This window comes from Actinomyces radicidentis (genome assembly GCF_001553565.1).
Classification (GTDB): domain Bacteria; phylum Actinomycetota; class Actinomycetes; order Actinomycetales; family Actinomycetaceae; genus Actinomyces; species Actinomyces radicidentis.
On sequence record NZ_CP014228.1, the window covers coordinates 171,953 to 287,295 of the forward strand.

Annotated in this window: 87 protein-coding genes, 1 tRNA gene and 2 pseudogenes (2 of these 90 running past the window's edge); 37 read left to right on the forward strand and 53 right to left on the reverse strand. The window is 72.4% G+C overall.

Annotation, left to right across the window (positions count from 1 at the left end; all coding sequences use genetic code 11):
• Positions 1-522, forward strand: partial view of a tRNA 2-thiouridine(34) synthase MnmA gene (gene mnmA, locus AXF14_RS00785; protein WP_067939147.1) — the end only. 597 nt of this gene lie to the left of the window's left edge; the window shows 522 of its 1,119 coding nt (coding positions 598-1,119); its start codon lies off the left edge, out of view; its stop codon occupies positions 520-522.
• Between the two features lie 315 nt (positions 523-837).
• Complete coding sequence (locus AXF14_RS00790; RefSeq protein ID WP_067939150.1) at positions 838-1,110, forward strand: DUF1540 domain-containing protein; 273 nt, start codon at positions 838-840, stop codon at positions 1,108-1,110.
• A gap of 133 nt (positions 1,111-1,243) precedes the next feature.
• On the opposite strand, the gene AXF14_RS00795 is transcribed toward AXF14_RS00790, so the two are convergent.
• The 3 genes from AXF14_RS00795 to AXF14_RS00805 all read right to left on the reverse strand — a co-directional run bounded on the left by AXF14_RS00795 (position 1,244) and on the right by AXF14_RS00805 (position 4,050).
• On the reverse strand, positions 1,244-2,110 hold the full coding sequence (locus AXF14_RS00795; RefSeq protein ID WP_067939153.1) for a hypothetical protein: 867 nt from the start codon (positions 2,108-2,110) through the stop codon (positions 1,244-1,246).
• A gap of 84 nt (positions 2,111-2,194) precedes the next feature.
• Complete coding sequence (locus AXF14_RS00800) at positions 2,195-3,238, reverse strand: electron transfer flavoprotein subunit alpha/FixB family protein (protein ID WP_067939156.1); 1,044 nt, start codon at positions 3,236-3,238, stop codon at positions 2,195-2,197.
• Between the two features lie 20 nt (positions 3,239-3,258).
• Positions 3,259-4,050 carry an electron transfer flavoprotein subunit beta/FixA family protein gene (locus AXF14_RS00805; protein WP_067939159.1) on the reverse strand — a complete coding sequence of 264 codons (792 nt, stop codon included), beginning with the start codon at positions 4,048-4,050 and terminating at the stop codon, positions 3,259-3,261.
• Between the two features lie 173 nt (positions 4,051-4,223).
• On the opposite strand from AXF14_RS00805, the gene glgX reads away from it, so the two are divergent.
• The 6 genes from glgX to AXF14_RS00835 all read left to right on the forward strand — a co-directional run bounded on the left by glgX (position 4,224) and on the right by AXF14_RS00835 (position 18,617).
• Positions 4,224-6,596 (forward strand): glycogen debranching protein GlgX, encoded by a 2,373-nt coding sequence (glgX, locus tag AXF14_RS00810; RefSeq protein ID WP_084355244.1) that lies wholly within the window; start codon positions 4,224-4,226, stop codon positions 6,594-6,596.
• A gap of 73 nt (positions 6,597-6,669) precedes the next feature.
• Positions 6,670-7,797, forward strand: coding sequence for a tryptophan--tRNA ligase (trpS, locus tag AXF14_RS00815; protein WP_067939161.1), 1,128 nt, complete (start codon positions 6,670-6,672; stop codon positions 7,795-7,797).
• A 197-nt stretch (positions 7,798-7,994) separates the two neighbouring features.
• Positions 7,995-10,094 (forward strand): alpha-1,4-glucan--maltose-1-phosphate maltosyltransferase, encoded by a 2,100-nt coding sequence (locus AXF14_RS00820; RefSeq protein WP_067939164.1) that lies wholly within the window; start codon positions 7,995-7,997, stop codon positions 10,092-10,094.
• A gap of 256 nt (positions 10,095-10,350) precedes the next feature.
• Positions 10,351-12,135 (forward strand): maltose alpha-D-glucosyltransferase, encoded by a 1,785-nt coding sequence (gene treS / locus AXF14_RS00825; RefSeq protein WP_417862727.1) that lies wholly within the window; start codon positions 10,351-10,353, stop codon positions 12,133-12,135.
• A 1,553-nt stretch (positions 12,136-13,688) separates the two neighbouring features.
• Positions 13,689-15,899, forward strand: coding sequence for a 1,4-alpha-glucan branching protein GlgB (gene glgB / locus AXF14_RS00830; protein WP_067943842.1), 2,211 nt, complete (start codon positions 13,689-13,691; stop codon positions 15,897-15,899).
• 354 nt (positions 15,900-16,253) lie between these two features.
• Complete coding sequence (locus AXF14_RS00835) at positions 16,254-18,617, forward strand: glycogen/starch/alpha-glucan phosphorylase (RefSeq protein WP_067939167.1); 2,364 nt, start codon at positions 16,254-16,256, stop codon at positions 18,615-18,617.
• A gap of 146 nt (positions 18,618-18,763) precedes the next feature.
• Here AXF14_RS00835 and AXF14_RS00840 read toward each other — a convergent pair whose 3' ends face one another.
• The 3 genes from AXF14_RS00840 to AXF14_RS00850 form a co-directional block, all read right to left on the reverse strand.
• On the reverse strand, positions 18,764-19,708 hold the full coding sequence (locus AXF14_RS00840) for a tetratricopeptide repeat protein (protein WP_067939169.1): 945 nt from the start codon (positions 19,706-19,708) through the stop codon (positions 18,764-18,766).
• A gap of 125 nt (positions 19,709-19,833) precedes the next feature.
• Entirely contained in the window at positions 19,834-20,850 is a 1,017-nt protein-coding gene (locus AXF14_RS00845) for a hypothetical protein (RefSeq protein WP_335338918.1), read from the reverse strand.
• A complete protein-coding gene (locus AXF14_RS00850) occupies positions 20,850-22,229 on the reverse strand; it encodes a hypothetical protein (protein ID WP_150118375.1) in 1,380 nt (459 codons plus the stop codon). The genes AXF14_RS00845 and AXF14_RS00850 overlap by 1 nt, the downstream gene beginning before the upstream one ends.
• 282 nt (positions 22,230-22,511) lie before the next feature.
• On the opposite strand from AXF14_RS00850, the gene AXF14_RS00855 reads away from it, so the two are divergent.
• Entirely contained in the window at positions 22,512-24,197 is a 1,686-nt protein-coding gene (locus tag AXF14_RS00855; protein WP_067939178.1) for a hypothetical protein, read from the forward strand.
• 144 nt (positions 24,198-24,341) lie between these two features.
• Here AXF14_RS00855 and AXF14_RS00860 read toward each other — a convergent pair whose 3' ends face one another.
• A complete protein-coding gene (locus AXF14_RS00860; RefSeq protein ID WP_067939181.1) occupies positions 24,342-24,707 on the reverse strand; it encodes a GntR family transcriptional regulator in 366 nt (121 codons plus the stop codon).
• A gap of 61 nt (positions 24,708-24,768) precedes the next feature.
• On the opposite strand from AXF14_RS00860, the gene AXF14_RS00865 reads away from it, so the two are divergent.
• The gene (locus AXF14_RS00865; protein WP_067939185.1) at positions 24,769-25,287 is read left to right on the forward strand and encodes a hypothetical protein; all 519 of its coding nucleotides are present in this window, start codon (positions 24,769-24,771) and stop codon (positions 25,285-25,287) included.
• Between the two features lie 103 nt (positions 25,288-25,390).
• On the opposite strand, the gene AXF14_RS00870 is transcribed toward AXF14_RS00865, so the two are convergent.
• The 9 genes from AXF14_RS00870 to purH all read right to left on the reverse strand — a co-directional run bounded on the left by AXF14_RS00870 (position 25,391) and on the right by purH (position 36,766).
• On the reverse strand, positions 25,391-25,681 hold the full coding sequence (locus AXF14_RS00870) for a hypothetical protein (protein ID WP_067939190.1): 291 nt from the start codon (positions 25,679-25,681) through the stop codon (positions 25,391-25,393).
• Positions 25,682-25,796: 115 nt separating this feature from the next.
• Complete coding sequence (locus tag AXF14_RS00875; protein ID WP_067943843.1) at positions 25,797-26,651, reverse strand: carbohydrate ABC transporter permease; 855 nt, start codon at positions 26,649-26,651, stop codon at positions 25,797-25,799.
• Between the two features lie 58 nt (positions 26,652-26,709).
• On the reverse strand, positions 26,710-27,642 hold the full coding sequence (locus tag AXF14_RS00880) for a carbohydrate ABC transporter permease (RefSeq protein ID WP_067939193.1): 933 nt from the start codon (positions 27,640-27,642) through the stop codon (positions 26,710-26,712).
• Between the two features lie 122 nt (positions 27,643-27,764).
• Positions 27,765-29,099, reverse strand: a complete 1,335-nt coding sequence (locus tag AXF14_RS00885) for an ABC transporter substrate-binding protein (RefSeq protein WP_067939196.1) — start codon at positions 29,097-29,099, stop codon at positions 27,765-27,767.
• Between the two features lie 273 nt (positions 29,100-29,372).
• Positions 29,373-30,359, reverse strand: a complete 987-nt coding sequence (locus tag AXF14_RS00890; protein WP_067939199.1) for a malate dehydrogenase — start codon at positions 30,357-30,359, stop codon at positions 29,373-29,375.
• Between the two features lie 219 nt (positions 30,360-30,578).
• Positions 30,579-32,807 (reverse strand): alpha-galactosidase, encoded by a 2,229-nt coding sequence (locus tag AXF14_RS00895; protein ID WP_211260110.1) that lies wholly within the window; start codon positions 32,805-32,807, stop codon positions 30,579-30,581.
• A 180-nt stretch (positions 32,808-32,987) separates the two neighbouring features.
• On the reverse strand, positions 32,988-34,319 hold the full coding sequence (locus AXF14_RS00900; RefSeq protein ID WP_067943848.1) for a dicarboxylate/amino acid:cation symporter: 1,332 nt from the start codon (positions 34,317-34,319) through the stop codon (positions 32,988-32,990).
• A gap of 144 nt (positions 34,320-34,463) precedes the next feature.
• Positions 34,464-34,892, reverse strand: a complete 429-nt coding sequence (locus tag AXF14_RS00905; RefSeq protein ID WP_236755754.1) for a hypothetical protein — start codon at positions 34,890-34,892, stop codon at positions 34,464-34,466.
• Positions 34,893-35,014: 122 nt separating this feature from the next.
• Positions 35,015-36,766 carry a bifunctional phosphoribosylaminoimidazolecarboxamide formyltransferase/IMP cyclohydrolase gene (gene purH / locus AXF14_RS00910; RefSeq protein WP_067939202.1) on the reverse strand — a complete coding sequence of 584 codons (1,752 nt, stop codon included), beginning with the start codon at positions 36,764-36,766 and terminating at the stop codon, positions 35,015-35,017.
• A gap of 389 nt (positions 36,767-37,155) precedes the next feature.
• Between purH and AXF14_RS00915 the strand changes: the two genes are divergently transcribed.
• Complete coding sequence (locus AXF14_RS00915; RefSeq protein ID WP_067939206.1) at positions 37,156-37,662, forward strand: YagU family protein; 507 nt, start codon at positions 37,156-37,158, stop codon at positions 37,660-37,662.
• Positions 37,663-37,808: 146 nt separating this feature from the next.
• On the opposite strand, the gene purN is transcribed toward AXF14_RS00915, so the two are convergent.
• The 4 genes from purN to sucC are packed head-to-tail and all read right to left on the reverse strand — an operon-like array spanning position 37,809 to position 42,297.
• Positions 37,809-38,417 (reverse strand): phosphoribosylglycinamide formyltransferase, encoded by a 609-nt coding sequence (gene purN / locus AXF14_RS00920; protein WP_150118499.1) that lies wholly within the window; start codon positions 38,415-38,417, stop codon positions 37,809-37,811.
• Positions 38,410-40,173, reverse strand: a complete 1,764-nt coding sequence (locus AXF14_RS13815) for a cell division protein PerM (RefSeq protein WP_169798233.1) — start codon at positions 40,171-40,173, stop codon at positions 38,410-38,412. The genes purN and AXF14_RS13815 overlap by 8 nt, the downstream gene beginning before the upstream one ends.
• Complete coding sequence (gene sucD / locus AXF14_RS00930; protein WP_067939215.1) at positions 40,170-41,108, reverse strand: succinate--CoA ligase subunit alpha; 939 nt, start codon at positions 41,106-41,108, stop codon at positions 40,170-40,172. The genes AXF14_RS13815 and sucD overlap by 4 nt, the downstream gene beginning before the upstream one ends.
• A gap of 4 nt (positions 41,109-41,112) precedes the next feature.
• Positions 41,113-42,297: an ADP-forming succinate--CoA ligase subunit beta gene (gene sucC, locus AXF14_RS00935; RefSeq protein WP_067939218.1), complete on the reverse strand. Its 1,185-nt coding sequence runs from the start codon at positions 42,295-42,297 to the stop codon at positions 41,113-41,115.
• A gap of 204 nt (positions 42,298-42,501) precedes the next feature.
• Here sucC and AXF14_RS00940 point away from each other — a divergent pair, with 204 nt between their 5' ends.
• Entirely contained in the window at positions 42,502-44,904 is a 2,403-nt protein-coding gene (locus AXF14_RS00940) for a 6-phosphofructokinase (RefSeq protein WP_084355590.1), read from the forward strand.
• A gap of 76 nt (positions 44,905-44,980) precedes the next feature.
• Positions 44,981-46,297, forward strand: a complete 1,317-nt coding sequence (locus AXF14_RS00945; RefSeq protein WP_236755761.1) for a chloride channel protein — start codon at positions 44,981-44,983, stop codon at positions 46,295-46,297.
• 173 nt (positions 46,298-46,470) lie between these two features.
• Here the strand turns inward: AXF14_RS00945 and AXF14_RS00950 are convergent, their stop codons facing one another.
• On the reverse strand, positions 46,471-48,348 hold the full coding sequence (locus AXF14_RS00950; RefSeq protein WP_067939220.1) for an alpha-glucosidase: 1,878 nt from the start codon (positions 48,346-48,348) through the stop codon (positions 46,471-46,473).
• 221 nt (positions 48,349-48,569) lie between these two features.
• Between AXF14_RS00950 and AXF14_RS00955 the strand changes: the two genes are divergently transcribed.
• Positions 48,570-49,964 (forward strand): NAD-dependent succinate-semialdehyde dehydrogenase, encoded by a 1,395-nt coding sequence (locus AXF14_RS00955; protein ID WP_067939224.1) that lies wholly within the window; start codon positions 48,570-48,572, stop codon positions 49,962-49,964.
• Between the two features lie 130 nt (positions 49,965-50,094).
• Here the strand turns inward: AXF14_RS00955 and AXF14_RS00960 are convergent, their stop codons facing one another.
• The 4 genes from AXF14_RS00960 to AXF14_RS00970 are packed head-to-tail and all read right to left on the reverse strand — an operon-like array spanning position 50,095 to position 53,248.
• Complete coding sequence (locus tag AXF14_RS00960; protein ID WP_236755763.1) at positions 50,095-50,736, reverse strand: carbohydrate ABC transporter permease; 642 nt, start codon at positions 50,734-50,736, stop codon at positions 50,095-50,097.
• Positions 50,733-51,032, reverse strand: a complete 300-nt coding sequence (locus AXF14_RS14245) for a hypothetical protein (RefSeq protein ID WP_236755765.1) — start codon at positions 51,030-51,032, stop codon at positions 50,733-50,735. Before AXF14_RS14245 ends, AXF14_RS00960 begins: the two co-directional genes overlap by 4 nt.
• Positions 51,033-51,038: 6 nt before the next feature.
• On the reverse strand, positions 51,039-51,959 hold the full coding sequence (locus AXF14_RS00965; protein ID WP_084355246.1) for a carbohydrate ABC transporter permease: 921 nt from the start codon (positions 51,957-51,959) through the stop codon (positions 51,039-51,041).
• A 17-nt stretch (positions 51,960-51,976) separates the two neighbouring features.
• Entirely contained in the window at positions 51,977-53,248 is a 1,272-nt protein-coding gene (locus AXF14_RS00970) for an ABC transporter substrate-binding protein (protein ID WP_067939226.1), read from the reverse strand.
• A 131-nt stretch (positions 53,249-53,379) separates the two neighbouring features.
• Between AXF14_RS00970 and AXF14_RS00975 the strand changes: the two genes are divergently transcribed.
• Positions 53,380-54,510: an ROK family transcriptional regulator gene (locus AXF14_RS00975; protein ID WP_236755772.1), complete on the forward strand. Its 1,131-nt coding sequence runs from the start codon at positions 53,380-53,382 to the stop codon at positions 54,508-54,510.
• A 15-nt stretch (positions 54,511-54,525) separates the two neighbouring features.
• Here the strand turns inward: AXF14_RS00975 and AXF14_RS00980 are convergent, their stop codons facing one another.
• On the reverse strand, positions 54,526-55,509 hold the full coding sequence (locus AXF14_RS00980) for an IS481 family transposase (protein WP_067939229.1): 984 nt from the start codon (positions 55,507-55,509) through the stop codon (positions 54,526-54,528).
• Between the two features lie 139 nt (positions 55,510-55,648).
• Here AXF14_RS00980 and AXF14_RS00985 point away from each other — a divergent pair, with 139 nt between their 5' ends.
• A complete protein-coding gene (locus AXF14_RS00985; RefSeq protein ID WP_067939232.1) occupies positions 55,649-58,171 on the forward strand; it encodes a glycoside hydrolase family 31 protein in 2,523 nt (840 codons plus the stop codon).
• Between the two features lie 11 nt (positions 58,172-58,182).
• Positions 58,183-59,007, forward strand: a complete 825-nt coding sequence (locus AXF14_RS00990; RefSeq protein ID WP_067939235.1) for an SDR family oxidoreductase — start codon at positions 58,183-58,185, stop codon at positions 59,005-59,007.
• 27 nt (positions 59,008-59,034) lie between these two features.
• Here the strand turns inward: AXF14_RS00990 and AXF14_RS00995 are convergent, their stop codons facing one another.
• From AXF14_RS00995 to AXF14_RS01015, 5 genes are all read right to left on the reverse strand, one after another.
• Complete coding sequence (locus AXF14_RS00995; protein WP_067939237.1) at positions 59,035-60,051, reverse strand: LacI family DNA-binding transcriptional regulator; 1,017 nt, start codon at positions 60,049-60,051, stop codon at positions 59,035-59,037.
• Positions 60,052-60,084: 33 nt separating this feature from the next.
• A complete protein-coding gene (locus tag AXF14_RS01000; protein WP_067939240.1) occupies positions 60,085-61,827 on the reverse strand; it encodes a glycoside hydrolase family 13 protein in 1,743 nt (580 codons plus the stop codon).
• 153 nt (positions 61,828-61,980) lie between these two features.
• Positions 61,981-62,847 carry a carbohydrate ABC transporter permease gene (locus tag AXF14_RS01005; protein WP_067939244.1) on the reverse strand — a complete coding sequence of 289 codons (867 nt, stop codon included), beginning with the start codon at positions 62,845-62,847 and terminating at the stop codon, positions 61,981-61,983.
• Positions 62,844-63,911: a carbohydrate ABC transporter permease gene (locus AXF14_RS01010; RefSeq protein WP_067939248.1), complete on the reverse strand. Its 1,068-nt coding sequence runs from the start codon at positions 63,909-63,911 to the stop codon at positions 62,844-62,846. Before AXF14_RS01010 ends, AXF14_RS01005 begins: the two co-directional genes overlap by 4 nt.
• A 106-nt stretch (positions 63,912-64,017) precedes the next feature.
• On the reverse strand, positions 64,018-65,325 hold the full coding sequence (locus AXF14_RS01015) for an ABC transporter substrate-binding protein (protein WP_067939251.1): 1,308 nt from the start codon (positions 65,323-65,325) through the stop codon (positions 64,018-64,020).
• Positions 65,326-65,606: 281 nt separating this feature from the next.
• Between AXF14_RS01015 and AXF14_RS01020 the strand changes: the two genes are divergently transcribed.
• From AXF14_RS01020 to AXF14_RS01040, 5 genes are all read left to right on the forward strand, one after another.
• Entirely contained in the window at positions 65,607-68,087 is a 2,481-nt protein-coding gene (locus AXF14_RS01020) for a glycoside hydrolase family 3 protein (RefSeq protein ID WP_067939255.1), read from the forward strand.
• A 25-nt stretch (positions 68,088-68,112) separates the two neighbouring features.
• Positions 68,113-69,396, forward strand: a complete 1,284-nt coding sequence (locus tag AXF14_RS01025) for an MFS transporter (RefSeq protein ID WP_084355247.1) — start codon at positions 68,113-68,115, stop codon at positions 69,394-69,396.
• A gap of 103 nt (positions 69,397-69,499) precedes the next feature.
• A complete protein-coding gene (locus AXF14_RS01030; RefSeq protein WP_067939259.1) occupies positions 69,500-70,174 on the forward strand; it encodes a sugar O-acetyltransferase in 675 nt (224 codons plus the stop codon).
• A gap of 15 nt (positions 70,175-70,189) precedes the next feature.
• A complete protein-coding gene (locus AXF14_RS13435) occupies positions 70,190-70,645 on the forward strand; it encodes a hypothetical protein (RefSeq protein WP_067939263.1) in 456 nt (151 codons plus the stop codon).
• Between the two features lie 64 nt (positions 70,646-70,709).
• Complete coding sequence (locus AXF14_RS01040) at positions 70,710-71,411, forward strand: nitroreductase family protein (RefSeq protein WP_067943861.1); 702 nt, start codon at positions 70,710-70,712, stop codon at positions 71,409-71,411.
• 101 nt (positions 71,412-71,512) lie between these two features.
• On the opposite strand, the gene AXF14_RS01045 is transcribed toward AXF14_RS01040, so the two are convergent.
• The 10 genes from AXF14_RS01045 to AXF14_RS01090 form a co-directional block, all read right to left on the reverse strand.
• On the reverse strand, positions 71,513-74,464 hold the full coding sequence (locus AXF14_RS01045; RefSeq protein WP_067939266.1) for a UvrD-helicase domain-containing protein: 2,952 nt from the start codon (positions 74,462-74,464) through the stop codon (positions 71,513-71,515).
• 54 nt (positions 74,465-74,518) lie between these two features.
• Positions 74,519-74,872 (reverse strand): HepT-like ribonuclease domain-containing protein, encoded by a 354-nt coding sequence (locus AXF14_RS01050; protein WP_084355249.1) that lies wholly within the window; start codon positions 74,870-74,872, stop codon positions 74,519-74,521.
• Positions 74,862-75,170 carry a nucleotidyltransferase family protein gene (locus tag AXF14_RS01055; RefSeq protein ID WP_067939270.1) on the reverse strand — a complete coding sequence of 103 codons (309 nt, stop codon included), beginning with the start codon at positions 75,168-75,170 and terminating at the stop codon, positions 74,862-74,864. Before AXF14_RS01055 ends, AXF14_RS01050 begins: the two co-directional genes overlap by 11 nt.
• 41 nt (positions 75,171-75,211) lie before the next feature.
• Positions 75,212-75,958 carry an NAD(P)H-binding protein gene (locus AXF14_RS01060; RefSeq protein WP_067939273.1) on the reverse strand — a complete coding sequence of 249 codons (747 nt, stop codon included), beginning with the start codon at positions 75,956-75,958 and terminating at the stop codon, positions 75,212-75,214.
• 99 nt (positions 75,959-76,057) lie between these two features.
• A complete protein-coding gene (gene prmC, locus AXF14_RS01065) occupies positions 76,058-76,915 on the reverse strand; it encodes a peptide chain release factor N(5)-glutamine methyltransferase (protein ID WP_067939277.1) in 858 nt (285 codons plus the stop codon).
• A 110-nt stretch (positions 76,916-77,025) separates the two neighbouring features.
• Entirely contained in the window at positions 77,026-78,114 is a 1,089-nt protein-coding gene (gene prfA / locus AXF14_RS01070) for a peptide chain release factor 1 (protein WP_067939280.1), read from the reverse strand.
• Positions 78,115-78,342: 228 nt separating this feature from the next.
• A complete protein-coding gene (gene rpmE / locus AXF14_RS01075; protein ID WP_067939283.1) occupies positions 78,343-78,555 on the reverse strand; it encodes a 50S ribosomal protein L31 in 213 nt (70 codons plus the stop codon).
• A 302-nt stretch (positions 78,556-78,857) separates the two neighbouring features.
• Complete coding sequence (gene rho / locus AXF14_RS01080; RefSeq protein WP_067939288.1) at positions 78,858-80,954, reverse strand: transcription termination factor Rho; 2,097 nt, start codon at positions 80,952-80,954, stop codon at positions 78,858-78,860.
• A gap of 461 nt (positions 80,955-81,415) precedes the next feature.
• Entirely contained in the window at positions 81,416-82,243 is an 828-nt protein-coding gene (locus AXF14_RS01085) for a CE1759 family FMN reductase (RefSeq protein ID WP_084355250.1), read from the reverse strand.
• The gene (locus AXF14_RS01090) at positions 82,243-83,424 is read right to left on the reverse strand and encodes a CE1758 family FMN-dependent luciferase-like monooxygenase (RefSeq protein WP_236755774.1); all 1,182 of its coding nucleotides are present in this window, start codon (positions 83,422-83,424) and stop codon (positions 82,243-82,245) included. The genes AXF14_RS01085 and AXF14_RS01090 overlap by 1 nt, the downstream gene beginning before the upstream one ends.
• A 234-nt stretch (positions 83,425-83,658) precedes the next feature.
• Here AXF14_RS01090 and AXF14_RS01095 point away from each other — a divergent pair, with 234 nt between their 5' ends.
• On the forward strand, positions 83,659-85,041 hold the full coding sequence (locus tag AXF14_RS01095; RefSeq protein WP_067939292.1) for a PAS domain-containing protein: 1,383 nt from the start codon (positions 83,659-83,661) through the stop codon (positions 85,039-85,041).
• A 135-nt stretch (positions 85,042-85,176) separates the two neighbouring features.
• On the opposite strand, the gene thrB is transcribed toward AXF14_RS01095, so the two are convergent.
• Together thrB and AXF14_RS01105 are read right to left on the reverse strand one after the other, a co-directional pair.
• Complete coding sequence (thrB, locus tag AXF14_RS01100; protein ID WP_067939295.1) at positions 85,177-86,085, reverse strand: homoserine kinase; 909 nt, start codon at positions 86,083-86,085, stop codon at positions 85,177-85,179.
• A 2-nt stretch (positions 86,086-86,087) separates the two neighbouring features.
• Positions 86,088-87,407, reverse strand: a complete 1,320-nt coding sequence (locus tag AXF14_RS01105) for a homoserine dehydrogenase (RefSeq protein ID WP_067939299.1) — start codon at positions 87,405-87,407, stop codon at positions 86,088-86,090.
• A 202-nt stretch (positions 87,408-87,609) separates the two neighbouring features.
• Between AXF14_RS01105 and AXF14_RS01110 the strand changes: the two genes are divergently transcribed.
• From AXF14_RS01110 to AXF14_RS13820, 5 genes and pseudogenes are all read left to right on the forward strand, one after another.
• Positions 87,610-88,215 (forward strand): ECF transporter S component, encoded by a 606-nt coding sequence (locus AXF14_RS01110; protein ID WP_067939302.1) that lies wholly within the window; start codon positions 87,610-87,612, stop codon positions 88,213-88,215.
• Complete coding sequence (locus AXF14_RS01115; protein ID WP_067939305.1) at positions 88,212-89,993, forward strand: ABC transporter ATP-binding protein; 1,782 nt, start codon at positions 88,212-88,214, stop codon at positions 89,991-89,993. The genes AXF14_RS01110 and AXF14_RS01115 overlap by 4 nt, the downstream gene beginning before the upstream one ends.
• The gene (locus tag AXF14_RS01120) at positions 89,990-90,769 is read left to right on the forward strand and encodes an energy-coupling factor transporter transmembrane component T (RefSeq protein ID WP_067939308.1); all 780 of its coding nucleotides are present in this window, start codon (positions 89,990-89,992) and stop codon (positions 90,767-90,769) included. Before AXF14_RS01115 ends, AXF14_RS01120 begins: the two co-directional genes overlap by 4 nt.
• A 46-nt stretch (positions 90,770-90,815) precedes the next feature.
• Positions 90,816-91,589 (forward strand): annotated as a pseudogene (locus tag AXF14_RS14250) (ABC transporter transmembrane domain-containing protein); the annotation flags it as partial.
• A gap of 397 nt (positions 91,590-91,986) precedes the next feature.
• Entirely contained in the window at positions 91,987-92,262 is a 276-nt protein-coding gene (locus tag AXF14_RS13820; protein WP_236755795.1) for an ATP-binding cassette domain-containing protein, read from the forward strand.
• Here the strand turns inward: AXF14_RS13820 and AXF14_RS01130 are convergent.
• Complete coding sequence (locus AXF14_RS01130; protein ID WP_067943867.1) at positions 92,218-93,192, reverse strand: IS481 family transposase; 975 nt, start codon at positions 93,190-93,192, stop codon at positions 92,218-92,220. The two genes, AXF14_RS13820 and AXF14_RS01130, sit on opposite strands and share 45 nt — an antisense overlap.
• A gap of 105 nt (positions 93,193-93,297) precedes the next feature.
• Here AXF14_RS01130 and AXF14_RS12975 point away from each other — a divergent pair.
• Together AXF14_RS12975 and AXF14_RS01145 are read left to right on the forward strand one after the other, a co-directional pair.
• Positions 93,298-93,717, forward strand: a pseudogene (locus tag AXF14_RS12975) (ATP-binding cassette domain-containing protein); the annotation flags it as partial.
• A gap of 2 nt (positions 93,718-93,719) precedes the next feature.
• Complete coding sequence (locus AXF14_RS01145; protein ID WP_067939320.1) at positions 93,720-95,489, forward strand: ABC transporter ATP-binding protein; 1,770 nt, start codon at positions 93,720-93,722, stop codon at positions 95,487-95,489.
• Between the two features lie 42 nt (positions 95,490-95,531).
• Here AXF14_RS01145 and lysA read toward each other — a convergent pair whose 3' ends face one another.
• On the reverse strand, positions 95,532-97,028 hold the full coding sequence (gene lysA, locus AXF14_RS01150; RefSeq protein WP_067939323.1) for a diaminopimelate decarboxylase: 1,497 nt from the start codon (positions 97,026-97,028) through the stop codon (positions 95,532-95,534).
• A complete protein-coding gene (gene argS / locus AXF14_RS01155; RefSeq protein ID WP_067939326.1) occupies positions 97,025-98,707 on the reverse strand; it encodes an arginine--tRNA ligase in 1,683 nt (560 codons plus the stop codon). Before argS ends, lysA begins: the two co-directional genes overlap by 4 nt.
• A 243-nt stretch (positions 98,708-98,950) precedes the next feature.
• On the opposite strand from argS, the gene AXF14_RS01160 reads away from it, so the two are divergent.
• Both AXF14_RS01160 and AXF14_RS01165 read left to right on the forward strand, forming a co-directional pair.
• Positions 98,951-100,231: an Nramp family divalent metal transporter gene (locus tag AXF14_RS01160; protein ID WP_067943869.1), complete on the forward strand. Its 1,281-nt coding sequence runs from the start codon at positions 98,951-98,953 to the stop codon at positions 100,229-100,231.
• An 88-nt stretch (positions 100,232-100,319) separates the two neighbouring features.
• Positions 100,320-100,395, forward strand: a tRNA-Arg gene (locus AXF14_RS01165).
• Positions 100,396-100,480: 85 nt separating this feature from the next.
• Here AXF14_RS01165 and AXF14_RS01170 read toward each other — a convergent pair.
• The 4 genes from AXF14_RS01170 to AXF14_RS01185 form a co-directional block, all read right to left on the reverse strand.
• Positions 100,481-101,278, reverse strand: coding sequence for a glycerophosphodiester phosphodiesterase family protein (locus tag AXF14_RS01170; protein ID WP_084355254.1), 798 nt, complete (start codon positions 101,276-101,278; stop codon positions 100,481-100,483).
• 127 nt (positions 101,279-101,405) lie between these two features.
• Positions 101,406-102,551, reverse strand: a complete 1,146-nt coding sequence (locus AXF14_RS01175) for a M23 family metallopeptidase (protein WP_067939330.1) — start codon at positions 102,549-102,551, stop codon at positions 101,406-101,408.
• Between the two features lie 278 nt (positions 102,552-102,829).
• A complete protein-coding gene (locus AXF14_RS01180) occupies positions 102,830-104,044 on the reverse strand; it encodes a hemolysin family protein (RefSeq protein ID WP_067939333.1) in 1,215 nt (404 codons plus the stop codon).
• Entirely contained in the window at positions 104,041-105,414 is a 1,374-nt protein-coding gene (locus AXF14_RS01185) for a hemolysin family protein (protein WP_211260111.1), read from the reverse strand. The genes AXF14_RS01180 and AXF14_RS01185 overlap by 4 nt, the downstream gene beginning before the upstream one ends.
• A 546-nt stretch (positions 105,415-105,960) precedes the next feature.
• Here AXF14_RS01185 and AXF14_RS01190 point away from each other — a divergent pair.
• The 4 genes from AXF14_RS01190 (at position 105,961) to AXF14_RS13445 (ending at position 113,269) form a co-directional block, all read left to right on the forward strand.
• The gene (locus AXF14_RS01190; RefSeq protein ID WP_417862733.1) at positions 105,961-109,779 is read left to right on the forward strand and encodes a multifunctional oxoglutarate decarboxylase/oxoglutarate dehydrogenase thiamine pyrophosphate-binding subunit/dihydrolipoyllysine-residue succinyltransferase subunit; all 3,819 of its coding nucleotides are present in this window, start codon (positions 105,961-105,963) and stop codon (positions 109,777-109,779) included.
• Positions 109,780-109,895: 116 nt separating this feature from the next.
• Positions 109,896-110,477 (forward strand): GDSL-type esterase/lipase family protein, encoded by a 582-nt coding sequence (locus AXF14_RS01195; RefSeq protein WP_228524435.1) that lies wholly within the window; start codon positions 109,896-109,898, stop codon positions 110,475-110,477.
• A gap of 820 nt (positions 110,478-111,297) precedes the next feature.
• On the forward strand, positions 111,298-112,623 hold the full coding sequence (locus tag AXF14_RS01200; protein WP_067939345.1) for an ISL3-like element ISPfr2 family transposase: 1,326 nt from the start codon (positions 111,298-111,300) through the stop codon (positions 112,621-112,623).
• Between the two features lie 22 nt (positions 112,624-112,645).
• Positions 112,646-113,269 carry a hypothetical protein gene (locus AXF14_RS13445; RefSeq protein WP_150118377.1) on the forward strand — a complete coding sequence of 208 codons (624 nt, stop codon included), beginning with the start codon at positions 112,646-112,648 and terminating at the stop codon, positions 113,267-113,269.
• A 77-nt stretch (positions 113,270-113,346) separates the two neighbouring features.
• Here the strand turns inward: AXF14_RS13445 and AXF14_RS14825 are convergent, their stop codons facing one another.
• The 3 genes from AXF14_RS14825 to AXF14_RS01210 all read right to left on the reverse strand — a co-directional run bounded on the left by AXF14_RS14825 (position 113,347) and on the right by AXF14_RS01210 (position 114,672).
• On the reverse strand, positions 113,347-113,421 hold the full coding sequence (locus AXF14_RS14825) for a 50S ribosomal protein bL37 (RefSeq protein ID WP_390881948.1): 75 nt from the start codon (positions 113,419-113,421) through the stop codon (positions 113,347-113,349).
• 145 nt (positions 113,422-113,566) lie between these two features.
• Complete coding sequence (rsrA, locus tag AXF14_RS01205) at positions 113,567-113,914, reverse strand: mycothiol system anti-sigma-R factor (protein ID WP_067939348.1); 348 nt, start codon at positions 113,912-113,914, stop codon at positions 113,567-113,569.
• A complete protein-coding gene (locus AXF14_RS01210) occupies positions 113,914-114,672 on the reverse strand; it encodes a sigma-70 family RNA polymerase sigma factor (protein ID WP_067939350.1) in 759 nt (252 codons plus the stop codon). The genes rsrA and AXF14_RS01210 overlap by 1 nt, the downstream gene beginning before the upstream one ends.
• Before the next feature lie 257 nt (positions 114,673-114,929).
• Here AXF14_RS01210 and AXF14_RS01215 point away from each other — a divergent pair, with 257 nt between their 5' ends.
• A protein-coding gene (locus tag AXF14_RS01215) for a DoxX family protein (protein ID WP_067939353.1) crosses the window boundary here: on the forward strand, positions 114,930-115,343 show its 5' portion. It continues 78 nt past the right edge of the window; only the first 414 of its 492 coding nucleotides appear in the window; the start codon lies at positions 114,930-114,932; the stop codon falls past the right edge of the window.

Sequence of the window (115,343 nt, forward strand, 5' to 3'; positions counted from 1 at the left end):
CCGGACTCCTACGACATCTGCTTCGTCGCCGACGGCGACACCCGCGGTTTCCTCCAGCGCTCCCTCGGCGTCCGGGAGGGCGCCATGGTCTCCCCCGACGGCGAGGTGCTCGGCACCCACGGCGGCTACTTCGGCTTCACCATCGGGCAGCGCAAGGGCCTCGGGCTCACGCACCCGGCGCCTGACGGGCGACCTCGCTACGTCATCGAGACGCGCCCGGAGACCAACGAGGTCGTCGTCGGCCCCGAGGAGCTCCTCTCCCGGTCCGCCGTCGACGCGGACTCCCTCGTCCTCCTCGCCGAGCCCGGCGACGTCGACGGCGCGGTCGGCTGGCCGGACGTCACCGTCCAGGTCCGCGCCCACGGCCGCCCCGTTCCCGCCGAGGTGACGGTGGACGTGGAGCGCGGGACGCTCCACGCGAGCCTGCGCCAGCCGCTGCGGGGCCTCGCCGCCGGGCAGAGCGTCGTCGTCTACGGCGGCGAGTCCGGCGAACAGGTCCTCGCCCAGGCCACCGTCGCCTGAGAGCCTCGCCCCGCGCCCGCTATCGGGGACGGCCGACCGATGAGCACAGACCCGTCGCTGCGTGACTGAGGCTCACCCCAGTCAGGTCAGGCTCAGTTCATTAGGGAAGCCCTTCCATCTGCAAGACGAGCCCTCTCCGAGATGCGAAAACCGCGCGTCACGCAATGAGAGACGTTGATTTTTCGTTGCGATGGCAACGATATGCGTCGCACCGCCCAGCGCGCTCCGCGACTGCTTGCCCCCCCCGGATCTCGGCCCTTAACGTCATTCGCGTCAACTGCTCCGGCAAAGCCCGTCACACGAGAGGAACCGACCATGTCGACCGTCACCGCGATCAAGTCCTGCGCCACCACCACCTGCGCCTTCAACCACGAGGGCTGCACCGCCTTCGCCATCACCGTCGACGGCAAGGGCAGTTGCTCGACGCTCATCAACCTCGACGCCCGCGGCGGGCTGCCTGTCGCCGCGGCCCACGTCGGCGCCTGCCAGCGCCTCGAGTGCGTCCACAACACTGACCTCATGTGCACCGCCGAGGCGATCACCCTCGGCTCCGGCACGGCGGACTGCCTGAGCTACGAGGCTCGCTGAGCACCTCCAGCCGGCTCTGGGCGAGCTCCGGAGCGCCTTCCACGTTGAGAGGGGGTCCGCCCGTCCGGGCGGACCCCCTCTCAACGTGCCTTCGCTCCATCGTCACAGGGCCTCGTCCAGGTCGGCAGGCTCGTCAACCCCGGCGCAGCTGGGCGACCAGGACGTCCTGCACGCAGTCACGCAGGAAGGGTTCCACCTCGCAGGCACGGCGCGTCCCTGCGGGAAGAGCGACCTGGATCGTCTCGACGCAGGTCGTCGAGACGTGCATGAGGGTGACGCCCTCGGGCGCGATATCAGCGCACAGGACCCGCCCGTGCAGCGACGGGCACAGGCCCTCGACGGGGCGGTGCGAGCACAGGCTGCCCGCCAGCGCTCCCTCGACCACGCCCTCGCACAGGAGCGTGAGCGCCGTGTTGCCGAGGTCTCGGACCTCCTCCTGAGCGCTCAGGATGTCGGTATCGCTCCAGATGAACCCCGCCGAGTCCGGGGTGAGCAGATCGGACAGGTCATGCCCCGAGACACCGTGGAGGTCGTGGACCATGACGCGCTCGGTCCTCACCACGCCGAGCCGACCGCCGGGGGCCCGGGCGATCTCGCCGAGACTCAGGAGGGGGTCCTCCCCCGTGATGGGGCAGTGGCATCCGGCCGCCCGCCCCTCGAGAACCTCAGCGGCCTCGTCGGCGCCGAGCCAGGTCAGCACGCCGAGGAGGTGGGCCGTCGCCGTCGTCACGCGGACGCTGGCGTCGGCCGACTCCAGACGCACGTCCAGGCGGACCTCGCTCGGCCGCTCAGCACCCACGACGCTCAGCGGGTGCGTCGGAGGCGGGCACGCCGCGACGAGCACCCGGCCGGTGCGATCGAGGGCGTGGACGACGGCGAGGGCGTCGGCTCCGGGGTACCGGTACGCGGTCACCTCCGCGGCCCCGCTGCCGGCGAGAAGTCGCCGTGCCATGCGGCGTGACGCGATGGGATGCACGGGGCCCGTGCCGCGGTCGCTCATGGGTTTCTCCTACCCTCAGGGACTGAGGGAAGGCTAACCTCATTCGCCGAGCGCGGCCAGCCCGTCCGGGGTGGGCGAGGGCGCTCAGCCTCGCAGGCGGGCGAGCTCCTCGACGAGCTGGGGCACGACCTCCGTGACGTCGCCGACGACGCCGAAGTCCGCCATCTCGAAGATCGGCGCCTCGGAGTCGTCGCAGACCGCGACGATCGTCCCGGCGCCCTGGATGCCGGAGGTGTGGTGCACCGCTCCGGAGACGCCGAGACCGATGTACAGGCGCGGCGCGATGGAGGATCCGGTCTGACCGACCTGGGCGGACCGCTCGATCCAGCCCTCGTCGCAGGCGACGCGGGTCGCGCCGACGGCGGCGCCGAGCGGGTCGGCGAGCGAGTGGACGAGGTCGAAGTCGCCGTCGACACCGCGCCCGCCGACGACGACGGTGCGCGCCTCGGTGAGGACCGGGCCGGAGGCGGCCGTGGAGGCCTCGCGGGACACGAGCCGGACGGCGAGGGCCTCAGGGGTGAGGACGACGTCGAGCGGCTCCACGGCGAGCGGCGCGGCGCCCTCCTCGACGCGCGCCTCGAAGGCGCCGGGGCGCACGGCGACGACCGGCGTCCGGCCGGCCGCCGGGGTCACGGAGATCGTCGTCGACCAGGAGCCGGACAGGACGAGCTTGCTCGCGCGCAGCTCGCCGCCGACGACCTCGAGCTCGGCGGCGTCGGAGGTGGCGGCGGAGTCGAGGAGGACGGCGGCGCGTCCGGCGAGCTCCTTGCCGCGGTAGTCGGAGACGACGAGCGCGGCGGCGGCGCCGGTGGCGCGCGCGGCGGAGACGAGGGCGTCGGCCGAGGCGGCGGTCTCGGCCTCGTGCCCGGCGAGGTCCGCGGTGAGAAGGCGGGTGGCGCCCGCGCCCGCGAGGGCCGAGGAGGTCGTGGCCCCCGGCGTGCCGAGGACGAGGGCGACGACGTCGCCGCTCGTGAGGGTCCGAGCGACGCTGAGGAGCTCGAGGGAGGGGCCGGTGGGCCGGGCGTCAGTGGCCGCGGCGGCGTCGGGGTGCTCGCCCTGCCCCTCGAGGTCGACGAGGACGAGGACGGGCTCGGAGAGGGGCGCGGAGGTGGTGGGTGCGTCGGTCATGGTGTCGTTCTCTCTCCCGCTCAGACGAGCTTGTTCTCGACGAGCCAGGCGGCGAGCTCGCGCCCGGCCTCCCCGGCGTCGGTGCGGATGGTGCCGGCCTCGCGGGCGGGGCGCTCCTCGGAGGAGACGACGGCTATGGCGGGGACGCCGCCGGCGAGGTCGAGGTCGGCGAGGCTCAGCTCGTCGAGCGGCTTCTTCTTGGCGGCGCGCATGGCTGCGAAGTTGGGGTAGCGCGGCTCGTTGGCCTGGTCGGTGACGGAGACGAGCGCCGGCGTGGGGGCGGTGAGCACCTCGCGGGTGGTGCCGACGGCGCGGGTGACGGTGAGTCCGCCCGCCTCGTCGACCTCGACGCCCGTGGCGAGAGTGAGGGCGGGGACGCGCAGCGCGGCGGCGAGCGCCCCAGGGAGCATGGAGGTCATGGCGTCGAGCGAGGCCATGCCGGTGATGACGAGGTCGACGTCGCCGATCCCCTCCTCGCCGGGCTCGACGCTGCCGATGCGGCGGATCGCGGCGGCCAGCGTGCGGGCGGTGGTGACGACGTCGGAGCCGGCGAGCTCGTCGTCGCTCACGAGGACCGCGGAGTCGGCGCCCATCTGGAGAGCGCGGCGCAGACCGTCCTCGGCGTCCTCGGGACCCATGGTGAGGGCGACGACCTCGCCGCCGAGGTCCTCGGCGAGGGAGACGGCGGCCTCGACGGCGTTCTCGTCGAGCTCGTTGAGGACGTCGTCCTCGCCGCGGACGAGACGGCCGCCCTCGAGCCAGCGCTCGGACTGCACGTCGGGGACGTGCTTGATGCAGACCACGATTTTCATGCGGCCAAGGTTGCCATATATGGCGGCGCGTTCCAGCGGCGTTCGGGATGGTGAGACGGATGGAACGGCGTCGTCACTGCTCGGAGCGCGTGAGCACGGCCCCGTGACCACCCTGTGACGCACGTGCGTCATCTCGCGTTGCCCACCACGGTGCCGCCCGTGACAATGCCCCCATGCCCACGCAGACCGCCGTCGAGCCCGCCCTGACCGGCTCCGAGGACGCCCGGGACCTCACCCGCCTCGGTGCCACGCCCGTCGAAGGCGGCACCGACTTCGTCGTCGTCTCCCCCCACGCCGACGCCGTCGACCTCTGCCTCCTCGACCTCGACGACGACGGGCGCGTCACCGGCGAGCACCGCACCGGCACGCACCGCCACGCCCGCGGCGCCTGGAGCGTCCACGTCCCGGGCGTCGGCCCCGGCCAGCGCTACGGCTACCGCGTCCACGGGCGCTGGGACCCCGCCGAGGGCCTCCTGTTCAACCCCCGCAAGCTCCTCCTGGACCCCTACGCCCGGGCGATCGACGGCGCCCCCGAGCTGAGCCCCGAGCTCTACGCCCACGCCGTCGACGACTCCCTGGCCCCCACCGCGCAGCCCCTCGAGCCCTCCGCGCTCGACTCCCTCGGGCACGTCGCCCTCGGCGTCGTCACCGACGAGCCCTTCCCCGTCGTCCCCGGCCCCCGCGTCCCGGCCGAGCGCGTCGTCGTCTACGAGACCCACGTCAAGGGCCTCACCATCAACATGCCGGGCGTCCCGCCCGAGCTGCGCGGCACCTACGCGGGCCTCGCCCACCCCTCGACCGTGGAGTACCTGCGCTCCCTCGGCGTGACGACCATCGAGCTCCTGCCGATCCACGCCTCCTTCTCCGAGGCCTTCCTCTTGCAGAACGGTCGCCGGAACTACTGGGGCTACTCGACCCTGTCCTACTTCGCGCCGGAGCCCTCCTACGCGACGGAGGCGGCGCGCGCGGCCGGCCCGCGGGCGGTCCTCGACGAGGTCCGCGGCATGGTCTCGATCCTCCACGAGGCCGGCCTCGAGGTCGTCATGGACGTCGTCTACAACCACACCTGCGAGTCGGGCGTCATGGGGCCGACGCTCTCGCTGCGCGGCCTGGACAACCTCGAGTACTACCTGCACGCACCCACCAGGCCCGCGCAGTACGTCGACGTCACGGGCACCGGCAACACCGTCGACTTCCGCTCGACGCGCGCCGTCCAGCTCTGCCTCGACTCGCTGCGCTACTGGCACGAGCACGTCGGAGTCGACGGCTTCCGCTTCGACCTGGCGGCGACCTTGGGCCGCAACGCCGCGGAGTTCCAGGCCCGTCACCCCCTCCTCATCGGGATGGCCACCGACCCCGTCCTCCAGGACGCCACGCTCATCGCAGAGCCCTGGGACGTCGGCCCGGGCGGCTGGCGCACGGGCGAGTTCCCCGAGCCCTTCCACGACTGGAACGACCGCTACCGCGGCACCGTGCGCTCCTTCTGGCTCCACGACGCCTCCGAGCTGTCCAAGAGCCGCCCCGGCATGGACCTGCGCGACCTCGCGACCCGCCTGGCGGGCAGCGCGGACCTCTTCGGCCACGGCGAGTACCCGGGCGGGCGCGGTCCGCTCGCGAGCGTCAACTTCGTGACCGCCCACGACGGCTTCACGCTGCGCGACCTCGTCTCCTACGACTACAAGCACAACCTCGCCAACGGCGAGGACAACCGCGATGGCACCGACGACAACCGCTCCTGGAACCACGGCTTCGAGGGTCCCGCCACGGACTCCGCCCTCGAGCTCGGGATGGACCTGGGCCCCATCGAGGTCCTGCGCCGCCGCTCCTCGCGCAACGTGCTCGGCACCCTGCTCGTCTCCGCCGGCACGCCGATGATCCTGGGCGGCGACGAGCTGGGCCGCTCCCAGGAGGGCAACAACAACTCCTACTGCCAGGACTCCCCGATCTCCTGGTACGACTGGAACCTCGCCACCTGGCAGCGCGACCTCATCGCCACGACCCGCTACCTCACGCGCCTGCGCGCCGAGCACCCGGTCATGCGCCCCACCGAGTTCGCGACGGGGCGCGTCGCCGAGGGCGACGCGATCCGCGACCTCGCCTGGTACCGCGCGACGGCGGAGGAGATGGACGCGGAGGGCTGGCACGACCCCTTCACCCGGGTCGTGCAGATGCTGCGCTCCGGCCAGGGCGACGACGACGACCTCCTCGTCATCATCAACGGCTCCCTCGACCAGTGCGACGTCACCCTCCCCGAGGGGCGCGGCACGGACTGGCACCTGGCCTGGGACTCCACCTGGGCGGTGCCCCGCCCACACACCTCGGCCTTCGCGCTGGCCCGTCGCGTGCGCCGCGGCAGCAGGGCCTCGGACGTCCCCGTCGCCCCCGAGCGCGCCCGCGCCGCACGCTCCGGCGCCACGGACTGCCGCCAGGACCGCCCGGGGGACACGACGACGATGGACCCGCTATCGATGAGGATCTACCTCTCGGGCGAGGAGCTGCGCGCCGCAGAGGCGCCGACGACGTCGCCGGCCGTCCGGACGCGCTGACCGCGCCAGGGCCCCGCGGGGGCTCCGCTCCGGGCGCTCGGGCCCCTCATCGCCCTCCCCTAGGATGGGCGCCATGACGCAGTCCCCCGAGACCCCCACCTCCTCCAAGGCCGAGGAGGCGCTCGCCAACGCGACGAACGACGCCTCCCTCGCCCGCTCCATCGCCCGCTCCGCCGAGATCGAGGCCGACCTCGACGTGAACCCCGGCCGCTACCGCATGCTCACGGGCGTGCGCCCCACGGGCAACATGCACCTGGGCCACTACTTCGGCACGATGCGCTCGTGGCAGCCGATCCAGGACCGCGGCGTCGACACCTGGATCCTCGTGGCGGACTACCAGGTCATCACCGACCGCGACGGCGTCGGCCCGATCCGCGAGCGCGTCCTGTCCCTCGTGGCGGACACGCTGTCCGTGGGCGTCGACCCGGAGCGGTCCACGATCTTCGCCCACTCCGCGGTGCCGGCCGAGAACCAGCTCATGCTGCCCTTCCTCTCGCTCGTCTCCGAGTCCGAGCTCCACCGCAACCCGACGGTCAAGGCCGAGCTCGAGGCCACCGACGGCCGCGCCATGACGGGCCTCATGCTCACCTACCCGGTCCACCAGGCCGCGGACATCCTCTTCTGCCAGGCGAACCTCGTGCCCGTCGGCAAGGACCAGCTCCCCCACCTCGAGCAGGCCCGCCTCATCGCCCAGCGCTTCGACAAGCGCTACGGCCGCGCGGACAAGAAGCACCCCGTCTTCCGCCGTCCCGAGGCCCTCCTGGGCGAGGCCCCGCTGCTGCTCGGCCTGGACGGGGAGAAGATGAGCAAGTCCCGCGGCAACACCATCGAGCTGCGGATGACCGCCGACGAGACCGCCAAGGCCCTCAAGAAGGCGAAGACGGACTCCAACCGCGTCATCACCTACGACCCGGAGAACCGCCCCGAGGTCTCCAACCTCCTCATGCTCGCCTCCCTGTGCGGCGCGGGCGCCCCGGAGGAGATCGCCGAGCGCATCGGCGACGGCGGCGCCGGCACCCTCAAGAAGGTGACGACGGAGGCCGTCAACGAGTTCTTCGCCCCGATCCGCGCCAAGCGCGCCGAGCTCGTCGCCAACGAGGACTACCTCGTCTCCGTCCTCCATGAGGGCAACGCACGCGCCAACGCGGTCGCCAACGAGACTCTCGACGCCGTGCGCTCCGCCATGCACATGAGCTACTGAGCCGCCGCGCACCGGCGGCCCGGCACGACGTCGGCCCGCCCCGCCGCCACCGTGCGGCGGGGCGGGCCGACGTCGTGCCGGGCCGCGAGGGGGCACTCCCCCGCCCGCGGGTTGCGCCAGGGCGATATGCGGCCGAGGGACGGGATCCTGCGCCCCCTCGGTGTGACTCGCACCGCCCATCCCAGTACCCTGGGTCTGTGACCCCGAACACGACAGGCCCCCAGCCCGAGACCACCCGAGCCGCTCAGGAGAGCGCTGCGACGCGCACGGGGCGGGCTCCCGCACCCGCCCCCTTCTCCCTCATCGGCCGCATCCCCGTGACCGAGGTGTCGCCCGTCGTCGAGGACGGGCGCTGGCCCGCCAAGGCCGTCCCCGGCGAGGCCTTCCCGGTCCGCGCCACCGTCTTCCGCGAGGGCCACGACCGCTTCGGCGCCACCGCCGTCCTCGTCCGCCCCGACGGCACCGAGGGCCCGAGCGCCCGCATGCACGAGTACGCGCCCGGCCTCGACCGCTACGAGGCCCGCCTCGCCGCGGACGCCCCTGGCGACTGGGGCATCCGCGTCGAGGGCTGGTCCGACCCCTACGCCACGTGGGAGCACGACGCCGGCATCAAGGTCCCGGCGAACGTCGACGTCGAGCTCATGCTCGAGGAGGGCGCCCGCGTCCTCGAGCGCGCCGCCGCCGTCCCCGGCCGCGACGACGAGGACGCCGCCGTCCTCACGCGCGCCGCCGCCGCCCTGCGGGACACCGGCCTCGACGCCGCCGACCGCCTCGCCGCCGGCCGCTCCGCCGAGGTCGTCGAGGCGCTGGACCGCCTCCCCCTGCGCGACCACGTCTCGCCGTCGGCCACCTACCCGCTCCAGGTGGACCGCAAGCGCGCCCTCTACGGCTCCTGGTACGAGGTCTTCCCCCGTTCGCTGGGCGCTACCCGCGCCGAGGACGGCACGATCGTCCCCGGCACCCTGCGCAGCGCCGCCGAGCGCCTCGACCGCATCGCCACCATGGGATTCAACGTCCTCTACCTCACCCCGATCTCCCCGATCGGCGTCACCAACCGCAAGGGCCGCAACAACACGCTCAACGCCCAGCCCGGCGACCCGGGCTCCCCCTACGGCATCGGCTCGGCCGACGGCGGCCACGACGTCATCCACCCCGAGCTCGGCACCTTCGACGACTTCGATGCCTTCGTCGAGCGCTCGCGCGGCCTCGGCATGGAGGTCGCCCTCGACCTCGCCCTCCAGTGCTCCCCCGACCACCCGTGGGTCGCCGAGCACCCCGAGTGGTTCACCGTCCTGGCCGACGGCTCCATCGCCTACGCGGAGAACCCGCCGAAGAAGTACCAGGACATCTACCCCCTCAACTTCGACAACGACCCCGAGGGCATCTACCAGGCGATCCTCGAGGTCGTGCGCACCTGGATCAGCCACGGGGTGACGATCTTCCGCGTCGACAACCCGCACACGAAGCCCCTCGTCTTCTGGCAGCGCCTCCTCCGCGAGGTCCGCTCGACCAACCCCGAGGTCCTCTTCCTCGCTGAGGCCTTCACGCGGCCCGCCATGATGCGCACCCTGGGCAAGATCGGCTTCCACCAGAGCTACACCTACTTCGCGTGGCGCAACACGAAGGAGGAGCTCACCGACTACCTCGTCGAGCTCTCCCAGGACACGGCCCCCGTCCTGCGCCCCGCCTTCTGGCCGACGACGCACGACATCCTCACGCCCTTCATGACCAACGGGAAGGTGCCGGCCTTCAAGCTGCGCGCCGTCCTCGCGGCCACGCTGTCCCCCACGTGGGGCGTCTACTCCGGCTACGAGCTCGCGGAGTCCACGCCGCGACCGGGCTACGAGGAGCAGATCAACAACGAGAAGTACGAGATCAAGCGCCGCGACTTCGGGGCCGCCCGCGCCAACGGGATCGAGGAGCTGCTCACCCGGCTCAACGCCTCCCGCGCCGCGCACCCCGCCCTCCAGCAGCTGCGCGACATCTGGTTCCACGGCACGAGCGACGACTCCCTCATCGCCTACTCCAAGCGCGTCGACGCCGAGTACTCCCCCACGGGCGAGGAGGACGTCGTCCTCACGGTCGTCAACCTGGACCCGCACAGCGCCCACGAGGGCGGCGTCCACCTCAACCTCGAGCAGCTCGGCCTGCCCGCCGGCACGGACGGCTCGCAGCCCGTCATCCGGGTGACGGACGAGCTCACCGGCTGGGTCTTCGACTGGTCGGGCAGCAACTACGTCCGCCTCGACCCCTCCGAGGGCCGCGTCGCCCACGTCTTCCACGTCCAGCGGCTCTGAGGCCGTCCGGGCCGGGCTCCTGCCCGGGCCCGCCGGCGGTCTCCGGCTCACCCGGCGGCCCCGCGCACCGCGCGACGCTGTCGGGCCGGGGCGCCGCACCCCTCACCGACCGCACGCCACCCACGAGAGGCACAACCACGTGACCACCCCCACCGAGCACAACGCCACGACGAGCACCCCGGAGGTCCTGCCGACCGCCGTCGTCCCCGCTCCCGCCGTCCTCGAGGGCGAGACCTACGGGGCCGCACCGGCCGCCCTGCCGCGCGTCATCCCCGGCATCCCCGCCGTGCCGCCGCAGCCGCACCCGGGCCTGTCCGCGGACCGCGAGTGGTACCGCACCGCCGTGTTCTACGAGGCGCTCCTGCGCTCCTACGCGGACTCCACCGGCGACGGCACGGGCGACTTCGTCGGGCTGACCACCCGCCTGGACTACCTCGCCTGGCTCGGCGTGGACGCCATCTGGATCCCGCCCTTCTACCCCTCGCCCATGCGCGACGGCGGCTACGACATCGCGGACTACACCGGCATCGACCCCAAGTACGGGACGATGGAGGACTTCCGCGAGCTCGTCCACCAGGCGCACCAGCGCGGCATCCGCATCGTCATCGACATGGTCCTCAACCACACGAGCGACGAGCACCCCTGGTTCCAGGCCTCCCGCTCCGACCCGGACGGCCCGTACGGAGACTTCTACGTCTGGTCCGACGACGACACCCGCTACGACGGGACGCGCGTCATCTTCGTCGACACCGAGGAGTCGAACTGGGCGTGGGACACCGAGCGGCGCCAGTTCTACTGGCACCGCTTCTTCTCCCACCAGCCCGACCTCAACTTCGACAACCCCGCCGTCGTCGACGCCGTCCTCGACGTCGTCCGATTCTGGGCGCGCACCGGCGTGGACGGCTTCCGCCTCGACGCGATCCCCTACCTCATCGAGCGCGAGGGGACGAGCTGCGAGAACCTTCCGGGCACCCACGAGGTCATCGCGACTCTCACCGAGATGCTCGACCGCGAGTTCCCCGGCACGATCACCCTCGCCGAGGCGAACCAGATGCCCGACGACGTCGTGGAGTACTTCGGGACCGCGGAGCGCCCCGAGTGCACCATGTGCTTCCACTTCCCCGTCATGCCCCGGATCTTCCGGGCGCTGCGCGAGGAGTCCGGCGTCGCGATCCGCGACATCCTCGCCGAGACCCCGGACATCCCGACGCACGGCCAGTGGGGGACCTTCCTGCGCAACCACGACGAGCTCACCCTCGAGATGGTGAGCGACGAGGAGCGCGACCTCATGTACGGCTGGTACGCCGAGGAGGACAGGATGCGCGCGAACGTCGGCATCCGCCGGCGCCTCGCACCGCTCATCGACGCCTCCCGCGCCGAGACCGAGCTCATCAACGCCCTCCTGCTGTCCCTGCCCGGCTCGCCGTGCCTCTACTACGGCGACGAGATCGGCATGGGCGACAACATCTGGCTCGTGGACCGCGACTCCGTGCGCACCCCCATGCAGTGGGACGACTCCCCCAACATGGGCTTCTCTACGGCAGTCGACCCGGGCGCCCTCACCCTGCCGCTCATCCAGCGGCCCGGCTACGCGCACCTGAGCGTCCAGACCCAGCTGCGCCGACCCGACTCTCTCCTGCACTGGACCCAGCGGGCCCTCCACGTGCGTCGGGCCCACCCTGTCCTCGGCCGCGGGGCCTTCGAGGCCCGCGACGTCTCGGACGACTCGGTCCTAGCCCACACCCGCACCGACTTCCTCCCGGTCCCGGCCGGGCAGGAGCCCGAGACGATGCTCTGCGTCGCCAACCTGGCCAACGCGCCCCGCTCGGTGACGATCGAGGTCCCCGACCTCGCCGGCCGGGCGACGCGCGACGTCATCGGCGGCGCGGACTTCCCCGCCGTCAGCGACGACGGCCGGATCACCCTGACCCTGGGCGCCCGCGGCTACTACTGGCTCTCCGTGAGCCCCGCCGGCGCCGACCAGCCCGGGACCGCCCCGGGCGAGCACGAGGCCGCGACCGCGGCCGGAGAGGAGGCCTGATGACCTCGACCGTCCCCGCACCCTGGCCCTCCACCGAGACGCTCCTGCACGACCTGCACCCCTGGTTGCTCGAGCGCCGGTGGTTCCCCCTCAAGGGCGACGCCGCACCCGCGCCCGGCACCCTCAACCTCGTCGCGGACCGCGACCTGGGCGACGGCGTCCACGACCTCCTCATCGAGGCGCCACGCGGCGACGCCGCCGGCACCTCGGTGCTCGTCCACGCCCCGCTCGTCGCCGTGCCCACCGGGTCGCTGGCGGACTTCCGCGTCGACGGCGAGGCGGCTGAGAACGCCGGCCTCGTCCTCGACGACGCCAGCGCCGAGCTCGTCGACGGCCCGCACCACCCGGGCTTCTGGCGCGCCTGGGCCGCCGCCGCCGAGGCCGCCGGCACGGTCATGCGCCCCGAGCACGCCCGCGCGATCGCGCAGCGCGCCCACCGGCTCAGGGTGACCACCGGCGAGCAGTCCAACACGAGCGTCATCCTGCCCGCGCCCCTCGAGGACGCCCCCACCGGGGGAGCAGAGGACGAGGGCACGACCGACCTCATCGTCAAGGTCTTCCGCGTCCTCGCCGCCGGCCGCAACCCCGACGTCGAGGTCTCCGTCGCCCTCGCGAAGGACGGCTGGGACCGCGTCCGCACGCCCGTCGCCTGGTCCACCCTGACCTGGATCGACCCGACCGGCGCGGAGGTCGAGGCCGACTCCGCGGTCGCCACCACCTTCGTGCCGCGCGCCGACGACGGCTTCGAGCTCTTCTGCGAGCTCGCCCGCTCCGACGACGGCGAGGACGGTGCCCGCCGCCGCCAGGCCCTCGAGCTGGCCGCGGACCTGGGCATCACGACCGGCCAGATGCACGAGCACCTCGCCGCCGCGCTCGGCACGAGCGAGCCCGCCTCGCCCGCCGAGCTGGCCGCCGACCTGCGGGGCCGCGCCGACTGGGCGCTCGCCGAGGTCCCCGACCTGGGCGTGCGCGTCCCCGGCCTCGCCGACGGCGTGAGGGCCGTCCTGGCCGAGCTCGCCGAGCTGCCCCGTCTCGAGACGGCGACCCGCGTCCACGGCGACTACCACCTGGGCCAGACGCTCCACGAGGTCGGCGGCGAGGGCCGCTGGTACGTCCTCGACTTCGAGGGCGAGCCGCTGCGCCCGCTCGCCGAGCGCTCCGAGCCCGATCAGCCCCTGCGCGACGTCGCGGGCATGCTGCGCTCCTTCGACTACGCGGCCGCCGTCGGCGGCGTCGCCGACGCGGGCTGGCTCCCGGCCGTCCGCGACGCCTTCATGCGCGGCTACCGCGCCACCGTCCCCGTCGACGGCGAGGAGGACGCGCGCGTCGCCGCCGTCGAGCTCGCCGCCCTCGAGCTCGACAAGGCCCTGTACGAGGCCGTCTACGAGGCCCGCAACCGCCCCGACTGGATCGGCATCCCCGTGGGCGGGCTGACCGCGATCCTCGCCTCCGCCCCCGCGGCCGGGCCGCGGACCGCCACCGACGACGCGCCCGCGCATGACGCGCCCGCAAACGGCCGCCAGGCCGACCCCGAGCATGGGAGAGTTGCCAGCATGACCGACGTCACCCCCTCCCCGACCCCCTCCGCTGTCCACGTCGACCCCTGGGTCCTCGCGGACATCGCCTACGGGCGCTACTACAACCCGCACGAGGTGCTCGGCGCCCACGTGGGCGAGGGCGGCGTCACCGTCCGCACCGTGCGCCACCTCGCCGACGCCGTCGCCGTCGTGACCCCGGCCGGGACCTTCCCCGCCGAGCACGAGCAGGACGGCATCTGGGTCGCCGTCCTGCCGGGCGACACCGTCCCCGACTACCGCGTCCAGGTCACCTACGGCGACGAGACGACCACCGTCGACGACCCGTACCGCTTCCTGCCGACGCTCGGCGAGATGGACACCTACCTCATCGCCGAGGGCCGCCACGAGGAGCTGTGGGAGGTGCTCGGCTCGCACGTCAAGCGCTACTCGGGCGACATGGGCGAGGTCGAGGGCACCGCCTTCGCCGTGTGGGCCCCGAACGCCCGCGCCGTGCGCGTCGTCGGCGACTTCAACTACTGGGACGGCACCGCCACCCCGATGCGCTCGCTGGGCTCCTCCGGCGTCTGGGAGCTCTTCATCCCGGGCGTCGCCGCCGGCGCCCGCTACAAGTACGAGATCTGCTACAACGACGGCTCCTGGCACCAGAAGGCCGACCCGCTGGCCCGCGCCAACGAGGTCCCGCCGGCCACCGCCAGCGTCGTCACCGACTCCGAGTACGCCTGGGGCGACGACGAGTGGATGCGCGCCCGCACCGAGCGCGACCCGCACAACGGCCCGGTCTCCGTCTACGAGGTCCACCTGGGCTCGTGGCGCCAGGGGCTGGGCTACCGCGGCCTGGCCGACGAGCTCGTCCCCTACGTCCAGGAGGCCGGCTTCACGCACGTCGAGTTCCTCCCGGTCGCGGAGCACCCCTTCGGCGGCTCCTGGGGCTACCAGGTCTCCGGCTACTACGCCCCGACCTCGCGCTTCGGCACCCCGGACGACTTCCGCTACCTCGTCGACCGCCTCCACCAGGCCGGCATCGGCGTCATACTGGACTGGGTCCCGGCCCACTTCCCCAAGGACGACTGGGCTCTCGGCCGCTTCGACGGCACCCCGCTGTACGAGGACCCGGACCCGCAGCGCGGCGAGCACCCCGACTGGGGCACGTACATCTTCAACTTCGGGCGCAACGAGGTCCGCAACTTCCTCGTCGCCAACGCGCTGTACTGGCTGGGAGAGTTCCACGCCGACGGCCTGCGCGTCGACGCCGTCGCCTCGATGCTCTACCTGGACTACTCGCGCGACGAGGGCCAGTGGCACCCGAACCAGTTCGGCGGCCGCGAGAACCTCGAGGCCATCAGCTTCCTCCAGGAGGCCACGGCCACCGCGTACCGCAAGAACCCCGGCACCATGATGATCGCCGAGGAGTCCACCGCCTGGCCGGGCGTCACCGCCCCGACCGAGTACGGCGGCCTAGGCTTCGGCCTCAAGTGGAACATGGGGTGGATGAACGACACCCTGCGCTACATGGCGGAGGAGCCCATCAACCGCCGCTACCACCACGGCGAACTGACCTTCTCCCTCGTGTACGCCTTCTCCGAGCAGTTCGTCCTGCCGCTCAGCCACGACGAGGTCGTGCACGGCAAGGGCTCCCTGCTCTCCAAGATGCCGGGCGACGCCTGGCAGGAGCTGGCGAACCTGCGCGCCCTGTACGCCTACCAGTGGTCGCACCCGGGCAAGCAGCTGCTCTTCATGGGCCAGGAGTTCGGCCAGGGCGCCGAGTGGAACGCCGACAACTCGCTGGACTGGTGGATCCTGGACGACCCGGGCCACCAGGGCCTGCTCAAGCTCGTCACGGACCTCAACGCCTTCTACAAGGACTCCCCGGCGCTGTGGGCGGACGACTTCTCGCACCGCGGCTTCGAGTGGATCGAGGCCGGCGACGGAGACCACAACGTCCTGTCCTACCTGCGCAAGGGCACCGGCCCCGACGGCCACGGCGACCTCGTCGTCGCAATCGTCAACTTCGCCGGCACCCCGCACGAGGGCTACCGGGTCGGCCTGCCCTTCGCGGGCGGCTGGGACGAGGTCATCAACACCGACGCCCCCGAGTACGGCGGCTCCGGCGTGACGAACCAGGGTCACGTCGAGGCCGAGGAGCTCCCGTGGAACGGCCGCCCGGCGTCCGTGACGCTGCGCGTTCCCCCGCTCGGCGCCGTCTTCCTGCGGCCGAGCCGCGACTGACGCCGATCGCGCCCTGAGGCAAGACCACGGCGGTCCAGGGGCGGGCACCGCGTTCGGCGGTGCCCGCCCCGTCGCGTGCGCGCGGTCCTCTCGCACGGGGTGCCGGCCGAGCCCTGCGCGGCCCGCGCCGGCCACCCGCGAGCGACGTGGCTGCGGCTCGCCCGCGCGTCTCGCGCGTGGCCCGAATGACAGGCGGCTTCCAGCCGGGGCACAGCGGTCTTCGATAGGGTCGAGTCGTACGCGCGATGACGGGACGGACGGCCTTGAGCGCGCCCCTCCGCCGCGTCGTATGCTGTGAACGTTGCTGCAAGACCTTGCAGAGTGAGTCCCCGAACCCATGACAAGGGAAGAAGAATGACGCAGAAGCTGGCCACCACGGTCCCGTCCCAGGTGCGAGCCGTCTCCGGCCGCCCGGCCGAGGTCTCCACCCCGATGGAGGTCTGGCAGGGGCTGTCCGCCGCCGTCATCGACCGCATCGCCGACAACTGGAACGCGACCACCGAGAAGTACCGCGCCGGCCGGCGCGAGCACTACTTCTCCGCCGAGTTCCTCGAGGGCCGCGCCCTCCTCAACAACCTCACCAACCTCGGCATGGTCGCCGAGGCCGAGGAGGCCGTGGGCGCCTTCGGCCAGAAGCTCTCCGACGTCCTCGAGCAGGAGCCCGACGCCGCGCTCGGCAACGGCGGCCTCGGCCGTCTCGCCGCCTGCTTCCTCGACTCCTGCGCCACCCTCGACCTCCCGGTCCAGGGCTACGGCATCCTCTACCGCTACGGCCTGTTCAAGCAGCTCTTCAACGACGGCTTCCAGACCGAGCACCCGGACTCCTGGATGGAGGAGGGCTACCCCTTCGTCATCCGCCGCGAGGAGGCCCAGCGCATCGTCCGCTACAACGACCTCACCGTGCGCGCCGTGCCCTACGACATGCCGATCACCGGCTACGGCACGAAGAACGTCAACACCCTGCGCCTGTGGAAGGCCGAGAGCATGGAGGAGTTCGACTACGACGCCTTCAACTCCCAGCGCTTCACCGACGCCATCGTCGAGCGCGAGCGCACCGCGGACATCTCCCGCGTCCTCTACCCCAACGACACCACCTACGAGGGCAAGGTCCTGCGCGTCCGCCAGCAGTACTTCTTCTGCTCGGCCTCCCTCCAGGAGATCGTCGACGACTACGTCGCCGAGCACGGCAGCGACCTACGCGCCTTCGACGACTTCAACTCCATCCAGCTCAACGACACCCACCCGGTGCTCGCCATCCCCGAGCTCATGCGCATCCTCATGGACGAGCACGGCCTGGGCTGGGACGACGCCTGGAAGGTCGTCACCCGCACCTTCGCCTACACGAACCACACGGTGCTCGCCGAGGCCCTCGAGACCTGGGACATCTCCATCTTCGAGCGCCTCTTCCCGCGCATCATGGAGATCGTCTGGGAGATCGACCGCCGCTTCCGCGAGGACCTCGCCGCCCGCGGCGTCGAGCAGGGCACGATCGACTACATCGCCCCCGTCTCCGACGGCAAGGTGCACATGGCATGGATCGCCTGCTACGCCTCCTACTCCATCAACGGCGTCGCCGCCCTCCACACCGACATCCTCAAGCGCGACACGCTCAAGGACTGGTACGCCATCTGGCCCGAGCGCTTCAACAACAAGACCAACGGCGTGACCCCGCGCCGCTGGCTGCGCCAGTGCAACCCCCGCCTGTCCGCCCTCCTCGACGAGGTCACCGGCTCCGACGCGTGGGTCAAGGACCTCTCCCTCCTCGAGAGGTACGCCGACGCCGCTGACGACGCGGTCCTCGACAAGCTCGCCGAGGTCAAGCACGCCAACAAGGTCGACTTCGCCGCGTGGATCCTGGACCGCGAGGGCATCGAGATCGACCCCGACGCCATCTTCGACGTCCAGATCAAGCGCCTCCACGAGTACAAGCGCCAGCTCCTCAACGCCATCTACATCCTGGACCTCTACTTCCGGATGAAGGAGGACCCGAACCTCGAGGTCCCCAGCCGCGTCTTCGTCTTCGGCGCCAAGGCCGCCCCGGGCTACATCCGGGCCAAGGCCGTCATCAAGCTCATCAACGCGATCGCGGACCTCGTCAACAACGACCCGGTCGTCTCCAAGACCCTCAAGGTCGTCTTCGTCCACAACTACAACGTCTCCCCCGCCGAGCACATCATCCCGGCGGCCGACGTCTCCGAGCAGATCTCGATGGCCGGCAAGGAGGCCTCGGGCACGTCCAACATGAAGTTCATGATGAACGGCGCCCTCACGCTGGGCACCCTCGACGGCGCGAACGTCGAGATCCTCGACGCCGTCGGCGACGACAACGCCTACATCTTCGGCGCCACCGAGGACGAGCTGCCGGCCCTGCGCGAGTCCTACGACCCCCGCGCCGCCTACGAGACCGTCCCCGGTCTGCGCCGCGTCCTGGACGCCCTCACGGACGGCACGCTCGACGACAACGGCTCCGGCTGGTTCGCCGACCTGCGCCGCAGCCTCCTCGAGGCTTCCTACGAGCCGGCGGACGTCTACTACGTCCTGGGCGACTTCGAGAGCTACCGCGAGACCAAGGACCGCATGGCCGCCGACTACGCCGACCAGAGGGCCTGGCAGCGCAAGGCCTGGGCGAACATCACCGCCTCCGGCCGCTTCTCCTCGGACCGCACCATCAGCGACTACGCGAAGGTCTGGAACCTCCAGCCCGAGCCCGTCGCCTGACGCAGGACCGACCCCGCCCTCCCCTGGTCGACCGGCAACGCACCGCTCGACCGTCTGATTTCCAGGAATCAGGCGGTCGAGCAGTCATCCGACGGTCGACCACGCAGAACCGGGCGACCCCGCACGACGGAGCCGGCCACTGCCGCTCAGAAGAGCAGCGTCGCGAGCTGCCTGCGGGCGCGGGCGACCTCGGGGGCGCCGGCGCCGATGACGTCGAAGAGCTCGAGAAGGCGCTTGCGGGCGGTCTCGCGCTCCTCTCCGGCGTGGCTGCGCACGGCCTCGAGGGCGCGGCCCAGGGCGGCGTCGACGTCGCCGAGGGCGAGGGAGGCGTCGGCCGCCGCGAGGGCCTTGTCGACGTCGGCCGGGTCCGCGTCGGCGGCGGCGATGAGGGCTGCCGGGTCCTGGCCGTCCATGCGCCGCATCATCCGGATCTGGTCGCGGGCGACCTTGAGCTCGTCGTCGGCCGGGTTCTGGGCGATGGCGTGGTCGTAGACCTCCTCGGCGGCGGCGTAGTCACCGCGCTCGAGGGCCTCGCGGGCGGCGCGCTCCACCTCGGTCTCCTCCGGCTCGGCGGGCTCCTCGGAGTCCTCGCCGTCGGTGAGGTCGAGGCGTCCGTTGACGCCGTTCTGCGCGGCGACGTCGAGCAGCTGGTCGAGCAGGGACCGGAGCTGGTCGTCGGGGATGGCGCCCTGGAACATGGGCACCGGCTGCCCGCCGAGGAGGGCGACCACGGTCGGCACGGCGGTGGCCTGGAGCGCCTGGGCGACCTCGGGGGCGGCGTCGACGTCGACCCGGCCGAGCTCGAAGCGGCCGGCGTACTCGCGGGCGAGGGTCTCGAGCTGGCCGGCGAGGTCCTCGCTCACCTGCGAGCGGGGCGTGTGAAGGACGATGACGACGGGGACCTGCGTGGAGACCTGGGCGACGTCGCGCAGGGTCGAGGCGTCGACGTCGACGACGAGGGGCGCGGGCACGCCCTGCCCCGAATCCTCCCCCGGCCCGCCCTGGGCCGCGGCGCGAGGTGCTCCGGCTGCGCCCGGGGCGCTGGTGCGCGGAGCGAGGGTGGACAGGTCGACGGCGCCGAACATGCTCATGGTGGTTGCCTTTCCGGGCGGTGCCCGATGGTGGCGGGATGAGGCCGTGCAGGACCTCGAGGGTACCGGTACGGCGCGGCGCGCTGGGCGCCGCGCCGTACCGGGCGGTGGGACCGGGGCCGGGCTCAGCCGGCGGCCGCCGGCGCCACGGAGTCGTCGCGCTCGACGCCGGACAGGACGAGGTCGCCGCCCAGGACGGCGGGTTTGTCCGTGCTCCCCTCGGCGGGGATCGAAAAGGCTACCATGGCGTCGTAGTGCGCGGTGACGGTGCCCTTGACGGAGGTGTCACCGCCCATGAGGTAGGACACGGGAGTCCCGAGCTCGATGGTCGAGCCCGCCACGGTGTTCGTGTACACGGTGGCGAAGGACAGCGTCGTCATGACGATGGCGCCGTCCTCGGTGGTGACGAGGCCCTTGAAGCCGTCCCCGCCCGGGGCGGCGGTCACGGTGACGGTCCCCATGCTGCCGAGGTCGACGGCCCGCTCGGCCTTGACGCGCTGGCGGATCGGGTCGTCCGCGAAGGACTTCCCGTTGGAGCCGTCCGGGTTGTTGAGGGCGTCGACGTAGGCGTCGAGGACCTCGGCCGGGGTCTTGACGAAGCCGGTCGTGTCGGCGTCGACCTGGGCGGAGCCGACGGAGGCGTTCGAGGTGGCGGGGACCTGGACGCCGGCGTAGAGGCGAGCCCAGCCCCACAGCTCGAAGTCGTCGCGGGCCGAGTCCTGGGTGAGGGCCAGGAGGTAGGGGACGGAGTCGTCCTTGGTGCCCTCGGTGATGGTGAGGGCGGTGCGCGGGAAGCCGGTCGTGAGGCCGACGGCGCCTGCCTGGCTCGTCGTGTCGAAGGCGTGGACGTGCGAGTCGTCCTTCGCCTTCGTGGCGAGGGTGTACTCCTCACCGCGGACGCGCTCGGCGGGCCCGGTGAGGTAGCCGTCGAGCTTCTTGGCGTCCTTCGCCTTGTCGGCGGCGTCAAGACCCTTCTGGACCCGCTCGAGGATGGTGGTGAGGCGGTCGGAGTCGAGGACCGGCTGGGCGGCGGGCGTGCCCGTCTCCTCCGGCGTGCTGGGGACGTCCGAGGCGCAGGCCGCCAGGGTGGCGGCGACGGCGGCGGCGAGGCCGCCGGCGAGGAAGGTGCGGCGGGTCGTCATCAGGCGTCCTCCTCCCCGTCGTGGGTCTCGGAGTCCTCGGCGTCGGCCTCGGTCCCCGCGTCCTCGACGGGCTCGGTCTCGGTGGTGTCGTCGTCTGCGGCGTGCTCGGCCGTCTCGGGCTCCTCGCTCTCGGCGCCGGGGACGGGGGCCTCGACGGGGTCAATGACGGTGGTCTCCGCGGAGGCCGTCCGCTCGGCCGGCTCGGGGGCGGCGGCGGACCCGGCCGGCGCGTCGGCGTCGGCGGGCTCGTCGTCGGAGGCGATGGCGAAGGGCTCGTCGTCCTCGAGCTCGCGGGCGGCGCGGTGGGCCGCGACGGTCGCCTCGTCTAGGCCGGGCACGACGGCGGCACCTTGAGCGGCGCCGACGGAGGCCTCGGCGGCCTCGTCGGAGAGGGCCTCGACCTGCTCGGAGGCGGGGGCCGTCGGGACGTCCGGGGCCTCGACGCCGGCGAGGTAGACGCGGCCGGTGCGCGGGTCGATCCACTCCTCCCCGGCCTTCTCGGCGCGCTCCTTGTCCCGCTTCTCGCGGCGGGACAGCGGGCGGTCGGGGTCGCCGACGGCGGGGATGCCCGCGGTCGAGGTGGCGTCCGCGCTCGAGAGGCGGGCGGCGCGCTCGGCGGCGGCCGCGCGGCGCTGCTCGTCCTCACGACGGGCCTGGAGGTCCATGAGGAGCATGAAGACGCCGACGAGCAGCAGGAGGCCGCCGACGACGAGGCCTGGGAGGAGCCACGGGGTGGAGACGTTGCGGGGCCAGGTCAGGCTCAGCCGCGGGGCGTCGGAGGAGCCGTCGGTGGCGGCGAGCACGACGAGGTCGGGGTCGGTGGCGTCGAGCTCGAGGCTGACGGAGCCCTTCCCGGTCTTCGTGGCGAGCCAGAGGTCGGCGGAGTCGGCCGGGTCGGCGTCGGTGGCCTTGAGGGCGGTGCAGCCCTCGGCGGCCGTCGTGGCGGTCGCGCTGGCGGAGGCGGAGGCCTTCGCGGAGGCGGTCGCGGACGGCGTCGCGGAGGCGCTGCCGCTCGCGGAGGCGGTCGAGGATGCCTCCTCGCAGCGCTTGGTGACGTCCGTCGAGTCGAGCTGCGTCCACGAGCTGAGCCCGGTGACGGAGACGTAGGGGTCGTCCTCCAGCCACGCCTGGACGTCGGAGGAGCGCGCCACGTAGAGGGTCACGTCCTCTTTCTGGGAGCCGGTCGCCTTGATGGTGACGTCGGAGTCGACGAGGCCGAGCACGCCGGGCTCGGTCACCACGTAGTGCTGGTCCGGAGTCGTGGCGAGGGCGGCCTCAGCGGTCGAGCTCGGTCGCCACACGGTGGCCGAGCACACGGCCAGGGCGATGACGATCAGGCCGACGAGGGCGGTGATCGCGCTCAAGATACGTCGGTTCACGACGTTGGTCTCCTTGGTGTCGCGGACGGGTCCGCCCCTCGGGTGCCGCACCGTGGTGCGGGCCGCAGCGTCCGCTGCGCCGAGCCGGGGCTGAGCAACCAGGGTCGCACGCCCTCCGGCGGGGCGCACCGGTCCCGGTCCAAGATCACAGAGACGTGCGCCACCGGCGGAACGCCTCCGGGTGCCCGCCACGCCAGGGGAGGAGACGCCTCCGGGCGGCTCCGCGCCGATACTCTTGGAGCCGGTCAGCGCGCCGTGACGCGCCAGGACGAGAGGACAGACGTGGCAGAGGGCACCGAGGACTTCGCGATCACCATGCGCGGCTACGACCGCGCTCAGGTCGACCAGCGTCTGGAGGCGCTCGGTCGGCAGCTCGCCGACGCGCGCCGCGAGGTCGCCAGCCTCGACCAGCGCGCCATGACGCTGGCGGGCGAGCTCGCCGACGCCCAGCAGAAGCTGAGCGAGACGGACAAGCCCACCTACGCCGGGCTCGGCTCCCGCATCGAGCAGCTCCTGCGCAGCGCGGAGGAGCAGAGCGCCTCGGTGCTCGCCAAGGCGAACTCGGAGGCGGACTCCCTGCTGGCCCGCACCCGGACGAACGCCTCCCAGCTCTCCAACCGCTCGGAGTCCGAGGCGGCGACCCTCCTCGCGGACGCCCGCCGCGAGGCCGCAGAGCTCCGGGGAACCGCTGAGGGCGAGGCGTCCACGACTCTCGAGAACGCCCGGGCCCGCGCCCAGGAGATGATCGACTCCGCGCAGCGCGACGCCGCCCGCATCCGCTCGGACGCCGAGTCCGCGGCGAACGCCCAGCGCTCCTCCGCCGAGCGCGACGCCCGCACCACCATCACCCGCGCCCAGACCACCGCCACCGAGATCGGCGTCGCAGCCGAGCAGGAGGCCGAGGCCCTGCGCCAGCAGGTCACGGCGGAGACCGACGCGCTGCGCCGTCAGACCGAGGAGGCCTCCCAGGCCCAGCTCGCGGACGCCAACGAGAAGGCCCACACGACCCTCGAGGCCGCCCGCAGCGAGGCAGCCGAGCGCCGTCGTCAGTCCGTCCAGGCCGCGGAGGACCTGCACCGCACCTCCACGGAGGAGGCGGAGGCCCTGCGCCTGTCCTCGACCCGCGTCGCCGAGGAGCTGCGTGCCGCCTCGACCGCGGAGGCGGAGGAGCTGCGCGCGACGTCGACGGCCGCCGCCGAGGCGCTGCGCCTGTCCTCGACGCAGGAGGCCGACGAGCTGCGCCGCACCTCCACCGAGCGCGCCGAGGCCCTCGTCTCCCGCGCCGAGGAGCAGGCCGCCCGCACGCTGGCGGAGGCCCGCGAGGAGGCCGACCGCCTCGTCACCTCCGCCCGCCTCGAGGCCGAGGAGCTGCGCCGCACCGCGCACGAGGACGCCGACGCCGCCACCGCCGAGGCCGCCACGACCCGGCACCAGCTCGAGCTCGACGTCGCGGCCGCGCACGCCGCCGCCGCGCAGGAGGACGCGGACGCCCACGAGAGCGCCGTCATGCGGATCCAGGAGATGAACGAGACGGCCCAGCTCCAGGCAGCCGACGCCGAGGAGCGCCTGCAGGCCGCCATCGACCGCGCCGAGACGGTCCGCACCCAGACCGACGAGGCCGCGCGAGCCCGGACGCAGGAGGCGTCCCGTCAGGCCGAGGAGATCCTCCGGCAGGCCCGCGAGGACGCCGTGCGGATCGTCGAGGACGCCCGCGACGACGCCCAGGCCCGCACGACAGCCGCGGACCACGAGGTCGCCGAGCTCGCTCGTCAGCGCGACGCCCTGGCCTCCTACCTCGAGGAGATGCGGGGCGTTCTCGCCTCCTCCGGCTCCCTCGAGACGGTCCTCTCCGAAGCCATCACCACGGCCCCCGGGTCCGACGACGCGGACGCCCGCGCCGAGGTCGAGCGCGCCGAGGCGGCGCTGGCGGACTCGGGCTCCGAGGAGGACACCGCGAGCGCCGAGTGAGCCGCTCTCCCGGCGCCCTCGGCATCGCGTCGGGGTCCCTGGGCACGAGAACGGGGCGGGAACGCTGGTGAGCGGTCCCGCCCCGTCGTCGTGCTGAGGGACACGGCGCGGTGGGGCCGTTCGGCGACCGCGCGAGCGCGAGTCTCAGGACCAGGCGCGGCGCACGAGGGCGAGCGCCTGCTCCTGCGTGACGCCGAGGGAGCGCATCGCGGTGACGAAGCGGAGGGCCTCGCGCTCCCCCGCGGTGCCGGACTGGTCGACGACGAAGGTGCCCTGCCGGCCGCGCCCCTCGACGATGCCCTCGATCTCGAGCTCGCGGTAGGCCTTCGCGACGGTGTTGACGGCGACCGAGAGCTCCGAGGCCAGCGCCCGCGTCGTGGGCAGCCGTGAGCCGGCGTCAAGGCGGCCGTCACCCACGGCGTCGCGCACGGCGGAGACGATCTGGGCGAAGACCGGCTCCGTCGAGGCGGGGTCGAGCGTGATCGTCGTGCTGGAGGTCGGACTGGTCATGAGACCAGTCTGCGATACATCTCCGTTCGGGGCATCTTGAAACAACCTCTATGCTGCAGGAATGTCGTCCGAGTCATCCTCGCCGGTCCCGTCCGGCACGCCCTCGCAGCCCTCCGCGCACGCCTCGGGGACGGCCCCGTCGGGGGTGGAGGTCGACTGGGCGGCGCAGCGGCGCGAGGCCGCCGTCGAGCGGGCGCGACTGCTCCAGGAGCGCCAGGACGCGGAGCACGCCCGTGCCGCGCGCATCGTGTCCCTCTTCCTCCGGGTCGCGCGCTCGGAGGGGCTCGAGGCCCGACCGCTGCGGGTGCGCGGCTACTCCGGCGGCACGGCGCGCACCTCCCTGCGCGGCTGGTACCTGCGCGCCGACGAGTCGGTGGCGCTCGACGACGAGGGCCGCTTCTACGTGCTGCGCCAGTCCCTCGGGCTGCGCGAGCGCCTCATGGGCGCCTCGCCGGTGGCCGAGCCGGTGCCCATGACGATCGGCGAGGGCGGGCGCGACGGGGACATCGTGCCGCTGCGCTTCGCGCTCGACCGGCTGCTTCCGGGCTGGGAGGAGCGCTCTCCCGAGCCGCTGGCCTGAGGCGCCCTCGCCCGACGACGTCGGCGCACCGTGCGTGCAGGCCCGCGGCCCGGTGGCACGTGGACCGCGCGCCCCAGGTGGGATCAGGGCACGAGCCGGGTCCTCACCAGAGGTGGCGCTCCCAGCAGGAGGTGTGCCAGTGGCGGCGCTCCTCAAGACCCCGGTCCGCCCCGAAGAGGGACTCGTTGGACCAGGCGACGACGTGGGGCGTGCCCGGCGGGATCTGACGGTGGCAGGCGGGGCAGGTGTAGGTCTTGTCGCCGCCGCGTAGGTGACGGACGGTGAACTCGGCGCCGCCCGGGCCCGTCTGGGTGCGGGGCATGGAGGCGAGGCGGCTCATGTCGAGGGGGACGTGGGACGCGCCGTAGGGGCGCTTGGAGCTTCGCCTGGCCATGGGGCGACCATATCGCCGGGCGCCACCCGGTCCGTCACGGCGCTGACGCTCCCGAGCGGGCGGCGGCCCCGCCCTCGGGCGAGGACGGGGCCGCCGCGTGGGGGCGCGGGCTGCGTCAGCCCTTGACCGAGCCGGCCATGAGACCGCCCACGAAGTACTTGCCGAGCAGCACGTAGACGATGAGCGTCGGCACGCTGGCGATGAGGGCGCCGGACATCGAGGCGCCGTAGTCAGCCATGATCGAGCCGTGCGCCAGGTTGTTCAGGGCCAGGGTCACCGGTCCCGACTGGGCCCCGCCGCCGAAGAACAGCGCGAAGAGGAAGTCGTTCCACGCGCTCGTGAACTGCCAGATGATGACGACGACGAAGCTCGGCACCGAGATCGGCAGGACCACCGAGAAGTAGGTGCGGAGCATGCCGGCGCCGTCGACCCGGCTGGCCTCGATGAGCTCGTCCGGGATCGACTCGTAGTAGTTGCGGAAGATGAGGGTCGTGATCGGGATGCCGTAGACGACGTGCATGAGGATGAGCGTGTGGATCCCGAAGCCGAGGTCGACGCTCGTGACCAGGCGCATGAGCGGGATCATCACCGCCTGGTACGGGATGAACATGCCGAACAGGATGAGGGTGAAGACGACGTTGGCGCCGGGGAAGCGCCACTTGGACAGCACGAAGCCGTTCGCGCTGCCGAGCATCGCGGAGATGATCGCCGACGGGACGACGAGCAGGAGCGAGCGGACCAGGCCGCCCCTGAGCTGGTTCCACGCGCTCGCCCAGTTGCCGGTGTCCCAGTGCTCGGGCAGGAGCCAGGTGGTCGTCGGAGAGGCCTCGGCACCGTCCTTGAAGGAGGTGACGACGACGACGTAGACGGGGATGAGGACGAAGACGACCGACAGCAGCAGGAGCGCGTAGCGCACCGCGGTCGAGGCGCGCGAGCCCTTCCGGTGGACGCGCCCGCGGCGCTGTCCCATGACGGCGGCCGCGCCGGTCGACGGGGCCGCGGCCTGCGGTGAGGCGTTGACGGTCATGTCACTTCCTCCCTCGGGCGTCGTGCACCAGGTAGGGGATGACGGCGATCGCCACGATGACGAGCAGGACCGTGCCGACTGCCGCGGCGTTGGAGTAGTCGTTGTCCGTCATGAAGTTGAACATGTCGATGGCGGGCACCTTCGTCGAGTAGGTGCGCTGGTCGGTGATTGACATGATGAGGTCGAAGGACTTCAGGGACATGTGGCCGATGATGATGACGGCGCTCAGTGCGATCGGGGTGAGCTGCGGGAAGATGATCGACCGGTAGAGCTGCCACTCGGAGGCGCCGTCGACGCGCGCGGCCTCGCGCAGGTCCTCGCTGATCCCGCGGAATCCCGCGAGGAAGAGGGCCATGACGTAGCCGGCCAGCTGCCAGACCGCGGGAAGCGCGATGGCGAGGATGCCCCAGGTGGTCGACTGCGTCCACGAGCTCTCGAGGAAGTCCAGGTGGAGCATCTCGAACAGGCGGTTGAGGCCCGAGGCCTCGACGCCCTGGGCGGAGTTGAGCAGCCACCGCCACACGACGCCGGAGGCGACGAATGAGACGGCCATCGGGAACAGGAAGATCGAGCGGAAGATCCCCTCCCCCTTGATCGGACGGTCCAGGAGCCACGCCCACAGGAAGCCCAGGATGAGCGTGCCCGCGAGGAAGGCGACGGTGAAGAGGATGAGGTTGATGAAGGAGTGCTGGAAGTCGTCGTCACGGAAGAGGTTGATGAAGTTCTCGAGGCCGACGACCTGGGAGCCCTTGCGCCCGGAGACCTGCCCGGCGGTGTGCATGTTGAGCAGCGAGGTGTTGACGTTGATCCCGATCATTCCGTAGACGAAGACGGCGACGAGGACGAGCGACGGAGAGATGAGCAGCAGGCCCGGGCCCCACTGCTTCCAGGCGCCCTTGCGGCGGCGCCTCTGCCGGAGAGCCTTCGTGCTCACGGTGGTCCTTCCTGAGGTCTGGCGGCGACGCGCGTCCATGCGCGCCCCGCGTCGTCCGGGCGGGCTCAGCGAGCCCGCCCGGACGACCGGTCGACGGCCCTCGGCCGCACGTGGTGCCGGGCTCAGCCCGCGACTGAGTCGTAGGCGGCCTTGAGCTCCGTCTGGAGGGAGGCGACGTCGGAGGCCCCCTGCGCGAACTTGGTCAGGGCGTCGTTCATCGCGTTGGAGGCCTTGGCCGGCAGCGCGGCTCCGTGCGCGATGGAGGACACGATCGTGTCCTTTCCGAAGGAGTCCATCGCCGCCTTCTGGTATTCGGAGAACTCGGCCTTCTCGTCGTCGGTGAGGTCGGAGCGCGACGGGATCGAACCCTTGACCGTGTTGAAGGCGATCTGCCCCTCCTTGGACGAGATGCACTGGAGCCAGTTCTTCGCACCACCGGGGTGGGTGGCCCCGTCGGGGAGGGTGAAGGCGTCAGCGAGGAAGTCGAAGACGCCGTCGGTGCCGGGGACCGGGAACCACACGTAGTCGGTGTCGACCTTGAGGCCCGCCTCGTCGAGGCCGGCGACGGCCCAGTCGCCCATGACGTTGTAGGCGGCCTTGCCGTCCATGACGGGCTTCATGGCGGGCTCCCAGTCCTCGGTGTAGAGGGAGGAGTCAGTGAAGGAGACGATGGTGGAGTAGTGGTCGAGGGCCTTCTTGACCTCGGCGCCGCCCCAGTCGGTCGTGCCGTCGAAGAGGCCGTTGTAGCCCTCGGTGCCGAGGTCCGCGATGAGGACGGTCTCGAGGAGCTCGAGCTGGGTCCAGGCCATGCCCATGGTGATCGGCGTGTAACCGGCGTCCTTGATGGTCTTCATGTCCTCGATCCACCCGTCGATGTCGCTCGCGGGCTTGGTGGGGTCGAGGCCCGCCGCCTTGAGGACCTTCGTGGAGGCCCAGACGACGTTGGCGCGGTGGACGTTGGAGGGGATGGAGTAGGTCTTGCCCTCGGAGTCCTTGAGGCGGTCGAGCAGGGTGCTCGGGAACGCGTCGGTGAGCCCGAACTCGGTGTAGAGGTCGGAGACGTCGACGAGGTAGCCCGCGTCGATGTCGGCCTGGATCTCGGCCCCCGCGTGCGCCTGGTAGGTGTCCGGCGGGTTGCCGGCGGCGAGGTCGGCGGCGAGCTTCTGCTTCGCCTGGGAGCCGGCGCCGCCCGAGACGGCCTTGTTCTCGAAGGTGGTGTCGGGGAACTGGGAGCTGAAGACCTTGACGAGGGCGTCCAGGCCCAGCTTCTCAGAGCCGGCCGACCACCAGGTGACGACATCCACCTGGCTGGCGTCGCCCGAGCCCGCGGCCGAGGAGCCGGTGGAGCCCTCGTCCTCGGATCCTGAGGTGCCGCAGGAGGCGAGGGTGGCGGCCACGGCGGTGGCGGCGAGGCCGGCCAGGACGCCACGGCGGGTGATGACGAGTGTGCTGCGCATAGGGGTGCTCCTCAGAACGACGGTGTTCGTGGGTGTTCTTCGTCCCGTCGGCTCCCTCGCCGACGGCTGCGGCCGATCCGCCCTCCGTTGGACATCCGACCTCCAGGCAACGAACGATAGTGCGACCCATGTCACCCATCAAGCACCTGGGTGGCAGCAAGGCGAATGTGCATCCTCTTGTGACCCTGAGGCACGCGGCGGCCCCGCCCTCGGGCGAGGACGGGGCCGCGGTGCGCGTCGTTCCCGGGACTGCCCGGACGGGGCTCAGTGACCTCAGATGAGGCCCATGCCGGCGACGGTGTTCTTCTCATCGACGAGCTCGGCGATGGAGGCGTCGATGCGGGCGCGGGAGAACTCGTCGATCTCGAGGCCCTCGACGACCTTCCACTCGCCGCCCTCGGAGACGGCCGGGAGACCGGCGATGACGCCCTCGGGGATGCCGTAGGAGCCGTCCGTCGGGATGCCGGCGGAGGTCCAGGAGCCCTTGGAGCCGAGGACCCAGTCGTGGACGTGGTCGATGGCGGCGGAGGCGGCGGAGGCGGCCGAGGAGGCGCCGCGGGCGTCGATGATGGCGGCGCCGCGCTTGGCGACCGTGGGGATGAAGTCCTTCTCGACCCACTCGCGGTCCTTGAGGAGCTCGGTGACGGGCTCGCCCTTGACGGTGGCGTGGGTGAGGTCGGGGTACTGGGTCGAGGAGTGGTTGCCCCAGATGGTGACCTTGTCGATGTCGGAGACGTGGCTGCCGGTCTTCTGCGCGAGCTGCGCGAGGGCGCGGTTGTGGTCGAGGCGGACCATCGCGTTGAAGCGGGAGGTCGGGATGTCCGGGGCGTGCGAGGCGGCGATGAGGGCGTTCGTGTTGGCGGGGTTGCCGACGACGAGGACCTTGATGTCGTCGGCGGCGCCGGCGTTGAGGGCCTCGCCCTGGGGGCCGAAGATGCCGCCGTTGGCGGACAGGAGGTCCGAGCGCTCCATGCCGGCCTTGCGCGGCATCGAGCCGACGAGGAAGGCGATGTTGGCGCCCTCGAAGGCCTGCTTCGGGTCGTCGAAGATGTCGATGGAGCCCAGGGTGTCGAAGGCGGAGTCGAAGAGCTCCATGGCGGTGCCCTCGGCCTTGCCGACGGCCTGGGGGATCTCGAGGAGGCGGAGGTTGACGCGCTGGTCCGGCCCGAGGAGCGCGCCGGAGGCGATGCGGAAGAGCAGCGCGTACCCGATGTTGCCTGCCGCACCGGTGATGGTGATGTTGACGGGGGCGTTGGTCATGGATGACTCCTTCAGACGTGTCAGCGTTGTCACGCGGGCCGCGCACGAGGCGACCCCATGGGCAGAGCCTACGGCGACGTGGCGTGCAACACCTGGGATGATCGTGGCAAAGATGTTCACCGTCCGCGTCATCCAGGTCACAGGCGCCCGGTCGACGCGGTGAGCGCGCGCGGGACGTCCTGCGCGGGCGCACCGCCGTCATCCGTCTGCCGGCCGGGGTCACACGCGCACGGCCTCGATGAGGACCGCCTGGTCGGGGTCCATGAAGGGCGCCGTGAGGCCCACGCGCTCGAGGACCGCTCCGGGCAGGACGACTCCCTCGCCGGCGTCGCCGAACCACGGCGGGGCGATGAGACCGGCCGGCGGGGAGCCGATGATCCGCGGGCGCACCCGGTAGCGGGCCTCGGGGTCGAGGCCGCGCAGGCGGACCCGGCCCTGGAGGGCGAGGGGACCGCGCTCGAGGACGGCGAGCTCGTAGAGGGCGGCGGAGCCGTCGCGGGCGGCGACGCCGTGGAGGCGGGCGCAGCCGTCGCCGACCTCGTCGCGGATGATCCGGCCGGTGAGGAGCAGACCGCGCTGCTCCTTGTAGAAGGCGATCCAGCGGCCGAGGTCGTCGCGGTCCTCCTGGGTCTCCGCGGTGAGGTCCCACTCGACGCCCATGTGGCCCCACAGGGCCGTGGAGGCGCGGAAGGACAGGTCGTGCTGGCGGCCGGTCGTCTGGGAGCGGCCGGAGGCGACGTGGGTGCCGATGCGCTCGGGCGGGATGACCTGCTCGGTCCACGGCACGATCGTGTGCCGCTCGTGGGGGTCGATGACGTCGGAGGCCCAGAAGCGCTGGGTGTGGCGCACCATCTCGAGGTCGATGCGGCCGCCGCCGGAGGAGCAGGACTCGATCTCGAGGCCGGGGTGGTCGGCGCGCAGGCGGTCCATGAGGGCGAGGGCGGCGCGGGTCTGGGCGCCGACGACGGCGCGGCCTCCGCGGGTGGCGTCGCCGCCGTCGAAGACGTCGCGGTTGTGGTCCCACTTGATGTAGCTGATGGGGTACTCGGTGAGGAGGGCGTCCATCTGCGAGTGGACGTGCTCCCAGGCCCCGGGGATCGTGAGGTTGAGGACGTGCTGGTGGCGCCACGGCACGGGGAGGCGCTCCCCCGCGGTGAGGATCCACTCGGGGTGGGCGCGGGCGACGTCGGAGTCGAGGTTGACCATCTCGGGCTCGAACCAGAGGCCGAACTGCATGCCGAGGTCGGTGACGTGCTCGGTGAGGGGGCCGAGGCCGTCGGGCCAGGCCTCGTCGGAGACGACCCAGTCGCCCAGGCCCTTGGTGTCGTCGCGGCGCGAGCCGAACCAGCCGTCGTCGAGGACGTAGCGCTCGATGCCGAGTCGGGCGGCCTCGTCGGCGAGCTCGAGGAGCTTGGGGAGGCGGTGGTCGAAGGTGACGGCCTCCCAGACGTTGAGGGTGACGGGCCGGTCGGTCGAGGGCGTGGAGGGCAGGGAGCGGGCCCACTGGTGGAGGCGGTCCGCGGCCTCGTCGAGGCCCTCGCCGTGGGTGAGGTGGAGCCAGGGTCCCGTGTAGCTCTCGCCGGGTGCGAGGACGACCTCGCCGGGTAGGAGGAGCTCGCCGCCGCCCATGACCTGGTAGCCCTCGGGGAGGCGCTCGACGTAGGTGCGGTTGTTGCCGGGGGCGGCGACGTGGAGGCCGCGGACCTGGCCGTGGCCGAAGCCGAAGCCGTGCTCGCCGGCGACGGTGAGGGTGGGGTGGTCGAAGCCGGTGCGGCCGTGGCGGCCCTCGCGCACGTCGGCGCCGTAGCTGATGGGGCGGCGCTGCGGCTGGCGCTCGGTCCCCCACCGGCCCGTGGAGTCGAGCAGCTCGTCGGCCTCGAGCGGGAGCGGGAGGGCGAGGCTGAGCTCCGCGAGCTCGTAGTCCGTGTCCCCGGTGTTGGTGAGGGTCCCACGGGCGATGAGGGAGCCGCCGACGGTGAGCTCGATCTCGAGGCGCAGGGCGAGGCCGGCCTCGTCGTCGGCGGTCTCGATGGTGAGGGTGCCGGTACCGAGCTCGACGGCGTCGCCGAGGGCGACCTCCCGCTCGCAGCCGTCGGTGCCGGTGTGGCTGATCGATCGGGCGATGAGGCGCGGGGACCAGGCGGTACCGTCGGGGCGGTGGCCGACGAGGCCGGGGCGGCCGCTCCAGCCGGTCCAGCCGCCCGGCACGAGGCCGGGCTCGAGGATGACGTCGGGGTCGTTGCCCAGGTGCGTGCGCCGCGCGCCGAGGACGACGTCGCTGAGCGCGGCAGCGTCGAGGGCGCCGAGGTCGGGGCCCCAGGAGACGACGCTCGGAGCCCCGGCCAGCCCGGTGGTGAGGAGGAGCGAGGTGCCCTTGCCGCGCAGGTGGACGGTGGTGGTCGCGGGCGCGTCGGCGGTCACGTCGGTCACGGTCGGGGGCACGGTCACGGGGCTCTCCTTCGTCGCAGGCTCTCGGTGCGCGCACGCCGGTGTGCGCGTCCGAAGCCAGGCTACCGGCCACGGGGCGGGCGGGTCCCGGACGCGACGACGGCGCCGCCGGCTCCTCCGGACCGGCGTGCGGTCGGGCGGGGGCGGGCGGTGCCGTCGGGGCGGCGCGTGCTCGCCGGGTCAGCTCACGGCGTTCGGGCCGGCGGCCTCGGCGGAGGCGGCGAGCTCCTCGGGACTGACGAGCCCGTCGACGCTGACCCTGTCGAGGTAGGCCATGCCGTCGAAGGAGAGCTCCTTGGTGTTCTCGGGGTCGCCGTCGGCGCCGATGTTGCCGCCGGCAAGGCGGTCGACGACGATGGCGATGGCCCCGTCGCCGGTGACGTTGGTGGCGGTGCCGAAGGAGTCCATCGCGATGTAGGTCGCGATCATGAGCGCGACCTGCGCGTCGTTGAAGCCGAGCATGCTGGACAGCAGGCCGGTCGCGGCCATGATGGCGCCGCCGGGGACGCCGGGCGCGGCGACCATGGTGATGCCGAGCATGAAGATGAAGCCGGCCCACTGGACCGCGCTCACGTGGAGGCCCTGGGTGAGGACGATCGCGTAGGCGAAGGCGAAGATCTTCGAGGTCGAGCCGGCCAGGTGGATGGTCGCGCACAGCGGGATGACGAAGGAGGCGACGGCGTCGGAGACCCCGTTCTTCTTCGTCTGGCGCAGGGTGACCGGGATCGTCGCGGCCGAGGAGGAGGTGCCCAGGGCGGTGAGGTACGCGGGGGCCATGCCGAGCAGCGACGTGACGGGGTTCTTCCGACCGACCGCGCCGGCGACGCAGTACTGGGTGAGGAGGATGACGACCTCGAGGAGGAGGACGACGACGACGCCGCGCAGCAGCGTCTTCATGACGGCCGCGGCCTCACCGGTGTAGGTGAGGTTGAGGAAGATGCCGAAGATGTGGACCGGCAGCAGCGGGATGATGATCGTCTCGATGACCTTCGTGATGATGGCGCGGAACTCGATGAAGCCCTTGCGCAGGACGCCGCGCGGGATGAGGGAGAGCCCGATGCCCATGACGAAGGAGAGCAGCAGGGCGGTCATGACCTCGAGCGGCGCCGGCATCTCGACCGTGAAGTAGGTCGTGAGCGCGCTGCCGGGCTCGGAGACGCCGTCGAGGCTCGTGGAGCGCAGGAGGCTCGGGAAGAGCGCCGCGCAGACGGCGAAGGTGAGGAAGCCGGAGAAGAGCGTGGAGCCGTAGGCGATGGCGGTGGTGATCCCGAGCCACTTGCCGGCGCCGCGGCCGAGGTCGGCGATCGCCGGGGTCACGAGTCCGATGATGATGAGCGGGATCGAGAAGGTGAGGAACTGGCTGAAGAGGTCGGAGAAGGTCGCGAAGACGCGTCCGACGGACTTCGGGATGAGGGGGCTGCCGCCGACGTGGATGGAGCCCAGGAGGAGGGCGAGGACGATGGCGACGATGACCCACGTGAGGATCCCGCCCTTGGCGAGGACCCGGCGCACGTTCGACATGGTGGTGCCTTTCGGCTGGGGGTGGGCGGCGGGTACCGCCCGTGCGAGTTCAGGATGGCACACGTCTTGTCATACGGAACTCATCTGCCCGCAGCGTGGGCGTGGTGGGAGCGGCGCGCGAGGGCGCGGCCGGGCTCAGACGGCCGGCAGCACCGCGTAGTACGAGAGCGCGACGAGCCCGGCGGCGATGAGCAGGCCGGCGACGACGTCGAAGGCCCTCCCCCGCGCGGCGGTCCAGGTCCCGTCGGGCCGGCGCAGGCGGATGAGAGCCAGGAGGCCGACACCGGCGGCGAGCCACAGGACGGCGAGGCGGTTGTGACCCAGCAGGGCCAGGGCGGGGACGAGGAGCAGACCCGCCGCCACCGCGACGACGGCGATGGTGCGGTAGGGCTCCTTGTGCTCCTCGGGCTTGTCGAGGGCGCGCACCTCGGCGACGACGGGGGCGGGCAGGTCCTCGAGGACCTCCTCGACCTCCTCGTCGAGCCCGGCGTCGTCCCCCATCTCGGGCGCGCCCGTCCGCGCCGCCTCGTCGGGCGCTGCGGAACCGGTCGCGTCGCTGGTCACGGCGGACATGCTAGCGGCCCTCCCCGTGGAGCACGGGGAGGGCCGCAGGACGGGCGCGCGCCGACCGGCGCTCAGTCGCTCAGCAGACGGGCCGGCGTCGGGTGGATGAGCTCAGCGCGCGCTCAGTGCGCGAAGTGGCGGTTGCGCGTGAGGTACATCGTGACGCCGGCCGCCTTGGCGGCCTCGATGACCTCCTCGTCGCGGATGGACCCGCCGGGCTGGACGACGGCGGAGACACCGGCGTCGATGAGGACCTGGAGGCCGTCGGCGAAGGGGAAGAAGGCGTCGGAGGCCGCGACGGCGCCGCGGGCGCGCTCGGGCGCCTGGGCGTCGAGGATCTCGGAGGCGTCGGCCCCGCCGACGGCGCCGGTCTCCTTCTTGTCGGCCGCGGCGTCGCCCGTGGAGCGCAGGCCCAGGGTGTTGGCGCGCTCGACGGCGAGCCTGCAGGAGTCGACGCGGTTGACCTGCCCCATGCCGACGCCGACGGTCGCGCCGTCCTTGGCGAGCAGGATGGCGTTGGAGCGCACGGCGCGGATGGTCTCCCAGGCGAAGCGCAGGTCGGCGAGGGTGGACTCGTCCGCGGCCTCGCCGGAGACGAGCTCCCAGGCGGCCGGGTCGTCGTCGCCGGCCTGGTAGGAGTCGCGCTCCTGGATGACGGCGCCGCCGGAGACCTGCTTGATCTCGAGGCCGTCGCGGGCCGGGGGCTCGATGACGAGGACGCGCAGGTTCTTCTTCGTGGAGAGGATCCGGGCGGCCTCGTCCTCGAAGGCGGGGGCGGCGACGACCTCGGTGAAGATCGGCTTGATCTGACGGGCCATCTCCACGGTGACCGTGGAGTTGGTGGCGATGACGCCGCCGTAGGCGGAGACGGGGTCGCAGGCGTGGGCCTTGCGGTGGGCCTCGGCGACGTCCCCGGAGGCCGAGATGGCGATGCCGCAGGGGTTCGCGTGCTTGACGACGGCGACGGTGACGGCGTCGCCGTGGTCGTAGGCGGCGCGGACGGCGACGTCGGTATCCGTGTAGTTGTTGTAGCTCATGGCCTTGCCGTGGAGCTGGCGGGCGTTCGCCACTCCCCCGGTGACGCCGGGCGTCGTGTAGACGGCGGCGGCCTGGGCGGGGTTCTCGCCGTAGCGCAGCGGGGCGAGGCGCTCGTAGGCGGCGCCGACGTACTCGGGCAGGGCCGGGGCGGCCGGGGCGGCGCCGTCCTCGGCGGAGGAGGCTCGGTCGGACTCGATCTGCTGGGCGAACCAGGTGGCGACGGCGGCGTCGTAGGCGGCGGTGTGGGCGAAGGCCTTGGCGGCGAGCTCGCGGCGCTGCGCCAGCGAGAAGCCGCCCTCGGCGACGGCCTTGGCGACGGCGTCGTACTCGGCGGGGTCGGTGACGACGGCGACGGCCGGGTGGTTCTTCGCGGCGGCGCGGACCATCGAGGGGCCGCCGATGTCGATCTGCTCGACGCAGGCGTCGAAGGGCGCGCCGGAGGCGACCGTGTCCGTGAACGGGTAGAGGTTGACGACGACGAGGTCGATGGGGGTGACGTCGAGCTCGTCGAGCTGGGCCATGTGCTCGGCCTTGCGGCGGTCGGCGAGGATGCCGGCGTGGACGCGGGGGTGGAGGGTCTTGACGCGTCCCTCGAGGCACTCGGGGAAGCCGGTGACGTCCTCGACGCCGGTGACGGGCAGGCCGGCGTCGGCGATGGTCCTGGCGGTGGATCCGGTGGAGACGATCTCGACGCCGGCGTCGACGAGGGCGCGGGCGAGGTCGGTGAGGCCGGTCTTGTCGTAGACGGAGACGAGGGCCCGCTTCACGGGCACCTGCTCGGGGTTGACGAGACCCTCGGTGGGGACGTGGGCGGTGGGGACGGACTTCTCGCTCATGCGGGTCTCTCCTGGGTGTGCCGGTGTCAGGGCGGGACGCCCAGGCGGGCGACGTCCCGTGCGGCCCGTTCGTGCGGGCCGGCCCGGTGCAGCCTCGACCGCTCCCCGGTGGTGGTCCACCCTCGCCAGTCGCGGTCGGAACCAGGGTACCGCCGGCGCCGTGGGCGCGGGCCGGTCCGGAGGGTGCCCCGGCTCACCCGTGGTCACCTCCCTGAGCCGAGATCGGAGGATCGGTGCCGGCATCGCGCGCTCGTGCGGCGGTGTCGGCACCCATCCTTCGCGAGCCCTCGGGCTCCGGGCGCTAGGTTGGGGCCGCGGCCGACGGCGGCTGCGGCGGCCCGTCCGGCCGCGTCCGCGAGGCTCCGCGACGGAGGGGCAGGAGGAACGGCATGTCAGCACTCTCGTCCCTGGGACGCTCGAAGGGCTCCGGCGTCGGCACGGCGCTGGCCGCCGGCGTCGTCGGCGGCCTCGTCGCCGGGCTGGTCAAGATCGGCTGGGAGGCGGTCCTGCCCCCGCGCACGCCCGAGCGGAACGACCCGAACCCGCCGGCGCACCTGCTCGAGCAGATCGGCGTCCCCGAGGAGATCCGCGACCTGACGGTCACGTACAACGGCAACGAGATCGGCGTGACGGGGCTGGCCGTCCACCACGCCTTCTCCGTCGGCACCGCGGTGCCGTACTGCCTCCTCGCCGAGCGCTGCCCGGCGATCACGGCCGGCGGCGGAGCCCTCTACGGCCTCGGCGTCTGGGTCGGCTTCCACCTGGCCGTGCTGCCCGCCCTCGGCACGGTGCCGTCGGCCGCGGAGCAGCCGTGGCAGGAGCACCTCTCGGAGGCCCTCGGCCACGTCGTGTGGTCGGGCACGATCGAGGCCGTCCGCCGCGAGATCACGGCCTGAGCCCCCGGGGCCGGACGCCCCGAACGACGAGCACGACCTCCCTGGACCAGCCCGACGCCGTCGGCGCCCGGTACGTCCAGGGAGGTCGTGCTCGTTCCGCGCGCGGGGCGGTGAGGGGCTCGGTACCGGCCTCCTCGGCACCGGCCTCAGTGCCGGCGCTCGCGCGCGAGGATCCCGACCTGCTCGACGAGCTGGGGCGTCTCCGCAGCCTTGACCCGCGCGGTGAGGCTCTCCTCGGTGTCCCCGGGCAGGACCGGCACCTCGACCTGGGCGATGTGCTCGCCCGTGTCGACGCCCGCGTCCACCCAGAACAGGGTGGCGCCGGCGCGGGTCGCCCCGGCGGCGAGGGCGTCGCGGACGGCGTGCGCCCCGGGGAAGCTCGGCAGGAGAGAGGGGTGGGTGTTGATGATGCGCCCCTCGAGCCGGGTGAGGACGGGCTCGCCGAGGATCCTCATGAAGCCGGCGCAGACGACGAGGTCCGGCTCGGCGCCCGCGATCTCCTCTGCGAGGGCCTCGTCCCAGGCGGGGCGGTCGGCGAAGTCGCGCGGTGCGACGACGGAGGCCGCCACGCCGGCGGCCAGGGCGTGCCCGACGCCGGGGCAGGGCTTGTCGGCGACGACGCGCACGACCTCGGCGCCGTAGGCAGGGTCCTCGCAGGCGCGCAGCAGCGCGACGAGGTTGGAGCCCGTCCCGGAGACGAGGACGACGAGCCGCGCGGCCCCGGCGCCCGTCATGGTCGGCCCTGCCTCAGTCATCGGTGTCCTCCGTGTTGGTGGTGGTGGCGCGGGCCGCCTTCTCGGCACGCGCGGCGGCGGCCTCGGCCTCGTCGCGGTCGAGGCGGTCGGCGAGCCGGGCCCGCCAGCCGGTGAAGCGCGGGCGCTCCGTACCGGCCCCGCCGGGGGCCCCGGCGTGTGCGGTCCCGGGACCGGGCTCGCGCCTCGCAGCCGCGAGTCCGTCGGAGTCATCGGCGTCGTCCGGGTCGTCCCACGGCTCGGGGGCCTCGTCGGCGTCGGCCTCCTCCCCCGCGTCGTCCCAGCCATCGTCGGGCTGGTCGTCCTCGGCGACCTCCGGCGCCTCAGCGCCCTCGTCCCAGGCAGGCTCCTCGTCCCACTCGGTGTCGTCGTCCCACTCGCCGTCGGGGGACGCTGCGTCCAGGGGATCGTCGTCGACCGGGCGCTGCTGCGCGCGGGCCTCCTCGCGGTCGCGGCGGGTCTGCGCGCGCCGCTCGCGCGCGGCGTCGAGGCCGGCGCCGACGCGCTCACGGGCGCTCGTGGCGGCCGCCCCGGTGTGCTCGACGCCGTGCTCGGCGGCACGGCGCGTCCACGGGTGGACGACGGCCGTCCCGGCGAGTACGGCCACGCCGACCTCGAACAGGAGGAGCCCGGCGACGAGGCCGGAGCGCGGACCGACGTCGGCCATGCGGCCCGGGCCGATGGCGCCCGAGGCCAGGAGGCAGCCGATGAGCGTGAGCAGCGCGAGCACGAGGGCGGCGGCGACGGCGGCGACGAGCGCCTCGGGGAGCGCGAGCGCGGCGAGCCGCCGACGGTGGCGCCACACCGCGACGAGCCCGGCGAGGCTGAGCGCGAGCGGCAGCACCTCTCCCCCGTGCGAGAGGGAGTCCGTCGGCAGGAGGCCGAGGAGGGGCAGGGAGGGCACGGACCCGGCCACGACGTGGCTCGGGGCGAAGACCGTCCCGGTGCCCACGACGAAGCCGGGCCCCACCAGCCACGCGAGGGCCCAGACGAGCGTCGTCGGGACCCAGGCGAGCTGGAGGAGCAGGAGGCCGAGCCATCCGAGGACGCCGCCCGTGCTCACCGCCCCGTAGAGGCGGGTGAAGCGGTGGAAGCCGCCGACGACCGCCGCCAGCGCGGCCAGCAGGACGAGCGCGCCGATGATGATCGCGGTCGTCCGGGCCAGGGCGAGCGCGGGGTCGACCCACCGGGGGCGGCGGCCCCACGCCTGCGAGGCGCGGGTCCAGCCCCGCCCCTCGCGGTGGAGGCTCCAGGCGGTGACGAGCAGGGCCAGGAGGGCGCTGCCGACGACGGCCGGCAGGGACCCGGTCCCAGTCGGCCCCGCGAGGAGGACGAGCACGAGGCTCGTGAGCAGGGCGGACCCGACCACCCAAACGCCCGAGGCGGGGCCGGTGAGCCGGGCGCGGCGGACCGACTGCGCGGTGAGCCACGCCTGGAGGAGGGCGACGCCCAGGAGCGGGAGGGCGAGGACTCCGTCGGCGGACTCGGCGCTGCCGACGGAGCCGCCCAGGGCGAGTCCCCACAGCCCCGTGCCGGTGCGCAGCGCCGACCCGAGCGAGAGCGCCGCGGCCGCGTCGAGGGAGGAGGTCGAGACGAAGACGGCGAGCGTCGGGACGACGACGACGAGCCAGCCCGCCAGGACCGACTCGACGCCCGCGCGCACGGCGAAGGGCCAGTCCACCGGGAGGGCGCGGGTCGTGCCGCGCTCCCCGGTGGGCTGGTCCTCGCTCAGTCCTCGTTGACCACGCTCGCGGCTCACGCCTGCCCGCCGGCGAGCTCGCGGTAGAGCTCGCGGGCGATGTCGGCGGTCTCGGTGGGGGTGCGGCCCACGCGCACGCCGGCCGCCTCGAGGGCGACCTTCTTGGCGGCGGCGGTGCCCGAGGAGCCGGAGACGATGGCGCCGGCGTGGCCCATGGTCTTGCCCTCGGGGGCGGTGAAGCCGGCGACGTAGGCGACGACCGGCTTGGTGACGTGCTCCTTGATGTAGGCCGCGGCCCGCTCCTCGGCGTCGCCGCCGATCTCGCCGATCATGACGATGGCCTTGGTGTCGGGGTCCGCCTCGAAGCCGGCGAGGGCGTCGATGTGGGTCGTGCCGACGACCGGGTCGCCGCCGATGCCGATGCAGGTGGTGAAGCCGAGGTCCCGCAGCTCGTGCATGAGCTGGTAGGTCAAGGTGCCGGACTTGGAGACCAGGCCGATGGGGCCGGGGCCGGTGATGTCGGGCGGGGTGATGCCGACGTTGGAGCGCGCCGGGGAGATGATGCCGGGGCAGTTCGGGCCGATGATCTGGACGCCCTTGCTCGCCGCGTAGGCGCGGAAGTAGGTGGCGTCGTGGACCGGGATGCCCTCGGTGATGACGACGACGAGGCGCAGGCCCGCGTCGACGGCCTCGACGACGGCGTCCTTGGCGAAGGCCGGCGGGACGAAGACGACGGAGACGGTGGCGTCCGTGGCGGAGCGGGCCTCGGCGACGGTGCCGTAGACGGGCACCTCGACGGTCCCGGCGGAGACGCCGCCGGCGGCCGGGCCGATAGGCTCGACGTCGAAGGCGACGGAGGTGCCGGCCTTGCGCGGGTTGACGCCCGCGACGACCTTCGTGCCGGCGGAGAGCATGCGGCGGGTGTGCTTCTGGCCCTCCGAGCCGGTCATGCCCTGGACGATGACGCGGTCGTTCTCATCGAGGAAGATGCTCATGGACTCAGGCTCCCAGCTTCTCGGCGATCTCGGTGACGACGTCGGCGGCGCCCTCCATGGTGGGGACGACGGTGACGCCGTCGATGTCGGCGTCCGCGAGGATCTGGCGACCCAGCGCGGCGTTGTTGCCGTCCAGGCGGACGACGATGGGCTTGTCGAAGTCCTCCAGCGCCCCGACGGCGGTGACGATGCCGTTCGCGACGGTGTCGCAGGAGGTGATGCCGCCGAAGACGTTGACGAGGATGGCGCGGACCTGCGGGTCGGAGGCGACGACCTCGAGGCCGGTGGCCATCACCTCCGCCGAGGAGCCGCCGCCCAGGTCGAGGAAGTTCGCGGGGCGCATGCCGCCGTGCCGCTCGCCGGCGCCGGCGACGACGTCGAGGGTGGACATAACCAGGCCGGCGCCGTTGCCGAGGACCCCGACCTCGCCCTCGAGGCGGACGTAGTTGAGGCCGGCCTCCTTGGCCCGGGTCTCGAGCGGGTCGGCCTCGGAGGTGTCCTTGAGGTCCGTGTGCTCGGGGTGGCGGAAGCGGGAGTTGTCGTCGAGGGAGACCTTGCCGTCGACCGCGAGGACCGTGTCCTCCGGGGTGGCGACCAGGGGGTTGACCTCCACCAGCGTGGCGTCCTCCTCGGAGAAGACCTCCCACAGCTGAATGATCGCGGAGGCGACGCCGGTCGCGACGGGGCCGGGCTCGAAGCCGGCGGCCTCGACGATCTGCGCGGCGACGTCGGCGTTGACGCCGACGAGCGGGTCGATGGCGACGCGGGCGAGGGCCTCAGGGCGCTCCTTGGCGAGCGTCTCGATCTCCATGCCGCCCTCCTTGGAGCACATGGCGAGGTAGCGGCGCTCGGCGCGGTCCAGGAGGATCGAGAAGTAGAACTCGGAAGCGATGTCCGCGCCCTCCGCGATGAGGACGGTGCGGACCGCGTGGCCCTTGATGTCCATGCCGAGGATCTTCTCGGCGGCGGCGCGGGCCTCGTCGGCGCTGCGGGCGAGCTTGACGCCGCCGGCCTTGCCGCGGCCGCCGGTCTTGACCTGGGCCTTGACGACGACGAGGGAGGAGCCGTGGGCGAACATGTCCTCGGCGACGGCCTGCGCCTGCTCCGGGGTCGTGGCGGTTCCTCCCCCGAGCACGGGGACGCCGTGCTTCCTGAACAGGTCTCGCGCCTGGTACTCGTACAGGTCCATCCAGATCGTCCTTCCAGGATCGTGTCCGGGGGCGTCGTCGTTCCCGGGCTGGGCGTGTGTCCGCGGCCGAGCCTAACGCGACCCAGGCCACAGTGAGGACGAAAGGCCCGGACGAGTCGGCGGGTGTTCACCCAGCGAGAGGTGACGCGGCTCGCGCGGTCGACGACAATGGTCCAGAAGATCCGCGCGACCTGGAGGGACGTCATGGCAGTCGAGGACCGAGCCGAGGACCGGAGCACCGCGACGACGGCGGACGGGGCCGCCGTCGGCGCCCCCGCGTCGGAGCGGGTGCGGATCGGCATCCTCACCTCCGGCGGCGACGCCCAGGGCATGAACGCGGCCGTGCGATCCGTCGTCCGCACGGCGCTGCGCATGGGCGCCCAGCCCTACGCCGTCATGGAGGGCTGGTCCGGGGCCGTCAAGGGCGGCGACGGGATCCGCCCGCTCGAGTGGGACTCGGTCGGCTCCATCCTCCACAAGGGCGGCACGATCATCGGAACCGCGCGCTGCGCCGAGTTCCGCGAGCGCGCCGGGCAGCTCGACGCCGCCGCCAGCCTCCTCGAGCACGGCATCGACCGCCTCGTCGTCATCGGCGGGGACGGATCCCTTACCGGCACGAACGAGTTCCGCAAGAACTGGCCCGGGCTCGTCGCCGAGCTCGCCGAGACCGGGCGCATCACCCCCCAGACCGCGCAGGCCCACCCCGAGCTCATGGTGACTGGCCTGGTCGGCTCCATCGACAACGACCTCGTCGGCGCCGACATGACGATCGGCACGGACTCCGCGCTGCACCGCATCCTCGAGGCCATCGACGACATCTCCTCCACGGCGGCGAGCCACCAGCGCACCTTCGTCGTCGAGGTCATGGGCCGCCACTGCGGCTACCTCGCGCTCATGGCCGCCGTCGCCGGCGGCTGCGACTACGTCCTCGTCCCCGAACTCCCGCCCGCCGAGGGCTGGGAGGAGGACATGTGCCTCAAGCTGCGCACCGGCCGCGAGGCGGGGCGCCGCGAGTCCATGGTCATCGTCGCGGAGGGCGCCACCGACCGCGCCGGCAACCGCATCACGGCCGACGACGTCAGCCGCATCATCCACGACCGGCTCGGCGAGGACCCCCGTGTCACGATCCTCGGCCACGTCCAGCGAGGCGGGCGTCCCAGCGCCTACGACCGCTGGATGTCGACCCTCCTGGGCTGCGCCGCCGCCCGCGAGGTCGTGCTGGCCCGCCCGGAGGAGGAGCCCGTCATCATCGCCGAGCGCCACAACCGCATCCACCGCCTGCCGATGATGGAGCACATCGGCCGCACGCGCGCCGTCGCCAGGCTCGTCGAGGACGGCGACTACGAGGGCGCCATCGAGGCCCGCGGCGCCAGCTTCGGGCAGATGCTCGAGCTCTTCGAGACCATGTCCACTCCCCCGGTGCTCGACCCGGCGGCCATCGGCGAGCTCCACCACCGCGCCGAGTCCGACGACGGCGCCGCGCCGGCGCGCTCGCGCCGCATCGCGATCGTCCACGCCGGCGGCCTCGCACCGGGCATGAACACGGCGGCGCGCGCGGCGGTCCGGCTCGGGCTGGACCACGACTTCACCATGCTCGGCGTCAACGGCGGCTTCCCGGGGCTGCTGGACGGCGACGTGCGGGAGCTGTCCTGGGACGACGTCGAGGGCTGGGTCGGCGACGGCGGTGCCGAGCTCGGCACGCGCCGCGAGGTGCCGACCGTCGAGCAGCTGTACGCGCTGGGCCGCTCCATCGAGTCCCACGACATCGACGGCCTCCTCGTCATCGGCGGCTTCAACGCCTACCTCGCGGCGAACCTGCTCGTGCGCGAGCGGGACCGCTACCCCGCCTTCAACATCCCGATCGTGTGCGTGCCGGCGTCGATCGACAACAACCTGCCCGGCTCCGAGTTGAGCGTCGGGGCGGACACGGCCCTCAACAACGCCGTCGCCTCCCTGGACGCCATCAAGCAGTCCGGTGCGGCGTCGCACCGCTGCTTCGTCGCCGAGGTCATGGGCCGCAGGTGCGGGTACCTGTCCCTCATGAGCGGCCTCGCGGCCGGCGCGGAGAAGGTCTACCTCCACGAGGACGGCATCACCCTGTCCGAGCTGGCGGCCGACTCCGAGCGGATGGTCGACTCCTTCCGGGCCGGCCGCAAGCTCTACCTCGTCGTCCGCAACGAGCGGGCGAGCGAGGGCTACACGACGGACGTCCTCGCCAAGATCTTCACCGAGGAGGGGCACGGCCTCTACGACGTGCGCGAGGCGATCGTCGGGCACGTCCAGCAGGGCGGCGACCCCACCCCCTTCGACCGCATCATGGCGACGAAGCTCGTCTCCCACGCGCTGGGGCTCCTCTCCGACCAGCTCGACGCCGGGACGTACCACTCGAGCTACGTCGGGCTCGTCGAGGGCCGCATCACCCACCACCCCCTGGAGCGAATGAACGAGGAGCTCGACCTCGTCAACCGCCGTCCGCGCGAGCAGTGGTGGATGGGGCTGCGCGACGCGATCTCGCTCGTGAGCCAGGAGGAGGGCGAGCTGGCGCCGGAGGACCTTCCGGCCTTCGGCCCGAGCCGCGCCGAGGCGGAGCGGGCCGCGCGCGCCTGAGCGGCTCCACGGGCCCCGCCCGGAGCCCTCGCCGAGGGCGGCGGGGCCGCTCCCGCCGCCGGTATCGTCGGGAGCGATGAACGCGCCCCGCCCTGCCATGACCGGCTCCCCCGCCCCGGGCCAGTGGTGGCGCCTCGCCCTCACGATCCTCCTGAGCGGCGTGGCCGCCGGGTTCATCGGGATCGCGATGGCCTACCTCCTCGAGGGCTTCGAGTGGCTCTTCTACGGGGTGCGCGACGGGTCCCTGCCGCAGCGCGTCGCCGCGGCCGAGACCTGGCGACGCGTCCTCGCTCCGGCCGCCGGCGGGCTCCTCGCGGGAGCCCTGTGGTGGTGGGAGCGGGCCACCGGCGGCGTCGTGAGCGTCGAGAAGGCCGTCGCCGACACCGGGCTGGAGCCCGCACGACGCATGGGGATCCTGCGCCCCTTCGCCGACGCCGTCCTGCAGGTCCTCACGGTCGGCTCGGGAAACTCGGTGGGCCGTGAGGGCGCCCCGAGGCTGGCCGCCGGCGCGGTCGCCGCCCGCGTCTCGCTCGCCCTGGGCGTCGACGTCGCCTGGGTGCCCGTCCTCATCGCCTCCGCGGCCGGGGCGGGCCTGGCCGCCATGTACAACGCGCCGCTCGGAGGCGCCGCCTACGCGGTCGAGATCGTCATGCTCGCCTCGACGCGGGCCGGCCGCGGCCTGCGGGCCAGCGCCCTCGCCGTCGTCATCTCCTGCCTGGCGACCGTCGTCTCCTGGCTGCACTCGCACGGGGCCGCGAGTCTCGCCATGCCGCACGCGCCCTTCACCGCCGCCGACCTCCTCGCCGCGCTCGTCGTCGTCCCGGCGGCTGCGCTGGCCGGCTGGCTCGCGCGGGGCCTGTGGTCCTGGTTCAAGAGCCACCGTCTCCCCGACTCCTGGTCCCTCCCGCTCGCCGTCGGCGGGGCGGGCCTCCTTACGGGCACGGCCTCGCTGCGGCTCGCCCAGCTGCCCGGTAACGGCAAGGACGCCTTCCAGGTGGCGCTCACGACCTCGGCGGCCGGGCCGGCGCTCGTGGCGCTGCTCGGCGTCGTCCTGCTCAAGCCCCTGCTCACGGGCGCGACGCTCGGAGCGGGCGCCACCGGCGGTCTGCTCGCGCCCTCCTTCGCGCTCGGTTCCTCGGTCGGCGCGGGCCTGGCCGGGCTCGCGCACCTGGTCGGGATCGACGTCTCGGTCGCGGCGACGGCGGTCATCGGCGGCGCCGTCGTCCTCGCGGTGACGCAGAAGGCGCCGGTCTTCGCGGCGCTCTTCATCTGGGAGCTGCCGCACGCGCCCCTGTGGCTCCTGCCGGTCCTCCTCGTGGGGACGACGGCCGCAGTCACGGTGACGACGTGGCTGCCGGGCCGCCGGGCTGACGCGCGCCTGCACCGCGCCTGAGCCCGTCGCTCAGGGCCACGCGCCGCACTCCGCCGGCCGTTCCACGCCACCGCGGCTGAGTGCGGCTCCCTCCCGCGCGCACGGCGGCGGTCGCCGTCCACGCACTGGTGGACGGCGGCCGTCACGCATTCCGCCCGAGGGGCCGCGCCGCAGCGCGCCCCTCGCTCGGCGTCTCAGAGACTGCGGCGCAGGAGCACGGAGTCCCAGCCGCCTAGGCGCTCGGGGACGCCCGTGCCGGAGGCGACGGCCTCGTCGGCCGGCAGGCTCGCCACGAGGACGCGCTCCGCGCCGTCCCAGTCGGCGAGGTCGAGGCCGTCGGCGGCGAGGCGGCCGCGCAGCGCGGAGCCCTCCCCGGTCTCGAGGTCCTCCCGCGAGCAGGAGGCGACGAGTAGGAGCTGCTCGCGCGCGCCGTCCGCGGCGACGTGCTCGCGCAGGATCGTCCAGGAGGCGGCGTCGTCGGCGTCGAGGAGGCGGAAGGTGCCCAGGGCGAGCGCGTCGTCGGAGTGGCGCAGGTCGATGAGCGCCCGGTAGTGCTCGAAGACGCTGCCGGGCACGCCCACCTGGGCGGCGGCGTTGACCTCCGCGGCGCCCGGGGCGACGTCGATCCACGGCGTGCCGGTCGTGAAGCCGGCGTTCTCGGAGGCGTCCCACTGGACGGGGGTGCGCGCGTTGTCGCGGGAGTTGGGACGCAGCCCGTCCAGGACGGCGGCCGGGTCGTCTCCGACGCCGACGCGCTCGTGGAAGTGGTTGACGGACTCGAGGTCGCGGAAGTCGTCGATGGAGCCGAAGACGGTGTTGGTCTGGCCGAGCTCCTCGCCCTGGTAGACGTAGGGGGTGCCGCGGTGGAGGTGGAGGACCGAGGCGAGGGTCTTGGCGGAGCGCTCGCGCCAGGCAGGGTCGTCGTCGCCGAAGCGGGAGACGGCGCGTGGCTGGTCGTGGTTGTCCCAGTACAGGGAGTTCCAGCCCTCCTCGCCGGTGACGGCGCCGGAGCCGTCCGTGACGGGGGCGAGGGCGGCCTGCCAGTCGGCGAGGTTGCGCTTGAGGGCGACGCGGTCGAGCGGGACCGGGTCGAACTTGCCGCCGGGTCCGTCGGTGAGGCCGACGTGCTCGAACTGGAAGACCATGTCGACCTCGGCCCGGGCCGGGTCCGTGAAGAGCGCCGCCTCGTCGCGGGTGACGCCGGGGGTCTCGCCCACGGTGATGACGTGCTGGGCGCTCCGGGAGGCGAAGACCGCCTCGTTCATCTCGTGCAGGAACTCGTGGACGCGGGGGCCGTTGGCGACGGCGGCGAAGCCGGAGCCGTAGAGGTCGCCCTCTCCCTGCGGGCCGTCGGAGAGCGGGTAGGTCTTGGAGATGAGGTTGATGACGTCCATGCGGAAGCCGTCGACGCCGCGGTCGACCCAGCGGTTCATGAAGGCGTAGACGGCCTGGCGGACCTCGGGGTTTTCCCAGTTGAGGTCGGGCTGCTTGCGGGAGAAGAGGTGGAGGAAGAACTCGCCGGAGCCCTCGTCCCACTCCCAGGCGGAGCCGGAGAAGGCCGAGCCCCAGTTGGTGGGCTCGGTGCCCGGCGCGCCCGGCTCCAGGCCCTCGATCTCTCGCGCGGGCCGCCAGATGTACCAGTCGCGCTTCGGGCCGTCCTTGCTCGCGCGGGACTCGGTGAACCAGGCGTGCTCGTCGCTCGTGTGGTTGACGACGAGGTCCATGACGAGGCGCATGCCGCGCGAGTGGAGCCCGGCGATGAGCTCGTCGAGGTCGGCGAGGCTGCCGAACATCGGGTCGATGTCCTCGTAGTCGGCGATGTCGTAGCCGTTGTCGTCCTGCGGGGAGCGGTAGACGGGGCTGAGCCAGACGACGTCGACGCCGAGGGAGTCGAGGTGGTCGAGGCGGCTCGTGATGCCGCGGATGTCGCCGAGGCCGTCACCGTCGGTGTCCTGGAAGGAGCGCGGGTAGACCTGGTAGACGACGGCGCGGCGCCACCACTCGGGGTCCTCCCCCGCGTGGCGCGGGGAGACAATGAAGGGGGCGGGCGGGTTGACCGGGGTCGTGGTCACGGGGTGCTCCTGCTGGTGGGCGGTCGGCGGCTTCGTCGGCGCACGGGGCGCGGCACCGTCCTACCCCAGTGACTTCCCGCGCTTCAAGGCCGCCGGGGCCTCAGGAGCCCTACCGGGGCGGTGTATCGCAGCGCGAGAAATCGCCCCGGCTGGGTGTCGGCGCGCCCGAGGACGGGTCTACGGTGAGCGGCGTCACGCCCCACGCGTCGAGGAAGAGAGCCATGGGATACCAGACCACGAACCCGTACACCGGCGAGGTCGTCACGACCTTCGACACCGCGACGGAGGCGGAGATCGACGCCGCGATCGCCAAGGCGGACGCCGCCTTCGCGACCTGGAGGGACACCCCGGTCGAGGACCGCGTCGCCGTCCTGGAGAAGGCCGCGGACATCCTCGAGGAGAACCGCCGCGAGTACGCCGAGACGCTCACCCTCGAGATGGGCAAGATGATCAACGAGGCGGAGGGCGAGGTCGCCCTGTGCGCGAGGATCCTGCGCTACTACGTCGACCACGCCGCCGACCTGCTCGCCCCGCGCCCCGTCGCGGCCAGGGGCTACGGGGACATGGACGTCGCCATCGTCCACGATCCTCAGGGCGTCATCTACGCCGTCGAGCCGTGGAACTTCCCCTTCTACCAGGTCATCCGCGTCTCGGCCCCGCAGCTCGCGGCCGGCAACACCCTGGTGCTCAAGCACGCCTCGATCGTGCCGCAGTCCGCCCTCAAGATGGAGCAGCTCTTCAAGCAGGCGGGCGGCCCGGACGGCCTCCTCGTCAACGTCTTCGCCTCGCACGACGCCAACGAGCAGATCCTCTCGGACGCCCGCGTGCGCGGCGTCGCCCTCACCGGATCGGAGGGCGCCGGTGCCGCGGTGGCCCAGGAAGCGGCCAAGAACCTCAAGAAGTCGACCCTCGAGCTCGGCGGCTCCGACGCCTTCATCGTCCTCGACGACGCCGACCTTGACAAGGTCGTCGAGTGGGCGCTCCTCGGACGCCACTGGAACGGCGGCCAGGTCTGCACCTCCTGCAAGCGCATGATCATCGCCGACTCGCTCTACGACGAGTTCCTCGAGAAGTACCGGGCCAAGGTCGCCACGCTCAAGCCCGGCGACCCGATGGACGAGGCGACGACCCTGCCGCCGCTGTCCTCCCAGTCCGCCGCCGACGAGCTCGCCGAGCTCGTCGAGCGCGCCCGCCAGGAGGGCGTCACCGTCGAGGAGATCGGCGACCCGGTCCCCGCGGAGGGCTCCTTCTTCCAGCCCACGATCCTCACGGACGTCCCGGACGACTCGCGGACCTCCCAGACTGAGTTCTTCGGCCCCGTCTCGCAGGTCTACCGGGCCAAGGACGACGACGACGCCGTCCGCATCGCCAACAACTCGCCCTACGGCCTGGGCGGCTCGATCTACTCCTCCGACGTGCGCCGCGCCCAGCAGCTCGCCCGCCGGATCGACACGGGCATGGTCTTCATCAACCAGCCGACCGGCGTCGCCGCGGACATCCCCTTCGGCGGGGTCAAGCGCTCCGGCTACGGCCGCGAGCTCGCCGAGCTCGGCCTGACCGAGTTCACGAACCAGAAGGTCGTGGCCGTTGCGGACATCGACGGCGAGTTCTTCTGACGGGCGGGCCAGGCGCCGTCGTCGGGCGGCCCCTCGGCTCCACGCTGAACGCCGTCGCCCCCGGAACCGAGTGGTTCCGGGGGCGACGGCGTTCAGCGCGACCGGGCCGGCGGCACGGTCCCTCGGCGGTTCACTTCTGCGAGCCTCGCATGACGCCGGAGATGACCCAGCGCTGGACGATGACGTACACGAGGAACATCGGGGCGATCGCCATGAGGTAGGAGGCGAAGGACACCGGGTAGTTCGTGTTGAACTGCCCCTGGAAGACGTACTGCGCGAGCGGCAGCGTCGCCTTGGACTGGTCGGTGAGGATGACCAGCGGCAGGAGGAAGTCGTTCCACGCCCACAGGCAGGTGAGGATGCCGACGGTGGCGTTCATGGGCGACAGGAGCGGGAAGATCACCTTCCAGAAGATCCCCCAGCGGCTGGCGCCGTCGATGGCGGCGGCCTCCTCGAGCTCCTCCGGGATCGACTTGATGAAGGAGGTGTACATGAGGATGTTGAAGGCCAGGCCGTAGACCACGTAGAGCAGGATGAGGCCCGCCTCGTTGTCCAGGTGGAGCATGGCCGTCTCCTTGACCACCGGCAGCATGATGATCGGGAAGGGCACGAAGAGCGCCGCGACGATGTAGTAGTACATCGCCTTGACCCAGCGGCGGTGCATGTTGCGCGCCAGCGCGTAGGAGACCATCGAGTTGGACAGGATAGTGAAGACGGTCGCGCCGACGGTGATGATCGAGCTGGTGAGGACGCGCTTGGGGTAGGAGGTCATGTCCCAGGCGGTCTTGAAGTTGTCCAGGCTCCAGGAGTCGGGCAGGCCCCAGCCAGAGGCGGCGAGCTGCTCGGGGTCTTGAAGGCCGTGACGACGGTGAAGTACAGCGGCACGAGGATCGTGAGGCTGAGGACGATCGCGAGGAGGGTCGTCCACCAGTTCGTGCCTCCGAAGGTGTGGCGGGAGTGGCGGCGAACCTTGTAGGTGTTCTCCTCGGCCGGCGGGCGGGCGCCCTCGGCGATGGTGCCGGTGGCGGAGACGGAGGCGTCGGGGGCTGCGGGAGCTGCTGCGGTCATCGCGGATCAGACCCTTTCCTGGCTCTGGGTGAAGCGGAGCTGGGCGAAGGACAGGAGCACCACGATGATGAAGTAGATGATGCCGTTCGCCGTCTGGTAGGCGTACTCGCCGCCCTGGAAGCCGTTCTTGAAGATGAGGTAGGAGATCGACTGGGTCGCCGTGCCCGGGCCGCCCGAGGTGAGGGCGACGATCTGGTCGAAGACGCCCAGGAAGCCCTTGAAGGACAGGACCATGTTGATGCCGAGGTACGGGATGATGAGCGGCAGGGTCATCGACCAGAGGCGTCGCACGGGGCCGGCGCCGTCGATGGCGGAGGCCTCGTAGATCTCCTCGGGGACCGTCTGGAGGCCCGCCAGGTAGATGATCGTGTTGTAGGCGACCGCCTGCCACACGCCGACGAGGACGATGGCGAGCCAGGCGAGGTTCTCGTTGGCGAGCAGCGAGGTGCTCAGCCACTCCCAGCCGAGCCTCTCCCCGATGAGGGGGAGGTTGTTCGTGAAGAGGTAGCTGAAGATGTAGGAGACCACCAGCACCGGGAGGATGTACGGGATGAAGAAGATCCCGCGGAAGAAGCTCTGGGCCTTGAGCTTCGAGTTGAGCATGAGCGCGAGGCCCAGGGAGATGATGTTCGTGAGGATCGAGGCGACGATGGCGTACTTGAAGGTGAAGACGTACGAGCCCCAGATGATGTCGTCCTGGAACAGGTTCTTGTAGTTCGTCAGGCCGACGAAGTGCCAGTCGCCGTAGCCCTGGAAGTTGGTGAAGGTGTAGAAGAAGCCGGTCAGCAGCGGGATCGTCAGCAGGACGGTGAAGACGAGGGCCGCGGGGACGATCATCCACACGTAGGCCTTGTCGATCGGCTTGGGCTTGTTCCCGGCGCTGCGCTCGCGCTCGGCGGTCCGCTTGGCGGCCGTGGTCGTGGTCATGGGTTGCCTCCGCGCTCTCAGGACGTCTCGTTGATGCGCTTGACGACCTTGTTCCACTGGGTGTCCAGGGTCGTGATGAGCTTGTCGAGGTCGCCGTCGAAGAAGTACTGCTGGATGTAGGCGTTCAGCGTGATCGCCGGCGGGAAGTTGTGGTCGGAGTAGGTGGCCAGGCGCTCGTCGTCGAAGTACTGCTGGAGGCCCTCGAGGGCGGGGTCGGTCGCCGACAGCGTCGTGAGCGTGGGGTAGGCGACCTGCTCGTCGCAGTAGGCCTTCATGTTGGCCTTGTCCATGAGGTACTGGAAGAACCTCATGTTCTCCTCGGGGTGCGCCGGGTCGGTGCCCATGGTGAGGGCGACGTCGACGCCGGAGACGACCTTGGTGTCCTTCGCGTCGTCCGCGGGGGTGGCGAAGGTGCCGAGGTTGATGTCCTTGTTGTAGGACCGGATGGCGGGGATGGCGTAGGTCCCATGCCAGTACATGGCACCCTTGCCCTGGGCGAAGCCCTGGTTGCCGTCGTTGTAGCCGAGGCCGGCCTTGTTGGAGTTGCCGTACTGATAGGCCTGGTGCATCTTCTCGAAGACGGGGGTGAGCTCCTTGAAGCTCATGCCGTTACCGATCTCGCGGCGCTTGTCGTACCAGGCGGCGACGCCGTCGGTGAGGAAGTCGCCGGAGAGGGACGAGAAGGCGGGGGCGCCGGTCCAGTTGTCCTTGGTGGCCCAGTAGAAGGGGTTGATGCCCTGGGCCTGGAGCTCGTCGCAGACCTCGATGAGCTCGGCCCACGTGGTGGGCGGCTCGACGCCGGCCTTCTCGAAGATGTCCTTGTTGTAGATGATCCCCGAGCCGTTGTCGGCGAAGGCGACGCCGTTGGTCTGGCCGTCCCCGCCGGTGCCCAGCGTGTTGAGGATGTTCGCCATCGTCGGGTTGACGCCGTCGAGCATGCCGGTGTCCGTGAAGTCGCGGAAGATGCCGGTGCGGGCGAGGGCCCCGTAGTTGTAGTCGCCGTTGATCGTCATCATGTCGGGCATGTCGCCCTTGACGAGACGGGCGCGCAGCGCGGTGACGTTGTCGGCCTGGAAGTTCTGGGTGACGACGACGTCGGGGTTGGCGGCGTTGAAGTCGTCGCAGATCTTGGTGAAGAGGTCGATGGCCTCGCTCTTGAACTGGAAGAGCTCGAGGTGGACCTTGCCGTCGTCGCCGGATGAGCATCCGGCGAGCGTGCCGCCGGCGGCGGCGAGCGCCGCGATCCCCGCCGAGGTGGCGAGGAAGGAGCGTCTGCTCAGTGCTGTCATGGGGACTCCCGTGCGTCCTTGCGTGAGGTGGTCGGTCGGCCCGGGGCGGTCGACCGAGAAATATTTTGCGTCGAAAGAAACGCTTTGGCAACTTCCCGGACGCGAGGCCTCCGACGGTGCATGATGGCGCGGTGCCCGCCCCCGCCTCCCCGTGGACCGACCTCACGGGAACCCAGCGCGAGATCGTCCTCGCCCTCCTGCGCTCCGGCCGCCTCCCGCGTACCCGGCTCATGGAGATCGTCGGCATCTCGCCGGGCTCCGTCACGCGCCTGACGGCGCCCCTCATCGAGGCCGGGCTGCTCACCACCTCCACGGAGCGCGTCGCGGGCACGGGACGCCCCCAGTCCCCCCTCGAGCTGCGCGCCGACGCCGAGCACGTCCTCGGTCTCGCCCTGTCGAACCGGGCCGTCACCGCCGTCCTCACCGACCTGCGGGCCAGCGTCGTCGCCAGCGGCCGCGTCGAGCTGGCCGAGCACTCCCCGGCCGCTGTCCTCGACGCCGTCGCGGAGGCGGCCGCCCTCGTGACGGGCGCGCGGCGCCCTGCGTGCACCGGCCTGGCGCTGGGCGGCTCGACCACGGACGGCCGCGTGGTCGACGACGCCGGCTTCTACGGCTGGCACGGCGTGCCCCTCGCGGCGCTGGTCGAGGAGCGGCTCGGCGTCCCGGCCGTCGTCGGCAACGACCTCGTCGCCCTCACGGGCCTCGAGGCGTGGTTCGGCGCCGGGGCGGAGAGCGACCGCTTCGCCCTGCTCACCACGGGCGCCGGCATCGGCTACGGCCTCGTCATCGACAGCGAGGTCGTCACGAGCGCCGACGCCCAGCTCGGCCTCATCTCCAACGTCCCCGTCCCCGACGGCGCCCGCCCGCCCCACGCGGCACCGGCCATGGAGTGCCTCACGAGCGCGGCCCTCGAGCGCGCTTGGAAGGCCGAGGTCCGCGAGCGCGCCAGCGCCCACCGGGTCGTGGAGCTCGCCGAGGGCGGCGACGCCGTCGCCGTCGCCGTGTGCGCCTCCTTCGCGCGACGCCTGGGTCGCCTCATAGGGATGGTCGCCGCCCTCACGCTCACCGAGGAGGTCGTCGTCGCCGGAGAGCGGGCCGACCTCGCCGCGCTGCTCGAGGACCAGGTCATGGTGGGCGTCTCCGCCGTGCGCCGGCCGAGCGCCCGGCAGCTGCGCGTCACCGTCCGCGAGCACGACCGCGTCGAGTGGGCGCGTGGCGCCGCCGTCCTGGCCCTGCGGGAGAGGGTCGCCGGGAGGCTCTGAGAACGTCGTGCGCCGCTAGGTGTACTGATCGGGGAGGTTGGTCAACCTCGTGATCGGTGGGAGGGCGCCGGTGGCGGTGTGGGGGCGGTGGTGATTGTAGAAGTGGGTCCATGCCGGCAGTGCGGCGCGGCGCTCGGCCTCACTGGCGTAGTGGCGGGAGTAGGCCCACCCATCAGCCAGGGTCCTGTGGTACCGCTCGATCTTCCCGTTGGTCTGAGGCCGGTAGGGCCTGGTGTAGCGGGCCTTGACCCCCAGGCGCTCGCAGGCCTGGGTCCAGGCCCGTGACCTGTAGGCGGCCCCGTTGTCGGACAGCACCCGCTGAACGACCACCCCGCGGGCGGCGAACCACGCCACCGCCCGCTGCAGGACACCCACAGCGGTGGCAGCCTTCTCGTCGTCGTGGACCTCGGAGTAGACCACGCGCGAGTGGTCATCGAGCACGGAGTGGACGTAGGCCCACCCCAGACGAGGCTGACCGTGCCTGCGCCTGGCGCCGTCGGTGGTCTGGCGGTTGTGGTCACCCTGGGTGCGTCCCACGTACCTCCAGCCACCGCCGTCGGGGATGTTGCCGACCTTCTTGACGTCGACGTGGACCAGGGAACCGGGGCTCTCGTGCTCGTAGCGGCGTACGACCTGCCCGGTGGCGCGGTCGAGGTAGGAGAGGCGGTTCAGCCTGGCCGTGTTGAGGATGCGGTGCACCGTCGAGGGTGCGATGCCGGTGCGGGCGGCGAGCTGGACGGGGCCCTCCCGCAGGCGGCTGCGCAGGCTGACGACCCGGCGTACCACGGTGGTGGGGGTGCGGTTGGGGCTGGAGTGGGGGCGGCTGGAGCGGTCGGTCATCGCCTCCCCGGCGCGGTAGCGGTCCACCCAGCGTTTGACGGTGGGCCATGAGCATTGGAATCGGGCGGCGACCTCGCTGATGGGGTAGCCCTCCTCAACGACAAGGCGGGCCACCCGCTGCCGGGCGCGTGGGGTCAGGGCTGCGTTAGCGTGGGACATGAGGAGAGCACCTCTCGTACTGCTCGGTGAGACTGTCGCAAGCCCCACCCTGCCAGCACCCGGTGCTCTCCTCACCTCATACAAGCCGATCGCAGTCCTTCAACCAACCTCCCCGATCAGTACAGCTAGGCTTTGCCCCATGGCCTCTCCACTGTCGAACGCCGCCTCCGAGCCCCGCCTCGCACCCGCTCCCGCCGACGCCGTCGTCACGGGCCCCGGGTACCGCTTCACGGTCCTCACGGACCGTCTCATCCGCATGGAGTCCGCCGCCGACGACCGTTTCGTCGACGCCGCGACCCAGCTCGTCGTCAACCGCGACCTCGGCCCCGTGCCCGACTTCCAGGTGCTGCGCGGCGAGGACCGGGTGGAGATCACCACCGAGCACCTGCACCTCGCGTACCAACCCTCCCGCGGCTTCTCCCGCTCCGGCCTCCAGGTCAGCCTGCGCACCGGCGTGCTCAACCCGCACGGCGGCACGTGGCACCACGGCGACGTCTGGGACCCTGCGGAGAAGTTCCCCTCCAACCTGGGCGGGACGGCCCGCACTCTCGACGAGGCCGACGGCCGTATCTCCCTCGCCCCGGGGCTGCTCGCGATGCACGGCATCGCCGTCCTCGACGACTCCGGCTCGCTCCTCGTCGACGAGGACGAGTGGGTCCGTCCCCGCCCCGGGACGAGCCCCGTGGACGGCTCGACGCCGGACGAGGACCTCTACCTCTTCGGCTACGGCCAGGACTACCACGGCGCCCTGCGCGACTTCTTCGCCCTCACCGGCCCGACGCCGCTCATCCCCCGGGCGCTGCTCGGCAACTGGTGGAGCCGGTACCACGCCTACACCGCCGACGAGTACCTCGAGCTCATGGACCGCTTCGCCGAGGAGGGTCTTCCCTTCTCGGTGGCCGTCATCGACATGGACTGGCACCTGGTCGACATCGACCCCGCCATCGGCAACGGCTGGACCGGCTACACCTGGGACCGCAAGCTCTTCCCGGAGCCCAAGGCCTTCCTCGACGGCCTCCACCAGCGTGGCATGGAAGCGTCCCTCAACCTCCACCCCGCCTCCGGCGTCCGCCGCCACGAGGAGGCCTACGGGCCGATGATGCGGGCACTGGGCCGCGACCCGCGCTCGGGCGAGGAGATCCCCTTCAACATCGGCGACAAGGAGTTCACGGCCGCCTACCTCGAGCACGCCCACCACCCGCTCGAGGACGAGGGAGTCGACTTCTGGTGGCTCGACTGGCAGCAGGGCGGTACCACGGACATCCCCGGCCTGGACCCGCTGTGGATGCTCAACCACGTCCACTACCTCGACGCGGGCCGCGAGCGCACCCGTACCACCGCGGACGGCGGCACGGAGACCTACCGGCGCCGGCCGGTCACCTTCTCCCGCTTCGCCGACGCCTCGAGCCACCGCACACCGGTCGGCTTCTCCGGGGACACGATCGTCACGTGGGACTCCCTGCGTTTCCAGCCGGAGTTCACGTCCACGGCCGCAAACATCGGCTACTACTGGTGGTCCAACGACATCGGCGGCCACATGTTCGGCGTCAAGGACTCCGAGCTTGCAGCCCGGTGGGCGCAGCTGGGCTGCTTCTCGCCGATCAATCGGTTGCACTCCTCGAAGTCGCCCTTCAACTCCAAGGAGCCGTGGCGCTACTCGCGCGACGCCAGGGCGACGATGGAGGCGCACCTGCGTCTGCGCCACCGGCTCGTGCCGTACCTCTACACGTGGTCCCGCCGGGCGCACTCCGAGGGCATCGGCCCGGTTCGCCCCGTCTACCACGACCACCCGCAGCAGCTCGGCGCCTACGGCCACCGCACCGAGTTCCTCTTCGGCGACCTGCTCGTCGTGCCCGTCACCCACCAGGGGAACCGGGCGAGCGGCCTCGCACGGGAGGACGCCTGGCTCCCGCGCGGGACCTGGTTCGACCTGGCGACCGGACGTCGCTACGCCGTGCCCGCCGAGGGCGGCAGCGAGGTGAGCCTGTCGCGCCCGCTGGACCAGATCCCGGTCCTCGCCCGCGCAGGGTCGATCATCACGGTGGCGGACGACCTCTCCGAGGCGGCGGGATCGAACCCGCGGTCCCTCGGCCTCGTCATCGTGCCGGGAGCCGACGGGTCCGCCGTCCTCGAGGAGGACGACGGCTCGGCCGAGCCCGGTGACGAGAGCGTCGTCCGGACCCGCTTCTCCCTCGCCTGGGACGACGAGGCGGGTGCCGCCTCCCTCGAGATCAGTCAGGAGGGCGCCGACGGCGTCGTCCCGGCCGAGCGCGAGGTGGCCCTCCACCTGCTCTCCGTCGGCGGGACCGGCGACGGCGCCGAGGCCGCTGTCTCGGGGGCCGGCTCGACCGGCGACCGGGCACGGGTCTCGCGCCGCGAGGCCGACGGCTTCACCCTGGGCAAGGGCCTGGACGTGAGCCTCGGGACCGTCCGGCTGGGCGACGGTCCGGTGCGCGTCGACCTCACGGGGGTGCGCACCCGGACGCCCGCCCTCCGGGACGAGGCGTTCCGGATCCTGGAACCCGTCGAGGTCGAGTACCTCGCCAAGGACCGCGCGTGGGAGGCCATCTCCTCGGGGCTGCGCGGTGGGGCGCTTCTGGGCGCCCTGCGCGCCTGCGGTCTGCCGGACGAGGTCCTCGCCGCCGTCGCGGAGATCGCCTGAGGGCCCCTGACGTGAGCGCACCCGAGCACACGGCCACCGACTGCGAGCATCCCCTGCGGGGCCGGCGGGTCCTCGTCACCGGCGTCAGCCGAAGGCGGGGCATCGGCTACGCGATCGCCTGCCGCGCAGCCGGGCTCGGGGCATCCGTCGCCCTGCACCACTTCGCGCCGCACGACGCGGAGCAGCCCTGGGGCGCGGACGACCTCACTGCCGTGGTCGAGGGGGTGCGCTCACACCTGATCCCCGACGCGGCCCTCGTCGAGGTGAGTGCCGACCTCGCCGACGCCGCCGAGCCCCGGAGGGTCGTCGAAGCGGCGGCCGAGGGGCTCGGTGGCCTCGACGGGCTCGTCTGCAACCACGCGGCCTCCGGTCACGACGGCCGGCTCGAGGAGATCGAGCCGGAGGATCTCGACCTGCACTGGCGGGTCAACGCCCGCGCCTCCCTCCTCCTCGTCCAGGCCTTCGCCGAGGTCTTCCAGCGCCCAGACGCACCCGATCTCACCGGTTCGGCAGTGCTCATGACCTCGGGACAGGGGTTGGGGCCGATGCCGGAGGAGATCGCCTACTGCACTTCCAAGGCCGCGCTCTCCGGCATGACGCCCAGTCTCGCGGACGGGCTGGCCGACCGCGGGATCCGGCTCAACACCGTCAACCCCGGACCGGTGGACACCGGATACATGGACGACGCGCTCCGGGAGGACGTGCGCGCCGCCTTCCCCGCGGGTCGGCTGAGCACGCCCGAGGACCCGGCCCGTCTCATCTGCTGGCTGCTGTCCGACGAGGCCCGCTGGGTGACCGGCCAGGTCATCAGCACCGAGGGGGGCTTTCGCCGTTGAGCCGGACGCCCACCCGCAGGCTCTGGCTCACTGCAGGACCGGGCTCGCCGGCCCCGTCGTCCCCCGTTCGGTGAGGACAGGGGGCTCGAGGACGACTCCGCGCGGTGGCTCGTCAGAGCCCAGCGCGAGCAGGAGCTCGCCCGCTCTGTGCCCCAGCCCAAAGGTGTCAACGCCGAACTCGGTCACCTGCGAGGCCGTCACGGAGTTCGGGATCATGACGCCGAGCGAGGCCATCGAGAGGTCGCCCGGAACGGACAGCCCCATCGCTCTGGCGGCTGCGAGGAGACCGGTGAGGGCCCAGGGGTTGTTGGAGAGCGTGGCGGTGCAGTCTCCGACCAATCGACCTCCCTCGAGCAGTGCGGCTCCCTCGATCGGGTCGTCCGGGACGGAGCGGTGGACGAGTTCAACGCCGCAGGCCCTGGCCGAGGCGAGGACCGCCCGCACCTGCGCCGGATAGGCGTTCGCAGGTTCCGCGCCCGCCAGGCGGGAGAGCAGGAGCAGCCTGCGGTGACCGAGGCCCGCCAGGTGCGCGACGGCGAGTCGGGCCATCGCGTCGAAGTCCGCGTCAACGCCCGGCGCACCGCCGGGCGTCCCGGAGGTCCCGATGAGGATCGTCGGGACTCCCTCGGTCAGCAGCAGCCGCTCGCGCTCATCGAGCGGGGCCACGTCCATGAGGACGGTGGCGTCAACGGAGCGCGAGCGGACGAGCTCACGCAGCCCCTCCTCCCCATCGTGACGCAGGTTCATGGGCACGACGACCTGGAGGCCATCCTCAGCGACAGCCGCACGGACGCCCTCGATGTAGCTGAGATCGTCCGCTTCGATGGCAGAGCGGTCCAGGCGCAGGAGGACTCCGACGGTGGACAGGGACCTGGACGCGAGGGCGGAGGCACTGCGGTCGGGGTGGTAGCCGAGCTCCGTGACGGCTCTCCTCACCCGGCGCTTGGTCGGGGCGCTCACCGACCTTCTGCCCGTCAGCACGTAGGTCACCGTCGAGGGTGACACTCCGGCCAGCCTCGCCACGTCCGCACGCGTCACCGCCATCTCGTCACCCCCATCGCTTGTGAGCCAGCCGCGTCAGCCGGCGTCCTCGAGCGCGAGCCACTGCGCGGAGCAGGGCTCGAGGCGCAGCCGATCGACCCGCCCACCGGTGGAGCCGTCGGTGGAACGCGCCAGCACGGTTCCGGCGGAGCCGATCTCGGCAGGTGCGTCCCCGAAGTTGAGGGCGAGGAGCGTCGTGCCGTTGCGCACGGCGAGGACGCCCTCAGGCGTGCCGTCGAGGACCTCGGCCGAGCCGCGCCCGAGGGAGCGCTCGCGCCGGAGGGAGAGGGCCCGCCGGTACATCGACAGCGTCGAGTCAGGGTCGCCGTTCTGAACCGTCGGAGCGAGAACCGCCCACTCGGCGGGCTGCGGCAACCAGGTGCGCCCGCTAGGGCCGAAGCCGAGGCTGGGCCCCTCGGCCGTCCACGGCAGGGGCACGCGGCAGCCGTCGCGCCCGCGAACCTTGTGGCCGGTGCGCAGCCACGTGGGGTCCTGACGGGCGTCGTCAGCCATGGTGGTGTGCTCGGGCAGGCCGAGCTCCTCCCCCTGGTAGAGGTAGGCGCCGCCGGGCAGGCCGAGCATGAAGAGGGTCGCCGCGCGGGCGCGGCGCAGGCCGAGCTCACGGTCCGGCTGCGGGTCGCTCGGGCCGATGCCGGCGTCGGTCGGGGTGCCGGGTGCGTAGCCGAAGCGGGAGGCGTGCCGGACGACGTCGTGGTTGGACAGGACCCAGGTCGTCGGGGCTCCGACGGCGTCGTTCTCCGCGATCGAGGTCTCAATGACTCGACGGACGGCGCCGGCGTCCCACGGCGCCTTGAGGTAGTCGAAGCTGAAGGCCTGGCTCATCTCGTCCTCGCGGACGTAGAGAGCGCGGTGCGAGGGCGGGTCCACCCACGCCTCGGCGACGAGGAGGACCTCCGGGCGGATGCCGTTGAGGACGCGGCGCCACTCGCGGTAGACGTCGTGGACACCGGGCTGGTCGAAGGCGGGCCCGGAGTCCGGGGGCTTCGGACCGTGGTCGTGCGCCCCGCCGGATCCCTGCTCGGTCGCGGGCTCCACGACCCCCCAGCGGTCCGGGCCGACGGCGTCATCGGGCAGGCCGGGCGCCTTGACGAGGCCGTGGGCGACGTCGACGCGGAATCCGTCGACGCCGTGGTCGACGGCCCAGAAACGCAGGAACTCGCGGAACATCGCGTGGACGTCCTCGTTGTCCCAGTTCAGGTCGGGCTGCTCCGGGGCGAAGAGGTGCAGGTACCACCAGCCCCGGTCCTCCTCACGACCCGTGAGAGGCTCGACGGGAGCCCAGGCGGGGCCCCCGAACAGGCTGCCCCAGTTGTTCGGGGCGACGTCCTCGCTGAAGCGGAACATGTAGCGGTCGCGCTCCGGTGACTCGGGTCCGGCCGCAAGAGCCTCCTCGAACCACGCGTGCCGGTCCGAGGTGTGATTCGGAACGAGGTCGACCACCACGCGCAGGCCGAGCTCGTGGGCGCGGGCGGTGAGGGCGTCGAAGTCGGCGAGCGTGCCGAGCTCCGGCTCGACGTCGAAGTAGTCGGAGACGTCATACCCGGCGTCGACCTGCGGCGAGGGGTAGAAGGGCGAGAGCCAGACGGCGTCGACGCCGAGGGACGCGAGGTGGTCCAGGTGCGAGGTGATGCCGGGGAGGTCGCCCACGCCGTCGCCGTCGGAGTCGGCGAAGGAGCGCGGGTAGACCTGGTAGATGACGGCGTCGCGCCACCAGGCACCGGTGTCGTGGCGCTGGACGGCGGTGGTCGGAGTACTCATGGACGGTGACTTCCTTGTCACGGGTGGATGGGCTGGTGACGGGTGACGGCGGTGGGCGCCCGGCGTCCGGGCGCGGTCGGTTGCGCCGTGGGGGCGGGACCCCTCGTGGAGTCCCGCCCCCACGGACGCGGTGCCGGGGCTGAGGTCAGCGAATCACTGCTTGACGCCACCGGCAGCGAGGCCGGCGACGATGCGCCGCTGGAAGAGCAGCACCATGAGGACGAGCGGCAGCGTCATGATGACGCCGGCAGCCATCTGCGAGCCGAAGGGCGTGTTGAACTGGGAGGCGCCCGTGAACTTCGACAGCAGCACGGTGGCCGGCTGCATCGACGGGTCGTTGATCATCGTGACGGCCACGAGGAACTCGTTCCACGCGCCGATGAAGATGATGATCGCCGTGGTGAAGATGCCGGGGGCGGCCAGCGGGAGGATGACCTTGCGGAAGGCCTGGCCCGGGGTGCACCCGTCGACCATGGCGGACTGCTCGAGCTCCTGCGGCATCTGGCGGAAGAAGCTCGTCAGGTTCCACACCGCGAGGGGCAGCGAGAAGGACAGGTCCGGGATGATCATCGCCTGGTAGGTGTTGATCCATCCCCAGGCCGAGAAGTTCTTCAGCAACGGCACGATGATGGCGACGAGCGGGAACATCGAGGTCGCCAGCACGACGACCAGCAGGAAGCCCTTCCCGCGGAAGTCGAGGCGGGCCAGCGCGTAGGACGCGAAGGTCGCGATCGCCAGCGCCACGATCGTCACGATGACCGACACGATGAGCGAGTTGGCGAGGCCCTGCGTGAAGTTGTTCGTCGAGGAGAAGACGGCCCGGTAGTTCTCCAGCGAGGGGTGCTGGGGCCACCAGGTGTTGTCGAAGATCTCGGTGTCCGGCCGCAGCGACGAGACGATCATCCAGTAGAAGGGCGCCAGGCAGTAGATGACGATGAGGAGGATGCCGAAGGTCGGCAGGACGCTCCCCCAGGAGGTCCGCTTCGTACGTCGGACGGCGGGGACGGCGGCGGTGCTCATGCCCGGCTCCTCTCAGTGGCGTCAGCAGCGCCGACGGCGACGGGCTGGCGCTCCTTGCTCCGACGGGGCAGGAAGGCCGAGGCGGGCAGCTTGTGGTTGTCGCCCTTGCGCTTCGGCCTCTTCTCGGTGGACGCACCGAGGTCAGCCCCGGTGACCTTGACGAAGGCGTAGGCGAAGATGAAGACGTAGAGGAAGAGGATGAGGGCGTAGGCCGCCGCGGAGCCGTAGCGCAGGTTGGAGGCCTCGTCCTGGACGAGCATCGAGATGGTCTCGACGGAGGACTTGCGCGGCCCGACGAGGATGTAGGGCAGGTCGAACATGCGCAGGGCGTCGAGCGTGCGGAAGAGGATGGCCACGACGAGCGCCGGCTTGACCAGCGGCAGCGTGATGCGGGCGAAGCGGCGCCACGCGTTGGCGCCGTCGATCTTGGCGGCCTCGTAGACCTCATCAGGGATGACCTGCAGGCCGGCGAGCGTGAGCAGGCCGATGTAGGGGGCGGTCTTCCAGACGTCAGCGATGATGATGGCCATCTTGGCGCTCGCGTTGCCGGAAGCCCACATGATGTGCTCGCCGAGGATCGCGTTGGCGACGCCGTTCTGGTTGAAGATCCAGCCCCACAGGATCCCGGAGACGGCGGTCGGGATGGCCCAGGGCACGAGGATGGCGGCGCGGACCACGCCGCGGCCGCGCATGGCCTTGTGCATGATGAGGGCCATCGCCACGCCGAGGATCGTCTCAAGGACCACGGTCACGACACCGAAGAGCGTGGTGTTCCAGAACGCGTTCCAGAAGCGGTCACCCGCCCCGTTGAAGATGTTCGCGAAGTTCTGGAGGCCGACGAAGGGCTCGGTGTCGGAGACGAATCCGGTGGTCGGGTCGAGCCCGGCCTTGCCGTAGAGCGACTGGTTGAGTGACTGGAAGACGGGGACGATGATGACGATCGTCAGGACGAGGACGGTGGGCGTCAGCAGGATCCATGCCAGGCGCGACTGCGCCTTGCTCGCCTTGGAGCGGTGCCTGCTGATGTCCGGGGTCGTGCTCGCCCTACTGCCGCGGGTGGTCATGTGAGGGGTCCTTCGGACGGCTGTGGGGAAGTGCGCTCCGTCGCGCACGGTTGCGGAGCGCCGGCGCGGGGTCCGTACGACGACGGGCCCCGCGCCGGTGTCCGGGTCAGGAGGCGAGCGCCTTCAGCGAGCTCTCGAGGGCCTCGATGGCCGCCTTCGGCTCGGTCTTCTGCTGGAGGGCCGGGTAGAGGGCGTCCTGGATCGCCGCGGTCACGTCGCCGTAGTTGACGGCGCGCGGGCGCCCCTTGGCGGAGTCGAGCGACTCCTTCAGCGTCGGCAGGTACGGGAACTTCTCCAGCATGTCCTTGTCCTCGTACAGCGAGCCGAGGATCGGGGCCAGGGTCTGGGTGTCCAGCGCGTACTTCTCCGACTCAGAGTTCGTCCACCACTTGACGAACTTGAGAGCAGTGGCCTTGTTCTTGGAGTAGGTCGAGATGCCGCAGTTGTGGCCGCCGAGCGTCGGGACGAACTTCTTGCCGTCCAGGGTGGGCAGCGGTGCGACGTCGAACTTGTCGGTGCCGAGCTTCTCGAGGTCGTTGGCGTACTCGTAGGGCCACTGGCGGTAGAAGAGCAGGTTGCCGGCCTCGAAGGCGTTGCGGCCGTCCTCCTCCTTCCACTCCAGGGACTCCTGCGGGATGTAGCCGTCCTTGAAGCCGTCGACGAGGAGCTGCAGGCCCGCGATCGCCTCCGGGGAGTTGATCGTGACGTTGTTCTCGTCGTCGTAGAAGGAGCCACCCGCGGTGTTGATGAACTCACCGACGCAGCACGTCAGGCCCTCGTACTTGGCGAACTGCGCTCCGAAGCCGCCGATGCCCTCGTGGCCGGAGACCTTGCGCACGGCGTCGATGGCGGACTTGACCTCGTCCCAGGTGGTGGGGACGTCGACACCGGCCTCCTCCAGGAAGTCCTTGCGGTAGTACATGATCGACGAGTCCGTCGCGAAAGGCATCGCGTAGAGCCTGTCCATGTACTTACCGGTGTTCAGAACCGCCGGGATGACGTCGTCCGTGACGAGCTCATCCTCAGGCAGCTGCATGATCCACTGGTTCGCCGCGAACTCGCTCGACCACACGTGGTCGACGCTGATGACGTCGTAGGCGTCGGACTTGGTCTGCGCGTTGTTGACGAAGGACTCGCGCTGCTGGTCCGCCTCGGCGGAGAGCTCAATGAGGGTGACCTTCTCGTCCGGATAGAGCTTGTTCCACTCGTCGATGCGCTTCTGAACCATCCCGCCCGAGTTGTCCTTGCCCTGGACCCAGGTGATCGGACCGGTGCCCTCGAAGCTCGCCGACGACACCGCCGTCGCACCCGCCGAGGACGAGGACCCGGACTTGTTCGAACAGGCGGCGACGGCGGCCAGCGCGGCGATAGCCGCGGAGCCCCCGATGAACTGCCGACGGGGAAGAGTTGCCATGGTGTTTCCTCCTTGAAACAGCACTCCGCGGTCGGGACGCGTGGGGATGGGGTCCCTGTCGACGCGCGTCGACGACCGATACGACGACGGTAGCCCCGCACCTCTCGCAGACGTGAGACACACCTCTCATCGTTATCATTTCGTAATATTTCAAGTTCTCTAATACCGCACGCCACATCGAAGCCCCACGAACCGACCTCCTGGACTATTACTCTTGGGGAGACCGGAACGCTCCTCGCGAGCGCCGGCCGCCCCAGTGCACCGTCAATGGAGAGGCAGCCATGACCGTCGAGAACCCCGTCGCCCAGGGATCCACCACGGCCGTCGGAGAAGACCGCTGGGTCGAGCCCGAGCTCGCCCGTCTCGCCCGACGGGCCGCGGCCGAGGGGACGGTCCTCCTCGCCAACGACGGCGCGCTCCCCCTGCCCGCCGACGAGCCCGTCGCCGTCTTCGGCCGCGTCCAGCTCGACTGGTTCGCCGTCGGCTACGGCTCGGGCGGCGACGTCAACGCCGCCTACGAGCACATCCTCCTCGACTGCCTGGTCGAGCGCGGGGTCCCCGTCGACGCCGAGCTGGCCGCCGTCTACCGCGAGTGGTGCGCCGCCAACTCGCCCGAGCAGGGAGAGTGGGGGAACTGGCCCCGCTACTACGAGGAGATGCCGCTCGAGGACTCCCTCGTCGACGCCGTCGCCTCCCGGGCCCGCCGCGCCGTCGTCGTCATCGGCCGCGCCGCCGGCGAGGACCGAGAGAACGTCCTCGAGCCGGGCTCCTACTACCTCACCGACGCCGAGGAGCGTCTGCTGGCGCAGGTGACGAGCCGCTTCGAGACCGTCACCGCGATCGTCTGCTCCGGCAACGTCATGGACCTGTCCTGGGCGGAGGGCAGGGTCGACGCTCTGCTCATGGCGTGGCCCGGCGGTATGGAGGGCGCCCCCGCCGTCGCCGACGTCCTCATCGGCGCCGTCGAGCCCGGCGGCCGCCTCACCGACACCATCGCCCGCCGCTACGAGGACTACCCCTCCTCCGAGCACTTCGGCGGCAAGGACTTCAACGAGTACGCCGAGGACGTCCTCGTCGGCTACCGCTACTTCGAGACGCTCGCGAAGGACACCGTCCTCTTCCCCTTCGGCCACGGCCTGGGCTACACCACGGTCGACCTCGCACCCGGTGAGCTCGTCGTCGAGCGCACCGGCGGCCCGACCGGGGGCACCGCGCGCGTCGCCGTCACCGCGACCAACACGGGCGAGCGCCCCGGCTCCACGGTCGTCCAGGTCTACGCCGGCGCCCCGCAGGCACCGGCCCTCGCCACCCCTGCGCGGAGGCTGGTCGCCTACCAGCGCACCGAGGAGCTCGCCCCCGGCGCCGCCCAGGAGCTCACGCTCGCCTTCCCGATGGACCGGCTCGCCTCCTTCGACGACTCCGGCGCCACCGGGCACCGCAACGACTGGGTCCTCGAGGCCGGGGCCCACGAGGTCCTCGTCGGCTCCTCCGTCCGCGAGACCACGAGCGCCGGGACGGTCGATGTCGACGACGCCGTCGTCCTCGAGCAGCTCGAGGAGGCCCTCGCCCCCGACCCGGCGCACCCCTTCCAGCGCATGACGCTCACCACCGGGGCCGACGGCTGCCCGGCCCTCGCCTGGGAGGACGTGCCCACCTCCACCGTCGACCTGCGCGAGCGGATCGTCTCCCGTCTGCCGCGGGCCATCGAGACGGACGCACCGGCCGACGGCAGCACACTGACCCTCCAGGACGTCGCCGCGGACCGCGCCGAGCTCGACGCCTTCATCGCCCAGCTCTCCCCCGCCGAGCTCGCCGACCTCACCTTCGGCGACGTCATCATGGACTCGCCGCTCGGCGTGCCCGGCAACGCCGGAGCCTTCGGCGGCGTCACCAAGGCCCTGCGCGACCGCGGGATCCCCGCCGTCACCACGACCGACGGTCCCTCCGGCATCCGCGTCTCCGCCTACGCCTCGCTCCTGCCCTGCGGGACGGCGCTCGCCTCCACCTGGGACCCGGCCCTGCTCACCGAGCTCGCCCGCCACCACGGCGCCGAGATGATCCGGAAGGGCTCCGACGTCCTCCTCGCACCCGGGATGAACATCCACCGCGACCCGCTGTGCGGACGCAACTTCGAGTACTACTCCGAGGACCCGCTCGTCGCCGGCCTCACCGCGGCCGCCGTCGTCACCGGGATCCAGGCCAACGGCGTCTCCGCCTGTCCCAAGCACCTCGTGGCCAACAACCAGGAGACCAACCGCATCCACAACGACTCGCGGATCTCCCAGCGGGCCCTGCGCGAGATCTACCTGCGCGGCTTCCGGCTCTGCGTCGAGCTCGCCGCGCCGCTCAACATCATGACCTCGTACAACAAGGTCAACGGCCAGTGGTCGCACTACAACTACGACCTCGTCACCACGATCCTGCGCGGCGAGTGGGGCTACCAGGGCAACGTCATCACCGACTGGTGGATGCGCTACGCACCCGACCCTCTCTTCCCCGCCCTGGCGGACTCGGCGACGCGCGTGCGCGCCGGCGTCGACGTCCTCATGCCGGGCGCGCCCAGCTGGTCCGGCACCCACGCCGAGGGCCACGACTCCTCCGAGCTCGAGGCCCTCGACGCCGACGACGCCTCCGGGGAGCACCTCACGCTCGGCGAGCTGCAGCGCTCGGTGAGGAACGTCCTGCGGATGCTCCTCGCCTCCGGGAAGGTCGAGGACTACGTCCCCACCGAGCCCGAGTGGCGCGAGCCGGTCGTCCACTGAGACCCGGCAGGAGGAGCCGCGCCGCATGACCGAACCGGGCACCGACCAGCTCCACGAGGGGGACGGCCCGCTCGAGCAGGCGAGCGCCGAGGAGCTCGTCGCCGGGCGGGTCGAGGGCATGTCCTTCCGCCCCGACCGCCGCTTCTGGGTGGTCTACCTGTGCCTCATGATGGTGCAGTTCCTCTCCGCCATGTACCAGACGGCGGTGACGACGGCGCTGCCCACCGTCATCGGCGACCTCGGCGGCGTCGCCCACATGTCCTGGGGCATCACCGCCTACACGCTCGGTCAGAGGCTGGCGACGCCGGTGACCGGCAAGCTCGGCGACCTCGTGGGCCGCAAGCCGCTCTACCTCACGGCCATCGCCCTGTTCGTGGGCGGCTCGGCCCTGTGCGTCGTCTCGACGGGGATGCTGGAGTTCACGGCCTTCCGCTTCCTCCAGGGGCTCGGTGGCGGTGGGCTCATGATCTCCTCGCAGGCCATCACCGGCTACCTCATCCCGCCGCGCGTGCGCGGGACCTACATGGTGCCGATGGGCGCGATCTTCGGCATCGCGTCCGTGCTCGGCCCGCTGCTGGGCGGCGGCCTCACCGACGCCCTCGGCTGCCGCTGGATGTTCTGGTTCTTCCTGCCCTTCGGGATCATCGCGTGGGTGGCCGTGGCCCTCGCCCTGAGGATGCCGAGGCGCCGCGGTCGGGTGAGCGTCGACTGGGCCGGGCTCGCGCTGACCAGCGTCGGGGCCACCGGCATCGTCCTCATCGCGACCTGGGGAGGAGGCGCCTACGCGTGGACGAGCCCCGTCATGCTCGGCATCATCCCCCAGGAGGCGAGCGCCTGGTGGTTCGGCGCCGCCGTCTTCGTCCTCCAGCTGGGCGTGGGCATGTTCCTCCAGCTGAGCGTCCTCATCATCCACAACGCGCTGCCCGCCTCACTGCTCGGCACCGGGACGAGCGCGAACAACTTCTTCCGCGAGATCGGGGTGTCGGTGGGCAACACGCTCGTCGGCGTCCTATTCACCTCGCGGCTGACGTCCTCGCTCCTGGGGCTCGGGATGAGCGCCGACGCCGCGTCCTCGATCTCCCCGGAGACCGTGAGCCGGCTGGACGGGTCGACGGCGTCCGCCGTCGTCGACGCCTACCAGCACGCCCTCGGGCCCGTCCTCATCGGGCTCGCGCCGGTCTGCGTTCTCGCAGCCCTCGTCGCTCTCCTCCTCCGCCCCGTCCCGCTGTCCACCCGCACGGGCCTGGAGCAGCTGGCGGAGGAGACGGGCGACGACGACGGCCTGGCCGACGTGCCCGGGATCGAGTGAGCGGAGGGGCGACGCTCGCCCGACGTCGTCGACCGGTTCACCGTCTTGTCCATGCGCGCGGGCGGCGACGGCGCCTCCCACCGCCCACCGGTAGCCTGCGCCCATGAGCGAGAACCAGGCCACCGACCCCGCGGCCGCCCGCCCCGACGTCCCCTTCGCCGACGCGCAGCCCTACTTCGAGGCCTGGGGCGACACTCGCTCCAACCGCGAGCGCATGCTCGCCTGCGACTGGTACGTCTCCGACGACCCGGACAACGCCGCCATCAAGGCCCACTCGCGCCGCGAGCTGCACCGCTACGAGGTCGCCTTCGCCGAGGAGGGCGAGGCAGCCGCGCTCCCCCACCTGCGCTCCGCGGTCCCCGGGCTCCACGAGTCCTCCGTGCTCCTGCCCCCGGTGCGCGTCGACTTCGGCACGAACATCACCGTCGGGGAGGGCACCTTCGCCAACTACGGCCTCGTCGCCCTCGACGTCGCGATGATCACCATCGGCGCGCACTGCCAGATCGGCCCCGGCGTCCAGCTCCTCACCCCCGTCCACCCGCTCGAGGCGAGCCCGCGAGCGGCCGGGATCGAGTCCGCCGACCCCATCACCATCGGCGACAACGTGTGGCTCGGCGGCGGCATCATCGTCTGCCCCGGCGTCACCATCGGGGAGAACACGGTCGTCGGCGCGGGCAGCGTCGTCACGAAGGACCTGCCCGCCGGCGTCCTCGCGGTCGGCTCCGCCGCCCGCGTGCTGCGCGAGCTCCACGACGGCGACTTCGGCCCGCGGCACTGAGGAGAAGGAGGACTCGTGGCACGCCCGAGGATCAACGCGAAGGGAGCGGCAGCGGCCGTCTCCGTCGTCGCCGCGGCCGTCGACGCCGTCCCCGCCGAGCAGCGGGAGAGGGCCGTCGCCGCGATCAAGGACGCCGCCGGGAGGGTCAGCGTGCCCGCCCGCCGGAGCCCCGCAGAACGGATCGCCGAGGAACTCGACGCGATCGCTGCAGCGCTCACGCGGCTCGACGAGGACCCCGAGCGCGCCGTGCCCACCGCCGAGTGGTGGCGGCGCCTGCGGGCGCTGCGCTCCGGGCTGCCGCTCGCCCAGGTGGCGCGCTCCCGGCGCAAGCAGCTGCGCGAGCTCGCCGCGCGGACGCACGAGCTCCAGGCCGAGGTCTTCGACGCCGCCATCACCCCCGACGCGGTCGTCTCCTCCCGGGTGCGTCGTCTCGAGGGCGTCGACACGACCGAGGAGACCGACCGTGACTGACGCCGTCCCGTCCGCCGCCGGCTCCGATCAGGAGCGCGATCCCGGCTCCACCGACTTCGACACGGTGCTCCGTCGCCGCCGCTCCGTGCGCGCCTTCCGCCCCGAGCCGGTCCCCGAGGAGCTGCTCGCCGAGGTCCTCGGCGACGCCGCCCAGGCGCCGAGCTGGTCCAACACCCGCCCCTACATGCTGGCGATCGCCACCGGTGAGCGGGCTGAGCGCGTGCGCGCCGCGTACGCCGCCGAGTTCGACCGTTCCGCCGCCGCCCAGCGCGGGGACAAGGCCGCCATGGCCAAGCTGGCGCTGACCGGGGGCATGCCCGACGGCGACTACAAGGTGTGGGCCCCGTACCCCGCGGACCTGCGGATGCGCAGCGTGCGGCTGGGCAAGGCGCTCTACACGCACATCGGGATCCCCCGCGGGGACAAGGCGGCTCGCGACGCCTACAACCGCCGCAACGGCGAGGCCTTCGGCGCGCCCGTCATCGGCTTCGTCCTCGTGCACTCCGGGCTCATGCCCTTCGCCGCCATGGACGCCGGCCTCATGCTCCAGACGCTCTTCCTCTCCGCGACGGCGCACGGCCTGGCGACCTGCCCCATCGGGATGCTCGCCGCCTGGAGGCGCCCCATCGACGCCGAGTTCGAGGTCCCGGAGGACTACAAGCTCATCACCGGCTTCGCGCTGGGGTACGCCGATGAGGAGGCGTCGATCAACGTGTTCCGCGCCGACCACGACCCGATCGGCCTCGTCCCGCCGCGCGAGCACTGAACCGCTGCGGGCGTCGGGTCCCGCTGCCGGCACCCGGAACGACGGCGGTGCGTCCCCTGCTGGGGCGCACCGCCGTCGTCGTGCTCGGGTCCGGGCCGGGCTCAGGCCTTCGCGATGGGGGCCAGGCGCAGCATGAGGCGCTTGACGGTGCGGGAGCCGTCGATGGTGAACTCGACGCGGGCGACGGTGGAGCGGCCCGAGCCCTCGATGGCGACGACGTCGCCGGTGCCGTAGGAGTCGTGGCGGACCTGGTCGCCGACCTTGAGGCCGCGCACCGCTTCCGGCAGGGCCTCCGCGTCCACCGTGGAGCCGGAGGACGCCGCGGAGCCGTCGAGCCTCGTGGGCGCACTCCGCTCGGACAGACGCTTGGAGCGGCGGGCCTCGGCGCGGTCCTTCGGGGTCTCGACGCGTCCCAGCTTTCCGGTCCGCTTGCCGGAGCCGATCGCGGGTGCGAAGTCGTCGTCGTCCGAGTAGGACGAGCCACCCCGGGAGCCGTAGCCGGCGCGGCGTCCGGAGCCGAATCCGCCCTCGCCCCAGCTGCTCCCCCACCCGGTGCCGCCGCCGCGCAGGGCGTCCATGGAGGAGGCGAGGCGCTTCCACTCCATCGTGTCGGCCGGGATGTCGTCGAGGAAGCGGGAGGCGGGCATCGCGTTGGCGGCGCCCCAGGCGGAGCGGACGGCGGCGCGGGTGACGTAGAGGCGCTCCCGGGCGCGGGTGAGGGCCACGTAGGCGAGGCGCCTCTCCTCGGCGAGCTCGGTCTCGTCGGCCAGCGAGCGGGAGTGCGGGAAGGTGCCGTCCTCCATGCCGGTGACGAAGACGACCGGGAACTCCAGGCCCTTGGCGGTGTGGACCGTCATGAGGGTGACCTGCCCGTCGTCGGCCTGGGCGGCGGCGACGTCGTCGGAGGGAGGGAGCTGATCGGCGTCGGCGACGAGGCTGACGCGCTCGAGGAAGTCCGCGAGGGTCCCATCGGGGTTGGCTGCCTGGAAGTCGGTGGCGACGGAGTGGAGCTCGGCAAGGTTCTCGACGCGGGTGGCGTCCTGCGGGTCGTCGCTGGCGCGCAGCTCGGCGAGGTAGCCGGAGGCGTCCAGGGCGGAGTCGAGGACGTCGGCGACGCCGTCGCCGGCGGCGAGCTGGTGGCGCAGGCCGGTGAGGAGCTTGTGGAACTTCGTGACCTGGGTGCGGGCGCGGGTGGCGAGCCCCTCGACAGCCGGGGGCTCGGTGCCGGGCGCGTCGAGGTCGCCCGCGGTCTCGCCGTCCTCGTTGGGGCGCAGGGCGCCGGCGGCGTCGGCGATCGCGGTGCCGAAGGAGACGCCGTAACGGGCCGCGTGCTCGGCGAGGACCGCCTCGGCCTTGTCCCCCAGGCCCCGCTTGGGGACGTTGAGGATGCGGCGGAGGTTGACGTCGTCGTCGGGGTTGTCGACGGCGCGCAGGTAGGCGATGGCGTCCTTGATCTCGCGGCGCTCGTAGAAGCGGGTGCCGCCGACCACCTTGTAGGGCTGGCCGGAGCGGACGAAGGCCTCCTCCAGGGCGCGGGACTGGGCGTTGGTGCGGTAGAAGATGGCGACGTCGCGGGGCTTGACGCCGGAGACGTCATGGAGGCGGTCGATCTCCTGGCTGATCCAACGGGCCTCGTCGTGCTCGGAGTCGGCGACGTAGCCGGTGATGGGCTCGCCGGAGCCGGACTCGGTGAAGAGGTTCTTCTTGCGGCGGCCCTCGTTGCGGGAGATGACGGCGTTGGCGGCGTCGAGGATGTTCTGCGTGGAGCGGTAGTTCTGCTCGAGCAGGATGGTCCGCGCGGAGGGGTAGTCCTCCTCGAACTCCTCGATGTTGCGGATCGTGGCGCCGCGGAAGGCGTAGATCGACTGGTCGGAGTCGCCGACGACGGTGAGCTCGGCGGGAGGCAGGGCGCTGCCGGCACCGGAGGTGCCGGGCCCGCCGGTGAGCTCGCGGACGAGGACGTACTGGGCGTGGTTCGTGTCCTGGTACTCGTCGACGAGGATGTGGCGGAAGCGGCAGCGGTACGTCTCGGCGACGGCCGGCTTGGTCTGCAGGAGCTGGACCGTGCGCATGATGAGGTCGTCGAAGTCCAGCGCGTTCGCGGCGACGAGGCGGGCCGCGTAGGACTTGTAGACGTCGACGAGGTAGCGCTCGAGCGGGTTCGAGGTGACGGCCCGCTCGGCGTACTGGGCGGGGGTGACGAGCTCGTTCTTGAGGTCGGAGATGCGGTTCGCGAAGGTCTTGGGCGTGAAGCGCTTGGAGTCGATGCCGAGCTCCTTGACGATCATGGTGATGAGCCGCTGGGAGTCGGCGGAGTCGTAGATCGAGAAGGTGGAGCGCAGGCCGGCGGCGTCGTGCTCGCGGCGCAGGATCCGCACGCAGGCGGAGTGGAAGGTGGAGACCCACATGCGCTCGCCGGCCGGGCCGACCAGCGCGGTGACTCGCTCGCGCATCTCCGCCGCCGCCTTGTTCGTGAAGGTGATGGCGAGGATCTCGCCGGGGCGGGCGCGGCCGGTGGCGAGGAGGTACGCGATGCGGTGGGTGAGGACGCGGGTCTTGCCCGAGCCCGCGCCGGCGATGATGAGGAGCGCGGAGCCGGCATGGACGACGGCGTCGTGCTGGGCGGGGTTGAGGCCCGTCGTGAGCGTCTCGGGGTCGGCGACGGTGACGCCGAAGGCCGGTCCGCTGAAGCCGCCGGGGCCGCCGGCGGGGCGGGGGCGGACGCCGGTGAGCGGGACGCCCTCGCCCGTGGCGCGGGCGCGGGCCGCGGCGGCGTTGGCCTGAGCGCGGGCGACGAGGTCGGCGGCGGCGCACTGGCGCTCCTCCCAGGAGCCGGGGGCTGCGAGTGAGGCCTGGTCCTCGGGGGCGGGTGCGCCGTCGTCGTCCGGGCCGTAGTCGGGCTCGTCGGGGGCCTCGAGACCGGCGAGGGACTCAGCCCAGGCGTCGTCGCCGGCGGGTGCCAGGGACGGAAGCGCGGCCTCGGGCGGGGGCGTCGCCGCACCGTTCTGGCCGGGCATGGGCAGGGCGCCGAAGAGGGAGTTCATCGCGTTCATACTGCGCCCAAGCCTAGGCCAGGGCGGAGACGGGACAGCCGGCGTGGGGTGAGGTCACACGGGCGGTGCCTGCTCGGCGAGCAGAGAGTCGAGGATCCCCCGGAGCCTCGGCACCTCATTGACAGCAGCGTCCCAGACGAGTCGGTCGTCGACCACGCCATACTCATGGGCGAGGAGATTGCGCATCCCGACGATCCGAACCAGTTCGGGAATGAGCGCCGCAGTCTCGGCATCGTGCTGACGCACGCGGTTGAGCGACTCGCCGAGGATCTCGAGCTGACGCTCCACTGCCGACCGCGTCCGGAGGTCCTGGCTGTACTCCTCGAAGGTCGATCCCTCCACGAAGGACGACGTCGCGGCGCAGGCCTGACGCGCGTCCCAGAGCCAGGAGGCCGACTCAATCCGCATAGAGATCCACCGCCGTCGAGAGCACGGAGGAGCGGAAGTAGGGGTTTCGCAACGCGTCCGCGGTCACGAGGTCGACCGGCCGCTGTGCGAGCGCCTCGAGCTCCTCGCGAAGCCCGAAGAAGTCCTCGAAGCGGTTGGGACGGTCCGCGGCGAAGTCCACGAGCAGATCGACGTCGCTCGTGCGTGGGTCGAATCCGCCGGTGGCCGCGGACCCGAAGAGCCGCAGGCGCTCGACGCCGTGCCGTCGGCACGCGGCGGCGACGGCGGCCTCATCGAGCTCGACGGAGACGGCGGTCATGGCGTCATCATCCCAGAACACGGCGGCCGCGTCACCGAGTGTCAGGCGCCGTGGGCGGCGAGGTCTCGGCGGACCTCCTCGGGCTCCTCGGCGAGCGGCACCTCGGTGGAGTCCTGGCTGCCGCGGCCGGAGTGGGCGGCGTCGTCGGCCTCCATGGCGGTGAGCAGCGCAGGGACGTCGTCGTCGGGGGCGCCCACCTTGGAGAAGAACTCGACGGTGGTGCCGGGGACGGCGGCGGCGTGGGCACCGGCGAGGAGCACCTGCGCGACGTGCTGCTTGGAGACACCGGGCTGCCCGGTGACGAGGTCGCCCTGGCGCAGGTCGATGGCGTGGTCCTGCGGGCCCTCGTAACCGAACCAGCCCGGGCGGACGATGAGGTAGGGGCGGCCCGAGGCGCGCAGGAGGCGCTCGGCGCGGCGCTTCCAGGCGATGAACTCGTAGCGGGCCGGGTGCTCGGAGGTGCGCATCGCGGTCATGAGGGAGACGTGGGCGCGCTCGGGCAGGACTTCGAGAACGGCGCGGACGACCTCGTAGAAGGTCTTGCCTCCGCGGCCGTCGACGTCGGCGCCGTGGGTGAGGACGACGGCGTCGACGCCTTCCAGCACCGGGCGCAGGGCCTCCGCGTCGGTGGGGTCGGCAGCGACCACCTCGGCGCCCTGCGGGAGGACGCGGTGGGCGCGGCCGGCGTCGCGGGACTGGGCGCGGACGGTGACGCCGTCGTTGAGGGCCTCTGCGACGACGAGGCGGCCGATCTGGCCAGTGGCTCCGATGACGGCGATGGTGGTCATGCTTCCTCCGTGAACGGGTTCGGACGGGGCTGCGCCCCAGTCTCCTCGTACGGCGCCGACCGAGCCAGGTCCTCCCGGTGCACCCCGGTCACCCGGCGCTCAGCGGACGGCGCGGAGGTAGCGGTCGCGACCCGTGAGGTCCTGGCCAGTGCTTGCGGAGGCGAAGCCGGCGGCGAGAGCGGCCTCGCGCAACGCGGCCCCCTGGCCGGCGTCGTGCTCCATGACGAGGACGCCGCCGGGGTGCAGGAGCGCGGCGGCGCGCTCGACGATCGCCGTCGGGACGGCGAGCCCATCCACTCCCCCGCCGTAGAGGGCGAGGTCGGGGTCGTAGCGCTCGGTCTCGTCGTCCTCGACGGCGTCGGCGGGCACGTAGGGCGGGTTGGAGACGACGACGTCGACGGCGCCGTCGAGCTCGGCGAGCGTCTCGGGCGCGGTGGCGTCGGCCTGGACGAGGCGGACGCGTCCGGGCGATAGGCGCTCGAGGTTCTCGGCGGCGAGGGCGGCGGGGGCGTCGTCGAGCTCGACGGCGGTGACGCGGGCTTCCGGCACCTCGAGCGCGAGCGCGGCGGCGATGGCGCCGGAGCCGGTGCACAGGTCGACGACGACGGGCTCCGCGGTCCCGACCGCGCGAGCGGCGCGTGCGGCGTCGACGGCCGCCTGGGCGACGACCTCGGTCTCGGGTCTCACGATGAAGACACCGGGCCGGGCGGTCAGCTCCAGACCGCGGAACCACATGGTCCCCGTGATGAGCTGCAGCGGCTCCCGCGCCGCCCGCCGCTCGACGAGCGCGAGGTACAGCTCGACCTGCTCGGCGCTCGCCCCGTCGGCCATGACGAGCGCGCGGCCCACGACGTGCTCGGCGAGCACCCGAGCATCCACCTCCGGCGACGCAACGCCCGCCTCCGCAAGTCGCCCACCTACCTCGGTGACGAGCCGACGCAGCCCATAGCGGTCCAACGGTCCTGCCGGGGCATCGCCCCGAAGACGTAAAGGAGCCTGCGACCAGTCGAGGGGCGATGCCCCGGCAGGGCCGGTCCCCGTTCCCTGGGGCGAGTCGGCCTCGTCGCTCACTTCTCCCCCACGGCGGCGAGCCGCTCGGCCTCGTCCATGGCGATGGCCGAGTCGATGACGGGCCCGAGGTCGCCGTCGAGGACGGCGTCCAGGTTGTAGGCCTTGAATCCGGTGCGGTGGTCGGCGATCCGGTTCTCGGGGAAGTTGTAGGTGCGGATGCGCTCGGAGCGGTCGACGGTGCGCACCTGGGAGCGGCGGGCCTCGGCCGCCTCGGCGGCGGCCGCGGCGGCGCGCTCGGCGAGGAGGCGGGCGCGCAGGACGCGCATGCCGGCCTCCTTGTTCTGCAGCTGGGACTTCTCGTTCTGCATGGAGACGACGATCCCGGTGGGCAGGTGGGTGATGCGGACGGCGGAGTCGGTGGTGTTGACGCTCTGGCCGCCGGGGCCTGAGGAGCGGAAGACGTCGATGCGCAGGTCGTTCGGGTCGATCTCGAGCTCTCCGGCGTCGTCGGCCTCGGGCATGACGAGGACGCCGGCGGCGGAGGTGTGGATGCGGCCGGCGGACTCGGTGACGGGGACGCGCTGGACGCGGTGGACGCCGCCCTCGTACTTGAGGTGCGCCCAGACGCCGTCCTGGGGCTCGACGGAGCCGCGGGCCTTGATGGCGAGGCGGACGTCCTTGTAGCCGCCGAGCTCGGAGTCGGTGGCGGAGAGGACCTCGACGGCCCAGCCCTGGCGCTCGGCGTAGCGGGTGTACATGCGGGCGAGGTCGGAGGCGAAGAGGGCGGACTCCTCGCCGCCCTCGCCGGCCTTGACCTCGATGATGACGTCGCGTCCGTCGTCGGGGTCGCGTGGGATGAGGACCTCGCGGAGGCGCTCGGCGGCGGCGGCCTCGGCGGTCTCGAGAGCGGGGACCTCGCGCGCAAACTCGGGGTCCTCGGCCGCGATCTCGCGGGCGTCGGCGAGGTCGGCGGAGGCGGCGGTCCAGGCGCGGTGGGCGGCGACGACGCGGCCGAGCTCGGCGTAGCGGCGTCCGAGGCGGCGCATGGCGCCGGGGTCGGAGGCGACGGCGGGGTCGGCCATCTCGCGCTCGATACCGGCGTACTCGTCGAGCAGCGGCTCGGCGGCGGAGAAGTCCTCGCTCATGGTGTCCTCGGGTCGTGGCGGGTGCGTGGGAGGCCGGGAGGGGCCTGCCGCGTCGGCGGGCGCGGCGTCCGACCGAGCTCAGCGCGCGGTGCGACCGAGCTCAGGGGCAGGATGTCCCGATCTGGGGGTCAGGATGTCCCGATCTCGGCGGGGCAGCGGACGGGTGGAGACGCGACGACGCCGACGGCGGCTCCCTGGGGAGCCCTCCGTCGGCGTCGGGCAGGCTGCTTACTTGTTGCGCTTGCCGTAGCGAGCCTCGAAGCGGGCCACGCGGCCACCGGTGTCGAGGATCTTCTGCTTGCCCGTGTAGAACGGGTGGCAGGCCGAGCAGACGTCAACGCGGATCTCACCGGAGGTCTCGGTCGAGCGAGTCTCGAAGGTGTTGCCGCAGGTGCACGTGACCGTGGTGGTCACGTAGTCGGGGTGGATCCCCTGCTTCATGGTGTCTCCTAGCATTCAGAGGGTCCCGGGTCCCACGTGGTCGACGCAGGTGAACCGGATACCAAGGCGCGATGCTACCGGCGCCCCGTCCCGCGGACAACGGGCGGGAGCCTGGCTCCCCCGTGATCCCGGGCACCCGACCACGTCGCGCAGCCGCCTAGGCGGGTGCCAGCGCAAAGGTAGACATCCTCGGCAGACGGTGACGCCGACGGCGTCGACCTCTGCCGAGGATGTCTACCTCTGTGCGGGGTCGGCCCGTCCAGCAGCCGTGGCGCCCGCCTGGGCCGGCGGAGAGCCCGGCGTCAGGCGAGGTTGGCGCCGTCGTCGGCGTCGGCCAGGGAGGTGCCCTCCGGCGTGGTGCGCGAGATCGTCATGAGGAACTCGGCGTTCGACTGAGTCTCCTTGAGCTTGCCGATGACGAGCTCGAGGGCGGCCTGCTGGTCCAGCCCGGCGAAGAGGCGGCGCAGGCGCCACATGATCTTGAGCTGGGCCGGGTTGATGAGGAGCTCCTCGCGGCGCGTGGAGGAGGCCGCGACGTCGACGGCCGGGAAGATGCGCTTCTCGGCGAGCTGGCGCGACAGGCGCAACTCCATGTTTCCGGTGCCCTTGAACTCCTCGAAGATGACCTCGTCCATCTTGGAGCCGGTCTCCACCAGGGCGGTGGCGAGGATCGTGAGGGAGCCGCCGTTCTCGATGTTGCGGGCGGCGCCGAAGAAGCGCTTCGGCGGGTAGAGGGCGCTGGCGTCGACACCACCGGAGAGGATGCGGCCGGATGCCGGGGCGGCGAGGTTGTAGGCGCGCCCGAGGCGGGTGATGGAGTCGAGGAGCACGACGACGTCCTGCCCGAGCTCGACGAGGCGCTTGGCGCGCTCGATGGCGAGCTCAGCGACCGTCGTGTGGTCCGAGGCGGGGCGGTCGAAGGTCGAGGCGATGACCTCGCCCTTGACCGTGCGCTGCATGTCCGTGACCTCCTCGGGGCGCTCGTCGACGAGCACGACCATGAGGTGGGCCTCGGGGTTGTTGACGCTGATGGCGTTGGCGATCTGCTGCAGCACGATCGTCTTGCCGGCCTTCGGCGGCGAGACGATGAGGCCGCGCTGGCCCTTGCCGATGGGGGCGACGAGGTCGATGACGCGGGGCGTGAGGGCCTTGGGCGTCGTCTCGAGGCGCAGCTGCTCCTGCGGGTAGAGCGGTGTGAGCTTGGTGAACTCCGGGCGGCGCTTGGAGCGCTCCGGGTCCATGCCGTTGACGGTCTCGATGGAGACGAGGGGGTTGTACTTCTGGCGGTTCTGCCGGTTCTGGCGACGGCCGGAGCGGCCGCCCTGGTTGCCGCCGGGGTTGGCGGTCTCGCCACCCTCGCGGACCCAGCCGGTGATGGCGTCGCCGGGACGCAGGCCCGCGTCCTTCATCTGCTGGGCGTTGACGTAGACATCCTTGGCACCGGGCAGGTAGCCGGAGGTGCGCAGGTAGGCGTGCTGCTTGTCGGCGACGTCGAGGATGCCGGCGACGGGCAGGAGGACGTCGTCGTCCCGGTTGCCGCGGCCCTGGCCGGAGTCGTTCTGGTCGTTGCCGTTGCTGCCGTTGCCGTTGTTGTTGCGGTCGCGGTCCCGGTCGCGGCGCTTGCGCCCACGACGGCGGCGGCCGCCTCGGCCCTCGTCGGCCCAGGAGTCGGTCTCGGAGTCGCGGTTGGAGCGGTCGTCGTTGCCGTTGTTGCCGTTGCCGTGGTTGCGGTCCCGGTCCCGGTCGCGGCGCTTGCGCTCGGAGGGCTCGACGGCGGCGGTGCCGGTGGCGTCGGCGAGGTCGCGCATGAGGGCGGCCTTGGCGTCGAGGTGGTCCTCGGGCGAGTCGGGGGCCTGGTCGTCGCGGTCGTAGCGCCGGGTGGCGGCTTCTCCGGACTCGGCCTCGGCGCGACGACGGCCGCGTCGCGAGCCCTCGCGCTGGCCGTCGGAGTCCTGGTTGCGCTGGGCGTCCTGGCCGCGCTCGCCGCGCTCACGACGGCTGCGGCGCGAGGAGCGCTCCTCACGGGCGGCGTCGTCGTGGGACTCGGCGCTCCCCTCCTGCCGCTCCTCGCGGGGGGCGGCGTCGGCGCGCTCGGCGTCGTGGTGCTCCGGGGCGCCGGCCTGGGCCGTGGCGCGGCGACGGCGAGAGCGGGGGGCCTCCTGCTGGTCGGCGGAGCGCTCCGCCGCGGTGGCCGCCGCGTCCTGCTGGGCGGGGGCCTCGGACGAGGAGGAGCGGGCTGAGGAGCGCGCGGCGTCGGAGCCCTCGCCGCGGATGGCGGCGACGAGCTCGCTCTTGCGCATCCGGGAGGTGCCCTTGAGGCCCATGGAGGAGGCGAGCTGCTGCAGCTCGGCCAGACGCATGGTGGACAGCGCGGGCTTGTCGCTGGGGGTCTCGGTCACGAGTGTCCTTACGTGTGGGTGCTGCGGTCCGGCTCACGGACGGAGAGGGCGTGCAGCAGGTGGGACTGCCCCGGAGCTGGTCACGGGGAGGAGTCGTACGCCTCCGGACGCTGGGGCGGGGCCGCCGGGAGGGTCCGAGGTGCGAGGCGGTGCGGTGCGATCCGCAGGGCCGTTGCCGACACAGTACCAGCCCCGCGCCCGAACGTTCCCGCACGGTCCGCCACTGTGACCAAGGCCCGACCCCCACGGATCCGCACGGCACCGCACCTGACGGCCCGCGGGGCGCCCTCGGACTCCGCAGGTCCCGCTCGGGCACCGAGCGAACGCCCCGGACGGCACCGCGCACCGGCCGGCCGGGCCCGACGCCGTCGCCCGGCCCCGCGGCGCACGTCGGGCCCGGGGCGGGGTCCCCGTCCCGGGCCCGACGTGCGCCGGTCCGCGGGCGCGCCCGCCCCGCGCGGTCAGTGCCGGCGCTTGAGCAGGTCGCCGAGCGGCGTGAAGTCGCTCATCGCGTCCACCGGCGCCTGGCGGGGGAAGCGCTCGACGTACTGGGCGAGCTCGCCGCCGGCGCGCTCGATGCGCTCGGCGAGCGGTGCCGTGTGCGAGTCGGAGTCCGCCCAGCTCGCTCCGAAGTCCTCGCTGGCGGCGAAGACGGCCAGTGACGTCGGGATCGCCTTGAGGTAGGCGAACAGAGGCCGCATCGCCATCTCCGTGACGAGGCTGTGGCGGGCGGTCCCGGCGGTCGCGCCCATGAGGACGGGCGCGCCGCGAAGGGTCCCGTCGGGCAGGACGTCGATGAAGGACTTGAACAGGCCCGTGTAGGAGGACTGGAAGACCGGGGTGACGGCGATGACGCCGTCGGCCGCGGCGAGGTCGTCGATGACGGCCTGGAGCTCGGGGCTGACGGCGCCGCCGACGCTCGCGGAGGCGATGTCGGTGACGAGGGGACGCAGGGCGATCACCTTGAGGCTGGCGACGCGCGAGTCCTTCTCGAGGGCGGCGCGGGTCGCCTCGCCGAGGCGCTCGGCGAGCATGGCCGAGGTCGATGGCGTGCCGATGCCGGCATGAAGGGCCACCAGGTGGGCGAAGCGGCCCATCTGGGTGTGGTCGTAGGCGTCGACGCTCTCCCCGTACTCCCCCGCGGGGACGTCGGGGCTGCCCGCGGCGACGGCGGTGCCGGGCACGCCCGTGGTGGGCGGCGCGACGGCGTCGGCGCCCGCGGCCTGGAGCTCGGGGTCGAAGTCGGAGATGGCGGACAGGGGGCTGCGCCCGGGCTCGGGGGCGGTCATCAGCGGGCCCTCCTTCCGGTGAGCGGGTCGTAGGACTCGGCGAGGGCGAAGGGCTCCTCGGCCGGCGGCTCGGCGCCGGTGAGGGTCGCGAGGTGGCGCGGGTGGAGCGGGGCGTCCGGGACGCCGTCGGGCCGGGAGCCCTCGAGCTCGGCGCGCAGCGCCGGGACGACGACGGTGCCGAGAAGCTCGAGCTGGCGCATGACCTCGGCGTGCGGGACGCCGCCCATGTCGATGACGAAGGCCTGGCGCTGGTAGTCGCCGACGACGCGGCGGTACCTCAGGTACTTCTCAATAACCTGCTCCGGGGCGCCCACCGTGAGCGGGGTGTGCTGCGTCATCTCCTCCAGGGAGGCACCCTGGTAGACGTAGGTGTTGCGGAAGTAGGGCTCATAGCGGTCGATCGCCTCGCGCTCGGAGGAGGCCATGAAGACCTGTCCGCCCAGGCCGACGAAGGCCTCCTCGGCGCGGCCGTGGCCGTAGTGCTCAAAGCGCTGGCGGTAGAGGTCCGTCATGCGCTTGACGTGGTCGGCGGGCCAGAAGATGTTGTTGTGGAAGAAGCCGTCGCCGTAGTACGCGGCCTGCTCGGCGATCTGGGGGCTGCGGATGGAGCCGTGCCAGACGAAGGGGGCGACGCCGTCCAGCGGGCGGGGCATCGAGGTGAAGTCGGTGAGCGGGGTGCGGAACTCCCCGGACCAGTCGACGTTGGTCTCGGTCCACAGGGTGCGCAGGAGGTCGTAGTTCTCGACGGCGAGCTCGATGCCCTTGCGGACGTCCTTGCCGAACCAGGGGTAGACGGGGCCGGTGTTGCCGCGGCCCATCATGAGGTCAAGGCGGCCGTCGGAGACGTGCTGCAGGTAGGCGTACTCCTCGGCGAGGCGCACCGGGTCGTTGGTCGTGATGAGGGTGGTGGCCGTGGACAGGAGGAGCCGGTCCGTGCGGGCGGCGATGTTGCTGAGCAGCGAGATGGGGCTGGAGGGTGCGAAGGGCGGGTTGTGGTGCTCCCCGGTCGCGAAGAAGTCGAGGCCGAGATCCTCGGCGGCGACGGCCATCTCGATGGTGTTCTTGATGCGCTGGTGCTCGCTCGGCGGCTTGCCGGTGGCGGGGTCGGCGGTGATGTCGCCGACCGTGAAGATGCCGAAGTGCATCTTGTGGCGCTCAGGGGTGGTGACGGCGGTGCTCATAGGGGGCCTTTCTCGGTGCTGGCCCTACTGTACGTCTCAACTGATTGAGTGTTGAACTATTCCGGCGAGAGCCGCACCACACCCCCGCTTCCCCGGACGGCGCCACCGGCGGCCCCGACCAAGGTCGCGATCCGGTCAACCACCCGCCGCTTCACCCGGGTCCACCCGCCCTCCGTCACTAGGCTGGCTCAGGCCAGGAGCTGAAGATCGCCACCAGAAGCCCCAGTAGGAACCATGGCCCCCACCGCACCCAAGCCCGCGCCCAGCGGCGCCGTCCACGAGGTCGGCGTCGACGAGCTCTTCTTCTCGACGACGGACGCGCGCGGCGTCATCGAGCGCTCCAACGACGTCTTCGTGCGCCTGTCCCACTACGGGCGCGAGCAGCTCGGCGGGGCGCCGCACAACATCATCCGGCACCCCGAGATGCCCGGCGGCGCCTTCCGGGCCATGTGGGACACCCTCGAGGCCGGGTTCCCCTTCGCCGCCTACGTCCGCAACCTCGCGGCGAACGGCTCCGAGTACGACGTCCTCGCCACCGTCACGCCCCTGCCCGGGGGCGGTTACCTCTCGGTGCGCACGCGTCCCGTCGTCGAGGAGCTCTACGCCACGGCGACCGCCGTCTACGCCGACGCCCGCGCGCTCGAGGACGAGCGGCTCGCAGCAGGCGTCAACCGGCGCGACGCCGCCCTCGACGGCGCCGGCCGGATCCTCGAGCTCCTCGCCGGCGAGGGCCTCGAGGACTACGAGTCCTTCCAGAACACGGTCCTGCCCGCCGAGGTCTCCCGCCGCGAGGAGCTGAGCGCCGGCTTCCCCGCCCGCCCCGGCGCGACCGGGCCGCTGGCCGACCGTCTCGCCGCCGTCACCGCCGTGTCCCGCGCACTCGAGGCGCGCATGGCGCAGCAGGACGAGCTCTCCGGCCTCGCCCACGACCTGCGCCGCGCGAGCCGCCGCCTCGCCCGTGCCGTCGAGGACCCCGCGCTCACGGCCGGGGCCGTCGCCGCGCTGGACCGCACGGACGCCCGTGGGGCGCCGCTCAGCCAGCTGCTCGACCTGTGGCTCCAGATGCAGCCCATCGTGCGCACCAACGTCGAGCGGCTCCAGGGCGCACTGGCCGAGCTCGAGCGCAACGTCGGGCGCACCCGCTTCCGCGTCGCGCTCGCCCGCCTGCACACGACGATGACCGCCACGTTCCTCGTCGAGATCCTCGACGACGGCGCGGGCGCGTCGCCGCAGGAGGCCCGCGAGGCCCTCGAGGACGTCGACCTCCTCACCGGCGCGCTCGACGACGGCGTGGTGCGCCTGGGCGAGCAGGCCCGCGAGCACGCGCGCATCGCCGCGCTCACGGCGACGACGATCCAGGAGACGCGGCGCGTCCTGGAGATCCCGCGCCAGCTCCTCGCGCTGTGGACCGCCGGCGGCGGCTCCGGCGCCCCCGGGCTCCCCGAGCCGGCGGTCGCGCTCTCCCGCGCGGCCGAGCGCGCCGTCTCCTCGACCGACGAGCTCCTCGAGCACCTCACCGCCCTCGCCGAGCAGTGCCGGTCCGTCGACGTCGCCTCCGACGAGGCGGGGCTGCGCGAGTCGCTCCTCGAGCTGCGCGGCAAGCCGGCGGCGGCCTGACGCCGGAGGCCCGAAGCCCGTCGCGGGCCACGAACGCACGGACGCCCCACCGGTCGACGGACCGTTGGGGCGTCCCGCGTGAGGATGCGCGCTCTCGCGCGCCCGGCCCGGGGCCGGGGCCGGGGCCTGCGCCCCTCAGGAGGCCTCGACGAGCCGGGCGCCCGCGAGGTCGATCCCGGGGCGCAGGACTGTCCAGCCGTGGCGCTCCAGGGTGAAGCGCGTCTGCTCGGACACCGCCGCGAGGACGAGGACGGTCGGGCCGGCGCCGGAGATGACGGCGGGGTAACCCTGCTCGCGCAAGGAGTCCATGACGGCCATCGAGTCCGGCAGGACGCCGCGGCGGTACTCCTGGTGGAGACGGTCCTCCGTGCCGGCCATGAGCAGGTCCGGACGGCCGTGCAGCGCCAGCATGAGGACGGCGGCGCGGGAGGTGTTGAACAGGGCGTCGGCGCGCGGGACGTCGTCCGGGAGGACCTTGCGGGCCTCCAGGGTGGACAGGCGCGTCGTCGACGGCGGGACGAGGAGGCTCACCGGCAGGTTGCCGTCCACGGGCATCGGCGCGCAGTGCGGCGTGCCGTCGGCGTCGGTCCAGGCGACCGTCGCACCGCCGTAGACGGCGGGGGCGACGTTGTCCGGGTGCCCCTCGAACTCGGTGGCGAGGCGGAAGAGGATCGCGTCGTCGAGGGCCTCGGGCTCGTCGATGAGGCCCCGGGCCAGGAGGAGGCCTGAGACGGCGGCCGACGCGGAGGAGCCCATGCCGCCGCCGTGCGGGATCCGGTTGAGGCAGTGCATCTCGAGGCCAGCCTGCGGGGCGCCGACGGCGTCGAGGCCGGCGCGCAGCGCCTTGACGACGAGGTTGCGGTCGTCGGTGGGGACGCGCCCCTCCCCCACGCCCTCGACGGAGACGCGGGTGGCGCCGGCGACGGCGCGGACGGTGACCTCGTCGTAGTAGCGGAAGGCCATGCCGAAGGAGTCGAAGCCCGGCCCCATGTTGGCGGTCGTCGCGGGGACGCGGACCGCGGCGGCGTCGTGGACGAGGCGCACGCTCACTCCCCCTCGACCTTCTGGATGGACAGGACGTCCAGGACGCGGTCCTCGCCGCGCAGGGCGTCGACGGCGGTGTCGAGGTGGAAGACGCTCGCCGGGTGGGTGACGATCGTGACGGTCGCCTCCGCGGCGCCCACGTACGCGGACTGGCGCACGGAGTCGATGGAGACGCCGTTCTCGGCGAAGACGCCGGCCACGGTGGCGAGCGAGCCGGGCTGGTCGTCGACGCGCAGCTGAACCTGGTAGCGGGTGATCGCCGACTCGGGGCCGAGGACGGGCAGGTCCGCGTAGGAGGACTCGCGGGGCGCCTGACCGCCGTTGACGCGGTGCGCGGCGGCGGCGACGACGTCGGAGAGGACGGCGGAGGCGGTGGGGGCGCCGCCGGCGCCCTGGCCGTAGAACATGAGGCGGCCGGCGGACTCGGCCTCGATGAGGACGGCGTTGAAGGCACCGTGCACGGAGGCGAGCGGGTGGTGCGCCGGGACGAGTGCGGGGTGGACGCGCACGGAGATGCCGCGGGCGTGGTCGTCCTCGCGGCGCTGGGCGATGGCGAGGACCTTGATCTCGCAGCCCGAGGCGTGGGCCTCGCGGATGTCCTCGGCCGTGATGGAGCGGATCCCCTCGACGGTGACGTCGTCGAGGCCGACCCGGGTGTGGAAGGCGAGCGAGGCGATGATGGCGCACTTGGCGGCGGCGTCGAGCCCGTCGACGTCGGCGGTGGGATCGGCCTCGGCGTAGCCGAGCTCCTGGGCGGTGGCGAGGGCCTCGTCGAAGGACAGGCCCTTCGTGCTCATCTCGTCGAGGATGTAGTTGGTCGTGCCGTTGACGATGCCGAGGACGCTGGTGACGCGGTCGCCGGCCATGGACTCGCGCAGCGCGTAGACGACGGGGATGGCGCCGGCGACGGCGGCCTCGTAGTAGAAGTCGACGTCGGCGGCGGCCGCTGCGGCGTAGAGCTCGGGGCCGTGGGCGGCGATGAGGGCCTTGTTGCCGGTGATGACGCTGGCGCCGGCCTTGAAAGCGGCGAGGATGAGGGTGCGGGCGGGCTCGATGCCGCCGATGAGCTCGATGACGAGGTCGTTGGACGTGGCGACGGCGGTGGCGTCGTCGGTGAGGAGCTCGCGCGGGACGGACTCGTCGCGGGGTGCGGCCACGTTGCGCACGGCGACGCCGGTGATCGCCAGGCGGGCGCCGGAGCGGGCGGTGAACTCCTCGGACTGCTCGAGGAGGAGGCGGATGACCTGGGTGCCGACGGTGCCAGCGCCGAGGACGCCGACTTTGAGGGCCGGGCGGGCTGTCACGGAGTTCTGCGGGCTCATCTGGTCACCTTCGCGCGCTTGGCCCCGACGGGGCGTCCTGCCGCGCCGGACGAGCGCCCGACGCACGAGCCCCAGCATAGGGCGCCTCCGCCCAGCGCCTGCCGCGCACCCCGGTTGACATTACTGAGAACTGTTCTTATCTTAGGCTTGCCTTACCTTCATCATCATGAACTCTTTCTCTTATACGAATACGAGTTGAATCATGACCACACCATCACAGCAGGCACCGACGACCCCGATCGTCCACCAGTCCTCCCGTAGCGGACTGCGCGACTCAGTCCTCGGCACGCGCAACCTCATGACCGTCGCGGCCCTGGCGGTCGTCGGCTCGGTGATCGTCGTCCCCCTCACCTACCTGACCGCCGTCGTGGCCACCAGCCCGCACGGCATCCTCGTCATGTGCGCCCTCATGGGCGCCTGGATGGTGCCCTACCTCCTGCCGGGCGTCATCATCAACAAGCCCGGGGCCTTCGCGGTCGCCGGTCTCATCATGGGGATCGTCCTCGCCTTCCTCACGCCGCAGGGCCCGGCCGCCATCCTCGGCAGCCTCATCGGGGCCGCCTTCGTCGGAGTCCCCGTCGCGCTCACGCTCTACCGGCACTGGACCTGGCCGGTATTCATGGCCTCCGGCATCGTGTTCGGCGGGCTCAACGCGGCCCTGTACGCCACCGCCTACCAGGTGGCCATGACCCCCGGGGAGACGGTCCTCGGAATCGTCCTGGCCGTGCTGTCCTGCTGGGTCGCCGTGGGCGCGTGCCTCCTGATGAGGCGCACGCTCGCCCGCTCAGGGCTCGGCGTCGCGCGATGAGCATTCGCCCCGTCACCGCTCAGGCCCCCGACGACCGCCGCCCGGCACCACCGCGCCCGGTGGCCGCCATGAGGGAGGCGGCCGTGCGGTACGAGGCCGGCGGCGGCTGGGTCACCCAGGGGATCACCCTCGACCTCCTCGCCGGCACGACAACGCTCCTCACGGGCCCCTCCGGGTGCGGGAAGTCCACCGTCACCCGCCTCCTCCCGGGCCTCGTCCCCCACTGCATCCCCTCCGTCTACCGGGGCTCGGTCCAGGTCGAGGGCGAGGAGGTCGCCGACGCCGAGGTGGCGCACCTGGCGGGCAGCGTCGCCGTCGTCATGCAGGACCCGGACGCCCAGGTGGTCACCACCCGGGTGATGGACGAGGTCTGCTACGCGCTGGAGAACCTCCGGGTGCCCGCCGCCGAGACGGAGGCGAGGGCCCGACGGGCCCTGCGCGCTGTCGGGCTCGACTGGGCTCCCGACCGCAGCCCCTGGGAGCTCTCGGGAGGGCAGCGCCAGCGCCTCGTCCTCGCCTGCGCGCTCGCCCAGGGGCCGGCGCTCCTCGTCCTCGACGAGCCGACCGCGAACCTCGATCCGGCGTCGACCGCGGCCTTCTACGGGCTCCTCCCGGAGGTACGTGCCACCGGCGCGGCCGTCCTCGTCGTCGAGCACGATCTCGACGACGTCGTCGAGCACGTGGACCGCGTCATCGCCCTGGGAGCCGACGGCGACGTCCTCGCCTCGGGACCGACGCGAGAGGTCCTCGGAGAGCACGGCAGGGAGCTCGCCCGCGCGGGCGTCCGCCTCCCCTCGGCCACGCGACTCGCCCACCTCCTGGAGGACGCCGGTCAGACGCCTCTCGGCACGCGTCCCGTCCCCCTCACCCTCGCGGAGGGCGCGGAGCTCCTGTCCGCAACGCCCCTCCCAGCACCCAGGGGCGCCGACCGCGTCGGAGCCCCCACCGGTCGCGCCGCCGCTGCCACCGGAGCGCTCACCCGGCCGGCGTTGGAGGTCAACGGCCTGCACGTCCCGCGAGGCGGGCGCCGTCGACGTCGCCCGGTCCTGACCGGGGTCGACCTCGAGGTACCCGCCGGACAGGTGCTGGCCCTCGTCGGCGCGAACGGCTCGGGCAAGACCACGCTCCTGCGGGCGCTGGCCGGGCTCGAGCGCTGGACGGCCGGATCCGTCCGGGTCTCGGGCCGGCCGAGGCGCCCCGGGGTGACCGGGCCGGAGCTCACCCTCGTGCCCCAGAACCCGGAGCACCAGTTCCTCGAGCGCACCGTCCACGACGAGCTCGCGCACGGGCTGCGCCTGGCCGGAGGGACCGAGGACGAGATCGAGCGCTCGGTCTCAGCCCGTCTGAGCCGCTTCGCGCTGGAGCGGCACTCGGGCACCAGTCCCTTCCTGCTGTCAGGAGGGCAGCAGCGGCGTCTGTCGGTGGCCTCGGTGCTGGGGCGCCACCGGGAGGTCATCTGCCTGGACGAGCCGACCTTCGGCCAGGACCGGCGCAGCTGCGAGGCCCTCATGGAGCTGATCCACGAGGTCGCCGCCAGAGGCACCGCCATCGTCCTGTCCACCCACGACATGGAGCTCGTCGCCGAGCACGCCGACCTCGTCGCCGTCCTGGCCCACGGCTCGGTCCTGGTGCAGGGCCGCCCCCGGGACGTCCTCACCGACCTCGCGGTCCTCACGGACGCCGGCCTGAGCGCCCCGCCCCTGACACGGATGCGCGCCCGCGCCGTCGCCCAGGGCGCCGTGCTGCCCGACCTGACCCGGTGGGAGGACCTCTCATGACGCCCCGTCGCGGAGCAGGAGCGCTCGACCCGCTGTCCCCCTTCACCGCCGTCCTGCCCGTCCTCGTCGTCGTGGCGCTGTCCCCGGGCCACGAGACGCCCGCCCTCGTGCTGATCACCGCCCTCGCCCTGCTGGTCCTGGCGGACCCCCGCCGCGGCCCGGTCATCGCGCTCACCATCGCGGCGGTCTCGTGCGTCGTGGGGGCCTCGCTCTCAGCGAGCGCCCCCGTGGAGCGGGTCGGAGCCTCACCCGTCGTCCTCAGCGTGGGCAGCCTCGAGATCCAGCACCTCCAGGCGCTCGCCGGGCTGCGGCTCGGCACCAAGCTGGGCGCCTTCCTCTCCCTGTGCACCCTCACGGGGCTGCTGGCCCGCCCCGAGGACCTCCTGCGCGCCCTCGTGACGCACCTGCACGTCCCCTACCGGCTCGCCTACGCGGGAGTCGCCGCGGTGGGCTTCCGCGTCCGGCTCGCCACCGAGTACCGCGTGGTCCGGGAGGCGCACGCGCTCCGGGGCACCCGCGCACCGCTGCCCGCCCTCCGACCTCTCGTGAGGGCCTGGACCGCGGCGCCGACCCTCACCGCCGGGGCCGTGCGCCACGCCGAGCGCGTCGCCACGTCGATGGACGCCCGCGGCTTCGGCGCCTACCCGGACCGGACCGAGCGGACACGAGCGACGTGGAGACCGCGCGACACCGTCGTCGTCCTGGCGGGCTGGGCCCTCGCAGCGGTCCTCGCCACCGGCCTCAGCCGGCACGGAGTCGCCCTCCGCAACCTCTGACCCCCATCGTCCCGCCCCTGACCGGGCCCGTCCCAAGGAGAACCCCATGCCCTCGGTCCCGACCACCACCGTCGACGACGTCCAGGGGCCGGCGACCGCCCCGGACCGGCCGCCGGCCCACTCGACGTCCGCGTCAGGCCTGCGCGACGTCCTGGCCCCTGTCACCGGCGCGATCTGCCTGACGGTGGTCGGGGGCGTCGCGGCCTCAGCCTTCTCCCTCCTGCCGCCCGTCGCCGTCGCGCACCTGGCAGAGCTCGCCGTCACCGGCGACCTCACGCCCCGCAGCGCCTGGCCCTGGCTGCTCGCCGTCGCCATCGGTCTCACGCTCGGGCACCTCATCGGCATCTGGTCGACGAGCTGGGCCCATGACGTCGAGGACGTCTTCAGGACCGGGTTACGGCGTCGGATCGTCCGGCACCTCTCGCACCTTCCCCTGGGGTGGCACACGAACGAGTCCTCAGGACGCACAAAGGTCCTCATCACCGAGGACACGACGGCGATCCACTCCCTGGTCGCGCACCTCGGCACGGACCTCGGGACCACGCTCGGCGGGCTCATCCTCGGATTCGCCTACCTCTTCACCTGCTCCTGGCAGCTCGCCACCGTGCTCCTCCTGTGGATGGCCCTCATCATCATCGGCTGCGCGACCGCCATGTCCGTCGCCCAGGGCACCGTCAACGAGGACTACCTCGACGGGGTCAAGAAGGTCGGAGCGTCCACCGTCGAGATGGTGGACGGCATCGCGACCGTCAAGGCCTTCGGCATGTCCGGGTCCGCCTTCCGCCGCTTCGACGACGCCCTCGACCAGTACACGGACGCCGCCTACAGGTACATGAAGGGCCCGGGCCGCCCGATGGCGCTGCTGAGCACGCTCGTCTCACCAGCGGGGATGCTCCTGCCCGTCCTCCTGGCGGGGGCGTGGCTGACCGGGCTGGGCGTCATCAGACCCGTGGACCTCCTGCCCTTCCTGCTCGTGGGCGTCGGGATCCCCAGCGGTCTGCTCAACCTGGTCCCGCTCGTCAACCTCCTGACCCTCGGGGCGGAGTCCGCCGGTCGCCTGGGCGAGCTCCTCAGCGAGCCCGTCCTGGCAGAGCCCACCCCACCCCGTCCCCGTGCACGAGGACGCCCGGGGCGGGGTGGGCGTCGAGCTCGACCACGTCTCCTTCCGCTACGGCGCACGCACCGGGACCACTCCCCTTCCCCTCGCCGTCGACGACGTGAGCCTCGTCCTGGAGCCGGGCACGGTCACGGCCGTCGTCGGCCCCTCCGGCTCCGGCAAGAGCACGCTCGTGCGGCTCATCGCCCGCTTCTGGGACGTCGAGTCGGGCGCCGTCCGGGTGGGAGGAACGGACGTCCGCGACGCCACCAGCGCCGACCTCCTCTCCCACCTGGGACTCGTGCTCCAGGACGGAGGGGTCATCACCGACACCGTCCGCGCGAACATCGCGCTAGGTGTTCTGTCCACGGAGGTTAGGTGCGAGGTCGGCGGGTGAGTGTCCTTTGAGGGCGGTGTGTGGGCGGTGGTGATTGTAGGTGTGGAGCCACTGGGGGAAGGCGGCGGCTCGTTCGTCCTCGCTGGCGTAGGGGCGCGCGTAGGCCCACTCCTGGACCAGGGTGCGGTTGAAGCGCTCGACCTTGCCGTTGGTCTGGGGCCGGTAGGGGCGTGTGCGTGAGTGCTTGATGTCTCCCAGCGCGTCGTTGAAGACCGCTGAGCGGTAGCAGTTGCCGTTGTCGGTCAGCACCCGCTTGACGGTGATCCCGGCCGACTGGAAGTAGTCGTTGGCGCGCGCCCAGAACGCGGCCGCGGTCTCCTTGCGCTCGTCCTCGAGCAGCTCGCAGTAGGCCAGGCGGGTGTGGTCGTCGACGGCGTTGTGGATGAACCAGTAGCCGTGCTTGAGGCCCTTCCTGTTGCGCACGCCCTGGGCGCGGCCGGTGAAGCGGTGTCCTCCGCCGGGTGGGATGCGTCCGAGCTTCTTGACGTCGACGTGGACCAGGTCCCCGGGCAAGGGGTGCTCGTAGCGTCTGGGCCGGCTGCGGTGGGCTCTCAGGGGCGCCCCGGTGGTGGGGTCGGTGTAGGACAGGGGCACGCAGTGGTAGCGGGACAGGATCTTGTGGACCGTTGAGGGGTGCATGCCCAGGTGGTAGGCGATGCGTGCTGGCCCCCACCGGCGGGTGACTCTCAGGGCGATGACGCGTCGCTCGGTCCTCCTGGGGGTCTGGGTCGGGCTGTGGTGGGGGCGGCTGGAGCGGTCGGTCATGGCGGTGGTGCCGCCGGTGCGGTAGCGGGTGGCCCAGCGTCGGGCGGTGGTGGGTGAGCAGCCCATGCGTTCGGCGGCCCTGGCCGGGGGCCATCCCTTCTCGACGATGAGTCGGGCCAGGCGCAGCCGACCCGTTGGGGTCAAAGAAGCGTTAGCGTGGGTCATGAAGGCCTTCATTGGTTGGGGAGTGGATGCTTGGTCGCTTCACACCTCACCCGGAGGCCTTCCCCCTTGTCCAGCCCCAGCACCTAACCTCCGTGGACAGAACACCTAGGGCGACCCGACGCCACCGACGCCGAGGTCGAGGCCGCCGCACGCGCCGCACTGGTCCACGAGCGGATCGAGGCGCTGCCGCAGGGCTACGACACGGTCCTGGGCGCCGAGGGCGCGCACCTGTCCGGCGGCGAGCTCCAGCGGGTCGCCCTCGCACGGCTCTTCCTCGCCGACGCCCCGGTCCTGCTCATGGACGAGGCGACCGCTCAGACCGACGCGCACTCGGAGCGCGAGATCCAGCAGGCGCTCGCCCGTCTGTCCGAGGGCCGCACGGTGCTCGTCATCGCCCATCGGCTCACGACAGTGGTGGACGCGGACCAGATCATCGTCATGAACCAGGGCCGCGTCGTCGAGCGCGGGACGCACACCGAGCTGCTCGCCCAGGGCGGCACCTACGACAAGATGTGGAGGGCGCAGCAGTGATCCGCCGTCTTCAGCACTGCCTGGGAGGCAGCAGCAACCTCGTTCCCCTCGTCGTCGCCCACGTCCTCGGCGGCGCCCTCCAGGGAACGTCCCTCGCGCTCCTGGTCCCCTTCCTGCGCAGGTTCCTCACCGGTGAGCCGTACGACAGGTGGCTCGTGGCCGTCATCGCGACCGCCCTGCTCGGCCTGGCCGTGTCAGCCGTAGCCTCCGTGCGCTCCTACGCGGTGGCCTGCTACGACGTGTGCGGCAGCCTCGTACGGTCACTGGGGCACCGGGTCCAGCAACTGCCCCTGGGCTGGTTCACCTCCTCGACGAGCGCCCGGGTGGCCACGGCCGTGTCCCGCGACACGAGCAACCTCTCCCACCTGCCTTCCATCGCGATCCCTCAGATCGCCTCGATGAGTGGCTCCGCATCGGCCATCGGCGTCGCCTCGCTCGTGCTGGAGTGGCGAGTCGGCGCGGCCCTCCTGCTCGCCCTGGCCCCGTCCTGGCTGTGCCTGCGGTGGCTCCGGCGTGCGGTACGAGGCGAGTACGCCGCCTCCCAGGACGCCGCCACCGAGCTCGGCGCGAGGCTGCTGGAGTTCAGCCGGCTCCAGGACGTGCTGCGGGCGACGGGTGCGGTCCGGGGACGGGCGCTCCCCGACGGCGGGGCCACCACCTGGGAGCCCCTCGAGGCCGCCCTCGGGGAGGACAGCGCCGCCGGACGCCGCGCCCGCCACGCCCAGGGGCCCGCCGGTCAGGGCTTCCACGCCGCCGTGGAGGCGGGGGTGATCGTCTCGCTGGCGGTGGCGCTCCGACTGCTCCTCGGGGGCACGCTCGACCCGGCCGCCTTCACGGCCCTCGCGCTCATGGCCGTGCGCTTCGCCGAGCCCATCGGGATGCTCGCCTACTACGTCGACCCGCTCCACCAGTCCGACGTCGCCCTGGAGCGCATCGAGGCGATCATGGACGCCCCGGCGCTGCCCGAGCCGGAGCGGTCCGCCGCGCTCCGCACCGCGCCCGGGGGCGGCGTCGACGTCGAGCTCGACCACGTCGACTTCGGCTACGTCGACGGGCGCGACGTGCTGCACGACGTGTCGCTGACGTTCCCGGCAGGGTCCGTCACCGCGCTCGTGGGCCCGTCGGGGTCCGGGAAGTCCACCGTGACCCGGCTCGTGGCCCGCTTCTGGGACGTGAGGGCGGGAGCAGTCCACCTGGGCGGCGCGGACGTGCGCGACCTGCGCACGGCAGACCTGATGGCTCAGGTCTCCATGGTCTTCCAGGACGTCTACCTCTTCGACACCACGATCGAGGAGAACGTGCGGATCGGCCGTGCCGGGGCGACGGACGAGGAGGTGCGCGCCGCCGCCGACCGCGCGGGCCTCAGCGAGGTCGTCGAGCGCCTGCCCGACAGGTGGGCCACCCGCGTCGGCGAGGGCGGCTGCTCCCTCTCCGGCGGCGAGCGCCAGCGGGTCGCCATCGCCCGAGCCTTCCTCAAGGACTCTCCCGTCCTGCTGCTGGACGAGGTCACGAGCGCCCTCGACGGCGTCAGCGAGTCAGGCGTCACCCGGGCGATGGAGGAGCTGGGCCGAGGGCGCACGGTGCTCGTCATCGCGCACCGCCTGTCCACGATCCGCCGGGCGGACAGGATCGCCGTCCTCGTCGACGGCTCCGTCGAGGCCGTGGGCACGCACGACGAGCTCTACGCGGCCGGTGGCACCTACCGGACCTTCTGGGACGACCAGAGCTCGGTCGACCGGTGGCGGCTCGGGGGCGCCCAGGACTGAGCGCCCCGGACCGGCTCCTCGGCACCGAGCCCGGTCGGCGGGTCACTCACCCTCGAGGCGCAGGATGTCCTCGAGGGTCTCGGGGCGGATGAGCCAGCCCTGCTCCCCTCCGGAGACCCAGGCGACGCCGGGGCGGGTGAAGAGGTTGTAGTTGCTCGCCATGGAGCGCCCGTAGGCGCCGGTCGCCGGGACGGCGAGGACGTCGCCGACGGCGAGGTCGGCGGGCAGGTCGACGTCGCGGACGACGACGTCGCCGCTCTCGCAGTGCTTGCCGACGACGCGGGCGCGGACCGGCGCCGTCCCGGGGGCCGGGCGGCGGTTGGCGACGAGGGCGGTGTAGGCGGCGTCGTAGAGGGCGGGGCGGATGTTGTCGCTCATGCCGCCGTCGACGCTCACGTAGAGGCGTCTCGCGCCGTCGCCCAGGTCGACCCTCTTGAGGCCGGTCACCGTGTAGAGCGTGATGGTGGTGGGGCCGACGACGTTGCGGCCGGGCTCGATGGAGACGTGCGGGACGGCGTCGCCGAGCTCGGCGCACACGGCTCGGACGGCGTCGGCGAGGGTGCGGGCGACGTGCTGGGGCGAGGGCGGGACCGGGTCGGACCCGGTGTAGGCGATGCCGTAGCCGCCGCCGAGGTCGATCTCGGGGCAGGTCCACCCGGTGGCCTGAGCGACCTCGTGGCGCAGGCGCAGGACGACGCCGACGGCCTCGCGGAAGCCGGCGAGGTCCGTGATCTGCGAGCCGATGTGGGAGTGGAGGCCGTGGAGAGCGAGCTCGGGGGCGTCGACGACGGCGCGGCAGACCGCGAGAGCGGCGCCGCTGGCCACGGAGATCCCGAACTTCTGGTCCTCGTGGGCGGTGGCGATGTACTCGTGGCCGCCGGCGTGGATGCCGGTGGTGAGGCGGACCATGACGCTGCCGGTCTCGTCGGGTGCGTACTCGCCGGTCTCGCGCAGGCTCCGCACGGCGGAGGCGGCGAGGTCGACCTCGTCGGCGGAGTCGAGGACGAGGTGGCCGACGCGGTGGGCGAGGGCGGCGGCGATCTCGTCCTCGGTCTTGCCGTTGCCGTGCAGGCCGAGGCGGGTCGCGTGGGCGGGGTCGAGGCCCTGCTCGTCGGCCACGTCCCCGGTCGCCTCGCCGCGGCTCAGCTGCTCGAGGGCGCGCAGGCCGACGGCGAGCTCGACACGACTGGCGGTGTCGATGCCCATGCCCTCGGCCAGGACGTCGCGGGCGACGCGGGTGGTGAGGAAGGCCTTGCCTGCGTAGTAGGCGTCGCCGCCGGCCATGCCGTAGTCGGGCCAGAACTCCTCGAACATGGCCGAGGCCCACGTGGCGGCGCGCCCGCGCAGGTCGTCCTCGTCGAGGACGAGGACCGGCGTGGGCGCGTCGGCGAGGACCTCCGTCAGGCTGCGGCCGCCGACGACGAGGGCGCCGTCGGCGCCCCGTCGCAGGGTCGAGGGCCACAGGTCGGGGCGCTCGTCGGGCTCGGGGGCGACGAGGGAGCCGAGCGGCGCCTCGCCGACGGGGACGGCGGGGCTCACATGCGCTCCGGGGCGGAGACGCCGAGGAGGCCCAGGCCGTTGGCGAGGACCTGGCTGACGGCGTCGTTGAGCCAGAGGCGGGCGACGTGCCCGGCGTTGACCGGGTCGTCGCCGCGCGGGGTGACGCGGGTGGCGGCGTACCAGGTGTGGTAGGCGCTGGCGAGCTGCTCGAGGTAGCGGGCGACGCGGTGCTGCTCGCGCATCTGGGCGGCCTGGGCGACGAGCGCCGGGTACTGGGCGAGGACGCCGAGGAGCGCGGAGTCGGCCGGGTCGTCGAGGGCGGCCGGGTCGAAGGCGATGGAGCCCTCGCGCTCGACGCCGTGCTCGGCGGCGTTGCGGGCCACGTTCCGGGTGCGCGCGTGGGCGTACTTGACGTAGTAGACGGGGTTGTCGTTGCTCGCGGAGGCGAGCAGGTCGAGGTCGATGTCGATCATCGAGTCCATCGAGGAGCGCGTGAGCGCGTAGCGGGCGGCGTCCACGCCGACGGCCTCGACGAGGTCCTCGAGGGTGACGATCGTGCCGGCGCGCTTGGACATGCGCACGGGCTGGCCGTCCTTGACGAGGTTGACGAGCTGGCCGATGAGGATCTGCATGTTGACGCCGGGCTCGTCGCCGAAGGCAGCGCACATGGCCATCATGCGGCCGATGTAGCCGTGGTGGTCCGCGCCCAGGAGGTAGATGGCGCAGTCGGCGCCGCGCTGGCGCTTGTCGAGGTAGTAGGCCACGTCGGCGGCGAAGTAGGCGGCGTCGCCGTCGGACTTGATGAGGACGCGGTCCTTGTCGTCGCCGAAGTCGGTGGTGCGCAGCCAGGTGGCGCCGTCCTTCTCCATGATCATGCCGCGCTCGCGCAGGCGGTCGATGGCGGCGGCGACGGCGCCGGACTCGTGGAGGGAGTCCTCGTGGAAGAAGACGTCGAAGTCGGAGTGGAACTCGTGGAGCTCGCGCTTGATGGAGTCGAACATGAGGTCGACGCCGCGGGCGCGGAAGACCTCGGTGGCCTCGGCGTCGGGGAGGGTGGCGGGGTCGGGGCGGCCGGCGGCGAGCTCGTCGTCGGTGACGGTCTGCGCGATCTCGCCGATGTAGGCGCCGCCATAGCCGTCCTCGGGGGTCTCCTGGTGACGGGCGGCCGCGAGGAGGGAGCGGGCGAAGCGGTCGATCTGGGTGCCGTGGTCGTTGAAGTAGTACTCGCGGGTGACCGCGGCGCCGCAGGCGGACAGGATCCGGGCGAGGGAGTCGCCGACGGCGGCCCAGCGGGCGCCGCCGAGGTGGACCGGGCCGGTGGGGTTGGCGGAGACGTACTCGAGGTTGACGCGGCTCCCCACGAGGGAGTCGTTGGTGCCGTAGGAGTCGCCGGCCTCGAGGATGGTGCGGGCGAGCTCGCCGGCGGCGCCGGCGGAGAGGCGGACGTTGAGGAAGCCGGGGCCGGCGACCTCGACGGAGTCGATGCCGTCGACGGCGCCGAGGCGCTCGGCGAGGAGCTCACCGAGGGCGCGGGGGTTGGTGCCGGCCTTCTTGGCGAGCTGCATGGCAACGTTGGTGGCCCAGTCGCCGTGGTCGCGGTTGCGAGGTCGCTCGACCTTGGGCAGCGGCACCTCCTCGACGGGGAGGTTGAGGCTGCCGTCGCCGGCGGCGGCGACGAGGACGGTGCGGATCGCTTCTGCGAGCTCTTCGGGGGTCACGCGCTCAGGGTAGCGGAGCGCTGGGACCCGGGGCTCTCACCATCCGATGGCCGTCCGCCGCCGGGTCGCACTAGAGTTTCGGGTGACCGAAACTCTGATGGACCACCCGCCCGCACCGACCGGGAAGGAAGGAGCACCGTGCCCGGCACCGTCCCCACTGCCGCAGGCCGCCTCGCAGCGCGCCCCGCCCCCGCGCCCGCGCCGGCTCCCGGCGGCGGAACCGCCACCGAGCCCGCTCCGCCACTGAGCCGGCGCGCCAGGCGCCGCCGTCTCCTCACCCTGCTCGGTCCGGCCTTCGTGGCCGCCGTCGCCTACGTCGACCCCGGCAACGTCGCGGCCAACATCACCGCCGGGGCGCGCTACGGCTACACCCTCACCTGGGTCCTCGTGGCCGCGAACCTCATGGCGATGGTCGTCCAGTACCAGAGCGCCAAGCTCGGGGTGGTGACCGGGCGCTCCCTACCCGAGGTGCTGCGCGACCGGATGGGACGGCGCTCCCGGCTCGCCTTCCTCGCCCAGGCCGAGCTCGTCGCCGTCGCGACCGACCTCGCCGAGGTGGTCGGCGGCGCGGTCGCTCTCCGGCTGCTGCTCGGACTGCCGCTGCTCGCCGGCGGGCTCGTCATCGGTGCCGTCTCGATCGCCCTGCTCCTCCTCCAGGAGCACCGGGGGCAGCGGCTCTTCGAGGGGGTCGTCGTCGCCCTGCTCGTGGTCATCACCGTCGGCTTCGTCGGCGGCCTCGTCGTCGCCCCGCCGGACTGGGGCGCGGTGGTGGGCGGGCTGCGCCCGCGGCTCGAGGGCTCGGGCGCGCTGCTCGTGGCGGCCTCGATGCTCGGCGCGACGGTCATGCCGCACGCGATCTACCTGCACTCCTCCCTCGTCCGCGACCACGACGGCGCCACCCGGGCCTCCGGCTCCGCGGCCGGCGCCGGCCGCTCCCCCGCAGCCCCGGGTTCGGCGGAGGCGGAGCGCACCGGCAAGCGCCTGCGCGGCACGCGGGTCGACGTCGTCTGGGCCCTGGGGCTCGCCGGGGTCGTCAACATCGCCCTCCTCCTGCTGGCCGCCTCCGCCCTGTCGGGGGCGGCGGGGACGGACACGATCGAGGGCGCCCACACCGCGATCAGCGCGTCGCTCGGTCCCGCGGTCGGCGTCATCTTCGCCGTCGGGCTGCTCGCCTCGGGGCTGGCGTCGACGTCGGTGGGCGCCTACGCGGGCGCTGAGATCCTGAGCGGCCTCCTGCGGGTGCGGGTCCCGATCCTCGTCCAGCGGCTGATCACGCTGCTCCCGGCGCTCCTCGTGCTGGCGGCCGGGGCGGAGCCGACCCGGGCGCTCGTCGTGAGCCAGGTGGTCCTCTCCTTCGGGATCCCCTTCGCGCTCGTCCCCCTCATCCGGGTCACCTCCTCGGCGCAGGTCATGGGGCCGTGGCGCGACGGCGTCGTGCTGCGAGTGGTGTCCCGCGTGGTCGCGGCCCTCATCATCGCGCTCAACCTGGCGCTCCTCTGGCTGACGCTGACCGGTCGGGGCTGAGCGCGGGCGCAGCGGACGGGCCATGTGCCGGTCGCCTCCCGGCGTCGTTTTCGCGCCGCGGCGGCGCGCTGGTAGAGTCGCGCTCCGGGCCCCGGTAGCTCAGTGGATAGAGCGTCTGCCTCCGGAGCAGAAGGTCGCAGGTTCGAATCCTGTCCGGGGCACCAGCACGAGGGCCCGGAACCGAGACGGTTCCGGGCCTTCGTCGTGCTCACGGCGGGTCGCCGGCCGCGCGCCCGCGCCCCGCCCGGGTCAGGCCTGGTGGAGGACCTCGAGCGCCGTCGTCGGCACGTCGGTGATGACGGCGTCGACGTGCATCGCCTCGAGCCGGCGCATCTCCTCCGGGTCGTCGACGGTCCACACGTGCACCTCGATGCCGGCCGCGTGGGCCTCGGCGACGAGCCTTCGGGTGACGACGGGGACGCCGTGCCAGCTCACGGGCACCTGGATCGCGTCGGCGTGCCCGTTGGTCCAGCCCCAGCGGGTGTGCGGCAGGGGCACGGCCGCCTCGGCGAGCAGCAGGAGGCCGGCGACGTCGACCAGCCCGACGGAGGTCGTCGCGCGGGGCTCCTGACGTCGGAGGACGGCGAGGCGCCGTGCGGAGAAGGAGGCGAACCGGATCCTCTCCAGGGCGCCTGCGGCCCGGACGGCCTGCAGCGCGGGCTGGACGACGGCCGCCTCCTTGAGGTCGACGTTGAGGCCGAGCTCGGGGAAGGCGTGGAGGGCGTCGTCGAGGCGCACGTAGGGGCGGCCGTCGCCGGCGTCGCGCTCCTGGAGCTCGTCCCAGCTGAGGTCCCGGATGAGGACGTCCTCGCCGGCGGTGCGGGACAGGCCTGGGTCGTGGGAGAGGACGACGACGCGGTCGGAGGTGACGCGCAGGTCGGTCTCCATCCAGGCGAGTCCGAGCCCGGCGGTGTGCTCGATGGCGGCCCAGGTGTTCTCGGGCGCCTCGGCGGCGCCTCCGCGGTGAGCGATGACCTGGCAGGTGCGCACGGGCCGGGAGCCGTGGCGCCCCAGCGGCCTCGTGGCGGGGTTGTCGGTGCGGCTCATGGTCCTCCTCTGACCCTCCTCGTCGACGTCGGGCGTGCGCCTCCACCGTAGCGTCCGCGGCACGGGCGCGCCCGGCTTCCCGGTCGGCTCGGACCTCCCTCCCCGGAGCCGGGGAGGCGCCACGGTCTCAGGAGCAGTCGGTGGAGAGCTCGGCGGCGTGCTGGTCGGTGAGCCACTGCGCCGGGTCGACCGTCGACTCGTCGGCGGCGTCGTTCTTGGTGCGCACCTCGAAGTGGAGGTGCGGACCCGTCGAGCGGCCGGTGGAGCCGACGCCGGCGATGAGCTGGCCGGCCTCGACCTTGTCGCCCTTCTTGACGTAGATGCCGTCCTCGAACATGTGGAGGTAGGACGTGTACCAGGTCTTGCCGTCGATCGTGTGCTCGATGGTGACGGTCCCGGTGCCGTCCACCATGCCGGCCTCGACGACGGTGCCGGCGGCCGCGGCGTGGATCGGGGTTCCGACGGCGGCGGAGAAGTCCTGCCCCGCGTGGAGCTTGAGGACGCCGAGGGTGGGGTGGATGCGGTAGCCGTAGGGCGAGGAGATCGTGTAGGTGCCCGCGACCATGGGCATGAGGACCTCGGGCTTGCCGGAGAAGGCGGCAGTGTCGCCGGAGGCCCCCGAGGACTGGGCGGCGCAGGTCTGCGAGGCGTTGGCGTAGGCCTCGCGGATGCGCGCGAGCGTGGCGGCGTCGGGAACGTTGGAGAGGGAGTCGTCGGTCCCGGCGTCGTCGACGTCGGCGTCGGAGCCGAGAACGGCGGCGGCGACCGAGGAGGGCAGGGCGCTGGGGGCGGAGCTCGCCGTCGCGGCGGCGCTCGAGGTGGCGGAGGCCAGGTCGGCGCGGCCGCCGCCGGGCAGCGCGGAGACGGTGGTGCTGAGCGGCGCGACGATGGTGACGACGGCGAGGACGACGAGGACGGCGAGGCGCGCGCCGACGCCGAGCGCATTGCGGGCGCCGAGGAGGGAGTCGATGCCTCCGGGGGCCGACTGCGGCTCGGCGGGGTCGGCGCTCCCGGTGGGCCCGCCACCGGCGGCGGCGCGCTCGGCGACCGCGGCCTGGACGGAGGCGGGGGCGTCGGGCACGACCGGCGCGGAGGGCTCCTCGGGCACGGCGACGACGGCGTCATCGGAGGCGCGCTGCTCGGCGGGGGCGGTGGACTCGGCCGGGCACTGCTCGGCGGCGGCGAGGGCGGCCGCTCGTTCGGCCGCGCGCTCGGCGTCGCGCCGCTCGCGGCGGGTCATCGGCCGCTCGGGCACGGGGCTCTGCTCGCTCACGGGGTCGTCCTCCTCCCCCGGTGTCGTCGCTGCGTCGGGCGCCTGGGGTGGGACGCGGCACGGTCTCCCGACGATGGGTGACGGTGCGCCGACCGAACGCCCCCGAACGATAACGACTTCGCGACCGTCCCCGCCAGGATCGGCGTCACAGCGCGAGGGGCTGGGGACGGGCGGACCACGGCCGGCACCTGGGGAGCCCGGCCGCCGCCGGTCGGGGTCGGCCCTGGGCCGGCCGGCACCAGTCGCGGCCGACGATGGGCGATCCCGACCGGCCCCGGTCAGTCGCGGTCGCGACGCTGGTACTCCTCGCGCTGCATCGCGTCGTTCACCTCGCCCACGAGCTCCTCGAGGATGTCCTCGAGGAAGACGACGCCGACCATCCGGCCGTCGGAGTCCTCGACGCGGCCCAGGTGGGCTCCTGTGCGCTGCATGGCGACGAGCACGTCCTCGACCTCGTCGGCCTCGTGGACGGGCACGAGGGCCCGCGAGCGCCGGGCGGGGACGGGACTCGTGCGCACCGCGACGTCCCGCTCGGCGTCGGCGTAGAGGACGTCCTTGAGGTGGAGGTAGCCGGTGACGGTGCGGCCGACGGCGCCGGGCGCCTCGGCCCGTCCCTCGTCCTCGGCCGCCTCCGGGCCCCGGCCCGCCTGCGCGGGGGCGACCTCCACGGCGTCGGCCGCAGCCCGGCCGCCCTCGCCCAGGGCGGGGACCACGGGCACGGTCTCGTGCGGCGCGACCAGGGGGAAGCGGGAGAAGCCCGTCGAGGCGACGGCCCGCTCGACGTCCTCGGGCGTGCAGCCCTCCTCGAGGACGACGAGCTCCTGCAGCGGCACCATGACGCTGCCCGCGGTCTCCTCGGAGAACTCCAGCGCGCCCGAGAGCAGGCCGGTGTCGTCGTCGAGGACGCCCTCGGAGGTGGAGCGCTCGACGATCGAGGCGACCTCCTCGGCGTTGAAGGTCGCGGCGAGCTCGTCCTTGGGCTCCAGGCCCATGATCCTCACGGTCCAGTTGGCGAACTCGTTGAGGCCGGTGACGACGGGCCCGAAGACGTGGGAGACGCCGACGATGGCCGGGGCCAGGATCCGTGCGGCCCGCTCCGGGGAGGCGATGGAGAGGTTCTTCGGGACCATCTCGCCGGCGACGACGTGGAGGAAGACGACGATGACGAGCGCGAGCACGATGGCGACGGCGTGGACGCCAGCACCATCGATGCCGGCGCGGGCGAGCGGGTCCTCGAGGACGTGGGCGAGGGCGGGCTCCGCGACGATGCCGAGGCCCGTGGAGCACAGGGTGACGCCGAGCTGGCAGGTGGCCAGCATGAGGGAGACGTGCTCGAGGGCCCACAGGGCGGTGGCGGCGCGGCGGTCGCCGGCCCCGGCGAGGGGCTCGAGCTGGGCGCGGCGCGCGGAGGTGATGGCGAACTCGGCGCCGGTGAAGAAGCCGTTGCCGACGAGGAGCAGGACGGCGATGACGAGGGCGAGGGGCGTGCTCATCGGCGCTCCTCCCCCGCGCCGCGGCGGGGCGCTCGGCCCGAGCGCTCCGCCGCGGCGTCACCCTGCTTGTCGTCGGAGGCCGGGATGACGCGCAGGCGGGTGACGCGGCGCCCCTCCATGGCCTCGACGAGGAGCTCGGCGTCCCCGGCGGCGACGCGGTCGCCGATCTGCGGGATGCGGCCGAGCTCGGTCATGACGAGGCCGGCGAGGGTCTCGTAGGGGCCGTCGTCGGGCACGTGGATGCCGGCGCGGGTGGCGAGCTCGTCGGGGCGCATCCAGCCGGGCGCGACCCAGTCGCCGGTGGGCTCGAGGTGGGCGCCGGCGCGGCGGCGGTCGTGCTCGTCGGCGACGTCCCCGACGATCTCCTCGACGGCGTCCTCGAGGGTGACGACGCCGGTGGTGCCGCCGTACTCGTCGACGACGATCGCCATCTGGCTGCCGGCGGCCCGGAGCTCGACGAGCAGGGAGGCCAGGGGCATGGTCTCGGGGACGCGCGGCGCCTCCGTCATGAGCGAGGAGGAGGTGACGGGCACCTGGCTCCGCTTCTCGAAGGGCACGGCGATGGCGCGGCGCAGGTGGACGACGCCGAGGACGTCGTCGACGTCGTCGCCGAAGACGGGGAAGCGGGAGTGGCCGGTCTCGCGGGCGAGGCTGACGACGACGTCGGCCGTGTCGTCCTCGGCGAGGGCGTGGAGACGGCCGCGGTCGGTCATGACGTCGACGGCGGTGAGGCTGCCGACGCCGATGGAGCGGGTGAGCAGGGTGGCCGTGGAGACGTCGAGGGTGCCCTCCTCGGCGCTGTGGCGCACGAGGGCGGCCAGCTCCCCGGCGGAGCGGGTGCCGCTCAGCTCCTCGGCGGGCTCGATGCCCAGGCGGTGGAGCACGGCGTTGGCCGAGCCGTTGAGGACCGCGATGACGGGCTTGAGCACGGTGGTGAAGGCTGAGAGGAAGGGGGTGACGAGCCCGGCGGCCCGCATGGGGTCGGAAAGGGTGACGTTCTTCGGGATGAGCTCGCCGAAGACCATGGAGAAGGCGTTGACGACGACGAGGGCGACGGCGACGGAGATCCCGGCGGCGAGGGACTCGGCCACCCAGTGGCCGAGGGCCTGCGTGAGGAGCTCGGCGAGGGAGTCCTGCATCGTGTAGCCGAGGAGGATCGTGGTCAGGGTGATGCCGACCTGGGCGCCGGAGAGCAGGGTGGACAGGCGTCCGAGGGCGCCGCGGACGGAGGCGGCGCGCTTCTCGCCGTTGGCGGCGCGGGTCTCGACCGTGGAGGGGTCCAGGGCGACGAGGGAGAACTCGGCGGCGACGAAGACGGCGGTGCCGGCCGTGAGGAGCACGCCGACGAGGATCATGAGCCAGTCGCTCACGCGTCACTCACCCGCTCGTGCCCGGCCGCACGGGAGGCGGTTGGGGGGAGGGCCGTGGCCGCGGCGGGGTGGGGACGGTCGCGGTCGCTGGTGGACTCGCTGTGGGCGTGGTGCGGGCGGGCGGGACGCCGCTCGGAGCGTCCGCGGGCCCTGCTGGATGCCGGTCGCATAGTGGCTCGCACGCTATCACCGGGTCGTGCCGCGCTCGCGGTCGCCGTGCCAGGGCGGGACGCGCGAGGGGCGGACGCACGCGGCCGCGGAGGCGCCCTGAGCGGCCGCGCCCCGGGCCGACGGGCGGGCCCGAGGGGCACGTCGCGATGTCCGTGCCCCGGAGGCACGCCGGGGGTCCGCAAGACCTGTGTCTTTGGTCCCGCGTTTCACTGTCGCGACGCAGATCACGAACGTAGGATTGCGGCCGACGCGCGCCCCGTGACGGCGATCACCGCCCGCAGGTCGCGCCGACCGCCATTCGACGAGGAGAGAAGCGCCGTGCCGACGCATGAGAGCACCGCGGCTGGAGCCGCAGCATTCGGAGCCAACGAGTGGATGGTGGAGGAGATGCGCGAGGCCTGGGAGGCCGACCCCTCCTCCGTGAGCGCCCAGTGGCGCGAGCTCTTCGAGAAGGACCCCACCGCGGGCCTGAGCAAGGACGAGGGCGGCAGCGACGCCTCCTCCGCCCCCGCCCCCGAGCCGACGGCTGTCCCCGCCCCCGGAGCCGTCCCCGCGGGGGCCACCCACCCCGAGTCCGCCCCCGCCGGCGAGGATGACACCGCCATCCGCCCCCGCCGTCGGGCCGCCACCGCGGTCCAGGACGTCACCCGCTCCGACCTGCCGCCGGCACCGACCTCCGACGTCGCCCCGCCGACCTCCCCCTACGCCCAGCGCGTCGCCCGCCTCGCCGCCGAGGGCCGCGGCGCCTCCGACGCCGCCGACGTCGACTCCAAGATGAAGGGCGCCCCGGCGCGCACCGCGAAGAACATGGAGGACTCGCTCGCCATCCCGACGGCGACCTCCGCCCGCGCGGTGCCCGCCAAGGTCATGATCGAGAACCGCGCGATCATCAACTCCCACCTCTCGCACACCCGCGGCGGCAAGGTCTCCTTCACCCACCTCATCGGCTGGGCCGTCGTCGAGGCCCTCACCGAGATGCCGGGCATGAACGTCTCCTACACGACGGACGAGAAGGGCAAGCCGGTCCTCCACGAGCCGGCCCACGTCGCCTTCGGCCTCGCCATCGACGTGCCCACCTCGAAGGGCGAGCGCCGCCTCATGGTGCCCTCCATCAAGCAGGCGGACCTCCTCGACCTCGCCGGCTTCGTCGAGGCCAACCAGGCCCTCGTGAGGAAGGCTCGCGACGGCAGGCTCGAGGTCGCCGACTTCATGGGCACGACCGTCACCCTGACCAACCCCGGCATGATCGGCACCCTGCACTCGGTGCCGCGCCTCATGCCCGGCCAGGGCGCCATCATCGGGGTCGGCTCCATGGCCTACCCGGCCTCCTTCGCGGGCGCGAGCGACGAGACGCTCGCCCGCAACGGCATCGGCAAGACCATCACCCTGACCTCCACCTACGACCACCGCGTCATCCAGGGCGCCCTGTCGGGCGAGTTCCTCCGCCTGCTCGAGACCAAGCTCCTCGGCCTCGACGGCTTCTGGGAGCGGGCCTTCGAGTCGCTGCGGGTCCCGCACGAGCCCGTCACGTGGGCCCGGGACACCACCTACGACGCCGAGCTCGAGACCGGCAAGCCGGCGCGCGTCGCCGAGCTCATCCACGCCTTCCGCCAGCGCGGCCACCTCGCCGCGGACACGGACCCGCTCACCTACCGCCTGCGCCGTCACCCCGACCTGGACATCACGACCTACGGGCTGAGCCTGTGGGACCTGGACCGCACCTTCCCGACCGGGGGCCTGGGCGGCACCGAGCGCGCGACGCTCCGCCAGATCCTCGACCGCCTCCGCGAGGCCTACTGCCGCACGGTGGGCGTCGAGTACATGCACATCCAGGACCCGGCGCAGCGCGAGTGGTGGCAGGAGCGCCTCGAGGGCACCTGGTCCCCCACGACCGACGCCGAGCGCCGCCGCACCCTCACCAAGCTGCAGCAGGCGGAGGCCTTCGAGACCTTCCTGCAGACGAAGTACATCGGTCAGAAGCGCTTCAGCCTCGAGGGCGGCGAGTCCCTCATCGTCCTGCTCGACCGCGTCCTGGACGAGGCCGCGCACGACGGACTCGACGAGGTCGTCATCGGCATGGCCCACCGCGGCCGCCTCAACGTGCTCACCAACATCGCCGGCAAGTCCTACGCGCAGGTCTTCGACGAGTTCGACGGCAACGGCGTCATCGATGGCGCCGGCACCGGCGACGTCAAGTACCACCTGGGCACGGAGGGCGTCTTCACCGGCACCGACGGCGTCGAGACCCGAGTCTCCCTGGCCGCCAACCCGTCCCACCTGGAGACGGTCGACGGCGTCGTCGAGGGCATCGCCCGCGCCAAGCAGGACCGCATCGGCCTGGGCGAGAAGGGCTACACGGTCATGCCGGTCCTCGTCCACGGCGACGCGGCCTTCGCCGGCCAGGGCGTCGTCTACGAGACCCTCAACATGTCCCAGCTGCCCGGCTACCGGACGGGCGGCACCGTCCACGTCGTCGTCAACAACCAGATCGGCTTCACGACCGGCTCGGCCTCGGGCCGCTCGACGACCTACGCGACGGACCTCGCCAAGGGCCTCCAGGTCCCGATCTTCCACGTCAACGCGGACGACCCCGAGACCGTGGCGCGCGTCGCGAAGCGCGCCTACGAGTACCGGGCGACCTTCCACAAGGACGTCATCATCGACCTCATCTGCTACCGCCGCCGCGGTCACAACGAGGGCGACGACCCCTCGATGACGCAGCCGGTCATGTATCGCCTCATCGACTCGATGCCCTCCACGCGCGCCGTCTACCTCGGTCAGCTCGTGGGCCGCGGGGAGATCACCGAGGAGGAGGCCCAGGAGATCGAGACCGCCTTCCACGACGAGCTCGAGCGGATCCTCACCGAGACGCGCGCGGCCCACTCCGGCAAGGACGAGGAGACCTCCCTCGCCGAGGAGGCCGCGGAGGGCCAGTCCGAGTCCGACCCGACGCTCGTCGGGCGTCAGCGCTCCAGCCTCGAGCTTCCCAGCTCGCAGGCCGCCGGCGCCGGCATGATGATCGGCTGGACGAGCGCGATCCCGAAGGAGATCGTCGAGCGCATCGGCGACTCCCAGGTCGCCTACCCCGAGGGCTTCCACATCCACCCCAAGCTCGCGAAGATGCTCGAGAAGCGCCAGGCCTCCTCGCGCGAGGGCGGCATCGACTGGGGCTTCGGCGAGCTCCTCGCCCTGGGCTCCCTCCTCATGGAGGGCGTGCCGGTCCGCTTCGCGGGCGAGGACACCCGCCGCGCCACCTTCGCCCAGCGCCACGCGGTCCTCCACGACCACGAGTCGGGCGCGGAGTGGACACCGCTGGACTTCCTCACCCCTGACCAGGCGCCCTTCGAGATCTACGACTCGCTCCTGAGCGAGTACGCGGCGATGGCCTTCGAGTACGGCTACTCCGTGGAGCGCCCGGAGGCCCTCACCCTGTGGGAGGCGCAGTTCGGCGACTTCGCCAACGGCGCCCAGAGCGTCATCGACGAGTACGTCACCTCGGCCGCCCAGAAGTGGGGGCAGCGCTCCGGCCTCGTCCTCCTGCTGCCGCACGGCCAGGAGGGCCAGGGCCCGGACCACTCCTCCGCCCGCATCGAGCGCTACCTGCAGATGTGCGGCCAGGACAACATGCGCGTCGTCATGCCGTCGACGCCGGCGAACCACTTCCACGTGCTGCGCGAGCAGGCCTTCCGCCGTCCGCGCCGCCCGCTCATCGTCTTCACCCCGAAGCAGCTGCTGCGCCTCAAGGCGGCGACCTCCTCGGTCGAGGACTTCACCGAGGGCGCCTTCCAGCCGGTCATCGGCGAGACGGAGCAGAAGGTCGTCGACGGCGGCAAGGTGACCCGCGTGCTCCTGTGCTCGGGCCGTGTCTACTACGACCTCATCGCCGAGCGCGCCAAGCGCGGCGACGAGTCGGTCGCGATCGTCCGCCTCGAGCAGCTCTACCCGCTGCCCGTCGAGGAGCTCGCCGAGGCCCTCGCCCCCTTCGAGGGCGCGGAGCTCGTGTGGGTGCAGGACGAGCCGGAGAACCAGGGCGTATGGCCCTTCCTCGCCCTTAACCTGCCGGACTCGATCACGGGCGGGAAGCGGCCCGGCCTGGCCTCGCGGCACGTCGCGGCGGCCCCGGCGGTCGGCACGGCGGGCGCCTACAAGCGCACGCAGGCCGAGCTCGTCGCCAAGGCCTTCGACCGCGGCTGAGGCACCGCTCACGCACCGGCGCCCGCGTCGCTCACCCAGCGGCGCGGGCGCCGTCGTCGGACGCTGGTAGCGTGCGCACTGGACCATTCCAAGTCAGGAGGACTCCCGTGGACGAGATGAGGATCCACTTCCTGGGCGACGAGCTCGTCGCCGGCTACGGCGACCCGCGCGCGCTCGGCTGGACGGGCCGCGTCATGGCGCGCACCCCGCGCGAGATCGACGCCGTGTGGATGCAGCTCGCCGTCCCCGGTGAGACCACCACCCAGCTCACCGCCCGCTGGGAGGAGGAGGTCGCCCGACGCTCCACCCCCACCGGCCAGAACCGCCTCGTGCTGGGCCTGGGCGTCGGCGACGTCGTCAACGGCGTCTCGCACGCCCGCTCGCGCCTCGCGATCGCGAACATCCTCGACACGGCGATCTCCGACCGCCGGTCCTGCTTCGTCGTCGGCCCGCCGCCCTTCCCGGGCGTCGACCCCGAGGGCACGGCCGCCCTCTCGCGCGCCGTCGCCGAGGTCTGCTCGCGCCGCAACGTGCCCTTCGTCGACACCTTCGAGCCGCTGCGCAACCACGAGCAGTGGGGCACCGACGTCGCCGCCGCGGGCGGCTCCCACCCGGGCCAGGCCGGCTACGGCCTCCTCGCGTGGCTCGTCCTGCACCGCGGCTGGTACGAGTGGATGGGCACGGCCCGCACCGTCTGAGCCCCGCCCGCACCTCAACGCACCCGTCGGCCGTCTGACTCCACCGAGTCAGGCGGTCGGCCTCGTTCCCGGGGTCTGACGAGCCGGGGAACGCGACGCCGCCCCGGTCCTCGAGCGAGGACCGGGGCGCCGTCGTTCTCCAGCCGTGCTCAGACGCCGCGGCACGAACGCCCACCTACACGGCTACCGTCTGAGACCACAGAAGTTTGGCGCTCTCTCACATATCGCCCGCACACACTTGGCGATCTCAAATACCCCTCCCCGCATCAGAGACAGACTCGGACTCTCGGCACAGACAGGAACTGGCGACGCCCGGAAGTAGCACTCCACCACACATGTCGAAGCGGGACTGTGTATCACAGTATGAGATGGGCATCGGAATCGCCAACAGTTATCCACCCTGCGCGAGAGGATGAGTCGGAAGTATCCGGATTTCGCGGGATACCAAACCCTCGATCCAAGGTAACTTAATTACCCGACCTCACCACTAACGAACGGAGAGTTCATGGGCGCGCACCACGACCCCAACGTCGCAGTAAACCAGTTCGTCAACGTATGCAGAACACAGCGAACCCATCTCTACACCTTGGCGGGAGCCCTCCGCACCACCCACCCAAAGATGCGCGAGTGGCAGCCCATTGAGCGTCAGCTGGCCGTCAATTACTTTTTTCTCGTCGCTTCCGCTTGGGAGACATTCCAGCACGATTGGAGGGTCTTCTCAGATGAGGGTGTAGGTCGGCCGGGCGCGTCGGTCCGCAGATAGACGTCGAGGTCTCCCGACGATGGAGGTTCCTACGCCATCCATCCGAAAGACCTCGACGTGTCCGACGCTACCCCGCCGGCCGGCTTCGGCCGCCCTGACCTGACCGCCTTCGCTCGACTCGACGGCCTCGGTCTGAGCGTGACCGGACAACGACTTGAACCGGATCGTGCGGTCCTCGCGTGCCGCGTGGTGGAACCAGATCAGTGGTGCCGACGGTGCGGCAGCGAAGGCGCTGCTCGTGACACCGTGATCCGGCGGTTGGCCCACGAGCCGCTGGGCTGGCGACCGACCGTGCTGGAAGTTGTAGTGCGCCGCTACCGCTGTGCCGACTGCGGACACGTGTGGCGCCAAGACACCAGCGCCGCGGCGGAGCCACGCGCGAAGCTCTCGCGCACCGGGCTGCGGTGGGCGCTGGAAGGGATCGTGGTCGCACACCTCACCGTCGCCCGTGTCGCCGAGGGACTCGGGGTCGCGTGGGACACCGCCAACAACGCGGTCCTGGCTGAAGGCAAGCGGCTGCTGATCAACGACCCCACGCGGTTTGAGGGCGTGAAGGTCATTGGCGTCGATGAGCACGTCTGGCGCCACACCAGGCGTGGCGACAAGTACGTCACAGTGATCATCGACCTCACCCCGGTCCGCGATGGCGCCGGCCCAGCAAGGCTGCTGGACATGGTCGAGGGCCGGTCGAAGGCGGCGTTCAAGACCTGGCTCGCCGACCGCGACGACGCCTTCCGTGACGCGGTCGAGGTGGTCGCGATGGACGGCTTCACCGGGTTCAAGACCGCCGCTGCAGAGGAGATCCCGGACGCGGTCACGGTGATGGATCCCTTCCACGTCGTGCGCCTGGCCGGTGACGCCCTCGACAGGTGCCGGCGCCGGGTCCAACTCGCGATCCACGGGCACCGTGGGTTCAGGGACGACCCGCTCTACAAGTCGCGGCGCACGCTGCACACCGGCGCGGACCTGCTCACCGACAAGCAGAGCGACAGGCTACGCGCGCTGTTCGTTGATGACGCTCACGTCGAGGTCGAGGCGACCTGGGGTGTCTACCAGCGCATGATCGCCGCCTATCGCCACGAGGACCGGCAACGTGGCCGCGAGCTCATGGAGAAGCTGATCACCGGCCTCAGCGCCGGCGTCCCCAAGGTGCTCACCGAGCTCACCACCCTGGGCCGGACCCTGAAGAAGCGAGCCGCTGACGTGCTCGCCTACTTCGAACGACCCGGCACCAGCAACGGGCCGACCGAGGCGCTCAACGGACGGCTCGAACACCTGCGCGGCTCCGCACTCGGGTTCCGCAACCTGACCAACTACATCGCCCGAAGCCTGCTCGAGACCGGCGGCTTCAGACCCCAACTCCTACACCCCCGATTGGGATGAGCCCGATTGGACCCTGCGATGCATGCAGAAAGATAAGAAAAAAATTTCCAAACTAATCAACAAGTCCTACACCGACCGTTATAACACGGCCGCCCAAGCAGCTCGAAAGCTTCAAGAATACGAGACACGCTTGGGGTTGCCAGCGACTGGCGAGTCATGGGACGGTTTAACCACGCCCACAATTAGCAAACTGACCGGCGCGGCCATCGAAGCGCATGTCGATCGGGACGGAAAGAACCTAGAGTTCAAGACTCCCACCGATTGGGCGAACTACGCGTCTGAACGACTCGCCGCAAAATATCTTTCGCCTCTCATTAACCTCACAAGCGATCCGAGCATAGAATATGTCATGACCTTAACGCGCGCAATTCGCAACGACATCGCACATTCGAGCGGAAGCAGTGGTCGCGAATTAAATGATCTTCTCGCAGACAAGAACAAGATTTCAAATGCATCGACGGGAAGCTCCCAGGCAAGCGTGGAGGCCGTCTCCCTGCTCACGAATAACGGAGCAAAGAAGAATAAGAGCCACTCACTAGGAACATACCTCGACGCCACAGTCACGACTTCATCAAACGAGAAGTTGATCCGCGCTGAACTACTTGCAGTTCGCCTGAGCGACTATGCAAAGACATTAAGCGCCTAAGCCGTACAGTACCGGGGCCGGTCACCATCTCGGTGACCGGCCCCGGTTCTCAGCTCTGGGTGCGTTCGCGACCCGGCTCAGGCGTTGGGACGCTTGCCGTGGTTCGCAGCGCTCTTCGCACGGGAACGACGCTTCCGACCGCGCTTGCTCATAGTTGCCTCCTCATGTCTGGACTGCCCCAGACGGGGCACGGAACCCGCACATCCTCGCACAGGCGGCCAAGTCGGTTCCAGTCGGCCACCCGTTGCACGGATCACGCCGCAACCAGGGCCGCCCGGCGTCGGGCGACCGAGAGCCTCAGCCCTGGGTGTACCGGATGGTCCGGCGGCTCACCGTCGTCGTGCCCTGCGCACTCGTCACGGTCGTCACCGTGGAGGTGGCGCGCATGACGGACAGGCGGCCCAGGACGCGGGCGCGGAGCTCGGCAGGCGCCTGCTCGGCGCAGCGGGAGCGCAGGATCTCGCGGAGGTGGACCTCGGCGTCGGCGATCTGCCCGCAGTGCCGGCAGGAGGCGACGTGCGCGGCGAGGCGCTCGTAGAGGTCCCCGTCGCACTCGTGGTCCAGGAAGGTCTCCAGGTGCGCCCGAGCCTCGGAGCAGGAGCACCCGCCCTCGGCGGGGCGGTCCGTGTCCTCGGCGTCGCTCATCAGTTCTCCTCCTCGTCCTTGACGTAGCCCAGGCGGCGCGCGTGGTCCGCGAGCAGCTCGCGCAGCTGGCGGCGCCCGCGGTGCAGGCGGGACATGACCGTCCCGATCGGGGTGCCCATGATCTCTGCGATCTCCTTGTAGGAGAAGCCCTCGACGTCGGCGAGGTAGACGGCCAGACGACGCTCCTCGCTCAGCTCCATGAGGGCGTCCTTGATCTCGTCGTCCGGGAGGTCGTCGAGGGCGAGGACCTCTGCGCTCGGGAGCCCGACGGAGTCGTGGGAGGCGGCGCGGTGGAGCTGCCAGTCCTCGACGGCGTCCGCGTCCGACTGGAGCGGCTCGCGCTGCTTCTTCCGGTAGGAGTTGATGAAGGTGTTCGTGAGGATCCGGTACAGCCAGGCCTTGAGGTTCGTGCCGGGCCGGTACTGGTGGAAGGAGCCGAAGGCCTTGGCGTAGGCGTCCTGGACGAGGTCCTCGGCGTCGGCGCGGTTGCGCGTCATGCGCAGCGCGGCGCCGTAGAGCTGGTCGAGGTAGGGCAGGGCGTCGACCTCGAAGCGGGCGGCGCGCTCGGCCTCGGACTCGTCCTCCGGGGCGCGGTCGAGGGATCCGTCGCCGTCGGGGTCGATCTCCTCGGCGAGCTCCTCGCGGGTCCGGGCGTCGACGGCGTCCTCCGTGGACTCGTCGAGCTCGACGTCGGAGGCGTCGTCGGGGCCCTCGGCGCCCGGCGCGCTCGGGGAGGAGTGCGTGTCAGTGTCCGTCATCAGCCACGAGCCTAGCCCGCGACGGCGCGCAGGGCGGTGCGCGGCGGCGCGGAGGCCGACGGTGGCTGGTGCGAGGCTCATGGTGCTCATCGCCCGGCACAACGACGGCACCCCCGGCGGCATTCCCGTCGCGGCCCCTGACGGTCTCACCCCGGGATCCAGACAGCGCTTACCGACCGGGCGGGTCCCTCATCGCCCAGCGCGCAACCAGGCGCTCCCGCCTGGCGGCCCGGCCCTACGTGAGTGAGGATGAGCACATGGATCTTCTTCGCAGCTTCGCACGCCCCATGCTCGCCGCCTCCTTCATCGTCGACGGCGTCGACGCCGTCGCGCGGCCGAAGCGCCACGTCGAGAAGCTCGAGCGGGTCGTCCCGGTCCTCCAGAAGGCTGGCGTCCCCTCCGAGCTCACCGACGACCCGACGCTCCTCACCCGCGTCTCCGGCGCCGTGAGCGTCGTCGCCGGCGTCGGCCTGGCCACGGGCGCCGCTCCGCGCACCTCCGCCGCGGTGCTCGCCGCCCTCAACGTCCCGCTCACCCTCATCAACAACCCCGTCTGGGCCGCCCGCGGCAAGGACGAGCGCTCCGAGGCCCTCTCCGGCCTCATGCGCGGCGGCGCCCTCGGCGCCGGCCTCCTCCTGGCCGCCGTCGACCGCGAGGGCGACCCCTCGCTC

Bases quoted from the DNA above. Each gene is read 5' to 3' on its own strand.
- AXF14_RS00960 (WP_236755763.1), bottom strand. From the start codon at position 50,736: ATGACCTCCTACCCCAAGCGCGTCCTCACCAGCTCGATCATCACCGTC.
- rpmE (WP_067939283.1), bottom strand. From the start codon at position 78,555: ATGAAGCAGGGGATCCACCCCGACTACGTGACCACCACGGTCACGTGC.
- AXF14_RS13445 (WP_150118377.1), top strand. From the start codon at position 112,646: ATGCAGAAAGATAAGAAAAAAATTTCCAAACTAATCAACAAGTCCTAC.
- AXF14_RS01025 (WP_084355247.1), top strand. From the start codon at position 68,113: ATGACCGAACCGGGCACCGACCAGCTCCACGAGGGGGACGGCCCGCTC.
- AXF14_RS01090 (WP_236755774.1), bottom strand. From the start codon at position 83,424: ATGAGCACCGCCGTCACCACCCCTGAGCGCCACAAGATGCACTTCGGC.
- AXF14_RS01120 (WP_067939308.1), top strand. From the start codon at position 89,990: ATGACGCCCCGTCGCGGAGCAGGAGCGCTCGACCCGCTGTCCCCCTTC.
- AXF14_RS00805 (WP_067939159.1), bottom strand. From the start codon at position 4,050: ATGAAAATCGTGGTCTGCATCAAGCACGTCCCCGACGTGCAGTCCGAG.
- AXF14_RS01195 (WP_228524435.1), top strand. From the start codon at position 109,896: ATGAGGATCCACTTCCTGGGCGACGAGCTCGTCGCCGGCTACGGCGAC.
- AXF14_RS01180 (WP_067939333.1), bottom strand. From the start codon at position 104,044: ATGAGCACGCCCCTCGCCCTCGTCATCGCCGTCCTGCTCCTCGTCGGC.
- AXF14_RS01105 (WP_067939299.1), bottom strand. From the start codon at position 87,407: ATGAGCCCGCAGAACTCCGTGACAGCCCGCCCGGCCCTCAAAGTCGGC.
- AXF14_RS00875 (WP_067943843.1), bottom strand. From the start codon at position 26,651: ATGGGACAGCGCCGCGGGCGCGTCCACCGGAAGGGCTCGCGCGCCTCG.
- sucC (WP_067939218.1), bottom strand. From the start codon at position 42,297: ATGGACCTGTACGAGTACCAGGCGCGAGACCTGTTCAGGAAGCACGGC.
- AXF14_RS01170 (WP_084355254.1), bottom strand. From the start codon at position 101,278: ATGAGCCGCACCGACAACCCCGCCACGAGGCCGCTGGGGCGCCACGGC.
- AXF14_RS01020 (WP_067939255.1), top strand. From the start codon at position 65,607: ATGACCGTCGAGAACCCCGTCGCCCAGGGATCCACCACGGCCGTCGGA.
- purH (WP_067939202.1), bottom strand. From the start codon at position 36,766: ATGAGCGAGAAGTCCGTCCCCACCGCCCACGTCCCCACCGAGGGTCTC.
- AXF14_RS01060 (WP_067939273.1), bottom strand. From the start codon at position 75,958: ATGACCACCATCGCCGTCATCGGAGCCACTGGCCAGATCGGCCGCCTC.
- AXF14_RS01130 (WP_067943867.1), bottom strand. From the start codon at position 93,192: ATGACCCACGCTAACGCTTCTTTGACCCCAACGGGTCGGCTGCGCCTG.
- AXF14_RS01085 (WP_084355250.1), bottom strand. From the start codon at position 82,243: ATGACCGCCCCCGAGCCCGGGCGCAGCCCCCTGTCCGCCATCTCCGAC.
- AXF14_RS01110 (WP_067939302.1), top strand. From the start codon at position 87,610: ATGACCACACCATCACAGCAGGCACCGACGACCCCGATCGTCCACCAG.
- AXF14_RS01055 (WP_067939270.1), bottom strand. From the start codon at position 75,170: ATGACCGCCGTCTCCGTCGAGCTCGATGAGGCCGCCGTCGCCGCCGCG.
- AXF14_RS00790 (WP_067939150.1), top strand. From the start codon at position 838: ATGTCGACCGTCACCGCGATCAAGTCCTGCGCCACCACCACCTGCGCC.
- AXF14_RS00835 (WP_067939167.1), top strand. From the start codon at position 16,254: ATGACGCAGAAGCTGGCCACCACGGTCCCGTCCCAGGTGCGAGCCGTC.
- AXF14_RS01015 (WP_067939251.1), bottom strand. From the start codon at position 65,325: ATGGCAACTCTTCCCCGTCGGCAGTTCATCGGGGGCTCCGCGGCTATC.
- AXF14_RS00870 (WP_067939190.1), bottom strand. From the start codon at position 25,681: ATGGCCAGGCGAAGCTCCAAGCGCCCCTACGGCGCGTCCCACGTCCCC.
- AXF14_RS01210 (WP_067939350.1), bottom strand. From the start codon at position 114,672: ATGACGGACACTGACACGCACTCCTCCCCGAGCGCGCCGGGCGCCGAG.
- purN (WP_150118499.1), bottom strand. From the start codon at position 38,417: ATGACTGAGGCAGGGCCGACCATGACGGGCGCCGGGGCCGCGCGGCTC.
- glgX (WP_084355244.1), top strand. From the start codon at position 4,224: ATGCCCACGCAGACCGCCGTCGAGCCCGCCCTGACCGGCTCCGAGGAC.
- AXF14_RS00860 (WP_067939181.1), bottom strand. From the start codon at position 24,707: ATGACCAGTCCGACCTCCAGCACGACGATCACGCTCGACCCCGCCTCG.
- AXF14_RS00955 (WP_067939224.1), top strand. From the start codon at position 48,570: ATGGGATACCAGACCACGAACCCGTACACCGGCGAGGTCGTCACGACC.
- AXF14_RS00865 (WP_067939185.1), top strand. From the start codon at position 24,769: ATGTCGTCCGAGTCATCCTCGCCGGTCCCGTCCGGCACGCCCTCGCAG.
- AXF14_RS00840 (WP_067939169.1), bottom strand. From the start codon at position 19,708: ATGAGCATGTTCGGCGCCGTCGACCTGTCCACCCTCGCTCCGCGCACC.
- AXF14_RS01010 (WP_067939248.1), bottom strand. From the start codon at position 63,911: ATGACCACCCGCGGCAGTAGGGCGAGCACGACCCCGGACATCAGCAGG.
- AXF14_RS00845 (WP_335338918.1), bottom strand. From the start codon at position 20,850: ATGACGACCCGCCGCACCTTCCTCGCCGGCGGCCTCGCCGCCGCCGTC.
- AXF14_RS00890 (WP_067939199.1), bottom strand. From the start codon at position 30,359: ATGACCAACGCCCCCGTCAACATCACCATCACCGGTGCGGCAGGCAAC.
- AXF14_RS01115 (WP_067939305.1), top strand. From the start codon at position 88,212: ATGAGCATTCGCCCCGTCACCGCTCAGGCCCCCGACGACCGCCGCCCG.
- trpS (WP_067939161.1), top strand. From the start codon at position 6,670: ATGACGCAGTCCCCCGAGACCCCCACCTCCTCCAAGGCCGAGGAGGCG.
- AXF14_RS01005 (WP_067939244.1), bottom strand. From the start codon at position 62,847: ATGAGCACCGCCGCCGTCCCCGCCGTCCGACGTACGAAGCGGACCTCC.
- AXF14_RS00985 (WP_067939232.1), top strand. From the start codon at position 55,649: ATGGCCTCTCCACTGTCGAACGCCGCCTCCGAGCCCCGCCTCGCACCC.
- AXF14_RS01190 (WP_417862733.1), top strand. From the start codon at position 105,961: ATGGTGGAGGAGATGCGCGAGGCCTGGGAGGCCGACCCCTCCTCCGTG.
- AXF14_RS00795 (WP_067939153.1), bottom strand. From the start codon at position 2,110: ATGAGCGACCGCGGCACGGGCCCCGTGCATCCCATCGCGTCACGCCGC.
- AXF14_RS00915 (WP_067939206.1), top strand. From the start codon at position 37,156: ATGTCAGCACTCTCGTCCCTGGGACGCTCGAAGGGCTCCGGCGTCGGC.
- glgB (WP_067943842.1), top strand. From the start codon at position 13,689: ATGACCGACGTCACCCCCTCCCCGACCCCCTCCGCTGTCCACGTCGAC.
- AXF14_RS00800 (WP_067939156.1), bottom strand. From the start codon at position 3,238: ATGACCGACGCACCCACCACCTCCGCGCCCCTCTCCGAGCCCGTCCTC.
- AXF14_RS01030 (WP_067939259.1), top strand. From the start codon at position 69,500: ATGAGCGAGAACCAGGCCACCGACCCCGCGGCCGCCCGCCCCGACGTC.
- AXF14_RS01000 (WP_067939240.1), bottom strand. From the start codon at position 61,827: ATGAGTACTCCGACCACCGCCGTCCAGCGCCACGACACCGGTGCCTGG.
- sucD (WP_067939215.1), bottom strand. From the start codon at position 41,108: ATGAGCATCTTCCTCGATGAGAACGACCGCGTCATCGTCCAGGGCATG.
- AXF14_RS01050 (WP_084355249.1), bottom strand. From the start codon at position 74,872: ATGCGGATTGAGTCGGCCTCCTGGCTCTGGGACGCGCGTCAGGCCTGC.
- AXF14_RS01095 (WP_067939292.1), top strand. From the start codon at position 83,659: ATGGCCCCCACCGCACCCAAGCCCGCGCCCAGCGGCGCCGTCCACGAG.
- AXF14_RS00980 (WP_067939229.1), bottom strand. From the start codon at position 55,509: ATGTCCCACGCTAACGCAGCCCTGACCCCACGCGCCCGGCAGCGGGTG.
- AXF14_RS14245 (WP_236755765.1), bottom strand. From the start codon at position 51,032: ATGACCGCAGCAGCTCCCGCAGCCCCCGACGCCTCCGTCTCCGCCACC.
- rsrA (WP_067939348.1), bottom strand. From the start codon at position 113,914: ATGAGCGACGCCGAGGACACGGACCGCCCCGCCGAGGGCGGGTGCTCC.
- AXF14_RS00940 (WP_084355590.1), top strand. From the start codon at position 42,502: ATGGCAGTCGAGGACCGAGCCGAGGACCGGAGCACCGCGACGACGGCG.
- AXF14_RS00995 (WP_067939237.1), bottom strand. From the start codon at position 60,051: ATGGCGGTGACGCGTGCGGACGTGGCGAGGCTGGCCGGAGTGTCACCC.
- AXF14_RS01045 (WP_067939266.1), bottom strand. From the start codon at position 74,464: ATGAACGCGATGAACTCCCTCTTCGGCGCCCTGCCCATGCCCGGCCAG.
- prfA (WP_067939280.1), bottom strand. From the start codon at position 78,114: ATGAGCGAGGACTTCTCCGCCGCCGAGCCGCTGCTCGACGAGTACGCC.
- AXF14_RS00945 (WP_236755761.1), top strand. From the start codon at position 44,981: ATGAACGCGCCCCGCCCTGCCATGACCGGCTCCCCCGCCCCGGGCCAG.
- AXF14_RS00970 (WP_067939226.1), bottom strand. From the start codon at position 53,248: ATGACAGCACTGAGCAGACGCTCCTTCCTCGCCACCTCGGCGGGGATC.
- AXF14_RS00965 (WP_084355246.1), bottom strand. From the start codon at position 51,959: ATGACCACGACCACGGCCGCCAAGCGGACCGCCGAGCGCGAGCGCAGC.
- AXF14_RS00885 (WP_067939196.1), bottom strand. From the start codon at position 29,099: ATGCGCAGCACACTCGTCATCACCCGCCGTGGCGTCCTGGCCGGCCTC.